General features: G+C 70.0%; 113 protein-coding genes (1 of these 113 running past the window's edge). 65 read left to right on the top strand and 48 right to left on the bottom strand.

Going from position 1 to position 112972, the window contains the following annotated elements; all coding sequences use genetic code 11:
* From BKA14_RS35035 to BKA14_RS35015, 5 genes are all read left to right on the top strand, one after another.
* A protein-coding gene (locus BKA14_RS35035) for a TldD/PmbA family protein (protein ID WP_184955043.1) crosses the window boundary here: on the top strand, nucleotides 1–859 show its 3' portion. 593 nt of this gene lie to the left of the window's left edge; 859 of the gene's 1452 nt are visible here — the last part of the coding sequence; the start codon falls outside the window, past its left edge; the stop codon is at nucleotides 857–859.
* A gap of 683 nt (nucleotides 860–1542) precedes the next feature.
* Nucleotides 1543–2082, top strand: a complete 540-nt coding sequence (locus tag BKA14_RS35030) for a hypothetical protein (protein WP_184955042.1) — start codon at nucleotides 1543–1545, stop codon at nucleotides 2080–2082.
* A gap of 287 nt (nucleotides 2083–2369) precedes the next feature.
* Nucleotides 2370–3194 carry a succinate dehydrogenase subunit SdhC gene (sdhC, locus tag BKA14_RS35025; RefSeq protein WP_184955041.1) on the top strand — a complete coding sequence of 275 codons (825 nt, stop codon included), beginning with the start codon at nucleotides 2370–2372 and terminating at the stop codon, nucleotides 3192–3194.
* An 11-nt stretch (nucleotides 3195–3205) separates the two neighbouring features.
* On the top strand, nucleotides 3206–5176 hold the full coding sequence (locus BKA14_RS35020) for a fumarate reductase/succinate dehydrogenase flavoprotein subunit (protein WP_239092583.1): 1971 nt from the start codon (nucleotides 3206–3208) through the stop codon (nucleotides 5174–5176).
* Entirely contained in the window at nucleotides 5176–6162 is a 987-nt protein-coding gene (locus BKA14_RS35015) for a succinate dehydrogenase/fumarate reductase iron-sulfur subunit (protein WP_184955040.1), read from the top strand. The genes BKA14_RS35020 and BKA14_RS35015 overlap by 1 nt, the downstream gene beginning before the upstream one ends.
* Nucleotides 6163–6165: 3 nt before the next feature.
* Here BKA14_RS35015 and BKA14_RS35010 read toward each other — a convergent pair whose 3' ends face one another.
* Nucleotides 6166–6933 carry a TetR/AcrR family transcriptional regulator gene (locus BKA14_RS35010; protein ID WP_203722089.1) on the bottom strand — a complete coding sequence of 256 codons (768 nt, stop codon included), beginning with the start codon at nucleotides 6931–6933 and terminating at the stop codon, nucleotides 6166–6168.
* Nucleotides 6934–7063: 130 nt separating this feature from the next.
* Here BKA14_RS35010 and BKA14_RS35005 point away from each other — a divergent pair, with 130 nt between their 5' ends.
* The 13 genes from BKA14_RS35005 to BKA14_RS34945 all read left to right on the top strand — a co-directional run bounded on the left by BKA14_RS35005 (nucleotide 7064) and on the right by BKA14_RS34945 (nucleotide 19150).
* Nucleotides 7064–8572, top strand: a complete 1509-nt coding sequence (locus tag BKA14_RS35005) for an MFS transporter (protein WP_184955039.1) — start codon at nucleotides 7064–7066, stop codon at nucleotides 8570–8572.
* A gap of 9 nt (nucleotides 8573–8581) precedes the next feature.
* On the top strand, nucleotides 8582–9226 hold the full coding sequence (locus BKA14_RS35000; RefSeq protein WP_184955038.1) for an alpha-ketoglutarate-dependent dioxygenase AlkB: 645 nt from the start codon (nucleotides 8582–8584) through the stop codon (nucleotides 9224–9226).
* A gap of 492 nt (nucleotides 9227–9718) precedes the next feature.
* Nucleotides 9719–10072 carry a hypothetical protein gene (locus tag BKA14_RS34995; RefSeq protein ID WP_184955037.1) on the top strand — a complete coding sequence of 118 codons (354 nt, stop codon included), beginning with the start codon at nucleotides 9719–9721 and terminating at the stop codon, nucleotides 10070–10072.
* Between the two features lie 78 nt (nucleotides 10073–10150).
* Nucleotides 10151–10837, top strand: coding sequence for an ABC transporter ATP-binding protein (locus BKA14_RS34990; protein WP_184955036.1), 687 nt, complete (start codon nucleotides 10151–10153; stop codon nucleotides 10835–10837).
* The gene (locus tag BKA14_RS34985) at nucleotides 10834–11541 is read left to right on the top strand and encodes an ABC transporter ATP-binding protein (protein ID WP_184955035.1); all 708 of its coding nucleotides are present in this window, start codon (nucleotides 10834–10836) and stop codon (nucleotides 11539–11541) included. The genes BKA14_RS34990 and BKA14_RS34985 overlap by 4 nt, the downstream gene beginning before the upstream one ends.
* A 1-nt stretch (nucleotide 11542) precedes the next feature.
* A complete protein-coding gene (locus tag BKA14_RS34980; RefSeq protein WP_184955034.1) occupies nucleotides 11543–12421 on the top strand; it encodes a branched-chain amino acid ABC transporter permease in 879 nt (292 codons plus the stop codon).
* 102 nt (nucleotides 12422–12523) lie between these two features.
* Nucleotides 12524–13531: a branched-chain amino acid ABC transporter permease gene (locus BKA14_RS34975; RefSeq protein WP_184955033.1), complete on the top strand. Its 1008-nt coding sequence runs from the start codon at nucleotides 12524–12526 to the stop codon at nucleotides 13529–13531.
* Nucleotides 13531–14793 carry an ABC transporter substrate-binding protein gene (locus BKA14_RS34970; RefSeq protein ID WP_184955032.1) on the top strand — a complete coding sequence of 421 codons (1263 nt, stop codon included), beginning with the start codon at nucleotides 13531–13533 and terminating at the stop codon, nucleotides 14791–14793. The genes BKA14_RS34975 and BKA14_RS34970 overlap by 1 nt, the downstream gene beginning before the upstream one ends.
* A 47-nt stretch (nucleotides 14794–14840) precedes the next feature.
* A complete protein-coding gene (locus BKA14_RS34965; RefSeq protein ID WP_184955031.1) occupies nucleotides 14841–15584 on the top strand; it encodes an SDR family oxidoreductase in 744 nt (247 codons plus the stop codon).
* A complete protein-coding gene (locus tag BKA14_RS34960; RefSeq protein ID WP_184955030.1) occupies nucleotides 15581–16357 on the top strand; it encodes an SDR family oxidoreductase in 777 nt (258 codons plus the stop codon). The genes BKA14_RS34965 and BKA14_RS34960 overlap by 4 nt, the downstream gene beginning before the upstream one ends.
* Nucleotides 16354–17346 (top strand): phosphotransferase family protein, encoded by a 993-nt coding sequence (locus BKA14_RS34955; protein ID WP_184955029.1) that lies wholly within the window; start codon nucleotides 16354–16356, stop codon nucleotides 17344–17346. The genes BKA14_RS34960 and BKA14_RS34955 overlap by 4 nt, the downstream gene beginning before the upstream one ends.
* On the top strand, nucleotides 17346–18548 hold the full coding sequence (locus BKA14_RS34950; RefSeq protein WP_184955028.1) for an acyl-CoA dehydrogenase family protein: 1203 nt from the start codon (nucleotides 17346–17348) through the stop codon (nucleotides 18546–18548). The genes BKA14_RS34955 and BKA14_RS34950 overlap by 1 nt, the downstream gene beginning before the upstream one ends.
* The gene (locus BKA14_RS34945) at nucleotides 18545–19150 is read left to right on the top strand and encodes a TetR/AcrR family transcriptional regulator (protein WP_184955027.1); all 606 of its coding nucleotides are present in this window, start codon (nucleotides 18545–18547) and stop codon (nucleotides 19148–19150) included. The genes BKA14_RS34950 and BKA14_RS34945 overlap by 4 nt, the downstream gene beginning before the upstream one ends.
* On the opposite strand, the gene BKA14_RS34940 is transcribed toward BKA14_RS34945, so the two are convergent.
* Both BKA14_RS34940 and BKA14_RS34935 read right to left on the bottom strand, forming a co-directional pair.
* Entirely contained in the window at nucleotides 19101–19652 is a 552-nt protein-coding gene (locus BKA14_RS34940) for a DUF6886 family protein (protein WP_184955026.1), read from the bottom strand. The two genes, BKA14_RS34945 and BKA14_RS34940, sit on opposite strands and share 50 nt — an antisense overlap.
* A 622-nt stretch (nucleotides 19653–20274) precedes the next feature.
* Nucleotides 20275–20727 (bottom strand): GNAT family N-acetyltransferase, encoded by a 453-nt coding sequence (locus tag BKA14_RS34935; protein ID WP_184955025.1) that lies wholly within the window; start codon nucleotides 20725–20727, stop codon nucleotides 20275–20277.
* Between the two features lie 64 nt (nucleotides 20728–20791).
* Between BKA14_RS34935 and BKA14_RS34930 the strand changes: the two genes are divergently transcribed.
* On the top strand, nucleotides 20792–21424 hold the full coding sequence (locus BKA14_RS34930; protein ID WP_184955024.1) for a TetR/AcrR family transcriptional regulator: 633 nt from the start codon (nucleotides 20792–20794) through the stop codon (nucleotides 21422–21424).
* Here BKA14_RS34930 and BKA14_RS34925 read toward each other — a convergent pair.
* The gene (locus BKA14_RS34925) at nucleotides 21371–21850 is read right to left on the bottom strand and encodes a MarR family winged helix-turn-helix transcriptional regulator (protein ID WP_184955023.1); all 480 of its coding nucleotides are present in this window, start codon (nucleotides 21848–21850) and stop codon (nucleotides 21371–21373) included. The two genes, BKA14_RS34930 and BKA14_RS34925, sit on opposite strands and share 54 nt — an antisense overlap.
* A gap of 101 nt (nucleotides 21851–21951) precedes the next feature.
* On the opposite strand from BKA14_RS34925, the gene BKA14_RS34920 reads away from it, so the two are divergent.
* The 5 genes from BKA14_RS34920 to BKA14_RS34900 all read left to right on the top strand — a co-directional run bounded on the left by BKA14_RS34920 (nucleotide 21952) and on the right by BKA14_RS34900 (nucleotide 25873).
* A complete protein-coding gene (locus BKA14_RS34920; RefSeq protein ID WP_184955022.1) occupies nucleotides 21952–22515 on the top strand; it encodes an NADPH-dependent FMN reductase in 564 nt (187 codons plus the stop codon).
* A 136-nt stretch (nucleotides 22516–22651) separates the two neighbouring features.
* Nucleotides 22652–23590, top strand: a complete 939-nt coding sequence (locus BKA14_RS34915; protein WP_184955021.1) for a G5 domain-containing protein — start codon at nucleotides 22652–22654, stop codon at nucleotides 23588–23590.
* Nucleotides 23587–24315 (top strand): class I SAM-dependent methyltransferase, encoded by a 729-nt coding sequence (locus BKA14_RS34910; protein WP_184955020.1) that lies wholly within the window; start codon nucleotides 23587–23589, stop codon nucleotides 24313–24315. The genes BKA14_RS34915 and BKA14_RS34910 overlap by 4 nt, the downstream gene beginning before the upstream one ends.
* Complete coding sequence (locus BKA14_RS34905) at nucleotides 24312–25145, top strand: nucleotidyltransferase domain-containing protein (protein WP_184955019.1); 834 nt, start codon at nucleotides 24312–24314, stop codon at nucleotides 25143–25145. The genes BKA14_RS34910 and BKA14_RS34905 overlap by 4 nt, the downstream gene beginning before the upstream one ends.
* Nucleotides 25142–25873, top strand: a complete 732-nt coding sequence (locus BKA14_RS34900; RefSeq protein ID WP_438861925.1) for a Type 1 glutamine amidotransferase-like domain-containing protein — start codon at nucleotides 25142–25144, stop codon at nucleotides 25871–25873. The genes BKA14_RS34905 and BKA14_RS34900 overlap by 4 nt, the downstream gene beginning before the upstream one ends.
* Here BKA14_RS34900 and BKA14_RS34895 read toward each other — a convergent pair.
* Nucleotides 25870–26232, bottom strand: coding sequence for a PH domain-containing protein (locus tag BKA14_RS34895; protein ID WP_184955017.1), 363 nt, complete (start codon nucleotides 26230–26232; stop codon nucleotides 25870–25872). The two genes, BKA14_RS34900 and BKA14_RS34895, sit on opposite strands and share 4 nt — an antisense overlap.
* A 17-nt stretch (nucleotides 26233–26249) precedes the next feature.
* Nucleotides 26250–26567, bottom strand: coding sequence for a 4a-hydroxytetrahydrobiopterin dehydratase (locus BKA14_RS34890; RefSeq protein WP_184957145.1), 318 nt, complete (start codon nucleotides 26565–26567; stop codon nucleotides 26250–26252).
* 183 nt (nucleotides 26568–26750) lie between these two features.
* Between BKA14_RS34890 and BKA14_RS34885 the strand changes: the two genes are divergently transcribed.
* Nucleotides 26751–27173, top strand: a complete 423-nt coding sequence (locus BKA14_RS34885; protein WP_184955016.1) for a (deoxy)nucleoside triphosphate pyrophosphohydrolase — start codon at nucleotides 26751–26753, stop codon at nucleotides 27171–27173.
* Here the strand turns inward: BKA14_RS34885 and BKA14_RS34880 are convergent.
* Together BKA14_RS34880 and BKA14_RS34875 are read right to left on the bottom strand one after the other, a co-directional pair.
* A complete protein-coding gene (locus tag BKA14_RS34880) occupies nucleotides 27153–28691 on the bottom strand; it encodes a long-chain-fatty-acid--CoA ligase (protein WP_184955015.1) in 1539 nt (512 codons plus the stop codon). The two genes, BKA14_RS34885 and BKA14_RS34880, sit on opposite strands and share 21 nt — an antisense overlap.
* Nucleotides 28692–28889: 198 nt before the next feature.
* Nucleotides 28890–30062 (bottom strand): acyl-CoA dehydrogenase family protein, encoded by a 1173-nt coding sequence (locus BKA14_RS34875; protein WP_184955014.1) that lies wholly within the window; start codon nucleotides 30060–30062, stop codon nucleotides 28890–28892.
* A 65-nt stretch (nucleotides 30063–30127) separates the two neighbouring features.
* Between BKA14_RS34875 and BKA14_RS34870 the strand changes: the two genes are divergently transcribed.
* From BKA14_RS34870 to BKA14_RS44540, 4 genes are all read left to right on the top strand, one after another.
* Nucleotides 30128–30754 carry a TetR/AcrR family transcriptional regulator gene (locus tag BKA14_RS34870; protein ID WP_184955013.1) on the top strand — a complete coding sequence of 209 codons (627 nt, stop codon included), beginning with the start codon at nucleotides 30128–30130 and terminating at the stop codon, nucleotides 30752–30754.
* The gene (locus tag BKA14_RS34865) at nucleotides 30754–32145 is read left to right on the top strand and encodes an aldehyde dehydrogenase family protein (RefSeq protein WP_184955012.1); all 1392 of its coding nucleotides are present in this window, start codon (nucleotides 30754–30756) and stop codon (nucleotides 32143–32145) included. The genes BKA14_RS34870 and BKA14_RS34865 overlap by 1 nt, the downstream gene beginning before the upstream one ends.
* On the top strand, nucleotides 32142–33230 hold the full coding sequence (locus BKA14_RS34860; RefSeq protein ID WP_184955011.1) for an alcohol dehydrogenase catalytic domain-containing protein: 1089 nt from the start codon (nucleotides 32142–32144) through the stop codon (nucleotides 33228–33230). The genes BKA14_RS34865 and BKA14_RS34860 overlap by 4 nt, the downstream gene beginning before the upstream one ends.
* Nucleotides 33231–33499: 269 nt before the next feature.
* Nucleotides 33500–33862 carry a Uma2 family endonuclease gene (locus BKA14_RS44540; RefSeq protein WP_239092571.1) on the top strand — a complete coding sequence of 121 codons (363 nt, stop codon included), beginning with the start codon at nucleotides 33500–33502 and terminating at the stop codon, nucleotides 33860–33862.
* 19 nt (nucleotides 33863–33881) lie between these two features.
* Here the strand turns inward: BKA14_RS44540 and ychF are convergent, their stop codons facing one another.
* Both ychF and BKA14_RS34845 read right to left on the bottom strand, forming a co-directional pair.
* The gene (ychF, locus tag BKA14_RS34850; protein WP_184955010.1) at nucleotides 33882–34967 is read right to left on the bottom strand and encodes a redox-regulated ATPase YchF; all 1086 of its coding nucleotides are present in this window, start codon (nucleotides 34965–34967) and stop codon (nucleotides 33882–33884) included.
* 22 nt (nucleotides 34968–34989) lie between these two features.
* Complete coding sequence (locus BKA14_RS34845; protein WP_184955009.1) at nucleotides 34990–35808, bottom strand: alpha/beta fold hydrolase; 819 nt, start codon at nucleotides 35806–35808, stop codon at nucleotides 34990–34992.
* Nucleotides 35809–35917: 109 nt separating this feature from the next.
* On the opposite strand from BKA14_RS34845, the gene BKA14_RS34840 reads away from it, so the two are divergent.
* From BKA14_RS34840 to BKA14_RS34825, 4 genes are all read left to right on the top strand, one after another.
* Nucleotides 35918–37336 carry a DNA-3-methyladenine glycosylase 2 family protein gene (locus BKA14_RS34840; RefSeq protein ID WP_184955008.1) on the top strand — a complete coding sequence of 473 codons (1419 nt, stop codon included), beginning with the start codon at nucleotides 35918–35920 and terminating at the stop codon, nucleotides 37334–37336.
* Between the two features lie 70 nt (nucleotides 37337–37406).
* Nucleotides 37407–37907, top strand: coding sequence for a methylated-DNA--[protein]-cysteine S-methyltransferase (locus tag BKA14_RS34835; protein WP_184955007.1), 501 nt, complete (start codon nucleotides 37407–37409; stop codon nucleotides 37905–37907).
* Nucleotides 37908–37948: 41 nt separating this feature from the next.
* Complete coding sequence (valS, locus tag BKA14_RS34830; RefSeq protein WP_184955006.1) at nucleotides 37949–40486, top strand: valine--tRNA ligase; 2538 nt, start codon at nucleotides 37949–37951, stop codon at nucleotides 40484–40486.
* 67 nt (nucleotides 40487–40553) lie between these two features.
* Nucleotides 40554–41102 (top strand): hypothetical protein, encoded by a 549-nt coding sequence (locus tag BKA14_RS34825; RefSeq protein WP_184955005.1) that lies wholly within the window; start codon nucleotides 40554–40556, stop codon nucleotides 41100–41102.
* Here the strand turns inward: BKA14_RS34825 and BKA14_RS34820 are convergent.
* The gene (locus tag BKA14_RS34820) at nucleotides 41099–41863 is read right to left on the bottom strand and encodes a hypothetical protein (RefSeq protein WP_184955004.1); all 765 of its coding nucleotides are present in this window, start codon (nucleotides 41861–41863) and stop codon (nucleotides 41099–41101) included. The two genes, BKA14_RS34825 and BKA14_RS34820, sit on opposite strands and share 4 nt — an antisense overlap.
* 54 nt (nucleotides 41864–41917) lie before the next feature.
* Here BKA14_RS34820 and BKA14_RS34815 point away from each other — a divergent pair, with 54 nt between their 5' ends.
* Nucleotides 41918–43051, top strand: a complete 1134-nt coding sequence (locus tag BKA14_RS34815; protein ID WP_184955003.1) for a DNA recombination protein RmuC — start codon at nucleotides 41918–41920, stop codon at nucleotides 43049–43051.
* Here BKA14_RS34815 and BKA14_RS34810 read toward each other — a convergent pair.
* The gene (locus BKA14_RS34810) at nucleotides 43044–44057 is read right to left on the bottom strand and encodes a 4-hydroxy-3-methylbut-2-enyl diphosphate reductase (protein WP_308441167.1); all 1014 of its coding nucleotides are present in this window, start codon (nucleotides 44055–44057) and stop codon (nucleotides 43044–43046) included. The two genes, BKA14_RS34815 and BKA14_RS34810, sit on opposite strands and share 8 nt — an antisense overlap.
* Before the next feature lie 52 nt (nucleotides 44058–44109).
* Between BKA14_RS34810 and BKA14_RS34805 the strand changes: the two genes are divergently transcribed.
* The 4 genes from BKA14_RS34805 to BKA14_RS34790 are packed head-to-tail and all read left to right on the top strand — an operon-like array spanning nucleotide 44110 to nucleotide 46735.
* Nucleotides 44110–44637, top strand: a complete 528-nt coding sequence (locus BKA14_RS34805; protein WP_184955001.1) for a hypothetical protein — start codon at nucleotides 44110–44112, stop codon at nucleotides 44635–44637.
* 50 nt (nucleotides 44638–44687) lie between these two features.
* A complete protein-coding gene (locus BKA14_RS34800; protein ID WP_184955000.1) occupies nucleotides 44688–45281 on the top strand; it encodes a hypothetical protein in 594 nt (197 codons plus the stop codon).
* 9 nt (nucleotides 45282–45290) lie between these two features.
* Nucleotides 45291–46535 (top strand): exodeoxyribonuclease VII large subunit, encoded by a 1245-nt coding sequence (gene xseA, locus BKA14_RS34795; protein ID WP_184954999.1) that lies wholly within the window; start codon nucleotides 45291–45293, stop codon nucleotides 46533–46535.
* Entirely contained in the window at nucleotides 46532–46735 is a 204-nt protein-coding gene (locus tag BKA14_RS34790) for an exodeoxyribonuclease VII small subunit (protein WP_184954998.1), read from the top strand. The genes xseA and BKA14_RS34790 overlap by 4 nt, the downstream gene beginning before the upstream one ends.
* 13 nt (nucleotides 46736–46748) lie before the next feature.
* On the opposite strand, the gene BKA14_RS34785 is transcribed toward BKA14_RS34790, so the two are convergent.
* Nucleotides 46749–47342 carry a DUF4245 domain-containing protein gene (locus BKA14_RS34785; protein WP_239092572.1) on the bottom strand — a complete coding sequence of 198 codons (594 nt, stop codon included), beginning with the start codon at nucleotides 47340–47342 and terminating at the stop codon, nucleotides 46749–46751.
* 100 nt (nucleotides 47343–47442) lie between these two features.
* On the opposite strand from BKA14_RS34785, the gene glpX reads away from it, so the two are divergent.
* Together glpX and BKA14_RS34775 are read left to right on the top strand one after the other, a co-directional pair.
* On the top strand, nucleotides 47443–48486 hold the full coding sequence (gene glpX / locus BKA14_RS34780) for a class II fructose-bisphosphatase (protein ID WP_184954997.1): 1044 nt from the start codon (nucleotides 47443–47445) through the stop codon (nucleotides 48484–48486).
* A gap of 62 nt (nucleotides 48487–48548) precedes the next feature.
* Nucleotides 48549–49202, top strand: coding sequence for a rhomboid family intramembrane serine protease (locus tag BKA14_RS34775; RefSeq protein WP_184954996.1), 654 nt, complete (start codon nucleotides 48549–48551; stop codon nucleotides 49200–49202).
* Here the strand turns inward: BKA14_RS34775 and BKA14_RS34770 are convergent.
* The 3 genes from BKA14_RS34770 to phoH2 form a co-directional block, all read right to left on the bottom strand.
* Complete coding sequence (locus BKA14_RS34770; protein WP_311776117.1) at nucleotides 49192–49953, bottom strand: S1 family peptidase; 762 nt, start codon at nucleotides 49951–49953, stop codon at nucleotides 49192–49194. The genes BKA14_RS34775 and BKA14_RS34770 overlap by 11 nt on opposite strands.
* 89 nt (nucleotides 49954–50042) lie before the next feature.
* Nucleotides 50043–50771: an aggregation-promoting factor C-terminal-like domain-containing protein gene (locus BKA14_RS34765; RefSeq protein WP_184954994.1), complete on the bottom strand. Its 729-nt coding sequence runs from the start codon at nucleotides 50769–50771 to the stop codon at nucleotides 50043–50045.
* A gap of 295 nt (nucleotides 50772–51066) precedes the next feature.
* A complete protein-coding gene (phoH2, locus tag BKA14_RS34760) occupies nucleotides 51067–52479 on the bottom strand; it encodes an RNA 5'-3' helicase PhoH2 (RefSeq protein WP_184954993.1) in 1413 nt (470 codons plus the stop codon).
* Nucleotides 52480–52748: 269 nt separating this feature from the next.
* Between phoH2 and otsB the strand changes: the two genes are divergently transcribed.
* Complete coding sequence (gene otsB, locus BKA14_RS34755; protein ID WP_184954992.1) at nucleotides 52749–53555, top strand: trehalose-phosphatase; 807 nt, start codon at nucleotides 52749–52751, stop codon at nucleotides 53553–53555.
* Here the strand turns inward: otsB and BKA14_RS34750 are convergent, their stop codons facing one another.
* From BKA14_RS34750 to BKA14_RS34730, 5 genes are read right to left on the bottom strand one after another with little or no spacing between them, the layout of a single operon-like run.
* Nucleotides 53556–54338, bottom strand: coding sequence for an isoprenyl transferase (locus tag BKA14_RS34750; RefSeq protein ID WP_184954991.1), 783 nt, complete (start codon nucleotides 54336–54338; stop codon nucleotides 53556–53558).
* Nucleotides 54339–54370: 32 nt separating this feature from the next.
* Nucleotides 54371–55483: an NAD(P)/FAD-dependent oxidoreductase gene (locus BKA14_RS34745; RefSeq protein WP_184954990.1), complete on the bottom strand. Its 1113-nt coding sequence runs from the start codon at nucleotides 55481–55483 to the stop codon at nucleotides 54371–54373.
* Between the two features lie 38 nt (nucleotides 55484–55521).
* On the bottom strand, nucleotides 55522–55953 hold the full coding sequence (locus BKA14_RS34740) for a hypothetical protein (RefSeq protein ID WP_184954989.1): 432 nt from the start codon (nucleotides 55951–55953) through the stop codon (nucleotides 55522–55524).
* Nucleotides 55953–56810 (bottom strand): hypothetical protein, encoded by an 858-nt coding sequence (locus tag BKA14_RS34735; RefSeq protein WP_184954988.1) that lies wholly within the window; start codon nucleotides 56808–56810, stop codon nucleotides 55953–55955. The genes BKA14_RS34740 and BKA14_RS34735 overlap by 1 nt, the downstream gene beginning before the upstream one ends.
* Nucleotides 56811–56832: 22 nt before the next feature.
* Nucleotides 56833–58662 (bottom strand): phosphoenolpyruvate carboxykinase (GTP), encoded by a 1830-nt coding sequence (locus tag BKA14_RS34730; RefSeq protein WP_184954987.1) that lies wholly within the window; start codon nucleotides 58660–58662, stop codon nucleotides 56833–56835.
* 270 nt (nucleotides 58663–58932) lie between these two features.
* On the opposite strand from BKA14_RS34730, the gene BKA14_RS34725 reads away from it, so the two are divergent.
* Genes BKA14_RS34725 through BKA14_RS34715 form a run of 3 tightly spaced genes read left to right on the top strand, consistent with a single transcriptional unit; the run spans nucleotide 58933 to nucleotide 60834 of the window.
* Nucleotides 58933–59691 (top strand): sigma-70 family RNA polymerase sigma factor, encoded by a 759-nt coding sequence (locus BKA14_RS34725; protein ID WP_184954986.1) that lies wholly within the window; start codon nucleotides 58933–58935, stop codon nucleotides 59689–59691.
* Nucleotides 59672–60286 (top strand): GtrA family protein, encoded by a 615-nt coding sequence (locus BKA14_RS34720; protein ID WP_184954985.1) that lies wholly within the window; start codon nucleotides 59672–59674, stop codon nucleotides 60284–60286. The genes BKA14_RS34725 and BKA14_RS34720 overlap by 20 nt, the downstream gene beginning before the upstream one ends.
* Before the next feature lie 26 nt (nucleotides 60287–60312).
* Nucleotides 60313–60834 carry a GtrA family protein gene (locus BKA14_RS34715; RefSeq protein WP_184954984.1) on the top strand — a complete coding sequence of 174 codons (522 nt, stop codon included), beginning with the start codon at nucleotides 60313–60315 and terminating at the stop codon, nucleotides 60832–60834.
* Here BKA14_RS34715 and BKA14_RS34710 read toward each other — a convergent pair.
* Genes BKA14_RS34710 through BKA14_RS34700 form a run of 3 tightly spaced genes read right to left on the bottom strand, consistent with a single transcriptional unit; the run spans nucleotide 60803 to nucleotide 63348 of the window.
* A complete protein-coding gene (locus BKA14_RS34710; RefSeq protein ID WP_184954983.1) occupies nucleotides 60803–61402 on the bottom strand; it encodes a PH domain-containing protein in 600 nt (199 codons plus the stop codon). The genes BKA14_RS34715 and BKA14_RS34710 overlap by 32 nt on opposite strands.
* Before the next feature lie 4 nt (nucleotides 61403–61406).
* Nucleotides 61407–62258: a biotin--[acetyl-CoA-carboxylase] ligase gene (locus BKA14_RS34705; protein ID WP_184954982.1), complete on the bottom strand. Its 852-nt coding sequence runs from the start codon at nucleotides 62256–62258 to the stop codon at nucleotides 61407–61409.
* A 22-nt stretch (nucleotides 62259–62280) separates the two neighbouring features.
* Nucleotides 62281–63348 carry a hypothetical protein gene (locus BKA14_RS34700; protein ID WP_184954981.1) on the bottom strand — a complete coding sequence of 356 codons (1068 nt, stop codon included), beginning with the start codon at nucleotides 63346–63348 and terminating at the stop codon, nucleotides 62281–62283.
* A gap of 144 nt (nucleotides 63349–63492) precedes the next feature.
* Here BKA14_RS34700 and BKA14_RS34695 point away from each other — a divergent pair, with 144 nt between their 5' ends.
* Nucleotides 63493–65055 carry an acyl-CoA carboxylase subunit beta gene (locus BKA14_RS34695; RefSeq protein ID WP_184957143.1) on the top strand — a complete coding sequence of 521 codons (1563 nt, stop codon included), beginning with the start codon at nucleotides 63493–63495 and terminating at the stop codon, nucleotides 65053–65055.
* A 59-nt stretch (nucleotides 65056–65114) separates the two neighbouring features.
* Here the strand turns inward: BKA14_RS34695 and BKA14_RS34690 are convergent, their stop codons facing one another.
* The 4 genes from BKA14_RS34690 to BKA14_RS45745 form a co-directional block, all read right to left on the bottom strand.
* The gene (locus BKA14_RS34690) at nucleotides 65115–65771 is read right to left on the bottom strand and encodes a M50 family metallopeptidase (protein WP_184954980.1); all 657 of its coding nucleotides are present in this window, start codon (nucleotides 65769–65771) and stop codon (nucleotides 65115–65117) included.
* A gap of 107 nt (nucleotides 65772–65878) precedes the next feature.
* Nucleotides 65879–66607 carry a M50 family metallopeptidase gene (locus BKA14_RS34685; protein WP_184954979.1) on the bottom strand — a complete coding sequence of 243 codons (729 nt, stop codon included), beginning with the start codon at nucleotides 66605–66607 and terminating at the stop codon, nucleotides 65879–65881.
* Between the two features lie 24 nt (nucleotides 66608–66631).
* Complete coding sequence (locus BKA14_RS34680) at nucleotides 66632–66844, bottom strand: hypothetical protein (RefSeq protein ID WP_184954978.1); 213 nt, start codon at nucleotides 66842–66844, stop codon at nucleotides 66632–66634.
* A gap of 63 nt (nucleotides 66845–66907) precedes the next feature.
* A complete protein-coding gene (locus tag BKA14_RS45745; RefSeq protein ID WP_438861924.1) occupies nucleotides 66908–71053 on the bottom strand; it encodes a serine/threonine-protein kinase in 4146 nt (1381 codons plus the stop codon).
* A 101-nt stretch (nucleotides 71054–71154) separates the two neighbouring features.
* Here BKA14_RS45745 and BKA14_RS34670 point away from each other — a divergent pair, with 101 nt between their 5' ends.
* The 5 genes from BKA14_RS34670 to BKA14_RS34650 all read left to right on the top strand — a co-directional run bounded on the left by BKA14_RS34670 (nucleotide 71155) and on the right by BKA14_RS34650 (nucleotide 75185).
* Nucleotides 71155–71352 (top strand): acyl-CoA carboxylase subunit epsilon, encoded by a 198-nt coding sequence (locus BKA14_RS34670; RefSeq protein ID WP_184954977.1) that lies wholly within the window; start codon nucleotides 71155–71157, stop codon nucleotides 71350–71352.
* Between the two features lie 132 nt (nucleotides 71353–71484).
* Entirely contained in the window at nucleotides 71485–71934 is a 450-nt protein-coding gene (locus BKA14_RS34665; RefSeq protein ID WP_184954976.1) for a hypothetical protein, read from the top strand.
* Nucleotides 71935–71981: 47 nt separating this feature from the next.
* Complete coding sequence (locus BKA14_RS34660; RefSeq protein ID WP_184954975.1) at nucleotides 71982–73367, top strand: TroA family protein; 1386 nt, start codon at nucleotides 71982–71984, stop codon at nucleotides 73365–73367.
* Between the two features lie 125 nt (nucleotides 73368–73492).
* Nucleotides 73493–74506: a S8 family serine peptidase gene (locus BKA14_RS34655; protein WP_184954974.1), complete on the top strand. Its 1014-nt coding sequence runs from the start codon at nucleotides 73493–73495 to the stop codon at nucleotides 74504–74506.
* A gap of 64 nt (nucleotides 74507–74570) precedes the next feature.
* Nucleotides 74571–75185 (top strand): Maf family protein, encoded by a 615-nt coding sequence (locus BKA14_RS34650; RefSeq protein ID WP_184954973.1) that lies wholly within the window; start codon nucleotides 74571–74573, stop codon nucleotides 75183–75185.
* Here BKA14_RS34650 and BKA14_RS34645 read toward each other — a convergent pair.
* From BKA14_RS34645 to BKA14_RS34635, 3 genes are read right to left on the bottom strand one after another with little or no spacing between them, the layout of a single operon-like run.
* Nucleotides 75182–75937 carry an ABC transporter permease gene (locus tag BKA14_RS34645; protein ID WP_184954972.1) on the bottom strand — a complete coding sequence of 252 codons (756 nt, stop codon included), beginning with the start codon at nucleotides 75935–75937 and terminating at the stop codon, nucleotides 75182–75184. The two genes, BKA14_RS34650 and BKA14_RS34645, sit on opposite strands and share 4 nt — an antisense overlap.
* A gap of 3 nt (nucleotides 75938–75940) precedes the next feature.
* Nucleotides 75941–76885: an ATP-binding cassette domain-containing protein gene (locus tag BKA14_RS34640; RefSeq protein WP_184954971.1), complete on the bottom strand. Its 945-nt coding sequence runs from the start codon at nucleotides 76883–76885 to the stop codon at nucleotides 75941–75943.
* Nucleotides 76886–76914: 29 nt separating this feature from the next.
* Nucleotides 76915–77469, bottom strand: coding sequence for a PadR family transcriptional regulator (locus BKA14_RS34635; RefSeq protein ID WP_308441164.1), 555 nt, complete (start codon nucleotides 77467–77469; stop codon nucleotides 76915–76917).
* A 22-nt stretch (nucleotides 77470–77491) separates the two neighbouring features.
* On the opposite strand from BKA14_RS34635, the gene BKA14_RS34630 reads away from it, so the two are divergent.
* Entirely contained in the window at nucleotides 77492–79249 is a 1758-nt protein-coding gene (locus tag BKA14_RS34630; RefSeq protein WP_184954970.1) for an acetyl/propionyl/methylcrotonyl-CoA carboxylase subunit alpha, read from the top strand.
* A 53-nt stretch (nucleotides 79250–79302) separates the two neighbouring features.
* On the opposite strand, the gene BKA14_RS34625 is transcribed toward BKA14_RS34630, so the two are convergent.
* Complete coding sequence (locus BKA14_RS34625) at nucleotides 79303–79836, bottom strand: GNAT family N-acetyltransferase (RefSeq protein ID WP_184954969.1); 534 nt, start codon at nucleotides 79834–79836, stop codon at nucleotides 79303–79305.
* A 344-nt stretch (nucleotides 79837–80180) separates the two neighbouring features.
* Here BKA14_RS34625 and BKA14_RS34620 point away from each other — a divergent pair, with 344 nt between their 5' ends.
* Entirely contained in the window at nucleotides 80181–80918 is a 738-nt protein-coding gene (locus tag BKA14_RS34620; RefSeq protein WP_184954968.1) for a DedA family protein, read from the top strand.
* Here the strand turns inward: BKA14_RS34620 and BKA14_RS34615 are convergent.
* The gene (locus BKA14_RS34615; protein WP_184954967.1) at nucleotides 80848–82248 is read right to left on the bottom strand and encodes an NAD(P)H-quinone dehydrogenase; all 1401 of its coding nucleotides are present in this window, start codon (nucleotides 82246–82248) and stop codon (nucleotides 80848–80850) included. The two genes, BKA14_RS34620 and BKA14_RS34615, sit on opposite strands and share 71 nt — an antisense overlap.
* Nucleotides 82249–82334: 86 nt before the next feature.
* On the opposite strand from BKA14_RS34615, the gene BKA14_RS34610 reads away from it, so the two are divergent.
* Nucleotides 82335–82796, top strand: a complete 462-nt coding sequence (locus BKA14_RS34610; RefSeq protein WP_184954966.1) for a gamma-glutamylcyclotransferase — start codon at nucleotides 82335–82337, stop codon at nucleotides 82794–82796.
* Here BKA14_RS34610 and BKA14_RS45330 read toward each other — a convergent pair.
* The 4 genes from BKA14_RS45330 to BKA14_RS34590 form a co-directional block, all read right to left on the bottom strand.
* On the bottom strand, nucleotides 82793–83734 hold the full coding sequence (locus BKA14_RS45330; RefSeq protein WP_184954965.1) for a GNAT family N-acetyltransferase: 942 nt from the start codon (nucleotides 83732–83734) through the stop codon (nucleotides 82793–82795). The two genes, BKA14_RS34610 and BKA14_RS45330, sit on opposite strands and share 4 nt — an antisense overlap.
* A gap of 41 nt (nucleotides 83735–83775) precedes the next feature.
* On the bottom strand, nucleotides 83776–84513 hold the full coding sequence (locus BKA14_RS34600; protein WP_184954964.1) for an SCO6745 family protein: 738 nt from the start codon (nucleotides 84511–84513) through the stop codon (nucleotides 83776–83778).
* Between the two features lie 67 nt (nucleotides 84514–84580).
* A complete protein-coding gene (locus BKA14_RS34595; protein ID WP_184954963.1) occupies nucleotides 84581–85486 on the bottom strand; it encodes a hypothetical protein in 906 nt (301 codons plus the stop codon).
* A 1-nt stretch (nucleotide 85487) separates the two neighbouring features.
* Nucleotides 85488–86123, bottom strand: a complete 636-nt coding sequence (locus tag BKA14_RS34590) for an MBL fold metallo-hydrolase (RefSeq protein WP_184954962.1) — start codon at nucleotides 86121–86123, stop codon at nucleotides 85488–85490.
* Nucleotides 86124–86232: 109 nt separating this feature from the next.
* Between BKA14_RS34590 and BKA14_RS34585 the strand changes: the two genes are divergently transcribed.
* Nucleotides 86233–87177, top strand: coding sequence for a DUF4349 domain-containing protein (locus BKA14_RS34585; RefSeq protein ID WP_239092576.1), 945 nt, complete (start codon nucleotides 86233–86235; stop codon nucleotides 87175–87177).
* A gap of 3 nt (nucleotides 87178–87180) precedes the next feature.
* On the opposite strand, the gene BKA14_RS34580 is transcribed toward BKA14_RS34585, so the two are convergent.
* The gene (locus BKA14_RS34580) at nucleotides 87181–88437 is read right to left on the bottom strand and encodes an amidohydrolase (RefSeq protein WP_184954961.1); all 1257 of its coding nucleotides are present in this window, start codon (nucleotides 88435–88437) and stop codon (nucleotides 87181–87183) included.
* Nucleotides 88438–88941: 504 nt separating this feature from the next.
* On the opposite strand from BKA14_RS34580, the gene BKA14_RS34575 reads away from it, so the two are divergent.
* Both BKA14_RS34575 and BKA14_RS34570 read left to right on the top strand, forming a co-directional pair.
* The gene (locus BKA14_RS34575) at nucleotides 88942–90855 is read left to right on the top strand and encodes a serine/threonine-protein kinase (protein WP_184954960.1); all 1914 of its coding nucleotides are present in this window, start codon (nucleotides 88942–88944) and stop codon (nucleotides 90853–90855) included.
* 27 nt (nucleotides 90856–90882) lie between these two features.
* Entirely contained in the window at nucleotides 90883–92517 is a 1635-nt protein-coding gene (locus BKA14_RS34570; RefSeq protein ID WP_184954959.1) for a phospho-sugar mutase, read from the top strand.
* On the opposite strand, the gene BKA14_RS34565 is transcribed toward BKA14_RS34570, so the two are convergent.
* On the bottom strand, nucleotides 92518–93201 hold the full coding sequence (locus tag BKA14_RS34565) for a GOLPH3/VPS74 family protein (protein ID WP_184954958.1): 684 nt from the start codon (nucleotides 93199–93201) through the stop codon (nucleotides 92518–92520).
* A gap of 88 nt (nucleotides 93202–93289) precedes the next feature.
* Here BKA14_RS34565 and BKA14_RS34560 point away from each other — a divergent pair, with 88 nt between their 5' ends.
* A complete protein-coding gene (locus BKA14_RS34560; protein WP_239092577.1) occupies nucleotides 93290–93778 on the top strand; it encodes an NUDIX hydrolase in 489 nt (162 codons plus the stop codon).
* A gap of 131 nt (nucleotides 93779–93909) precedes the next feature.
* Here the strand turns inward: BKA14_RS34560 and upp are convergent, their stop codons facing one another.
* Nucleotides 93910–94542, bottom strand: a complete 633-nt coding sequence (upp, locus tag BKA14_RS34555; RefSeq protein ID WP_184954956.1) for a uracil phosphoribosyltransferase — start codon at nucleotides 94540–94542, stop codon at nucleotides 93910–93912.
* Between the two features lie 59 nt (nucleotides 94543–94601).
* On the opposite strand from upp, the gene deoC reads away from it, so the two are divergent.
* The 6 genes from deoC to BKA14_RS34525 all read left to right on the top strand — a co-directional run bounded on the left by deoC (nucleotide 94602) and on the right by BKA14_RS34525 (nucleotide 102436).
* Nucleotides 94602–95552, top strand: a complete 951-nt coding sequence (deoC, locus tag BKA14_RS34550) for a deoxyribose-phosphate aldolase (RefSeq protein WP_184954955.1) — start codon at nucleotides 94602–94604, stop codon at nucleotides 95550–95552.
* A 5-nt stretch (nucleotides 95553–95557) separates the two neighbouring features.
* Nucleotides 95558–96982, top strand: coding sequence for an aldehyde dehydrogenase family protein (locus BKA14_RS34545; RefSeq protein WP_184954954.1), 1425 nt, complete (start codon nucleotides 95558–95560; stop codon nucleotides 96980–96982).
* Nucleotides 96975–97799 (top strand): aldehyde dehydrogenase family protein, encoded by an 825-nt coding sequence (locus BKA14_RS34540; protein WP_184954953.1) that lies wholly within the window; start codon nucleotides 96975–96977, stop codon nucleotides 97797–97799. The genes BKA14_RS34545 and BKA14_RS34540 overlap by 8 nt, the downstream gene beginning before the upstream one ends.
* 100 nt (nucleotides 97800–97899) lie before the next feature.
* Nucleotides 97900–98787 (top strand): SatS C-terminal domain-containing protein, encoded by an 888-nt coding sequence (locus tag BKA14_RS34535; RefSeq protein ID WP_184954952.1) that lies wholly within the window; start codon nucleotides 97900–97902, stop codon nucleotides 98785–98787.
* Nucleotides 98788–98853: 66 nt separating this feature from the next.
* Entirely contained in the window at nucleotides 98854–101148 is a 2295-nt protein-coding gene (locus tag BKA14_RS34530; protein ID WP_239092578.1) for a transposase, read from the top strand.
* 328 nt (nucleotides 101149–101476) lie between these two features.
* Nucleotides 101477–102436: a glycosyltransferase gene (locus tag BKA14_RS34525; protein ID WP_184954951.1), complete on the top strand. Its 960-nt coding sequence runs from the start codon at nucleotides 101477–101479 to the stop codon at nucleotides 102434–102436.
* 147 nt (nucleotides 102437–102583) lie between these two features.
* On the opposite strand, the gene BKA14_RS34520 is transcribed toward BKA14_RS34525, so the two are convergent.
* Nucleotides 102584–103231, bottom strand: a complete 648-nt coding sequence (locus tag BKA14_RS34520) for a 4a-hydroxytetrahydrobiopterin dehydratase (protein ID WP_184954950.1) — start codon at nucleotides 103229–103231, stop codon at nucleotides 102584–102586.
* Between the two features lie 18 nt (nucleotides 103232–103249).
* A complete protein-coding gene (locus BKA14_RS34515; protein ID WP_239092579.1) occupies nucleotides 103250–103714 on the bottom strand; it encodes an Lrp/AsnC family transcriptional regulator in 465 nt (154 codons plus the stop codon).
* Between the two features lie 102 nt (nucleotides 103715–103816).
* Here BKA14_RS34515 and BKA14_RS34510 point away from each other — a divergent pair, with 102 nt between their 5' ends.
* Nucleotides 103817–104275, top strand: coding sequence for a DUF2000 domain-containing protein (locus BKA14_RS34510; RefSeq protein ID WP_184954949.1), 459 nt, complete (start codon nucleotides 103817–103819; stop codon nucleotides 104273–104275).
* On the opposite strand, the gene BKA14_RS34505 is transcribed toward BKA14_RS34510, so the two are convergent.
* From BKA14_RS34505 to BKA14_RS34480, 6 genes are all read right to left on the bottom strand, one after another.
* A complete protein-coding gene (locus tag BKA14_RS34505) occupies nucleotides 104264–105187 on the bottom strand; it encodes a phosphotransferase family protein (protein WP_184954948.1) in 924 nt (307 codons plus the stop codon). The two genes, BKA14_RS34510 and BKA14_RS34505, sit on opposite strands and share 12 nt — an antisense overlap.
* A 74-nt stretch (nucleotides 105188–105261) precedes the next feature.
* Nucleotides 105262–105849, bottom strand: a complete 588-nt coding sequence (locus BKA14_RS34500) for a GTP-binding protein (RefSeq protein ID WP_133874399.1) — start codon at nucleotides 105847–105849, stop codon at nucleotides 105262–105264.
* 1 nt (nucleotide 105850) lies between these two features.
* Nucleotides 105851–106228: a DUF742 domain-containing protein gene (locus tag BKA14_RS34495; protein WP_169174333.1), complete on the bottom strand. Its 378-nt coding sequence runs from the start codon at nucleotides 106226–106228 to the stop codon at nucleotides 105851–105853.
* A 90-nt stretch (nucleotides 106229–106318) separates the two neighbouring features.
* Entirely contained in the window at nucleotides 106319–106723 is a 405-nt protein-coding gene (locus tag BKA14_RS34490) for a roadblock/LC7 domain-containing protein (RefSeq protein WP_014447580.1), read from the bottom strand.
* On the bottom strand, nucleotides 106720–110325 hold the full coding sequence (locus BKA14_RS34485) for a sensor histidine kinase (protein ID WP_184954947.1): 3606 nt from the start codon (nucleotides 110323–110325) through the stop codon (nucleotides 106720–106722). The genes BKA14_RS34490 and BKA14_RS34485 overlap by 4 nt, the downstream gene beginning before the upstream one ends.
* A 424-nt stretch (nucleotides 110326–110749) precedes the next feature.
* On the bottom strand, nucleotides 110750–111835 hold the full coding sequence (locus BKA14_RS34480; RefSeq protein WP_184954946.1) for an adenosine deaminase: 1086 nt from the start codon (nucleotides 111833–111835) through the stop codon (nucleotides 110750–110752).
* A gap of 26 nt (nucleotides 111836–111861) precedes the next feature.
* On the opposite strand from BKA14_RS34480, the gene BKA14_RS34475 reads away from it, so the two are divergent.
* Nucleotides 111862–112662: a putative RNA methyltransferase gene (locus tag BKA14_RS34475; protein WP_184954945.1), complete on the top strand. Its 801-nt coding sequence runs from the start codon at nucleotides 111862–111864 to the stop codon at nucleotides 112660–112662.
* The last annotated feature ends 310 nt before the right edge of the window (nucleotides 112663–112972 follow it).

Genomic DNA, 112972 nt, shown 5'->3' with positions numbered 1-112972 from the left:
CGGCGCCGACGGGGTGGCCCGGCTGGCCAGTGGACGGCTCGGCGACCTCGACGGTGCGGTGCTGGGCGCGCGGGCGGCGGCCAAGGCGCGGGCCGGGCTCGACCCCGTCGAGCTGCCCCCGGGCCACTACGAGGTGGTGCTCGAACCCGAGGCGGTGGCCGATCTGCTCGACAACTTCTCGATGTTCGGGTTCAACGGCAAGGCGTACGCGCAGAAACAGTCCTTCGCCGAGCTCGAAGCGGAACAGTTCGACCCGTCGGTGACCCTGATCGACGAGCCGCTGGGCAGCCGGGCCGAGCACGCGCCGGGCCTGCCGTTCGACGACGAGGGCACACCGCGCGAATCGCTGGTGCTGGTGCGCGACGGCGTGACCAAGGCAGTGGCCCACGACCGCTCGTCGGCGGCCGAAGCCGGGACCACGTCTACGGGCCATGCGTCGCCGGCCTCACGCACCTGGGGCCCCTACCCCTCCCACGTCCGGATGGAGGCCGCACCCGCCGCGACCGAGCCCGCCGACCCGGCCTCCCCGGTCGCCGAGTCGGCCCAGCCCCTGATCGCCCGCATGCGGCGCGGCCTGCTGATCACCGACTTGTGGTACACGCGGGTCCTCGACCCCAAGACGCTGGTCATCACCGGCCTGACCCGCAACGGCGTCTGGCTCGTGGAAGACGGCGAGGTGACCGGGGCGGTGAGCAACATGCGCTTCACCCAGTCCTATCCGCAGGCTTTGGCGAACGGTCAGGTGCTGGGCATCGGCAGCGAATCGATCCTGCTGCCCGATCGCTGGTCGGGCACCCGCTACGCGGCGCCGGCCCTGCACCTGGCGTCGTGGAACCTGACCGGCAACGCCTCGGGCTGAACCGTCGCGCCGCGCCGGGCTCGATCGGCTCAGTCGGACCCGGCAAATCGGCTCTGATGCATCGAGCCTGGCGCATTGCTCCCGGCGAGTGGGCTCCGGCGCGTCGGACCCGGTGCATCGGTCCCGCCTGTCGGCTCTGGCGTGTTGGGTCCGGCGCATCGCCCCTGGCGTGTCTGCCTCGGCGCGTCGGGCCTGATGCATCGAGTTCGCCGGTTTGAGCCCGGCCGGTGCATTGACCGGCGTGCTTCACTGAGCCCGTGAGCGACACGCCGCGCGACCCCGATCGGGACGACGACGCCACCCGGCGAGTGCTGCGATCTTCCCCGGAAGCCGCGGAATCGTCTACACGGGATAATTCGGACGCCGAAGAGGCCCGGACGGAGTACATCGACCCCGGAAGCCTCGCCTCCGGCGACTCCAACCCGGGCCGTCGTTCGGGTGCGCCTGCGCGCAGCGCGTCAGGCACGAGACCCGACGCGGATGCGGGTGGACGCGGCGAGGCGGGCCCCCGATCGCGAACCGGCTCGGGATCGGGGTGGAGCTGGGCCTCCGGCTCCCGTTCCGGGCAGCGCACCGGCACCGACACCGCGCCCGACGCCGGCTCGGGCGATGGCACGCGCACGGGCGCCGGCAGTGGCACTGGCACTGACGCTCCGAAAGCCGCGGGTGGGCGGCGGCGGGCCATGTTCAGTTTCGGGGAGGCCGGTGGGGAGCCGGATGAGCGGCAACGCCGGCGGCGCCGGTGGTGGGTCGCGGGCATTTCGCTGGGCGCCGCCGTCGTTGTGATCGCGTTGTGTGTGGGTGGCCTGTCACTCATCGACGCGGTCAACGGCGTGCGGGACAGCGCCGACGACGCTCGTGAGACTCGGGCTCTGCGTGATCAGAGCTGTCTTGATCTGGAGAGCCGGCTCAACCGCCTGACTCCGCCCGGCGCCACCGCAGGACCGGCCGGCCGGGCCGTGGCGATCCGTGATGAGAACTCCGCCGTACGCCTCTATCTGGGCGAGGTGCGCGACGACCGGGCCTTGGACGGCTGGCGGCAGCTTCTCGACGCCCGCGCCGTGTATGCCGACGCCCTCGACCGGCAGTCGAAGGCCCGTACGCCGGCCTTCTTCGCCGCCCCCAAGAGCGACGACGGCGCTCCGCTGGTGGAGGCCCTGGAGGAATGGTCACCGGATCCGTGTGCCGGTTCGATCCGCCGCCTGGCCGCCCCGGACCTCTGACCCGCTCGGACCTCGAACCTGCCCGCTGCGGTCCTCGGGCGATCCGAAACAAGGCGCACAGAAGCTGCCCAGGCGTCCGTTTTGGATCAGCTACTTCAAGATCCATTAGCGCTTGTCGGCCTATCGATGTGATCGGGGTCGAACTTTGTGATCCAGACCCCATCCCTGAGCGCGAAACTGTCCGCCCCTCGGCGTAACGTGTGCCACACATCACGGAAGCATTGGCGGCTGCCGGGCTACCCCTCGCTCGCCGGCCGGGTCACTGGACAGGCACGTCAGGAGATCGAATGACGACGACGGCAACGAGGCCGGGCGCGGGGCCCAACGGTCCACAACGATCACGCGCGGCGATCACGGCCAAGACGTTGCGCACCGACCGATGGTGGCTGGCGCCGCTGATCACCGTCATCGGGCTCGGGGCGTGGGTCACCTACGCCACCGTCCGCGTATTCATGCACAACTATTACTTCGTCGAGGAGTATCACTACCTCACGCCGTTCTACTCGCCGTGCGTCACCGACCGCTGCGTCGAGGGTTCGTCGCTGTTCGGCACGCCGCTGCCCAGCTTCTGGCTGCTCCCCGAGGCCGCTTTCACGCTGCCGTTCCTGCTGCTCTTCCGCCTGACGTGCTACTACTACCGCAAGGCGTACTACCGCGCCTTCTGGCTCTCGCCGCCCGCGTGCGCGGTGCCCGACGGCCACAAGAACTACTCGGGTGAGACCCGATTCCCGCTGATCTTCCAGAACGCCCACCGTTACGCGTTCTACGCCGCGATGATCATTTCGCTGATCAACACGTGGGACGCGATCATCGCCTTCCGCAGCGGCGACGGCGGGTTCGGCTTCGGCCTGGGCAACGTGATCCTGGTCGGCAACGTGGTCATGCTCTGGGCGTACACGTTGTCCTGCCACTCGTGCCGGCACATCACGGGCGGCCGCCTCAAGCATTTCTCGAAGCACCCGGTGCGCTATCGCGTCTGGACCTTCGTGTCGAAGCTGAACGTGCGCCACATGCAACTGGCCTGGATCACGCTCGGCACGCTGGCGCTGACCGACTTCTACATCATGGCGCTGGAGCTCGGCTGGTTCTCCGATCTTCGGTTCGTCGGCTGAGGGGCACGCAGATCATGACTACTGCACGAATCGAACGACACCTGTACGACGTTGTCGTGATCGGGGCCGGCGGCGCCGGTCTGCGCGCGGCGATCGAGGCCCGGCTGGCCGGCAAGCGTACGGCGATCATCTCGAAGTCCCTGTTCGGCAAGGCGCACACGGTGATGGCCGAGGGCGGCGCGGCGGCGGCGATGGGCAACGTCAACTCGCGCGACAACTGGATGGTCCATTTCCGCGACACGATGCGCGGCGGCAAGTTCCTCAACAACTTCCGCATGGCCGAGCTGCACGCCAAGGAGGCGCCGGAGCGGATCTGGGAGCTGGAGACGTACGGGGCGCTCTTCGACCGCACGAAGGACGGCAAGATTTCGCAGCGCAACTTCGGCGGGCACGAATATCCGCGGCTTGCGCACGTCGGCGACCGTACGGGTCTGGAACTGATCCGCACCCTGCAGCAGAAGATCGTCTCGCTGCAGCAGGAGGACTTCGCCGAGACCGGCAACTACGAGTCGCGCATCAAGGTCTTCTCCGAGACCACGATCACCGAGCTGCTGCTCGACGGCGTCCGGGTGGCCGGTGCGTTCGGCTACTACCGCGAGTCGGGCGAGTTCCTGCTGCTCGAGGCGCCCGCGGTGATCCTGGCGACCGGCGGCGTGGGCCGCAGCTACAAGGTCACGTCGAACAGTTGGGAATACACCGGCGACGGCCATGCGCTCGCGCTGCGGGCGGGCGCGACGCTGATCAACATGGAGTTCCTCCAGTTCCACCCGACCGGCATGGTCTGGCCCCCCAGCGTCAAGGGCATCCTGGTCACCGAGTCGGTGCGGGGCGACGGCGGCGTGCTGCGCAACAGCGAGGGCAAGCGCTTCATGTTCGACTACGTCCCCGACGTGTTCCGCAAGCAGTACGCGGACACCGAGGAGGAGGCCGACCGCTGGTACAACGACCCCGACAACAACCGCCGCCCACCCGAGCTGCTGCCCCGCGACGAGGTCGCCCGCGCGATCAACTCCGAGGTCAAGGCCGGTCGCGGCACCAAGTCGGGCGGTGTGCTGCTCGACGTGTCGACCCGCATGCCGGCCGAGACGATCACCAAGCGCCTGCCGTCGATGTATCACCAGTTCAAGGAGCTGGCCGACGTCGACATCACGAAGGAGCCGATGGAGGTCGGTCCCACCTGCCACTACGTGATGGGCGGGGTCGAGGTCGAACCCGACTCGACGGCGGCCATGGGCACCGTTCAGGGCCTGTTCGCGGCGGGCGAGGTGTCGGGCGGCATGCACGGGTCCAACCGCCTCGGCGGCAACTCGCTGTCCGACCTGCTGGTGTTCGGCAAGCGGGCCGGTGAGCACGCCGCGGCGTACACGGAAACGCTGGAGAAGAAGCCCAAGGTGAGCACGAAGGACGTCGAGGCTGCGGTCACGACGGCCCTCGCGCCCCTGCAACGGCAGAGCGGCGAGAACCCGTACGGGCTGCAGCAAGATCTTCAAGCCGTGATGGGTGACCTGGTCGGCATCATCCGGCGCGAGGGCGAACTGACCGATGCGCTCAAGCGGATCCAGGAGCTCAAGCTGCGGGTGGCCAACGTCGGCGCGACCGGCGGACGGCGCTACAACCCGGGCTGGCACCTCGCGCTCGACCTGCGCAACATGCTGATCGTCTCGGAGTGCACGGCCAAGGCCGCGCTGGAGCGGGAGGAGTCACGCGGCGGGCACACCCGTGAGGACTTCCCGCAGATGAACGCGGCTTGGCGGCAAGTCAACCTGGTCTGTGCGCTCGGCGACGACGGCGACGTGCACCTCGAACGCAAGCCGCTGCCCCGCATGCGCGACGAGCTGATCCAGCTGTTCGAGCGCACCGAGCTTTCCAAATATCTGACCGAGGACGAGCTGACCCAGTTCGACGCGATCGAGGGCCCGAAGGGCGACGCCCGGATCCCCGGCGCGCGAACCGACGCGCAGAGCAAGACGGAGGCGAAGTAATGGGCACCAAGCGCCACTTCCGCGTCTGGCGGGGCGACGAGTCCGGCGGCGACATCCAGGACTACGACGTCGAGGTCAACGACGGTGAAGTCGTGCTCGACATCATCCACCGCCTGCAGGCGACCCAGACGCCCGATCTGGCCTGCCGCTGGAACTGCAAGGCGGGCAAGTGCGGCTCGTGCTCGGTCGAGATCAACGGCAAGCCCCGGCTCGGCTGCATGACCCGGATGTCCACCTTCGAGGAGAACGAGACCGTCACGATCACGCCGCTGCGCACCTTCCCGGTGATCCGCGACCTGGTCACCGACGTGTCCTTCAACTACGAGAAGGCGCGCGAGACACCGGCCTTCGCGCCGCCGGCCGGCGTGGCCCCGGGGCAGTACCGGATGCAGCAGGTCGACGTCGAGCGGAGCCAGGAGTTCCGCAAGTGCATCGAATGCTTCCTCTGCCAGAACACGTGCCACGTCGTGCGCGACCACGAGGACAACAAGGAGGCCTTCTCCGGCCCCCGCTATTTCATCCGCGCGGCCGAGCTCGACATGCACCCGCTCGACGCCCGCGAGGACCGCAAACAGTACGCGCAGGCCAACCAGGGCCTCGGCTACTGCAACATCACCAAGTGCTGCACCGAGGTCTGCCCCGAGCACATCAAGATCACCGACAACGCGATCATCCCGATGAAGGAGCGCGTGGTCGACCGCCGGTACGACCCGCTGGTCTGGCTCGGCCGCAAGATTTTCCGCCGCGACCAACTGGAATCCGAGAACATGGCCCCCAGCACCTCGGTCGGCGTCACCGACGTGGCCAAGGGCGCGCCGTTCACCACCAACCGGCTGCCCGAGGCGCCGCCGGTCCGCGAGGACGGCAAGATGGACGTCACCGAGGTCACGCTGCCCGTGCAGGGCGGTCCGTCCCCGTTCGGCGACCAGGAGTTCCCGCTGCCGCTCGACCAGATCAGCTATCACAAGCCTGATCCGCGCGACTGACGGTTACGCAGCGCCCGGGCTGCTCAGGCCGTCCGGGCGCTTCGCCACCAACCATGACTCGAGCCCGTCGAGGATGCGTTCGAGGCCGAAGGCGTACGTCTCCGCGAGCAGTTTTTCGGGATCCCGGTGCAGCTGGCCCGTCTCCTTGCGCCACGCGTCGTAGTTCGGGTGGTCGGGCGCGAGCTGCTCGAGGTAGGGCTCGACCTCGTCGGCGATCTCAGCGTGCGTCTTGCCGGTTCGCTTGATGGCCGCCATCACCGCCGCATCCGAGGTCGCCGAGCCGATCGCGTGGGAGTTGAGGACCGCGCCGGCGTGCGACACCTCGACCCCCTCGAAGCCCGCCGCCGTGAACAGCGCGACCAGCCGCTCACCGACGCGCATCGCGTTCGGGCCGATGGTGGGGTGCAGGCCCAGCAGGCCGATCACCCACGGGTGCCGCAACAATGTGGCCCGCAGGCCGTTAGCCATGATCGACGCGGCGACCCGCCAGCTCGTGTCGCCCGGCTCGGGCACGTAGACCTCGCCGAACACCTCGTCGACGACCAGCTCGAGCAGCTCGTCCTTGTGCGCGACATGCCAGTAGAGCGAGGTCGCGCCCGCGCCGAGTTTGGTGCCCAGCCGGCGCATGCTGAGCCCGGCCGTGCCTTCCTGATCAAGGATCTCGATCGCCGCTCGGACGATCTGCTCCCGGCTCAGGGCGGGCTGCCCACTCTGCACGCGCGGCGGCTTCAACCACACCGAACTGACGAACGAGTCCTGCTCCGGCGCCATTCAGATTCCTCTCGACCCTCTCACCAGCGCATTCTATCCACTCTCGGACACTGTTCGATCCGCTCGCACAGTGTTCGACTGCACTGGTACGTTGTTCGAGTCATCGCACACCGTACGAGAGAGGGTCGTCATGACCGAGCGCAATCCCCGGCGCTGGCTGATCCTGGGCGTGCTCTGCCTGAGCCTGCTGGTCGTCGTCGTCGACAACATGGTGCTCAACATCGCGATCCCGTCGCTGATCCGCGACCTCGGCGCGAGCACCGCCCACATTCAGTGGATCATCGACGCGTACATCCTGGTCTTCGCCGGCCTGCTGCTCACCGCGGGCAGCCTCTCCGACCGCCACGGCCGCCGCCGCGGCCTGGTGATCGGCCTGATCGTCTTCGGCAGCGCGTCCGTTCTGGCCACCCTCTGCCAAACCCCGGAACAACTCATCGCCGTACGGGGCCTGATGGGGGTCGGCGCGGCCTTCCTCATGCCGGGCACCCTGTCCATCCTCACCACCGTCTTCGCCGAGGACGAGCGCAAGAAGGCCATCGCCATCTGGAGTTCGGTGCTCATGCTGGGCGCACTCGGCGGTCCCAGCCTCGGCGGGCTGCTGCTCGAACACTTCTGGTGGGGCTCGATCTTCCTGCTCAACGTGCCCATCGCGTTACTCGGTATCGTGGCCGCACTGGCCGTCATCCCCGAGTCGCGCGGCACCGCCGGCCGCCCCGACCTGCTCGGCGCGTTGCTCTCCACGATCGGCATGGCCGCCCTGGTCTGGGGCGTGATCTCGACGGCGCAGAGCGGCTGGGCCTCGGCCTCCACGCTGGGCGGCTTCGCCGTCGCGGCGGTCGCGCTCACCGCCTTCGGCCTGTGGGAACGCCGGGTCGCCGAGCCCATGCTGCCGCTGAAACTGTTCCGCGACCGCAACTTCGCGGGCGCCAGCCTGTCGATCGTCCTGCTCTCCTTCTCCGCCGGCGGCGTGCTGCTCGCCCTCACGCAATACCTGCAGTTCGTCCTCGGCTACGAGCCTCTCAAAGCCGGCACGGCATTCATCCCGATGATCGTCACCGCCATGGTCTTCAACGGTGTCGGCGTCGTCGTCGACAAAAAATTCGGCACCCGTACGGCCCTGGCCGCCGGCTTGCTCCTGATGGCCGCGGGCTTCGTCATCCTCACGACGCTGACCCCCGCCGACGGCTACGCCAAACTGGCGTTCGCCCTGGTCGTCATGGGCATGGGCAGCGGCACCGCGGGCCCCGCCGCCTACGGCACACTGATGGCCGCGCTGCCCCCCGACCGGGTGGGCGTCGGCTCGGCCGTCAACGACACCGTCCAGCAGGTCGGCACCGCGCTGAGCGTCGCGGTGCTGGGCAGCGTGCTCACCGCCACCTACCGCGCGGCCATGCCGACCGACGTGACGTCGCAGGCCCGCGACTCCATCGGCGACGCCCTGACCATCGCCGCCACCACGGGCGACGCCGCGCTGGCCCGGGTCGCCCAGGACTCCTTCGTCTCGGCCATCGCGTCCACCTCCCTGATCGGCGTGATCGGCGGCCTCGCGGCGGCTGTGCTGGCCATCGCGGTGCTGCGACCCAAACGCCCGGTCGAAGAGCCTGTGGACGACGCGACGATCATCGAACATTCGTACTAACATGTCGGCATGACCAGCACCTATCAGCCGTCGATGTTCGACCTGACCGACGCCGGAGGCGGGCCCGCTTCCGGCGTCGGTGAGCTGGCCGGGCGCATCACCCGCCACGAGCTCACCGCAGGCGCCTGGGTCGACGTGCTGCCGGGCTGGCTGCAAGGGTCCGACACCGTCTTCGAGACCCTGCTGGGCATCGACTGGCGGGCCGACCGCCGCCAGATGTATGACAACGTCGTCGACGTCCCGCGACTGCTCCGGTGGTTCGGCAGCGACGAAGAGCTGCCGCATCCGACCCTCACCGAAGCCAAACAGGCGCTCAACACCCACTACGCCGACGAGCTGGGCGAAGAGTTCGTCACCGCGGGCATGTGCCTCTACCGCGACGGCCGTGACAGCGTGGCCTGGCACGGCGACACGATCGGCCGCTCGGCCCGCCACGACACCATGGTCGCCATCGTGTCGCTGGGCTCGCCGCGCAACCTCTCACTGCGGCCCCGGGCCGGCAACCACGAAACCGTCCGCTTCCCCCTCGGCCACGGCGACCTGATCGTCATGGGCGGCTCCTGCCAGCGCACGTGGGAACACGCCATCCTCAAAACCGCCAAGGCCGTCGGCCCGCGCATCAGTGTCCAGTTCCGGCCGATCAACGTCGCCTGACCCCACCACCGACACGGAGCCCCCGCCCGACCTCACCACCACCTACGCGCCCGCCGCCACGCCGGCCATCGGCCGCGACCCACGCCGCCCGTCCCGGCCGACCGCGAACCCAGCCCAACCTTCGCCCGGCGCGGCCCCAACCCAACCTTTACGCGGCGCAGACCCAGCCCAACCTTCGCCCGGCGCGGCCCCAGCCCAACCTTTACGCGGCGCAGACCCAGCCCACCCTTTACGCGGCGCGGAGCCAGCGCAACCTTTACGCGGCGCGGAGCCTGCATGACATTGAAGCGTAACCAGCCCAGCGCGTCCCGATGCGGTCTGATCGTGGCGCGATCGCATGGGCGCGTTGCGTATCAACGCGCGGGCCGGCGCGGCATCGCGCCGTGGGCACGGCAGGGCTCGGCGTAGCGCGGCTCGGCACGGCGTACCGCGGCACGGCATACCGCGGCGCGGCTCAGCGCGGCTCGGCGCGGCGCGGCGCGGCTCGGCTCGGTGCGGCGCGCCTCGGCTCGGCGCGGCGCGGTGGCGCGGCTCGGCTCGGCGCGGCTCGGCTCGGCGCGGCTCGGCTCGGCGCGGCTCGGCTCGGCGCGGCTCGGCTCGGCGCGGCTCGGCTCGGCGCGGCTCGGGGCGGCGCGGCTCGGTGCGGCTCGGCTCGGTGCGGCGCGGTTCGGCTCGGCTCGGTGCGGCGCGGCAAGGCGCGGCGCGGGCGGCGGGTGGGCGATCAAGGCAGCCGGCCCGGGGATGGTGCGCGGCGGCAAAGGGCGCGCCATCCGGGAAATGCGCATGGAAACAAGTTGGAAACAGGCGGTTGACGTGCGCGGAGAGAAAGTTACACTGCCAGTGTAAATAGTTGACCTTCGTGCTCCACAGAGGACGACCACGTCGTTCGTCAGGCCACTCCGTCGCGTCCAAGCCGAGGTGACCATGTCCGAGCAAGGCCTTTCTCTTCACCACATCACCGTGAAATTCGGTGGCCTTATTGCCCTCGATGACGTCTCGTTGCGTGTCGCACCGGGGCGCGTGGTCGGCATCATCGGGCCCAACGGCGCCGGCAAGACGACCCTGTTCAACGTCATCAGCGGGTTCGTCACCCCGGAAACGGGCTCCATGACGCTCGACGGCAAACCGTTCCGGGCCCGCCCCCATCAGCTCACCCGGCACGGCATCGCCCGCACGTTGCAGGGTGTGGGCCAGTTCGACGGCATGACGGTTCTCGACAACGTGCAGGTGGGTCCGCGCAGCGAAGCCGCGGCGTGGGCGGCGCTCGAGCGGTGCGGGGTCGCCGAGCACGCCCGCAGTTTTCCCAAGATGCTCCCGTACGCGAAACGCAAGCGCGTCGAGTTGGCTCGTGCGCTCGCCGCGCAGCCGCGCATCCTGATGCTCGACGAGCCGGCCGGTGGTCTCGACACCGACGAGATCCGCTGGCTGGCCGACCTGATCCGCGACACCGACTGCACGGTCCTGCTGGTCGAGCACCACATGGAGCTGGTCATGTCGGTGTGCGACGAGATTCTGGTGCTCGACTTCGGCAAGCCGATCGCGCTCGGCACCCCGGGCGAGATCCGCAGCAACGAGAAGGTCGCCGAGGCCTACCTGGGAGCAGCCGCGTGAGCCGAGCATTGCTTGAGGTCGACGGACTCACCGCGGGCTACGGCGCCGCGCCGGTGTTGCACGACGTCAGCCTGACTGTCGAGCCCGGCCAGATCGTCGCCGTCCTGGGCGCGAACGGGGCCGGCAAGTCGACCCTTCTGCGCACCCTGTCCGGCCTCCTCCCTGCGCAAAAAGGACAGATAACGCTGGACGGACAAGACCTCCGGAAGATCAAGGTGGAGCACCTCGTACGGCATGGCGTCGCGCACGTCCCGGAGGGCCGCGGCGTCGTCACCGAGCTCACGGTCGAGGAGAACCTGCGGCTGGGCGGGCTCTGGCGTAAGCCGCAGCCGTCGCTGGAGCCGATCTACGAGTTGTTCCCGCGTCTGGCCGAGCGCCGCCGTCACGAGGGTCATCAGCTTTCCGGCGGTGAACGGCAGATGCTCGCGATCGGCCGGGCGCTGGCCGCCCAGCCGAGGTTGCTGCTGCTCGACGAGCCGTCGCTGGGGCTGGCGCCGCGGGTCACCGCGCAGATCATGGCGCTGCTGCGCGACCTGCGCGACCGTACGGGCCTGGCCGTGCTGCTGGTCGAGCAGAACGTGCGCAGCGCGTTGTCGATCGCCGATCAGGGGGTCGTGCTCTCGCTGGGCCGCATCGTCACCCGCCACGACGCCGCGACTCTCGTCGACGACGCCGAACTCCGCCACGCCTACCTGGGGTTCTGACATGGACCGTTTCGTGTTTCTCACGTTCGACGGGCTCAGCCGGGGCGCTGTCTACGCGGCGTTCGCGCTGGCCCTGGTGCTGATCTGGCGGGCGGCCCGGATCGTCAACTTCGCGCAGGGTGCGATGGCGGTGGCCACGGCGTACGTGGGCTATTCGGTGGCCGACGCCACGGGCTCGTACTGGCTGGGTTTCCTCGTCGCGATCACCGCCGGGCTGCTGCTGGGGGCGGGCGTCGAGCGGGTGGTGATGCGTTTCGTCGACCATTCGTCGCCGCTCAACGGCGTGGTCGTCGCGCTCGGGCTGGTGCTGATCATCCAGGGCGTGCTGGGGATGATTTACGGCAACGAGTTCCGGCCGGCCGCGGCCCCGCTGAGCCGCGACGCGTTCGAGGTCGGCGGGATCGCGCTGCTGTCGCGCTACGACCTTTTCGTGTTCGGTGCGGTGGGCGCGGTGGTCGTCCTGCTCACGTTGCTTTTCACCCGTACGCCGACCGGCCTGCGCATGCGGGCGGCCGCGTTCGCGCCCGACGTGTCCCGGCTGCTCGGCGTGCCCGTCGGCGGCATGCTGACGCTGGGCTGGGCGCTGGCCGCGGGGGTCGGTTCGCTGGCCGGGATGCTCGTGATCCCGACCGAGCTGGGGCTGCACCCGACGGCCATGGACATCGTCTTCATCTCCGCCTTCACCGCGGCCGTGCTGGGCGGCCTGGACAGCCCCATCGGCGCGGTGCTCGGCGGCCTGCTGGTGGGTCTGCTGCTCTCGTACATCAGCGGTTATCTCGGCGCCACGGTCGCTCCCATGGCAGTGCTCGCCCTGCTCGTCGTCGTCCTGCTCAGCCGCCCGGACGGCCTGTTCGCCCGTTCCAAGGCCCGAGCCGCATGACCCGCCCGCCCGAAGGCCCGAGCCGCATGACCGCCCGATCGAAGGCCGGAGCGGCATGAAGCGTCTGACGGAAAACCGGACCCGATCGAAAGCGAGGACCGTATGACCGCCCTCCAGGATCGGGCCGCCACCAAGAAAGCCGCCCACCGGCAGCGAACCCGACTGAGCCCGTGGATCGTCGTCGTCGTGGGCGCCGTCATCGTGGTCGCCCTGACGTACACGCTCCCGCCGTTCCGCACGTATCAGCTGGCAACCGTGGGCGCGTACCTCTGCGTCACCGCCGGCCTGACCGTCCTCACCGGACTCAACGGACAGCTTTCCCTGGGCCACGGCGCCCTGATGGCCACGGGGGCGTACACGCTCGCGCTCTGGCAGAACAAGTTCAACCTGCTGCCCGTCGGCATCCTGGTCGCAATCCTGGTCACCACCGCGGTCGGCGCCGTGATCGGCCTGGCCGCCGCCCGCCTGCGCGGTCCCTATCTGGCCGGCCTGACTCTTGCTGTGGCGGTCGTCGTGCCCAGCATCACCAGCACGTTCGACGAGACGTTCAACAGCGACCAGGGCCTGTCGGTCATGCTGAACCCGCCGCCCGAGTCGATGACGAACGAGCAGTGGCAGGCCTGGCTGTGCTGGGGCGGCGCGCTGCTCACGGTGCTGGTGCTGGCGTTGCTGACGCGCGGCCGGTTCGGGCGGGACATGAAGGCCGTACGGGATGACGAGACCGCGGCTCGCCTGGCGGGCATCAGCGTCGCCCGTACGCAGGTCGCGGCTTTTGTGGTTTCCGCAGCGTGCGCCGGTCTGGCCGGGGCCCTGTTCGCCGTCATCGCCCAGAGCGTCTCCCCCGGCGCTTTCCCGCTCACCCTGTCGCTGTTCCTGCTGATGGCGATCGTCATCGGCGGCCTGGGCCGGTTGTCGGGCGCGCTGATCGGCGCGGTGCTGCTGGTGGCCCTGCCCGCGGTGGCGCACGAGATCGGCGAGGCGGCCGGCTCGCAGCGGCTGGAGGGCAATCTCGCGCTCACGTTCTTCGGCGTCGTTCTCGTCGTCGTCATGCTCGCCGCGCCGGGTGGGCTCGCGTCCCTGCGCATCCCCTTCAAAAAGAAAGGCCACTGATGAAACGCACAGCGACCGTCCTTGCCGCCGTGCTGCTGGCCGCGGCAGGCTGCAGCAACTCGGGCGGCGGAGGCAGCAGCGGCAGCGCCGACACGCCCGGGGTGACCGACACCGAGATCGTCGTGGGCACGCACATGCCGCTCACCGGCCCCGCGGCCGCCGGCTATTCCAAGATTGCTCCGGCTACCAAGGCCTACTTCGACTACGTGAACGCGAACGGCGGCGTGCACGGCCGCAAGATCACGTACAAGATCATGGACGACGGCTACAACCCGGCGAACACGCAGCAGGTCGTGCGCCAGCTGGTGCTGCAGGACAAGGTGTTCGCGATCCTCAACGGGCTGGGCACCCCGACCCACAGCGGCGTGCTCGACTTCCTCAAGACCAACCGGGTCCCCGACCTGTTCGTGGCCAGCGGCAGCCGCAGCTGGAACCAGCCCGACAAGTATCCGGGCACCTTCGGCTTCAACCCGGACTACACGGTCGAAGGCAAGATCCTGGCCACGCACGTCAAGGAGACGTACGCGGGCAAGAAGGTCTGCTTCCTGGGGCAGGACGACGACTTCGGGCGGGACAGCCTGGCCGGGATCGAGAAGGTGCTCGGCCCCGTCGCGGCCAAACAGTCGTACGTGACCAGCAACCCGAACGTCGGGCCGCAGATCGGCGCGCTCAAGGCGGCCGCCTGTCAGGTCGTTGTGCTGGCCACGGTGCCCGGCTTCACCGCGCTGTCGATCGGCACCGCCGCCAAGATCGGGTTCAAGCCGCAGTTCGTGGTGAGCAACGTCGGCTCCGACCCGGCCACGCTGGCCAAGACCCTGGGCGCCGCCGCGCCGCTGCTCGAGGGGGTCGTCGCGGCCAACTACCTGCCGCTGGCCAACGACTCGGCCAACCCGTGGATCCAGCTCTACACAAAGGTCAACAAGGAGTACAACAACGGCGCCGAGCTGGACAACAACGTCGTGTACGGCATGTCCGTCGCGTACCTGTTCGTCCAGGCGCTGCAGTCGGCGGGCAAGGACCTGACCCGCGACGGCATCATCGAGGCGGTCAAGAAGGGCGGCTTCACCGGGCCCGGCCTGGTGCCCGTGCGCTATTCGGCCGGCGACCACTCCGGGTACGGCGGTGAGCAGCTGACGACCATCGAGGGCGGCGTGGCCAAGTATTTCGGCAAGCCGTACCGCACCGACGACGGCGACGGCGCGGTGGAGGTCTACGAGGCCGCCGCGGTGGCCCCGCCAGCGAACGGCATCCCCGCTGCATAGGGTGGACCGCGGGACCGAACTGATCAGTAACGAGCGAGGGAGCGCCGATGGCGGACCAAGTGGCGATCGTGACCGGGGCCAGCAGGGGAATCGGGTTCGCCATCGCGCAACGTTTCGTGGCCGACGGCTACAAGGTGTGCATCACCGGCCGTGACGCGGCGGCCCTGGAATCGGCGGCCAAGGACCTGGGCGGGGCCGCGGTCGCGGTCGGCGTGGCCGGCAAGGGTGACGATCCCGATCACCGGGCCGCGGTCGTCGACACCGTGCTCGGGCAGTTCGGCCCGGTCACCGCGCTGGTCAACAACATCGGCATCAACCCGGTGTACGGCCCGCTGGCCGGGCTCGACCTGGGCGCGGCTCGCAAGATCTTCGAGGTCAACGTGGTCGGCACCCTGGGCTGGGTGCAGGAGGCGTTGCGCGGCGGGCTGACCGAGGGCGGCTCGATCGTCAACATCTCGTCGGTCTCGGGCGTGCGCCCCGCGCCCGGCATCGGCTTCTACGGGGTCACCAAGGCCGCGCTGATCCACCTCACCGAGGAACTGGCCGTCGAGCTGGCCCCCAAGGTGCGGGTCAACGCGGTCGCCCCGGCCGTGGTCAAGACCAAGTTCGCGTCGGCCCTGTTCGAGGGGCGCGAGGAGCAGGTCTCGGCGGGCTATCCGCTGGCCCGGCTGGGCGTGCCGGAAGACGTGGCGGGCGCGGTGGCCTTCCTCAGTTCGCCCGACGCGGGCTGGATCACCGGGCAGACCCTCGTGCTCGACGGGGGCGTCACGCTGACCGGGAAGATGCAGTGAAGCGGGTCGTGGTCACCGGCGCCGGCGGCGGGATCGGCGCGGCGCTGGCCCGCCGGTTCGCCGCCCAGGGGGCCGAGGTGATCGTCAACGATCTCGACCCGGCCGCGGCCGAGGCGGTGGCCAGCGAGATCGGCGGGCTGCCGGTGCCGGGCGACGCGGCGAACGAGGACGACACCCGCCGGCTGATCGACACGGCCTGGGCCGAACTGGGCGGCATCGACCTGTTCTGCGCGAACGCGGGCGTGCTGAGCGCCGGCGACGAGAACACCCCCGACGAGGTGTGGACGCGCGACTTCGCGGTCAACATGATGTCGCACGTCTACGTCACCCGCGCCTTGCTGCCCCGCTGGCTCGATCAGGGCGAGCCGAAGCGGCTGGTGATCACGGTGAGCGCGGCCGGGCTGCTGTCGCTGCTGGGCAGCGCGCCCTACGCCGTCACCAAACACGCCGCGCTGGCGTACGCGGAATGGCTGCGGGCCACGTACGGGCATCGGGGTGTGGTCGTGCAAGCGCTCTGCCCGCAAGGCGTGCGCACCGACATGCTGACTCGCGGCAACGCCCGGGGCAGCGCGAGCGCGGCCCTGCTGGCCGAGAGCGCGCTGGAACCCGACGCGGTCGCGGCCAAGGTGGACGAGGCGCTCGCGGGCGACAGCTTCCTGATCCTGCCGCATCCGGAGGTGGCCGAGTTCTACCGGCTGCGCGCCTCCGACACCGACCGCTGGCTCGGCGGCATGAACAAGATGCAGCGCGCGTTCGAGGGCGGCCCCCGGTGAAGGGTCTCGACCTGTCCCGCCTGCAGGCCTATCTCAAGAGCGGCGAGCTGACGGGCCAGATGTTCGCCGGCGGACGATCCAATTTGACGTACGCGGTGACCGACGGCAAGCAGCGCTGGGTGCTGCGCCGTCCGCCGCTCGGTCACGTGCTGCCCACCGCGCACGACATGACCCGCGAGCACAAGGTGCTGGAGGCGCTGGCCAAGGCCGGGTTCCCGGCGCCCCGCCCGGTGCTGCTGTGCACCGACACCGACGTGATCGGAGCGCCCTTCTACCTGATGGAACACGTCGACGGGAAGATCTACCGCGACATCACCGACCTGGAGGCGCTCGGCCCCGAGGCCATGCGCACCCTCACTCTGTCGCTTGTGGATACCCTGGCCGAACTGCACGCACTCGACCCGGCGGCGATCGGCCTGGCCGACTTCGGGCGGCCCGAAGGCTTCAACCAGCGGCAGGTCAACCGGTGGAAGAAGCAGCTCGACGCGTCCCGCAGCCGCGACGTGGCGGGCATCGACGAGCTGCACGCCCGGCTCGCCGTCGACATCCCGACCGGCGGCCCGGGCACTGTCGTGCACGGCGACTTCCGCCTCGACAACGTGCTGATCGGCGACGAACTGCAGGTCAACGCCGTGCTCGACTGGGAGATGTCGACGCTCGGCGATCCGCTCAGCGACGTCGCGCTGATGTTCGTCTACGCGGATCTGCCGCTCAACGTGGCCACCGACGGCAAACCGAAGGCGCCGCTGCGCGTGCCGGGCCACCCGAGCCTGGCCGAGCTGGGCGCCCGATACGCCGAACGCAGCCGCCGCGACGTGAGCGATCTGCAGTGGTACGTGGGATTCGCCGCATTCAAGCTGGCGGTGATTCTCGAAGGGGTGCACTACCGATACGTTCAGGGCCAGACCGTGGGCGCGGGCTTCGAGACGATCGGCCAGATGGTCGGCCCGCTGGTCATGCGCGGCCACGAGGCGCTGGAGGGACACTGATGGACTTCGGCTTCGACCCCACGACCGAGGACTACCGCAAGCGGCTGCTCGCCTTCATGGACGAGCACGTCTACCCGGCGGAAGCGGACTTTCACAGCGACTCCTGGTCTCCCCCGCCCGTACTGGAAGGTCTGAAGGCGGCCGCCAAAGCTGCCGGTCTGTGGAACCTCTTCCTGCCCGGCGAGCACGGGGTCGGCCTGAGCAACCTGCAGTACGCCCCGCTGGCCGAGATCACCGGGCGCAGCCCCGCGATCGCCCCGGCCGCGCTCAACTGCGCCGCCCCCGACACCGGCAACATGGAGGTGCTGGCCGAATTCGGCACCCCCGCGCAGCAGGAACAATGGTTGCGGCCGCTGCTCGACGGCACGATCCGCTCGGCCTTCGCGATGACCGAGCCGCAGGTCGCCTCGTCCGACGCCACCAACATCGGCACCCGCATCGAACGCGACGGCGACGACTACGTCATCACGGGCCGTAAGTTCTACATCACCGGCGCCATGAACCCCAACTGCAAGATTTTCATCGTGATGGGCAAGACCGACCCCGACGCCGCCCGCCACTTGCAGCAAAGCATGGTGCTGGTCCCGCGCGACACCCCCGGGCTCACAGTCAAGCGGGGCATGACGGTCTTCGGCTACACCGACGGCGATCACGGCGGACACGCCGAGGTGCTGTTCGATGCCGTACGGGTCCCGCAGTCGAACGTGATCGGCGAAGTGGGCGGCGGATTCGCGATCTCGCAGGCACGCCTGGGCCCCGGCCGCATCCACCACTGCATGCGGCTGATCGGGATGGCCGAACGAGCCCTCGAACTCATGTGCACCCGTGCGCTCTCCCGCACCCCGTTCGGCAAGCCGCTCGCCGAGCAAGGCGTGGTGCAGGACTGGATCGCCGAGTCGCGGGTGCGCATCGAACAGGCCCGGCTGCTCGTGCTCAAGGCGGCCTGGCTGATGGACACGGTCGGCAACAAGGGCGCGCACACCGAGATCCAAGCCATCAAAATCATCGTGCCGCAGACCGTGGAGTGGATCCTCGACAAGGCCATCCAGACCCACGGCGCCGCCGGCGTCGGCCAGGACACACCACTCGCGGCGCTGTGGGCCGGGGCGCGTACGCTACGGCTCGCCGACGGCCCGGACGAGGTGCACAAGCGCTCGCTGGCCCGGCGTGAGCTGAACCGCTACCGGAGCGCCACATCGTGACTGGACAGCAGCGCGTCGACGGGCGCACGGCCCGATCCGAACGCACCCGCAACGCCATCGTCGACGCCCACCTGCAGCTGATCGGCGAAGGCGACCTGCGACCGACAGCCGACCGCATCGCCAAGACGGCCGGCGTCTCGCTGCGGGCGCTGTGGAGCCACTTCGCCGACATGGAGGCGTTGTTCACGGCCAGCGGCAAACGGGTGCTCGAGGTGCGCGACGCCGCCCACCGGCCGATCTCACCCGGCCTGCCCCTGCCCGACCGCATCGACGCCTACTGCCGGCAACGGGCCCGCCTGCTCGAACAGATCGGCCCCACGGCGAAGGCGGCCGCCATCAAGGAACCGTTCTCCGAGACACTGCGCCGCTACCGCCGCATGCACGTCAAACGCGTCCGCGACGAACTCACGGAACTCTTCGCCGAGCAGGTGAAAGACAACGAAGAACTGCTCGACGCGCTGACCGCGGTCAGCATGTGGCCGACATGGTCGACGTGGCGCGAGAACATGGACCTGTCGGTCACCGCGGCCCGGGCCCGCCTCAACCGCACGATCACCGCGCTGCTGGCCTCGGCTGAGCGTTCCGCAGCCGAATCCCACTGAAGTCGAGCGTGCTCGCGGTGACCTCGTCCCAGAACGACCAGAGGTTGCCGAGCACGCGCAGCTGAATGCCGGCCTCGGCGTGCAGCGCGAACAGGTCGCCCACCGGGCCGGGCGGGCCCAACGGCTCCACCGCCTCGGTGGCGACCATCGCATGCGGCGCCGACCCCGGAGACGCGATCGGCCGGAACGGCTGCGCCGGCAACCGATAGGCAAACAGCTTCACCGTACGCATCGCCTCCAGCCACCCGAACTCGACCGCGTGCACCCGCACCCCGCACCCGGCCCCGACGATCCGTTCCCGATCCACATCGGACGTGCCGTCGACCACCCAGGCCATGGCCCGCGGACACTGCCGGGGAAACCAGTAATCGGGCGCACGATCAAACCCGACAGCCCAGACGTACGCCTCCGCCTCCGCCGACGTCGGTGCCACATGCGGCACGAACCGCGTGATAGTCGGATCCTCACTGAAATGCAGAACCTCACCAGCCGCAGGACGCATACCTAGGTCCTACCCCACGGCGTCGCCTCACATCTGCTCGATCTCCTCGCGGCCGTCGCGCCCGATCAGCCGCTCGCCGACCCAGAAGACAGCACCGAACGCGGCGGTCACGCCCACGACCAGCAACCACCCCACCACGCCCGACATCCTGAATCCCCTGGTGGCGGCGACAGTCGCACACCCTGTCCGCCTCACCCTTCCGGCCGTTGCCGATCGCGGCCGGGGCCGCCAGTGCGGCCGGCGCGTCGCTTCGGAGCGGTCGCGGGCCGCGGTCTTCATCGCTCAGCGGCCGGTGGCGTCGCGTTGGTACGGGGTCGAGCTGAACGCGTTCCGGGGCGCGCACGTCACGATCGTCGCTTACTTGGCCGAGGCGTCGCTGCTAGAGGACGCGCCGCCGATCGTGCAGGGTGACAAGTGGGAGCGGCAGCTTCGATCGTGGCGACCCCGGCCAGGGAGCTGAACGATCAGGCCGCGACGCGACGCTCAAGGCCCGCCAACAACCGGAGCGAGCGCGAGGCGCTGAAGTCGTTCGGGATCGAGTTCACGCCGGCCGCGCACCGATTCACGGCGGTCATCTCCGACATGGGCCGGCGGGAGGTGACCGGGTGCTGGAAAGCGAGCCTTAGAGCGTCCGTTCGTAGCAGACGGAGATGGTTGAGCCGATGTAGTGGCCGTAGAGGGGGATCTGCTTGTAGCCCTCGCGTTCGTAGAAGCGGATCGCATCGGGCTGGCCGGGGCCGGTTTCCAGGCGCATCGTGGTCCAGCCTCGGGTCAGGGCGGCGGCTTCCAGGGCGCGCAGGATGGCGGTGGACACGCCGGTGCCGCGGGCCGGCGGGGTGACGTACATGCGTTTGATCTCGGCGCTGTCCTCCGACAGCCGGCGCAGGGCGCCGCAGCCGAGGGGCTGGCCGTCGGCGGTGACGGCGACCAGGAAGACGTCGATGTCGGCGGCTGACGGGAGCGGGCCGGGTTCGTGGTTGCCGGAGCCGTAGCGCAGGTCCAGTTCGGCCTGCTGGGCCCGGCGCAGGTCGGCCCCTGCCGGGTCGTCCCACGGGCGTTCCTCGATGGTGGTCATGGTTTCCCCCGAGCGAGACGGCGACATAACACTTGTTACGGTAACACCTGTTACGCTGGTGCGCATGACTAGGACGGCGGATCGGCCGGCTCAGGGGGAAGCGCTGTCGCGCGCGGTGTGGGACGTGCTGGCGCAGCAGGGTCTGGAGAAGTTGACCGTGCGGGCGGTGGCCGCGGCCGCCGGGTGCACGACCGGGCTGGTCATGCACCGCTTCCCCAACCGGCGCGCGCTGCTGCTGCACGCGCGTGAGCTGCTGCACGAGAAGAGCCGGGCGCGCGTCGACGCCCTCGAGGCCGACGCCGCCTCGCCGCGGGAGGCGCTGCGGGCGGTCCTCCACCGGGGGCTCGCGACCGACCCCGAGACCGTCACCGACAGCGTCGTCTGGGTGGGTTTTCTGGCCGCCGCGGTGTCGGACGACGAGCTGATCGCGATGCACCGGCGCCACAACCGGTCGTGGCGGGAACGGGTCGAGCGGCTGGTCGCGACGGCCGCCCCGGAGTGGCCGCGCGAGCGGGTCGAGCCGGTGGCGCTGGGCCTGATCGCGATGGCCGAGGGTGTGGCCGCGTTCGCCGCCGCCGACCCGTCGCACTATCCCGCAGCCGAGCAGGAACGCATGCTTGATGCGGCCCTCACCTCGTACGGGCTAGGCATCTCCGGCGATTTTGTTGAGCGTCTTGGCCAGCGCGTCGAGGTCTAGATCGCCCAGGTGGTCGAAGATGTGCCGGCGCACGCTGCTCAGGTGAGCCGGCCAGGCCTCCCGCAGGCGGGCCAGCCCCTTGTCGGTCAGCACGGCGTTCCAGCCGCGGGCGTCCTCGTCGCATTTGACGCGTTTGACGAAGCCGAGCGTCTCCAGTTTGGCGGCCAGCCGGGTCATGCCGCTGAGTGACATGTCGCACGCCTGGGCCAATTCGCTCATCCGCATGCGGCGGTGCGGCGACTCTGAGAGGTGTCGCAGCACGCTGTATTCGCTGAGCGACATGCGCTGTTCGGCTTCGAGGTCGGCGTTCATCGCGCGCGGGAGGACGAGCAGGATGCGTCCGAAGGCCCGCATGACCGCCTCTTCGCTCTCCGAGAGCGCGTTGAGACCCGGCGGCAGTCCCGGATCGGGTGATGTGGCGGACATGACATTGATCGTAGGCCGCGCATGCCGGAATAGTTGTTTGACGAAGCAAGTTAGAGCGCAAGGACACACCCAGCGCGACATCCCCAAAGGCAAGGAAGATCATGACCAAGATCGGAATCATCCTCGGCAGCACCCGCCCGGGCCGTAACGGCGAGGCCGTGGCCAAGTGGGTCTACGACGTCGCCGCCAAGCGCTCCGACGCCGAGTTCGAGCTGGTCGACCTCCTCGACTACAACCTGCCCCACCTCGACGAGGCGATCCCGCCGTCGATGGGTCAGTACAGCCAGCCGCACACCATCGAGTGGGCCAAGAAGATCGCCTCGTTCGACGGCTTCATCTTCGTCACCCCGGAGTACAACCACTCCACCTCGGGCGCCCTGAAGAACGCGATCGACTTCCTCTTCGCGGAGTGGAACAACAAGGCCGTCGGCTTCGTCGGCTACGGCTCGGTCGGTGGCGCCCGTGCCGTCGAGCACCTGCGCCTGATCGCCGGCGAGCTCATGCTGGCCGACGTGCGCGCCCAGGTTCTGCTGTCGCTCGCGACCGACTTCGAGAACTACAGCACCTTCCTGCCGAGCGAGCGTCAGGAGCAGGCCCTCACCGCCGTTCTCGACCAGACGGTGACGTGGAGCAAGGCGCTCGAGACGGTTCGCCAGGCCGCCTGAAGGTAACGCAAGTCCGCCCGAAAAGGGCGTAAAGCACAACGCGGCCCCCGCAGATGCTTGCATCGCGGGGGTCGCGGCGCACAATGCTTGGGTGCAAAACCAGACAACTAGTGACTCTCTTCAGCAATTGCTCGAAATGCCACGAAAGTCTTGGTGGGCCCGGCTGCCGTTCGGCGTACGCATGACGGCCGGCACGAGTGCGCTGCTCCTCGCGATCGGCGGCGGGGTCGCCGGGTTCGCCGTGCTGTCCGAGGACGGCCCCGCCGCGCCCCGGATCGTGACCTCGGTGGGCCAGGCCGCGGGCACCGGCACCGGGACGGCCGCCGCCCAGTCCGACCCGGGCCTCGTCACCGCCGAGCCCGGCAGTGTGCCCATGCCCCCGCCGGCGGCGCTCGCCGTCGACCCCCCGCCCGTCGCGGCCGGGCACGCGGCTGGAGGCGCCGCCGGCGTCCCGCGCGTCTCCGACAAGGCCGACCGTACGGCCACCCGCGCGCCGAAGGCGGAGCCCGGCACTCCGCGGCAGGCCCCGGCCAAGCCGATCGCGCCACCGGCCGTACAGAAGCCGCCCGCTGCCACGAACTCGAACTCGGGCACCGCCGCGGCCCCGTCGCAAGCGCAGATCACGACGCGCACCGAGTTCGAGACGCGCGAGGTCCCGTTCCAGACCCGGTTCGTCCGCGACCCCTCCCTGCCTCGGGGGGTTCGAAAGGTGCAGGCGGCGGGCGTGGCCGGGGAGGAGACGCTGCGCTACCTGGTGACGCTGACCGACGGCCGGGAGACCGACCGCAAGCTCATGGACACCACCGTCACCCGGCAGCCGCAGCACCGCGTGATCGCATTCGGCTCCCGGCGCGACTTCGACCGTCCGTTCGACGACGACCGCTGCGACGAGAGGCGCATTTACCTCTGCGTGCCGCTCGGGCGTAAAGCCTGCCCGGAGAAGAGCACACCGGCCCTGGACGGCTCGGTCAGCGTGCTCGACCAGGACATCACGCTGCTCAGCGGCGACACCGCGGGCGGGCTGCCGCAAATGAATTGCACACCGAAGGAGCCGGTCGCAGACTCACCCGAGTGAACGACTTCGACGCCTTGCTCGCCGAGGCCGCGGCCGTGCCGCTCGACGGCTGGGACTTCGCCTGGTTCGAAGGCCGGGCCACCGAGCAGCGACCCTCCTGGGGGTACGCCGGCCTGGTCGCCGAGCGGCTCACCCACGCCGCCCGGGCCCTGGACGTGCAGACCGGCGGGGGCGAGGTCTACGCGTACGCGATCAACAAGGCGCATGCCACCGGGACGCTGGTCGCCACCGAGGCCTGGATGCCGGTGACCGCGCGCACGCGGGTGCCCCACGTGGTGGCGACGGACGGGCTGCCGTTCCGCGACGGCGCGTTCGACCTGGTCGTCAGCCGCCACCCGGTAAACACCCGGTGGGCCGAGACGGCGCGCATCCTCTCCCCGCGCGGGGTCTTCCTGTCGCAGCAGATCGGCGCGGGCAGCAACCGTGAGCTCTCGGAGGCGATGCTGGGCCCGCTGCCACCGCCCGACCGGCAGCATCCCGAGCAGATCCGGGCCGCCGCCGAGGCCGCCGGGCTCGAGGTCGTGCGCCTGGAGGCCGAACGGCTGCGGCTGGAGTTCTACGACGTCGCCGCGGTCGCACATTTCCTGCGCAAGGTCGTCTGGACGGTGCCCGGTTTCACCATCGGGAAATACCGGGACCGGTTGCGGGCCGTGCACGAGCAGATCACCGTGAAGGGCATGTTCGTCTCGCACGCCACCCGGGTTCTGATCGAGGCCCGCGCATGAGCCTGAGCGATGCCCGCCTGGCCGGGATCGCCGCCGAGGTGGCGCGCGTGCCCGGCATCGTCGGCGTGGTGCTGGGCGGCAGCCGGGCCCGCGGCACGCACACCCCCGAGTCCGACACCGACCTGGGCCTCTACTACCGCCAGCCGCTCGACCTCGACCAGCTGGGCCGGGTCGCGCGGGCCCTGGCCGGGGACTCGGCGCAGGTCACCGGGCCCGGCGGGTGGGGGCCGTGGGTCGACGGGGGCGGGTGGCTGCAGGTCGACGGGGCCGCACTCGACTTCATTTATCGAGACCTCGACCGCGTACGCGGGGTGATCGCCGACGCCGAGCAGGGCCGCTACGCGTTCCACCAGCAGGCCGGCCATCCGCTCGGGTTCGCCGATCACGCGTACGCGGGGGAACTGGCCCTCGGCAAGATCCTGAGCGACCCGGCCGGCGAGCTGACCCGGCTGCGCGCCGACCTGCAGACGTTTCCGCCCGCGCTGTCGCAGGCCCTGGTGGCCGGGTTGTGGGAGGCCGACTTCCTGGTGGCGCTGGCCCGCAAGGGCATCAGCCGGGCCGACACCGCCTACGTCGCCGGATGCCTGTTCCGGATGGTCGGCGTGTGCACGCACGCCCTGCACGGCGCGGCCGGCCGCTGGCTGATCAACGAGAAGGGCGCCGTGGCCGCGACGGCGCAGCTGCCCGGGGCGCCGGAGCGGTTCGCCGAGCGGGTCGACCAGGCCTTCGCAGCGCTCGAAGGCGACCCGCTCAAGGTGCGGCTGGCCGTCGACATCGCGGCCGATCTCGTGCTGGACACCGCCGACGCATGCACCATGATGGTGCGGTGACTGCCGACGAGCCCACGATCCTGGCCACCAGCGCGTTCTTCGAGGTCGGCCGGTTCGGCCACAACGACTGGCGGCCCGGCAAGATCCATCGGCTGGCCGCGGAGCTCGCGAACGCGACGGAGCGGCCCCGCATCTGCGTGCTGACGCAGGCCGGCGGCGACCCCGAGGAGGTCATCGGCGCGCACTACCGCGCGTTCGCGGGCACCGAGTTCGTGGCGTCGCATCTGCAGCTGTTCCCGATGCCCAACGTCGCCGACATCCGTGCCCACCTGCTCGCGCAGGACATCATCTGGGTGCACGGGGGCAGCGTGGCCAACTTGTGCGCGGTGTGGCGGGTGCACGGCGTCGACGAGATCCTGCACGAGGCCTGGCAGTCGGGCGTGGTGCTGAGCGGCGTCTCGGCCGGCTCGATCTGCTGGCATCAGGGCGGCAGCACCGACAGCTTCGGGCCCGACCTGCGCGGCTTCACCGGCGGGCTGGGCTGGCTGCCCTACTCCAACGGCGTGCACTACGACGCCGAGGAGCAGCGGCGGCCCAAAATGCACGAGCTGATCGGCGACGGCACGCTCGGCGACGGCTACGCCACCGACGACGGCGCCGGGCTGGTCTATCGCGGCACCACGCTGGCCGAGGTGGTGGCCGACCGGCCCGGCTCGCGGGGTTACTCGCTCGTGCGTGCGGCCGACGGTTCGGTGACCGAGTCGCCGCTGCCCACGCGGGTGCTCTAACTGGCGTAGTGCAGGATCACGTTGTGCACGTGGTGGGTCTTCTCGGAGCCGCGGAACTCGACCTCGTAGACGTGCGTGCCGACAGTGAGGGCGATCGTGCCGGTGGAGAAGAACTGACCGGCCCAGCTCTTGTTGCTGACGACGCTGACGCTGCTCACCTTGGAGTACGGGATGCTGGTGAGCGCGACGCGCTTGCCGACGAACGACTTGTCCTGGATGATCACGCGCCGGTTGGTCAGCCCGATGAAGCCCGTGCCGACCCCCACCGCGTCGTACACGGCGATGATCTGTTCGCCGTCGAGCAGGCCGCTCTCGATCTGCTGGAGCTGGCCCTTGTTGTCGTAGATGACTTCGCTCATGGACCCGAGGGTAGCGATCAAGAGCTATGCGGAGCCGTCACCGTACGGTAGAAGTCCTCGATCCGAGCCGCGAGGGTAACCTCACCATCAGTGATGGCGTCGCCGTCGCGGTCACCCAGACAGATCTGAGTGTGACCGTTGGTTCGCCGGATCGACGGGCGTATGCGAAGTGTGTCCGCCGCCACCTTGATCCGTTCCGTCAATGCGGCATGCTGACTGTCGTCGCACGCCAGTTCGCGCTTGATCTGGACACCGTCGCGTTCCCAGCCGCTGAGCAGCGTCAGCGCGTCGCTGAGGTAGTCGGAAGTCTTGACCCGCTGTCTTCTGACCCGCATCGCCGCACCCCCCTTGGCGTCGTTGCCGGCTTGTGGCCAAACTGTCGCCGTGTCGTCATGGTCGGTGCCCACAGTCTTGCCTTCCTCGGCAAGCATGTCCACGCCCACATATACGTGTTTGCGTGACGATCGGGACGCCTCGGGCACCCTGACGGGCAAAGTTTTGTGGGAAACTTTGATCTCATGCCGCCGAAACAGCACGTCAAGACGCCGACGTCACGCAGAGTCATCGTGGCTGCGGTGATCATCGTCGATGGTCGGGTTTTGGCTTGCGAACGCTCGGCCCCGCCCGAGGTGGCCGGCCGCTGGGAGTTTCCGGGCGGAAAGGTCGAACCGGGCGAGAGCGATCAAGTGGCGCTGGCCCGCGAATGCGTCGAGGAACTGGGTGTCCGCGTCGAGGTGGGCGACCGGGTCGGCCCCGACGTGCCGCTGGCGCACGGCCGGGCCGTGCTGCGCGTCTTCGCCGTACGGCTGCTGGACGGCGACATGCCGCGGGCGCTGGAACACACGTCCATGCGCTGGCTCGCCAAGGACGAGCTGGACAGCGTGCACTGGCTGCCCGCGGACAAGCCGATCGTCGCCGAACTACCCGCCCTGCTGACCTGACCCGTACGTCTTGCGCAGCTCACGCTTGAGCACCTTGAAACTGGGCCCCAGCGGGAGCGTCTCGGCGAACCGGATCTGCCGCGGATATTTGTGCTTGCCGAGCTTCTCGCGCGACCAGTCGATCAGTTCCTCGGCAGTGACACCGCCCGGGTCGGGCACGACCACCGCGCAGATCTCCTCGCCGTGCACCGGGTCAGGCACGCCGATCACGGCCACCTGCTGCACGGCCGGGTGCCGGGCCAGCGCCTCCTCCACCTCACGCGGATACACGTTGAAACCGCCCCGGATCACCAGGTCCTTCTTGCGGTCCACGATCGAGATGAAGCCGTCCGCGTCCTTGACCCCGAGATCCCCCGTACGGAACCAGCCGTCGACGACCGCCTCCGCCGTGGCCTCAGGGTTGTTGAGGTAGCCGGCGAACACGTTGTGCCCCCGGATCACGATCTCGCCCAGCTCGCCGTCGTCGAGCAGCTCGATCCGCTCGTCGACCTCAGCCCGCGCGATCTCCACCTCGACACCCCAGATCGGATGCCCGATCGTGCCCGGCTTGGCGCCGAACGCGGGCTGGTTGGTGGTCGCCGTGGGTGAGGTCTCGGACAGCCCGTAGCCCTCGTAGATCGTCGCGTGGAAGGTCTCGGTGAACTTCTCCAGCACGGCCACCGGCAGCGACGCGCCGCCCGACACGCAGAGCCGCAGCTGGGGCAGGGTGTCGGCCTTGGCCGCGGCCTCGAGCAGGCCGATGTACATCGTCGGGACGCCGTGGAAGATCGTCACGTTCTCGCGGACCATCAGCTGGATCGCGGCCTCGCCGGTGAAACGGGCCATCAGCACTATCGTGCCGCCCAGCCGGAACGTGCCGTTCATGCCTACGGTCTGGCCGAAGGTGTGGAACAGCGGCAGGCAGCCCATCACGATGTCGTCGTCGTTGAGGTCGTGGATGTCGAAGACGTTGACCATCGTGTTCATCACGAGGTTGAGGTGGGTGAGCAGGGCGCCCTTGGGTTTGCCGGTGGTGCCGCTCGTGTAGAAGACGACCGCCACGTCCTCGGCCTCGCGACTGACGTACCTTTTGAGCGGTTTCTCCCCCGCTTCCTCCAGACGGTCAATTCCCGGTACGGGCGGACCGACCGAGGCGATCTTCACTCCTGCGATCCTGGCGGCCGCCGTTGCGTTCTCCAGCTGGCTGGAGTGTGCGATGAGCAGCTTTGCGCCACTGTCCTGGAGGACGAACGCGTTTTCCTCAGGGGTCAGGAGCAGGTGCATCGGGACGATCGTGGCGCCCGCCGCCAGCACCGCGTAGTAGACACGGGGAAAGTCGGCGAGGTTGGGGATCTGGATCGCGACCACGTCACCGGGTCCGATGCCGAGGCTCTGCAGACCTCCCGCGTACGCCAAGGTCTGTTGCCACAGGTCGCGATAGGTGATCCGCTCGGTGGTCAAGCTGTCTATTACGGCAATTTTGTCGGGATATTTCCGGGCCGACTCCGCCAGGACGGTGGCGAGCGACAGTTGCGTCATGCTGAGCCTCCCCCGGCATGCCTTCCTGGCCCTACGGCCGCTTCGCTGACTCCGGTGCAGTCAGTCATGCTGAGCCTCCCCGGCATGCCTTCCTGGCCCTACGGCCGCTTCGCTGACTCCGGTGCAGTCAGTCATGCTGAGCCTCCCCGGCATGCCTTCCTGGCCCTACGGCCGCTTCGCTGACTCCGGTGCAGTCAGTCATGCCAAGTGCCCTCCGATCTTGGTGTACCCGCGGAGCAGGTCGCGGGAAATGATCAGGCGCTGCATCTCATCTGTACCTTCATAGATACGCATGAGTCGCACCTGGCGGTACCACCGTTCGATCGGAAGCTCGCGGGTGTACCCCATCCCGCCGTGGATCTGCATGACCCGGTCGACCACGTTGTTGACCATCTGGGCGCCGTAAAGCTTGGCCATCGACGACGCGTGCCGCGGGTCTTCGCCCTGGTCAACGGTCCAGGCCGCGCGCAGGATGAGCCAGCGGGCCGCCTCCAGCTCGACCTCGGAGTCGGCGATCATCCACTGGATGGCCTGGTTCTCGCCGATCTTCCGGCCGAAGGTCTCGCGCGTGTTGGCATAGTCGACCGCCATGCCCAGCGACCGCTCGGCGATGCCCAGCGCGTTGGAGGGGATCAGGTAGCGCCCCTTGCCGATCCACTTCATGCCCAGCTCGAAGCCTTGGCCGATCTCGCCCAGGATGTTGCGCGCGGGCACCCGTACGTCGTCGAAGATCAGCGACGCCGGCCCGCCCTCGCCCATGGTCTGGATGAACTCGCTGCGCCAGCCCATGTCGCGGTCGACCAGGAAGGCCGTGGTGCCGCCACCGCGGACGCCCTTCTCCCGGTCGGTGACCGCGACGACGATCACGAAGTCGGCGTCGTTGCCGTTGGTGATGAACGTCTTCTCGCCGTTGAGGATCCAGTCGTCGCCGTCCTGGCGGGCGCTGAGTTTGATGTTGGCCGCGTCGGAGCCGGCCCCGGGTTCGGTGATCGCGAAGCAGGAGATCCGGTCGCCCTCGATCGTCGGGACCAGGAACTCCTGTTTCTGCTGCTCATTGGCGTAGTAGAGGATGTTGTCGGCCTCGCCGCCGAATTTGAACTGCACGAAGGTGCGGCCCACCTCGGTCCAGATCAGCGACTGCAGGACGGCCGGCAGGTTCATCCCGCCGTATTCCTCCGGTGTGGACAGACCCCAGAAGCCGAACTTCTTGGCCTTGAGCTGTAGCTCGCGCAGTTCGCTGCGGTCGAGGCCGGGCTCGTGGCGGCGCTCGCGGAGCAGCGCCTCCTGCTCCAGCGGCATGACCTCGCGGGTGATGAACTGGCGGGCGGTGTCGCGAATCGCGCGTTCCTCGTCGGTGAGCGAGAAGTCCATGCCGTTAAACTAGCGGTGTAAGTTTTAGCGCGTCCAGTGCACATTTCTCAGATGAGGGAGATCGCATGGCCCGGCCACGGCAGGCCCTCCTGACCCGGGAACGGATCGTCGAGGCGGCGTCAGCCCTGGTCGACGCGGAGGGCCTGGACGCGCTCTCGACCCGCCGGCTCGCCACCGAGCTGAGCGTGCAGGGCCCCTCCCTCTACAACCACTTCGCCACCAAGTCCGACATAGTGGACGCGGTGGCCGACGCCGTGATCGAACAGGTCGACGTGTCGGCGTTCGGGACGTTCCCGTGGGACGAGGCTTTGCGGCGCTGGGCCCGCTCCTACCACGCGGTGCTCTCCGCCCACCCCAACATCGTGCCCGTGCTGGCCCAGGGTCCGGGGCGGCGTCCGGGCGGTCTGGCCATGGCCGAGGCCGTGTACGGCGCCCTGGTCGACGCCGGCTGGTCGTACGCGCGGGCCACGCACATCGGCGCGCTCATGCGCTACCTGGTCACCGGTTCGGCGCTGGGATCGTTCGCGCTCGGCTTCGACGTCGACCCCCAGCTGTACGACCGTTATCCACACCTCGGCCACGCCCCCCGCCTGGCGGAGCATCATGAAGCCGTGGACGAGGGCGCCTTCGAACTCGGACTGGACCTGCTGATCACCGGCCTGACGGCCCGATACGAGATGGGGACCCGCTGATGACATCGCTCGACCGCAAGCACCTCTACATCGGCGGGGAGTGGGTCGCGCCCGACTCCGCCGAGACGATCGCGGTGGAGAACCCGGCTACCGAGGAAGTGCTGGCCCACGTGCCCGCGGGCACGGCCGCCGACGTCGATCGCGCGGTCGCGGCGGCCCGGGCGGCCTTCGCGAGCTGGTCCGTCTCACCCGACCGGTTCGTTCACCTGGACCGGCTGCACACCGCGCTCTCGGCCCGCGCGGGCGACATCGCTCGTACGGTGGGACTCGAACTCGGCACGCCCCTCAAGATCGCCAAAGCGGTGCAGGCCGGCCTGCCGCTCACGGTCCTCCGCTCGTACGCGGATCTGTCTCTCCCCGGGCCGGAAACCGTCGGCAACTCGCTGATCGAGCGCGAGCCGATCGGGGTGGTCGGCGCGATCACCCCCTGGAACTATCCGCTGCACCAGGTCGTGGCCAAGGTGGCCGCCGCCCTGGCCGCCGGCTGCACGGTGGTGCTCAAGCCGAGCGAGCTGACCCCGCTCGTGGCGTTCCTGCTGGTCGACGCGGCCGCGGAGGCCGAGTTGCCGCCCGGCGTGCTCAACGTGGTGACGGGCACGGGTCCGGTCGTCGGCGCCGCCATCGCCGGGCACCCCGACGTCGACATGGTCTCGTTCACCGGTTCCACGGCGACAGGGCGGGCCATCACCCACGCCGCCGCCGACCGCATCGCCAAGGTCGCGCTCGAGCTCGGGGGCAAGTCGGCCAACGTCATCCTGGAAGACGCCGACCTCGTACGGGCGGTGAAAGTGGGAGTGGGCAACGCGTACCTCAACTCCGGCCAGACCTGCACGGCGTGGACCAGGATGCTCGTGCACCAGAGCCACTACGACGAGGCCGTCGCGCTGGCCGCCAAGACCGCCGGGGGCTACACCGTCGGTGATCCTTTCGACGAGTCGACCCGGCTGGGGCCGCTGGCCTCGGCCGCTCAACGCGATCGGGTGCTGGGATTCATCTCCCGGGCCTCGGCGCGGCAGGTGGCAGGCGACTCCCCCGTTCCGGAGAAGGGATATTTCGTCGCGCCGACCGTCTTCGCCGACGTCGACCCCGGCAGCGAGCTGGCCCAGGAGGAGATCTTCGGCCCGGTGCTGTCGATCATCCCGTTCGCGTCCGACGACGAGGCCGTGGCGATCGCCAACAACTCCAAGTACGGTCTGGCCGGCGGCGTGTGGGGCTCCGAGGAACGCGCGTTGTCGGTGGCCCGCCGCATGCGTACGGGTCAGGTCGACATCAACGGCGGCGCGTTCAACCCGCGGGCGCCGTTCGGTGGCTACAAGCAGTCAGGTGTCGGACGTGAACTGGGCGAGCACGGCCTCGCCGAGTTCCAGCAGGTGAAGGCGATCCAGAGATGACGGCGTACTTCAACGGCCTGGTGCTCACCGAAGCGGGCGCGCGACCCGGCGTGGCCGAGTTGCGGCTGCCCGAGGTCGGCCCGGGCCAGGTCCGCGTACGGGTGCGGGCGGCCGGGGTGTGCCACTCCGACCTGTCCATGGTCAACGGCACCATCCGCCCGTCGTTCCCGCTGGTGCTCGGGCACGAGGCGGCGGGCGAGGTCGTCGAGGTGGGCGCGCACGTCACGCGGGCCGCGGTCGGCGATCACGTGGTGCTCAACTGGCAGCCCGCCTGCCGCACGTGCTGGTTCTGCGAGCAGGGCGAGCCGTGGCTGTGCTCCACGTCGTCGGGTGTGGCGTCACTGGAGAACGGCGTGACCCTGGACGGCGTGCCGGTGCACGTGGCTCTCGGCCTGGGCGCGTTCGCCGAGCAGGTCGTAGCCCCCGAAAACGCCGTGATCAAGGTCCCGCCGGCCCTCCCGCTGGAACTGGCCGCCCTGCTCAGCTGCGGCGTGCTGACCGGCGCGGGCGCCGTGCGCAACACGGCCCAGGTGCGCCCCGGCGAGTCGGTGGTCGTCATCGGCCTGGGCGGCGTGGGCCTTTCCGTCGTCGCCGCCGCCCGAGCCGCCGGCGCCGGCCAGGTCATCGCGGTCGACGTCACCGAGGCCAAGAAGAGCTTGGCCGAAGCCGCGGGCGCCACCGACTTCGTGGTCTCCTCCGACACCCTGTCCAAAGACATCCGAGGCCGTACGTCGGGCCGCGGCGCCGACCACGCCTTCGAGTGCGTGGGCCGCGCCGCCACGATCCGAGCCGCCTGGCGCGCCACCCGCCGCGGCGGCAAAGTGACAGTGGTCGGCATGGGCTCCAACGACGACCAGGTGTCACTGTCCGCCCTGGACATCTTCTCGTCGGCCCGCACCCTGCGCTCCTCGGTCTACGGCTCCGCCGACTTCGACCTCGAGATCCCCCGCCTGGCCGACGACGTGCTGACGGGCCGCCTCCCCCTGGACCACCTGATCACCGACCGCATCACCCTGCCCGAGATCCCCGAGGCTTTCGACCGCATGTCCCGCGGCGAGGGCGCCCGCTCGGTAGTGACCCTCTGAGGGCGGAGACGATGACGGCGAGATCGTCATCACAGAGTGCTACGGTGACGCCATGACTGCGGTGCCCGAGTGGATGCGGCCGCCCCGGCTCGAGGGTTGGTTCGCCGATGACCTCGACCACCTGCCCGAAGCTCCCCGCCACACCGAACTCATCGATGGAGCTCTTGTCTTCATGATGTCGCCCCAACGCTCCTGGCACGCCAGGATCGTCACAGCGTTGGCTTTTCTCCTGGCGGAACAAGCGCCGGACGGCATCGAGGTGGAGAGAGATGACGATCCGGCTCGACGAGCGGAATCGCCCGGAGCCGGACGTCCTCGTCATCACGGCGCCCTACGATCCGAATCGAACGTTCTACACACCTGACCAGGTGCTTCTGGTCATCGAGGTCGTGTCGCCGGAATCCGCTCACCGCGATCGGACGGTCAAGTTGCGGAAGTACGCAGAAGCTGGCATCAAGCATTACTGGCGCATCGACGAAGAAGACGCGACTCCTGCGGTTCACGCCTACGAACTCGACGAGCCGACCCGGTCATACGCACCGACCGGCATCTACCGCCACGAGCTACGAAGCTCTCTGCCCTTCGCCATTCAACTCGATCTCGACAGGTTGGTCCCCGGCCGCAAGAGCTGAGCCGGGGACGCCGACCGCGTCAGACGTTGAAGCGGAACTCCACCACGTCGCCGTCCTTCATGATGTAGTCCTTGCCTTCCATGCGGACCTTGCCGGCTGCCTTGGCGGCCGACATGGAGCCCGCGGCCATCAGGTCGTCGAAGGAGACGATTTCCGCCTTGATGAAGCCGCGCTGGAAGTCGCTGTGGATGACGCCCGCGGCTTCGGGGGCGGTCGCGCCGACCGGGATCACCCAGGCCCGCGCTTCCTTGGGGCCCGCGGTCAGGTAGGTCTGCAGGCCCAGCGTGTTGAAGCCGACCCGGATGAGCTGGTTGAGGCCGGGCTCGGTCTGGCCCGTCGACTCGAGCAACTCCTGGGCCTCGTCCGGCGGGAGGTCGATCAGCTCGGACTCGATCTTGGCGTCCATGAAGACGGCTTCGGCCGGGGCGACCAGGGCGCGCATCTCGTCGAGGAACGCGGTGTTGTTGAGTTCGTCCTCGTCGACGTTGAAGACGTAGATGAACGGCTTCGTGGTCAGCAGGTGCAGTTCGCCCAGCAGCTCGACTTCGACGCCGGCGGCGGCCGCGCCCTTGTGCAGGGTCACGCCGTCGTTGAGGACCTTGAAGGCGCCTTCGGCGGCGGCCACGACGGGGGCCCGGTCCTTCTTGAGCTTGGCCTCTTTCTGCAGGCGGGGCAGCGCCTTCTCGACCGTCTGGAGGTCGGCCAGGATCAGCTCGGTGTTGATCGTCTCGATGTCGTCGGCCGGTGCGACCTTGCCGTCGACGTGCAGCACGTTGGGGTCGGAGAACGCGCGCACGACCTGGCAGATCGCCGTGGCGTCGCGGATGTTGGCGAGGAACGCGTTGCCGCGGCCCTGGCCTTTGGACGCGCCGCGGACCAGGCCGGCGATGTCGACGAAGCTCACCGGGGCGGGCAGGATCTTTTCGCTGCTGAACAGCTCAGCGAGCCGGCCGAGGCGCTCGTCGGGCAGCCCGACCACTCCGACGTTGGGCTCGATCGTCGCGAACGGGTAGTTCGCGGCGAGCACGTCGTTCTTGGTCAGGGCGTTGAAGAGGGTGCTCTTGCCGACGTTCGGCAGGCCGACGATTCCGATGGTGAGGCTCACGGAACGTCAGTCTACGCAAGCCTCACCGGAAGAACTTCCGCAGTTCCGCCGCGACCAGTTCCGGCCGGCCCCGGTTGTCGGCCGCGAGATGCCCCACGCCGCTCAGCGTCACCCGCCGCACGTGCGGCAGGACGGGTTCCAGGCCGTTCAAGACCCTTTTCAGGTACGCCGGGGAGCGCTCACCGCCGAGCAGGAGCGTTTCGGCCTGCACCGCGGCGTACCGGGTCAGCGGCCCGTCCGACTGTTCGACGACCGTGGCGTCCTGACGCATGGTCGGTACGAGACGCCCGAACGGCGTGTAGTCGACCGGCCGCTGGCCGCGCGCGTCGAGCCGCATGCCGAGCCGCACGAGCGGGGTGATCGCGGCGCGGGGCACGAAGCGCAGACCACCCGTGCCTTTCACGGTTGTGACGAAGGCGGCCGCCGTACGCCCGGCGGCGAGCTCTTTCTCGAAGCGGGGCCGCCACCTGACCGGGTTGGTCGTGTCGTGCCAGAGGGGCGGCTCGTAGACGGCCAGCCGCCGGATCTGCGGCAGTGCGAGCGCGGCCTGCAGCGCGATCACGGCGCCCGAGCTGAGCCCGAAGACGTTGCCCGCCCCCGTCTGGTCGAGCACCGCCCCCAGATCGTCGATCTCGCGGGCCAGCCCGTAGTCGTCGGCGACCGGACCGCTCAGACCGCGGCCGCGGCGGTCCGGCACGTACACGGTGAAGGTTGTGGCCAGCGACAACGCGAGCCGGGTGAAGTTGCGGGACGTCTGCATCCCGCCGTGCAGCAGCACGATCTTTTCCCCGCCGTCCCCGAAGGTCCGGTACCGAATGTCGGTTGCACCAAGGGTCTCCATGCGTCAACCGTAGTTGACACGATGCCGCTCGTCAACCAAAGTTGACAGACGAGGCTGATGTCCGAATCCCGCCAGACGTCTAAGGGGCCGGCCGCGCAGAATCCCAAACATGGAACTGGACTTCGAGCGGTGCTACCGCGCCGTGGACAGCCGGGACCAGCGGTTCGACGGCTGGTTCTGCACCGCGGTGACCAGCACCGGCATCTACTGCCGCCCGTCCTGCCCGGCGTTGACCCCGAAGCGGGAGAACGTCCGCTTCTACCCGAGCGCGGCCGCCGCCCAGCGCGCCGGTTTCCGCGCCTGCAAGCGCTGCCGCCCGGACGCCGCGCCCGGCTCGCCCGAGTGGGACGTGCGGGCCGATCTCGTCGGGCGCGCAATGCGGCTGATCGGCGACGGCGTGGTCGACCGCGAGGGCGTGCCGGGCCTGGCCAGCCGGCTCGGCTACACCGAGCGCCACCTCAACCGCCTGCTCACCGCGGAACTGGGCGCCGGTCCGCTGGCGCTGGCCCGGGCGCAGCGCGCGCAGACGGCGCGCATCCTGATCGAGACGACCGACCTGGGCCTGTCCGAGATCGCGTTCGCGGCCGGTTTCGGCAGCGTGCGGCAGTTCAACGACACGATCCTGGAGGTCTACGCGCAGGCGCCGGGGAAGCTGCGCGAGAAGCGCCCGATCGCGCGGGCCGAGGCGGGCACGATCAACCTGCGCCTGGCGTACCGTTCGCCGCTGCACATCCCGTCGCTGCTCGACTTCCTCGAGATGCGCGCGCTGCCCGGCATCGAGCGGCGCGACGGGAACTCGTACGGGCGGGGTCTGTCCTTGCCGCACGGAAGCGCGACCGTCACGCTCACCCCGGCCGAGCGCTGGGTCTCGGCCACGCTGCGGCTGAGCGACGTGCGCGATCTGGCGCCGGCCGTGGCCCGCTGCCGCCGGCTTTTCGATCTGGACGCCGATCCGGAGGCCGTCGACGCCACTCTGGGTGCCGATCCCGCGTTCGCCGAGATGGTGGCGAAGGAGCCCGGCGTACGGGTGCCCCGCTCGGTCGACGGTTTCGAGACGGCGGTCCGGGCGATCGTCGGGCAGCAGGTCAGTGTGTCCGGCGCGCGCACCACGCTGGGCCGTCTGATCCGCTCGTTCCGGACGCCGGACGGCCTGGTCGGGTTCCCGGGCGCGGCCGAGATCGCAGACCTGCCCGACTCCGCGTTCGGGATGCCGGTGAAGCGGCGCGAGTCGATCCGCGCGCTGGCCGAGGCGGTCGCCGACGGCAAGCTCGACCTGAACCCGGGCTCCGATCGCGACGAGACCGTCGCCCGGCTGATGGAGCTGCCCGGGATCGGCGCGTGGACTGCGGGTTACGTGGCGATGCGCGCGATCGGCGACCCGGACGTCTTTCTCCCCACTGACCTGGCGGTTCGCCGCGGCGCCGAGGCCCTGGGCCTGCCCGGCAACCCCAAGACCCTTTCCTCGTACGCCGAGAGGTGGCGCCCGTGGCGGTCGTACGCGCTCATCCGCCTGTGGAGAGCGAGCTGAGTTATCCACAGGCCTTCCCCACGGTCGTCGCCGAGAAGCCAGACTGTGCCGCAACCCCCTGGAGGACATCATGCTGAAGTACCGCACGCTCGACACCCCGGCCGGCGCGTTCACCGTCGTGGTGAGCGACACCGGAGGCGTTCGCGCGGCCGGTTTCACCGACGACGTGGGCGAGCTCATTCCCCTCATCCACCCCGATCTGCGCGACCCGGCGGAGCCGGCCGACGACGTGGGCCCGGTGGCGGGGCACGTCCGGTCCTATTTCGACGGCGACCGGGCCGCGCTCGACGCCGTGGTGGTCGAGCAGTTCAGCGGGGGCGAGTTCATGCGCCACGCGTGGCTGGTCATGCGTGAGATCAAGCCGGGCGCTCCGGTGACCTATTCGGAGTTCGCGCGGCTCAGCGGCCGGCCCGCGGCGATCCGGGCGGCCGCCGCGGCCTGCGCGCGCAACCCGGTGGCCCTGTTCACGCCGTGCCATCGGGTGCTACGCACCGACGGGTCGCTCGGCGGCTACCGCTGGGGGCTGCCGGTCAAGCGGCTTCTGCTCGACCATGAGCAGGCCGCGGCTTAATCACAAGTCGTTTCGGTGCGGGCGGCCGTAGCATTCCTGCCATGACTGATACGGGAACGACCGGGCGCGCCGGTCTGCCCGAGCGGCCGTCGCTCGACGGCCTCGAGGACAAGTGGGCGCGCACCTGGCAGGAGGAGGGCACGTATGCGTTCGACCGCTCGAAGGAGCGGGCGGATGTATACGCGATCGACACGCCTCCGCCGACCGTATCGGGCGAGCTGCACATGGGGCACGTCTTCTCCTACACGCACACCGACACGGTCGCGCGGTTCCAGCGCATGCGCGGCAAGGCCGTCTTCTATCCGATGGGCTGGGACGACAACGGCCTGCCGACCGAGCGCCGGGTCCAGGTCGTCTACGGCGTCCGGTGCGACCCGGCGCTGCCCTACGACCCTGAGTGGCAGCCGCCGGCCAGCCCGCCCAAGCAGCCGATCGCGATCTCGCGGCGCAACTTCGTCGAGCTGTGCGGCCGGCTCACCGCCGAGGACGAGAAGGCGTTCGAGGCGCTGTGGCGGCGGCTGGGACTGTCAGTCGACTGGGCCATGACGTACACGACGATCGGGCGGCGGTCCCAGACCGTCTCGCAGCGTGCCTTCCTCAACAACCTGGCGCGCGGCGAGGCGTACACGGCCGAGGCCCCGACATTGTGGGATGTCGGGTTCCGCACCGCTGTCGCGCAGGCCGAGCTGGAGGATCGGGAACGTCCCGGCGCCTACCACCGGCTGCGCTTCCACGGCGCGGACGGCCCGGTCGAGATCGAGACGACCCGGCCCGAGCTGCTGCCGGCCTGCGTCGCGCTGGTGTATCACCCCGGTGACGAGCGCTACGAGCGCCTGACCACGGTCCGCACGCCCTATTTTGACGTCGAGGTGCCCGTCCTGGCCCACCCGGCGGCCGCGAAGGACAAGGGCACCGGCATCGCGATGGTCTGCACGTTCGGTGACCTGACCGACGTCATCTGGTGGCGTGACCTGCAGTTGGAGACGCGGGTCGTGCTCGGGCGCGACGGCCGGTTCCTGCCCGACCGCCCGGCCGGCGTCTCCGAGGCGGCCTATCGCGACTTCGCCGGCCTGACCGTCAACGCAGCCCGGCGCGAGATCGTCCGTATCCTCACCGAGACCGGTGACCTGCTGGGCGAGCCGCGGCCGATCACGCACCCGGTCAAGTTCTACGAGAAGGGTGACTCGCCGCTCGAGATCGTCACGAGCCGGCAGTGGTTCTTCCGCAACGGCGGCCGCGACTCCGGGATCCGGGAGAAGATGATCGAGCGCGGCCGTGAGCTGCGCTGGTTCCCCGAGCACATGCGGCACCGCTATGAGCACTGGGTCAACGGCCTGACCGGTGATTGGCTGGTCAGCCGGCAGCGGTTCTTCGGCGTGCCCATCCCGATCTGGTACCGGCTCGACAACGCTGGCGAACCGGACTACGACAAGTTTCTCATACCGGATGAAGCGGCACTGCCGGTGGACCCCTCGTCGGAATGCCCGCCCGGCTTCGACGAGTCCCAGCGCGACGTCCCGGGGGGCTTCACGGCCGACCCCGACGTCATGGACACCTGGGCCACGTCGTCGCTGACGCCGCAGATCGTCGGCGGCTGGCACGACGACGAGGACCTGTTCCGCCGGGTCTTCCCGATGGACCATCGCCCGCAGGCCCACGAGATCATCCGCACCTGGTTGTTCTCCACCGTTCTGCGGGCCGACCTCGAGAACGGCGTCCTGCCCTGGCGCTCGGCCGTCCTGTCGGGCTGGATCCTCGACCCCGACCGCAAGAAGATGGCCAAGTCCAAGGGCAACGTCGTCACGCCGATGGCCCTGCTCGAACAGAACGGCTCCGACGCCGTGCGCTATTGGGCGGCCAACGGTCGGCCCGGCGCCGACCTCGCCTTCGACCCGGCCCAGATCAAGGTCGGGCGGCGGCTGGCGACCAAGCTGCTCAACGCGTCGAAGTTCGCGCTCGGGCTGGGCGCGGCCGAGGCGCTGCGGCAGCCGGTGACCGAGCCGCTCGACCGGGCGATGCTGGCCCGGCTGGCCTCGGTGGTCACCACCGCCACCGAGGCGTTCGACCGCTACGACCACACCGAGGCGCTGCAGACGACCGAGGCGTTCTTCTGGACGTTCTGCGACGACTACATCGAGCTGGTCAAAGAACGGGCGTACGCACAGGGGCCGGCGGCCGACTCGGCCCGGGCGGCGCTCGCGGCGGGGCTGTCCGTGCTGCTGCGGCTGTTCGCCCCCTTCCTGCCGTACGTGTCGGAGGAGGTCTGGTCGTGGTGGCGTTACGGCTCGGTCCACCAGTCGACCTGGCCCACCTCGTACGAGCTCACCCGGGTCGCCGGTGCGGGTGACGCCTCGCTGCTCGACCTGGCCGGGGAGGCGCTGCGGCAGGTCCGGCGGGCCAAGTCGGACCGCAAGCTGTCAATGAAGGCGGAGGTGCCGCTGGCCGAGGCGCTGGGCCCGGCCGACCTGCTGGAGCGGCTGGCGCTGGTCGAGGGCGACCTCAAGGCGGCCGGGCGGATAGCCAAGCTCGACATGCTGCCGGGCCGCACCCCCGAGCTGGTCATCGCCAGCGCGTTCTGATGTCCCACGGGCCCCGGCTCTGGCGATTTCGCCGGACCCGGGGCCCGTGGCAGGGCAGCATGAAAGCATGCCGATCGCGCCCGAGCAGGTCGAGGCGCCCGCCCGCGACGCCGTGCTGTTCAAGTCGTCGCCGGTGCGGACGTTCCTCGCGCTCTTTGTGCTGTTGATGCTGTCGTTCGCCGTGGTGGCGCCGCTGGCCGCGCTGCTCGGTGAGGGCGGGGCCGGGTATCGCTGGTGGCAGACCGCGCTGCAGGCGGCCGTGGTGGCCGGGCTGGCCGCCGGGGCCTACACGTATTCGACCCGCGGCTCGCTGACCACCTGGGTGCGGGTGTCGGCGGGCGGGCTGGAACTGGCCGCCCAGGACAGCGATCCGATCCTGCTGGACTGGGCCGACATCAAACACGTGACCGTACGGCGGGAGGGCCTGAAGAACCTGCTCGAGGTGACGCCGGTCGACCTCGACGTGGTGCATCCGGTGCAGGGCGAGGAGGCCGGGCCGCCCGCGCTGGCCGAGACGGTGGACGGGCAGTCGTTCACCGCGGACCTCAGCGAGATCTGGCCGAGCCCGCGCCGCCTGCGTCGCGAGCTGGCCAAATACCTGCCGGCCGACGGCTAGAAGTCGCCCCCGAAATCTCCGCCGCCGCCGAAATCTCCACCGAAGTCGCCGCCGAAGTCATTGCCGAAGTCATTGCCACCCATGTCGCCGCCATCGCCACCGAAATCCTGCGCGGCGTCGGCGTAACCGTCGGAGAAGCCGTCGCCGTAACCCATGTCGCCGAAACCGGGTGACAGCAGAGCGTCGAAGATCAGCATGCCGCCGAGCACACCCGCACCCGCGCCCAGCGCCGTCTTCCAGACCGGCGTCGAATACCACCCGGCGGGCACCGGACGGCCCTGGACACGGCCGCCGGGGTAGTAATAGGGCGTGTCGGCGCCGGGCTGGGGACCCGCCTTGTACGCGTGGCCCTGCACGTTGACCTCGCGCTCCTTGGTCAGCTGACCGGCGCCCTGGGCGGCCGCGAGCGCGGGCAGGTCGGGGCCGGGGTCGATGCCCATGGCCAGGCGCGCCGCCCGGACGTACTGCAGGCCCTCGAGCGCCGACTCGCGAGCCAGCTCGTACTGCTTCACGGAGTTGGCCTGCTGCAACTGGCCGCCGGCCGCGTTGTAACGCTCGCCCGCGTCGGACAGCGCCTGGCGGGCCGCCGCGTCGTCGCCGTGCAGATTCATCAGCTGGCCGCCGAGCCGCTCGTACCACCGCTGAGCCTCGGCGCGCGCGTCCTCCAGCCGGGTCTGCTGCGACGCCGCGCCGCTGCGCCGGGCCAGGAGGATCACCAGAAGGACGACAATGACGATGCCGAGAATCAGCAACACGCTCATGTTTCCACGGTACCCGCGCATTTCTCGCGACCACGGTCTGGCAGGCTCCGGTATGTGACTGTTTCGACGCTGCTCGTAGTGCTTGTCTGCTTGGCCGTCGGCGGTGCCCTGGGCTGGCTGGCCGCACGGCTGCGGGCGGCCGCCGACATCGCACGGCTCGAGGCCACGGTGCAGGCCCGGGCCGACGGTGAGGAACGGCTGGAGCAGTCGCTGCGGTCACTGTCGTACGAGGCCACCGCGCAGTCCCAGGAGGCGGTGGCGCGGGCCGTGGCGCCGCTGCACGAGACGCTGCGCCGCTACGAGGAGAGGGTTGCTGAGCTGGAGCGGGACCGCGTGGACGCGTACGCCGAGCTGCGCGAGCAGGTGCGCGCGATGAGCACGGTCTCCGGCGAGCTGCGCACCGAGACCAAGCAGCTGGTGTCGGCCCTGCGTACGCCCCAGGTGCGCGGCCGGTGGGGCGAGCACCAGCTGCGGCGCATCGTGGAGGCGGCCGGCCTGCTGGAACACTGTGACTTCGCTGAGCAGGTCACGGCGGCTACGGACAATTCCGGCGTACGCCCCGATCTGATCGTCAAGCTGCACGGCGGCCGGACCGTGGTCGTGGACGCCAAGGCGCCCCTGGAGGCCTACCTGTCGGCGCTGGAGGCCCGTGACGAGCGCACCCGTGACGGCTTTCTCGACCAGCACGCGCGGCACCTGCGCCTGCACGTCGACGCGCTGGCGGCCAAGGAGTACTGGACGGCGTTCGAGTCGGCGCCCGACTTCGTGGTGCTGTTCGTGCCGGCCGACCCGTTCCTGGACGCCGCCCTGCGTCACGACCCGGCGGTGATGGAACACGCGTTCCGGCGCAACGTGGTGCTGGCCACGCCGGCCACGCTGATCGCGCTGCTGCGCACGGTGGCGTTCTCGTGGCGGCAGGAGGAGCTGGCCCGCAACGCCGTCGAGGTGCACAGCCTGGCCCGCGAGCTGCACGCCCGGCTGGCCACGCTGGGCGACCACGTCGGCAAGCTCGGCGCGTCGCTGGGTGGAGCCGTCACGGCGTACAACCGGGCAGTCGGCTCCTTGGAATCACGCGTGCTGGTCAGCGCGCGCAAGCTGGCCGAGATGGGCGTCTCGGACGACGAGATTCCCGCTCCCATCCAGCTCGAAGTGGCCCCGCGCCAGCCCCAGGCGCCGGAACTCAGCTAGACGCAGCTGCTTTCTTCATGTCGCGGCGCAGCTCCTGGGGCAGCGAGAACGTCAGGCGTTCCTCGGCCGTGGTGAACTCGGTGACCTCGCCGAAGCCGCGCTCGGCCAGGAAGGCCAGCACCTCCATGACCAGGTCGTCGGGCACGCTGGCGCCCGACGAGACGCCGACCGTGGTGGCGCCCTCGAGCCACTCCTCCTGGATCTCGGAGGCGTAGTCGACCAGGTGACCGGCGCGGGCGCCGGCGGTGAGTGCGACCTCGACCAGCCGGACGGAATTGGAGGAGTTGGTCGAGCCGACCACGATCACGACGTCGCACTCGGGCGCGATCTCCTTGACCACGTGCTGGCGGTTCGACGTGGCGTAGCAGATGTCGTCGCTGGGCGGCGACTGCAGCAGCGGCAGCCGGGTCTTGAGCCGGGCCACCGTCTCCATCGTCTCGTCGACCGAGAGCGTGGTCTGCGACAGCCAGACGACCTTCGCGGGGTCACGCACCACGACCTGGTCGACCGCGTCGGGACCGTCGACGAGCTGGATGTGCGCGGGGGCCTCGCCGGACGTGCCGATGACCTCCTCGTGGCCCTCGTGACCGATGAGCAGGATGTCGTAGTCGTCCTTGGCGAACCGCTTGGCCTCGTGGTGCACCTTGGTCACCAGCGGGCACGTGGCGTCGATGGCCTTGAGGTTGCGCTCCTTGGCCTGCTCGTGCACCTCGGGCGCGACGCCGTGGGCCGAGAAGACCACCGTCGAACCCTCGGGGACCTCCTCGTTCTCCTCCACGAAGATCGCGCCGGCGGCCTCGAGCGTGCTGACCACGTGTTTGTTGTGCACGATCTGCTTGCGCACATAGACCGGGGCGCCGTAGAGCTTCAGCGCCTCTTCCACGGTCTGCACCGCACGGTCGACACCCGCGCAGTAGCCGCGCGGCTTGGCCAGCAGGACTCGCTTACGAGGTTCGCTCACCCGGCCATGGTACGTGCCGGGGCCGACACCCGGCTCGGCTGCGATCAGCGCCACAGCGCCCCTCGACCCGGACGCTGCCGACCGGGATACTCGTCGGGTGCTTGACGAGGATCGGCGGGACAAAGCGGTCGAACTGGATCCGTGGTGGGTGGTCACCGGGAACGCGCTGCGCTTTCTGCTGGGCGGGGCCTCGCTGGTCCTCGGCCTGCTGTGGATCCTGCTCAACGTGCACTCGGCCAGCGCGGCCGTCGACGCCGCGGTGGGCACCGTGCTCGCGCTCGGCGGGCTCGTGCTGCTCATGCCGCACCGCATCCGGCTGCCCCGCCGGACGACCGCAGCCGTGATGGCCGGGACCGCGGTGGCGGGCACGGCGGCCGGCCTGCTCGTCGTGCGCTCGAAGACGTGCTGCATGTTCGCGTACATCACCGACCGCGGCTGGCCGTTCCAGTGGGCCCAGCGGGGCGCGGTGGCCGACGACCCCGGCACAGCCTTCCGGGTCGCCCGGACCAGTCCCTGGTCGGCCGATCTGGTCTCGCTCGCCACCGACCTGCTGATCTGGTCGTACGTGGGCCTGATCCTGGTCGTGGCGGTGGTGCTGATCCGCCGGGTGGCCCACCGGGGGTAAGTCGGGCGAACCGCCGATGACCGGCGCCTTTTCGGCCGATACTCGGATCCATGCCTCAGGCCGCCGAGGACGAACCCGGCACCCTCGCCTCGACGATCGCGACGCTGCGTCTGATCCTCGGATGGGCCTGTGCAGCGCTCGGCGTGCTCAACCTGGCCATGGGTCTCACCTCGGCCACGTACGTCACCTTCCACGTGATGCTGCTGGTCACCGGCGTGCTGCTGCTCGGCCCGGGCCGGGCCGGACGGCCACTGCCGGGGTTCGCGGCGCTGACCGGTCTCGCGGTCGCCCTGGCCGGGCTGATCGGGACGGCACTACCGGCGCTGGCGGTGGAGTGCTGCTCCGGCGGATATGCGAACCGGCACGGCTTCCCGTTCACGATGCTGGCCCGTGATCCCGGCGGGTGGCGGTTCGACCCCGGGCGTACGGTGGCCGATCTGGTCTTCTGGCTCTGCGCCGGGGTGGTCGTCGCGCTGCTGGTGGCCCGGGTACGCCCGGCCCCGGCCCCGACGACGAGGCCGCGCCGGGCCGAGTCGCCGTGGGGGCGGCCCGCCGGGCACGCCGAGCCCCGCAGCACCGGCAGGCACGCCCGACCGGACCGGTCCCGGGCGGCGGACGACGAGAATGTCGGAGGGCTTCCGTAGTCTGGCCGGGTGAGTGAGCCGACCGCGACGCCGCCGACCGCGCCTCCCAAGAGCACGGCCGACGAGCCGTGGCCGGTGCGCGTCGTGAGTCAGAAGGTCAGCGCCTGGATCGCCAAGCTGGGCTGGGTCTGGGTCGACGGTCAGGTCGCCCAGATCAGCCGCCGCCCCGGCTCCAGCGTCGTCTTCCTGACCCTGCGCGACCCTTCGGCCGACCTCAGCCTCACCGTCACCGCCCACCGCGACGTGCTCGACTCCGGCGCGCCCGAGCTGGCCGAGGGGGCCCGGGTCACGCTGCACGCCAAGCCCGAGTTCTATCCGGCCCGCGGCACCCTCAGCCTGCGCGCCGACGAGATCCGTCAGGTCGGGCTGGGCGAGCTGCTGGCCCGCCTCGAACGGCTGAAAAAGCTGCTGGCCGCCGAGGGCCTGTTCGCCCGTGAACGCAAGCGGCGGTTGCCGTTCCTGCCGCAGCGGATCGGCCTGATCACCGGCCGGGCCAGCGCGGCCGAGCGCGACGTGCTGATGAACACGCGCCGCCGCTGGCCCTCGGTCGACTTCCGGGTGGTCAACGTGCCGGTCCAGGGTCCCACCGCGGTGCCGCAGATCATCGACGCGCTCAAGGTGCTCGACAACGACGACACGATCGACGTCATCGTGATCGCCCGCGGCGGCGGCAGCGTGGAAGACCTGCTGCCGTTCAGCGACGAGGCGCTCTGCCGGGCCGTTTTCGGCGCCCGCACCCCGGTGGTCAGCGCGATCGGCCACGAGACCGACGCGCCGCTGCTCGACTATGTGGCCGACCTGCGCGCCTCCACCCCGACCGACGCGGCCAAGCGGATCGTGCCCGACCTGGGCGAGGAGACGCAGCTCATCGAGCACGCCCGGCGCCGGCTCGACCGGGCCGTGCTGACGCTGATCGACCGCGAGGCCCACCGCATCGAGTCGTGGCGCTCGCGGCCCTCGCTGGCCCGCCCCGAGCAGCTGATCGACCAGCGCGCGGCCGAGGTGACGGCGCTGCGCGACCGGGCCGTGCGCAGCCTCGAGCACCGGGTGCGCCGGGCCGACGACGACCTGCGGCACACGGTGGCCCGGCTGCGCGCGTTGTCCCCGGCGGCCACCCTGCAGCGGGGCTACGCGATCGTGCAGCGCGCCGACGGGCACGTGGTGCGCGCGGCCGACGAGGTCAAGACCGACGATGTGGTCAGGGTGCGGCTCGCCGAGGGTGAGCTGCGAGCAGCCGTACGGGAGAACGAGTGAGTGACGAGAAACTGAGCTACGAGCAGGCCCGCACCGAGCTGGCCACCGTGGTCGAGCGGCTGGAGCAGGGCGGCAGCTCGCTGGAGGAGTCGCTGGCCCTGTGGGAGCGCGGCGAGAAGCTGGCCGACGTCTGTCAGCGCTGGCTCGACGGGGCCCGCGAGCGGATCGAGACCGCCCGCGCGGCTCGCAGCGAGAGCTGAGGCCGATCCGGCCTTATGGCTTCAGCGCGCCGGCCAGCGTCTCCAGGTTGTCGACGTCGGTCTTGCCGATGACCACGACCGTACGGGTCTGGTCGGTCAGCACGAGGGCCTGCTCCCCCGGCCGGGTGTTGTAGAGCTGCCACACCCCGGCGGTGGAGCGGAAGGTGCCGACCCGCTCGGCCCCCTTGGTCAGTTCGGTGGGCAGCAGCGTGGCCGAGGGCACGTTGCTCTGCACCAACTGCACCGGGTCCTTGTCGGGGTCGACGTAGCCGACCCGCAGCGTCGCGCCGTTCTCGGCCCGGCGGAAGGTCGCGGTCGAGGTGTGCCAGTCGTCGCCCAGGGCGGCGGGCGTCAGCACGGGGAACAGGCCGGCCCGCTGTGCCTCCTGGAACGTCGGCGCGGCGTCGACCGAGACCGGCTTGTCGCCGTCGAGCACCAGCCGATAGAAGGTGAGCAGCAGCGCGATCGGGATCAGCAGGACGGCCAGCGACATGATCATGTCTTTGGGCGAGCGTCCCTCACCGCGGCCGAGGCGCGCGGGCGGGTCGGCCGGGGCCGGCGGGTCGGCCGGGGCGGGCGCGGGTGCGGCGGGCGATGCGGGTTCCACTCACCCATTGTTAACCATGTCGCTGACGCGGGACTTTGCGCATCCGGACGTGTGAGGATCGGGTCATCCACCGGCCCCGCATCGTCGCGAGGAGGCGCCCATGCCCGCACGGTTCCCGCAGGATCTCGACCGCAACATCGCCCTCGACCTGGTCCGCGTCACCGAGGCCGCCGCGATGGCGGCGGGCCGCTGGGTCGGCCGCGGCGACAAGAACGGCGGTGACGGCGCGGCTGTCGACGCCATGCGCAAACTGATCAACTCGATTCAGATGCGCGGCGTCGTGGTGATCGGTGAGGGCGAGAAGGACGAGGCGCCCATGCTCTTCAACGGGGAGCAGGTGGGCGACGGTACCGGGCCCGAGGTCGACGTGGCGGTGGACCCGATCGACGGCACGACGCTGATGAGCAAGGGCATGCCGGGCGCGGTGGCGGTGCTGGCCGTGGCCGAGCGGGGCGCGATGTTCGACCCCAGCGCCGTCTTCTACATGGAGAAGATCGCCGTCGGGCCGGACTGCGCCGACGTCATCGACATCAACGCCGGCACCGCCGAGAACCTCAAGCGGATCGCCCAGGCCAAACGGTCCAGCATCTCCGATGTGACCGTCTGCATCCTCGACCGCCCGCGGCACGCGACGCTGGTCGAGGAGGTGCGTCAGGCCGGGGCGAACATCAAGTTCATCTCGGACGGCGACATCGCCGGCGCGATCTCGGCGGCCCGGCTCGAGTCCGACGTGGACGTGCTGATGGGCATCGGCGGCACGCCCGAGGGCATCACGGCGGCCTGCGCGCTCAAGTGCCTGGGCGGCATGATTCAGGCCAAGCTGTGGCCGCGCGACGACGCCGAGCGCGAGAAGGCGCTGGCCGCGGGGCACGACCTGGACCGGGTGCTGACCACCGACGACCTGGTCACCGGGGACAACTGCTTCTTCGTGGCCACCGGCGTGACGTCGGGCGACCTGCTCAAGGGCGTGCGTTACCGCTCGGGCGGCGCGCACACCCAGTCGATCGTCATGCGGTCCAAGAGCGGCACCATCCGGGTCATCGACTCGTACCACCGCCTGGAGAAGCTGGCCCTGTATTCGGCGGTCGACTTCGACGGCCACCTCCCGACGGTGACGCTGGGTGATGGCGAGCCCGTAATCTGAGAATTCGCTGTGGCAGGCCCGCCCGTTTGGCGGGCCTCGCCATCGCCTGGAACTATCGAATGATGAGTTACGGGGCATCCGAGGCGCGCGCCGAGGCAGAGGCCAAGTTCGGCACTGACGCTTTCTACGCGTCGCTGGGCCGGGCCTTCGTGACGATGTGCGCCGTGATCCCGGTGCTCTTCCTGATCGAGGCGATCGACGTCGGCATCGGCGCGGGCCAGCTCGACGTGGCCGGCGGCATCATCCCGCACCGGGTCGACGGGCTCGACGGCGTGCTGTTCAGCCCGTTCCTGCACGCCGGGTGGGACCACCTCTACGGCAATGCTGTCCCGCTCATCCTGGTCGGCACGTTCGCGCTGGCCGGCGGCACCAAGCGGTTCATCTGGTCGACGTTCGTGATCATGCTGGTCAGCGGCCTGGGCGTCTGGTTCGTGGGCGACCCGAACAGCGTGGTCGTCGGGGCCAGCGGCGTGATCTTCGGCTATCTCGGCCTGCTGGTCATGCGGGGCCTGGTCGAGCGCTCGTGGTGGAATTTCGGCGTGGCCGCGTTCATCGGCCTGCTGTACTGGTATCAGCTCTACAACATCCTGCCGACGGATCAGCCCGTGTCGTGGCAGGGTCACCTGCTCGGCCTGCTGGGCGGCGTCATCGCGGCGATCCTGTTCCGCCGCAAGCGGGTCCGGCCGGCGAAGCTCGACACCACGCTCAATTTCTGAGTTTCCGGATGGCCTTCTTGATTTCGGGACGAAACGTCGAGAGCTGCGTGTAGACGCCGGGATAACCGTCCCGAGCACAGCCCAGGCCCCAGCTCACGATGCCCACCTGCACCCATTCGCCGTGCCGGCCGCGCCCGATCATCGGGCCGCCGCTGTCGCCCTGGCAGGTGTCCACCCCGGGCGACCCGGCGCACAGCTGCTCGTCGCGCACCAGCTTGACCCCCGCCTTCTCGTACGCCGCCGCGCACTTGTCGTCGGGCACGGTGGGCACGGTGGCGTAGTGCAGCCGCTGTTCCTGCTGGACGGAGTCCTCGCGGGTCTGACCCCAGCCCATCACGACGTAGCGTCCGACCCCGATCGGGTCCTGGGCCAGCGGCAGGGTGGGCAGGCCGAGCGGACGGTCGAGCCGGATCACCGCCCAGTCGTCACCGTGCACCTCGTCGACGAAGCCCTCGGCCCGGATAACCCGTTCGGATCGGGCGGTCTGCGCGCTCCGGGACCTGAGGTCGGAAACCCCCGCGGTGACCTCGATGCCGTCGTTCTGGCCGGTGCCGTCGACGCAGTGCCCCGCCGTGAGCACCACCCGGGGCTCGGTCAGGGTGCCGCCGCAGCCCATCGAAAGCCGCACCGCCCACGGGAACTTGCCCTGCGGCGCCACCAGGCCACCGACGACGGGCCTGACGGTCACGCCGGCCTCCACGGGCCGGGCGTCGGTCGTCAGCACGGCGGTCACCAGTAAGACCAGAATCACCGAAACGGCATTTCGGACCATATCGGCATTTGATCACAAAGGAACAGGCCGCGCGGTTCGCCGCGCGGCCTGCCCGATTGCCTGTCTACTTAGTACCAGCCCACGTCCTGCGAGTGGCCCCAGGCACTGCAGGGGGTGCCGTAGCGGCCCTCGATGTAGCCGAGGCCCCACTCGATCTGGGTGGCCGGGTTGGTCTTCCAGTCGCTGCCGGCGGAGGCCATCTTCTTGCCCGGCAGAGCCTGGGGGATGCCGTACGCGCCGGAGCTCCTGTTGGTGGCCTTGTGGTTCCAGCCGCTTTCCTTCTTCCACAGCTTCTCGAGGCACGAGAACTGGGAGATCTTGAAGCCGGCATCGAGCATCAACGCGCAGCCGGTGGCCCGGTTGCCGCTGAACTCGTTGCAGGAGGCGGGAATGTCGCCGTCGAACTCCGGGGTGCTGCCCGAATCCGAGCCGGACTCCTTCTCGGCCGCCTCTTCCTCGGCCTTCTTCTTCGCCTCGGCCTCGGCGGCCGCCTTCTTCTGGGCGATCACCTTGCGCTCGGCCGTGTGCGCCTTACCGGCGGCGACCTTCGCGGCGGACGCGGCCTTCTCGGCGGCGTTGGCCTCGGTCTGGCGCTGGAACGCACGAGCGGCGGCGTGCTCGGCCTGACGTTGCTGCAGCAGCTGCGAATCGTCGACGGCGATCTGCGCGACGACACTCGCCTCGGCGCTGCGCTGGACTTCCCGGTCCTGTCCGAGGTAGATACCGCCGGCCGCACCCACTACCAGCAGGCTGACCGCGGTGACTCGTACTCCGACCCGGCTCCAGAGCCGATTCACGAAGAATCCCTTCGTCGGGGGCAATGACGCGGCAGCCCCGCCGATCAGGCGGACCGTGCCGCGAGCACCGCGACCCAACCGGGCCGGGACTGTGGGGTGAAGTCGATCTCCGACCACCGTGACCACGTTTGGCGCTCGTCAGACACCATGGCTCACGGTGAAGTGGATGTGAAATGACCAGGCGGTCTTGTGAACTTGCTCACACCGATTTCCCGCTCAAACCGGGTGAAAAGCCGCCGGAACCGTATCCTTCCGGAGGGGAATCCGCACTAACGGCACGGATTCCCCTCACTACTCAGAGTGGAATTTCCTCGAGCAAGTCGGTCACCACTTCGGCAATGGGCGACCGCTCGGACCGGGTCAGCGTGACGTGCGCAAAGATCGGGTGACCCTTGAGCGCCTCGATCACCGCCGTGACGCCGTCGTGCCGGCCCACCCGCAGGTTGTCGCGCTGGGCCACGTCGTGGGTCAGCACCACCCGCGAGCCCTGGCCGATCCGGGACAGCACGGTCAGCAGCACGTTGCGTTCCAGCGACTGGGCCTCGTCCACGATCACGAACGCGTCGTGCAGGCTGCGGCCACGGATGTGGGTCAGCGGCAGCACCTCGAGCATGCCGCGGGCCATGACCTCCTCGACCACGTTGGCGTGGGCCACCGCGCCCAGGGTGTCGAACACCGCCTGCGCCCAGGGCGACATCTTCTCGTTCTCCGAACCGGGCAGATAGCCGAGTTCCTGACCGCCCACCGCGTACAGGGGACGGAAGACGATCACCTTCTTGTGGCGGTTGCGCTCCATGGTGGCCTCGAGGCCGGCGCTCAGCGCGAGCGCCGACTTGCCGGTGCCGGCCCGGCCGCCCAGCGAGACGATGCCGACCGACTCGTCGAGCAGGATGTCGAGGGCGACCCGCTGCTCCGCCGACCGGCCCCGCAGACCGAACGCCTCCCGGTCACCCCGCACGAGCCGCACGGTTTTGTCCGGCGTGACCCGGGCCAGCGCCGACCCGCGCGACGAATGCACCACCAGCCCCGTGTGACACGGCAGGTGCTCGACCTCCTCCAGCTCCAGCTCGTCCCCGCCGTACAGGGAACTGACCTGGTCCTCGCCCAGCTTGAGGTCGGCCATGCCGGTCCAGGTGGGATCGCTGGCCTGGCCGTGGCGATACTCGTCGGCCGTCAGGCCCACCGACGCCGCCTTGACCCGCAGCGGCATGTCCTTGCTGACCAGCGTCACCTCGCGACCCTCGGCGGCGAGCCCGAGGGCCACCGACAGGATGCGGGTGTCGTTCGAGTCGTTGCGGAAGCCCTGCGGCAGCACACTCTGGTCGGCGTGGTTGAGCTCGACCCGCAGAGTGCCGCCCTCGTCGTTGCAGAGCACCGGCTGATCGAGCCGGCCGTACTTGACCCGCAACTCGTCGAGGAAGCGCAGCGACTGCCGCGCGAACCAACCCAGCTCGGGGTGGTGACGCTTGCCCTCCAACTCGGAGATGACCACCAAGGGAATGATCACCTCGTGGTCGGTGAACCGGCGGAACGCCGCCGGGTCGGACAGCAGGACCGAAGTGTCCAGAACGAAAACACGGCCCTCAGGGGCCGGTTCCGCGTCAGCGTGCCTGTCTCGGGACTGCCGTCCCGTTCGGGCTCGACTTGTGGAGACTTCGACGGCCGCGTCGCGGGAAGAGACGTCGGCGTCAGAACGGCGAGATGTCACAGGCCTGCTCCAGCGGCGGGCGTGCAACCCGGTACGCCCGCGGTCCGCCACCTCCGGCGCCCGTTTCCATGCACGGGGTCGGATTGCGGGGCCCCGTGGCGCACTTGTCGCAGGTCCGGGCCGGCCGGCTGGCTCGGGATGACCCCGTGCCATGACTCAAACGCTAGCGGTCAACTCCGCTACGCGGTAGTACGTAAAAACGGGTGACGCTCAACTCTTGGCTAATTTCTCTGACGTGCATCGGGACGTCCGGCAGGTAATCTGACGACGTGGCACAGACTCCGCGTCCGACCCATCCGCTGAGCATCGACGAGGCCTGGGCGTTCACCGCCGGCAAGGCCGCTTCGACCACCTTCTTCTTCGACTTCGACGGCGTTCTCTCCCCGGTCACCGACGACCCGGACGCCTCGCAGCCCGCACCCGCCGTCCTCGGCGTCCTCGAGCGCCTGGCCGGGGTCGTCCAGCGGGTGGCCATCGTCTCCGCCCGCCCGGTCAGCTTCCTGCGCTCGCGTTTCTCGTCGCTCGAGCACGTGGACCTCTACGGGCTCTACGGCCTCGAGGTGTGGCACGACGGCGAGGTCGTCACCGAGCCCGCCGCGCTGCCCTGGGTGCCCGCGATGGCCGACCTGGCCGAGCGGGCCAAGGCCGAGCTGCCCGCCCCGACGCTGGTGGAATACAAGCGCCTCTCGGTGGCCCTGCACTACCGCACGGCGCCCGCCCTGGCCGCGACGGTCGAGCGCTGGGGCCACGAGCAGGCCGAGAAACTCGGGTTGCGCGTGCAGGGCGGCCGCATGGTCGTCGAGCTCAAGCCCCCGGTCGATCAGGACAAGGGCATGGTCATCACCGAGGGCGTCCGCAACGCCGGGTGCGCGTGGTATTTCGGGGATGACATGTCCGACATCAAGGCGTTCGACGCGCTGCGCGCCCGCGAGGCCGTCGACCCGTCGTTCTTCGGGGTCGCGGTGGCCGTGGCCAACCCCGAGACGGGGGCCGAGGTGTCCAGCGCGGCCGATCTCACGCTGGAGTCGCCCGACGCCGTGGCGGCCTTCCTCACCGAGGGCCTCACGAAGTTCTGATCAGGCTCCGTAACGGCGCTGCCGGTTCCCGTACGACCGCAGCGCCCGCAGGAAATCGATGCGCCGGAAATCGGGCCAGTTGGCGTCGTGGAAGTAGAACTCCGAGTGCGCCGACTGCCAAAGCAGGAAGCCGGAGAGCCGCTGCTCGCCGCTGGTGCGGATGACCAGGTCAGGATCGGGCTGCCCACGGGTGTAAAGGTGCTCGGCGATGTGCTCGACGTCGAGGATCTCGGCCATCTCCTCGATCGTGCGCCCGGCCGCGGCCTGCTCGTGCAGCAGCGAGCGGACCGCGTCGGCGATCTCCCGCCGGCCGCCGTAGCCCACCGCCATGTTGACCTCGACCCCGACCGTACGGTTGCGGGTCCTCTCCTGGGCCGCCTTGAGCGCCACCGCCGTCGGAGCGGGCAGCAGGTCGAGCGCGCCCACCATCCGTAGCCGCCACGGGTTGCCGTCCTCGGCGAGCTCGGTCGCGAGATCCTCGATGATCTTCAGCAGCGGGTCGAGCTCGACAGCCGGGCGACGCAGATTGTCGGTGGCCAGCAGGTAGAGAGTCACGTGCTTGATGCCGGCCTGGTCGCACCAGGTGAGCAACTCCTTGACCCGGGCCGCGCCGACCCGGTGACCGTCGTTGGGGTCGACGAAACCCATCTCGCGGGCCCAGCGGCGATTGCCGTCACACATGACGCCGACGTGCTGGGGCACGGGTTTACCGGCCAGCTTGCCGGCCAGCCGCCGTTCGTACACGCGGTAGAACGGAGTAACAATCAAGGACCGCAGACTCATCGCCTCAAACCCTAGCCCTCACCGGTAGCGACTCAAGGGGTGGCCACATGACGGTGACCCAACCGGGAGACGATGCGCCCGATAGTGCGAAGATCGAAAACCCCGTCACCGAGGCCGAGGTCCACCATCCGGTCGAAAACGGCAGCATCCCGGGCGGCCGCGTCGACCGCGGCGTCGACCACCCGCGACTGACGGGTGAGCAGAGCCGCCAACCCCGAGTGCCGCAGATGCCGGCCGAGTCGCATCCGCAGGGCGCGCCGGTAATCGGTATTCCGCGCGGCTGCCCGCCCGGCCAGGGAACCGGACAGCACCGCATAGAAGATGCCCTCACCGGTGAACGGGTTGATCAGCGACAGCGCATCGCCCGCCAGCAGCACGCGCCCATGCGCCGGCGGCGGACGCCGGGTCGACAGCGGGAGGTGGTGACCCCGGACCGCGGTCGGCGGGTCGAGGCCGGGCAGCAGACGGTCGAGACGTTCCAGCAGGTACGTCCGGGAGAGCGGCTCGCCCCGCAACACCTCGCCGTAGCCGACGTTCGCGGTGCCGTCACCGAGCGGAAACTCCCACGCGTACGCCGGCCAGCGCCGCTCGGTGGTCACGATCACCTGCTCGGTCGTGTTGGCCGTACGGGTGTAGCCGCGGATCGCCATGGCCAGGTGGCCGGGCGGGTTGGCGGGGTGACCGAGCGCCCGCCGCACCACCGACCCGGCGCCGTCGGCCCCGATCAGCATGCGCGCCCGGAACCGGTCGTCGACCGTGACCGCGTCGCCGTCGTCGCGGATGTCGCGCACCGTGTGCTGCCGCAGTTCGGCCCCCGCGGCGACGGCCGCCCGCACGAGCCGCTCGTCGAAAACCCGGCGCGGCACGGTGTGCGCGGCCCGCGGCAGGGGGCGGGCGACCGCGGCGCCACCGGGGGCGACGAGGCGCAGACGATCGACCGGCGGGTAGCCGTCGGTCACGCCGTGCACGCCGAGTTCTTCGAGGACGGTCACGGCCTCGGCCGCGATGCCGTCGCCACAGGTCTTGTCGCGGGGGAAGGCCGCCTTGTCGAGCAGCAGAACGCCGGCCCCTTCACGACGGGCGGCCAGAGCCGCCGCTGCTCCGGCCGGCCCTGCTCCCACTACGGCCACGTCGAACAGTCGCATGTGCTCAGCCCTCCCGCCGATCAGTTCCGGTCGATCTGTCAGGTGCCTTCCCGAAGTTGCTGGTGCAGCTGACCGGCCATGTTCACCGCGACCGAGAACTTGAACACCTGGATCAGGTCCACGTCGAACTTGCCCGTCACGACGGGCGGTGGCACGTAGGCGTAAACGTCGTCATCGCCCAGCGTGAGCCCACGCCGGTGAAACGCGGCCATGGCCAAGGCGCCCAGCAGGTATTCATCCTGGCCGGCCTCGGTGTCCAGTTCGGCGGCCAGCGCGGCGCCGTCCGGCCAGCCCGGATGCAGCTCACCGGTGAGCGTGCTGAGGAACCACCAGGCGCCGTTCTCGTCCTCCAGGAACACATCGCCGAACAGCGAAGTGAACCGAGGACTCTTGCCGTGCAGGTCCAGCCATGACCACGATTCCAGCGCGGCGACGTACTGCTCGCCGCTGAACTGCTTAGTCAGCTCCATCAGGTCATTCGATCATGAGCGGACGCGTCTGCCGGCGCTCTCCCGGCTCGATGCAACGCGTACCAGGTGAGCATCCCGGCCGCCAGAAGCGGCGCGCCGTCGCGGACCAGGCCATCCACCCCCAGCAGGAAGTAGCAGAGCGGCAAGTCCCACACCAGCACAGTCAGGGTCAACCAGCTCAGAGCGCGGCGCGCCGCTGGTTTGCCGCGCAACAGGAAGAAGGTGCACAGCAGCACCGCGTAGCTCACCGCGATGCCCGAGCCCAGCCAGAACAGCACCGCGAGCAGCCACTCCGGACGGTCGCGGAGTTCGCCGAACGAGATCAGGGACGGGACCAGCATCAGCGGGCTGTAGGTGAACGCGGAGATCCGGGCGGTCAGCAGCCAGCCGGTCACTGGCGCGCGCCGGGGGACGGCCTCGCGCACGGAGAGGCCCTCGCGGGTCAGGACCAGGCGGTTGGGATGCCGGACGAGATGCCGGCGAACCACGGGGTGGCGATAAAGCAGCACGACCACGGTGACGCAGAGCAGGAACAGCACCGCGAAACCCAGTACGCCGGGCAAGGGTGGCAGGCCGGAGCGCGGGACGAGCAGGCGGCCCACCGCGAAGACCGTGGTGACGGCCAGGATCAGGCCCAGCGGACGGGCCACGGCCCGGTCCCGGCGGACCTGGCGGATCAGCAGCAGCCAGCCCAGTGTGCGCAGCAGGGCCCAGCCGGTGCGCACCGCGAAGCCGAAGCCGTGCGCGGGGGCGTACCAGTAGTTGAGGATCTCGACCACGACGGTGGCCACGGCCGTGGTGAGCAGCAGGGCGGTCAGCGCGCGCAGCACGCGGGGCCGCCCCGCTTCGATCGTCACATCCGCGGGTTTACCCCACCACTCAGTCCTGCAAGCGTGCCCGCAGCGCGTCCAACTCGGACCACAGGACCGCCGGCAGTTTGTCGCCGATCTTGGTGAACCACTCGGTGACCTGCGGGATCTCGGCCAGCCATTCGTCGCGGTCGACGCGCAGGGCAGCCTCCAGGGCCTCGTCGGACAGGTTCATTCCCGTACGGTCGATGGCCGCGGCCGTGGGCACGTGCCCGATCGCGGTCTCGACCGCCTCGCCCTTGCCGTCGAGCCGCTCCACCACCCATTTGAGGACGCGGCTGTTCTCGCCGAAGCCGGGCCACAGGAAACCGCCGTCGTCGTCGCGCCGGAACCAGTTGACGTAGAAGATCTTGGGAAGTTTGGCGGCGTCGCCCGGGGCGCCCTTGGCCATGTCGATCCAGTGCTGGAAGTAGTCACCGGCGTGGTAGCCGATGAACGGCAACATCGCCATCGGGTCGCGGCGCACCACGCCGACCTGCCCGACCGCGGCCGCGGTGGTCTCGCTGGACAGGGTCGCGCCCAGATAGACGCCGTGCACCCAGTCGCGGGCCTCGGTGACCAGCGGAATCGTCGTCTTGCGGCGACCGCCGAAGAGGATCGCGTCGATCGGCACACCACGCGGGTCGTGGTATTCATCGGCCAGGATCGGGCACTGCTCGATGGGCGTGCAGAAGCGGCTGTTGGGGTGGCTCGACGGGGTGTCCGAGCCGGGGGTCCAGTCCTCGCCGCGCCAGGAGCGCAGGTGCGCCGGCGGCTCACCCATGCCCTCCCACCAGATGTCGCCGTCGTCGGTCAGGGCCACGTTGGTGAAGACGGAGTTGCCGCGGGCCAGCGTGCGCATGGCGTTGGGGTTCGTGTGGAAATCGGTGCCCGGCGCCACGCCGAACAGGCCGAACTCCGGGTTGGTGGCCCACAGCCGGCCGTCTTCGCCGAACCGCATCCAGGCGATGTCGTCGCCGACCGTCTCCACCTTCCAGCCGGGCAGGGTGGGTTCGAGCATGGCCAGGTTGGTCTTGCCGCAGGCCGAGGGGAACGCGCCGGCGATGTAGCGGACCTGGCCCTCGGGTGAGGTCAGCTTCATGATCAGCATGTGTTCGGCCAGCCACCCCTCGTCGCGGGCGGCCACGCTGGCGATCCGCAACGCGTAGCACTTCTTGCCGAGCAGCGAGTTGCCGCCGTAACCCGAGCCGAAGGACCAGATCTCGCGGGTCTCGGGGAAGTGCGAGATGTATTTGATCTCGTTGCAGGGCCAGGCCACGTCGGCCTGACCGGGTTCGAGCGGCGCCCCCACCGAGTGCAGCGCGGGCACGAAGTCGGCGTCGTCACCCATCGCCTCGAGCACGGCGCTGCCCATCCGCGTCATGATGCGCATGCTGGCCACCACATACGGGCTGTCGGTGAGCTCGACGCCGAACATCGGTTGCGGCGCGTCGAGCGGGCCCATGCAGAACGGGATGACGTACATCGTCCGGCCGCGCATGCACCCCCGATACAGCTCAGTCATCGTCGCCTTCATCTCAGCCGGATCGGTCCAGTTGTTGGTGGGCCCGGCGTCGGCCTCGTCGACCGAGCAGATGAACGTGCGCTCCTCGACCCGGGCCACGTCACCGGGGTCGGTGCGGGCCCAGAAGGAGTTCGGCTTCTTCTCGGGGTCGAGACGCACGAGCGCACCCGCCTCGACCAGGGAATCCGTGATCTCGTTCCACTCGTCCGGCGACCCGTCGCACCAGACGATGCGGTCGGGGGTGGTGAGGGCGGCGGTCTCCTCGATCCAGGCGAGGAGGCGACGGTGCTCGGTGGGCTGCGGCAAGGCGGTTCTCCTTCGGTCGGCATTGACCAATGACCACAAAGGCCGGTAGGAGCCGGCCTGGGTCTTGGGTGGAGTGCGCTCAGCCTAGGCGGCACACACGTTCAGTTCATAGGCAGTAGCTGTGGATAACCACACAATCTTCGGCTTCCGTGCGCACGAACGATCGATCCTTCGCAGAACGACGCAGTTCCGCGCAAGAGCACCGCTGGGCGCCCTCGGCTCGACTTTCGCAAAACGGACCTAACGGCTTAAGCTGGTTGGTATCGGGCTTTCCTCTTACTCCCGCCGCAGGAGGCAGGAATGACGATGCCGGACCACGACCCACCGGACACCGACCTGTTGGCCGCCGTCCGGGCCGGCGACACCGCGGCGTACGGGACCCTGTACGAGCGGCACCGCGGGCCGGCCCGCCAATTGGCGTACGGACTGGTCAGCGACCCGGCCGACGTCGACGACCTGGTGGCCGAGACGTTCGTCAAGGTATTCGCCTCCCTGCGAGCCGGCCGCGGCCCCCTGGTCGCCTTCCGTGCCTACCTGCACACGACCATGCGGCACGTCTGTTACCACCGGGCCCGGCGAGACCGGCGGCTCGAATTCACCGACGATCTGTCCCGGTACGACGAGGGCCAGCCCTACACCGACCCGGCGCTCGACCGGCTGGAACGCACGTACGCGGCGGCCGCGTTCCGCCAGTTGCCGGAGCGCTGGCGTGACGTGTTGTGGCAGACGGCCGTTGAAGGGAACAGCCCAGCCGAGGTCGCCGGGATGCTCGGCATGACGCCCAACGCGGTGGCGGTGCTGGCCCACCGCGCGCGGGAAGGGCTGCGCAGCCTTTATCTGCAGCAGCACGTGACGACGGCCGAGCACCCGGAATGCCGGTGGGCCGGCGACCGGCTCGGGGTCCACCTGCGCGGGCGCCTCGCCCCGCGGGACAGCAATCGAATGCGCGTACATCTGAGGTGGTGCAGTGAGTGCCGGAAGAGAGTTGCGGAGATCGCCGAGATCAGCGAGATCCACCCTCCGTACCGGCAACGTCACCATGCGAGGTCCAGCGGTTAAGACTCGCCAACGAAAACAGCGGTCAGTGACTGCCCCCGGTACGCTCGAAAACGTGCCCGAAGAATCAGCGACGCAGCCGACCGGCCTGCGTCCCCGGTTACGGGCACTGTTTCGCGAGCTGGGCAAATTCGGCACCGTGGGCGGCATCGCCTTCGCGATCGACGTCGCGATCTTCAACGTGCTGCTGCAGTCCGGCTTCGAGACCCTGATCGCCAAGACCATCTCGACCGTCATCGCGACCACGTTCGCGTTCGCGGGCAACCGGTTCTGGACGTGGCGTGATCGCGCCCACGCCCACATGGCCCGGCAGTACACGATGTTTTTCGTGCTCAACGCCATCGGCCTCGGCATCGGTCTGGCCTGCCTGGCGATCAGTCACTACGGTCTCGGCCAGCTCTCGCCGATCTTCCAGACCCAGCTCGCGGACAACATCTCCGGTCAGCTGGTCGGCACCGCCGCCGGCTCGCTGTTCCGTTTCTGGTCGTATCGCCGGTTCGTCTTCCCGGCCACGACCCCGCCGGGCGCGCCCTCACGACAGGAGCACCGGGCGGCCGGTGTGACACCGCCGCCATCCCCCGTTCGTGACACGGCGTAACTGCCCCTCTCCCGTAAGGTTGCCCCATGCCTTCAGCACGTGAGCTGACGGACCACCTGCGCCGTCTCGCCCCGGAAGTTCTCGCTTTCGGGGTGATCGGTGCCGGTAACACGCTGCTCTACATGGCGATCACCTGGGTCGCGCTGCCCATCGGCGCGGTCAAGGCGAGCGTCATCGCCACCGTGGTCACCACCACCCTGGCGTACATCGCGAACCGGTACTGGACCTACCGCAACCACAGCCGCACCGCGCTGCGGCGGGAGTACACGCTGTTCTTCGGCTTCAACCTCGTCGGCATGGTCATCCAGTCCGGTTCGATCGCCATCGGCAAATACGGCTTCGGCCTGACCGAGCAGCACGACGAGGTCGCCTTCATGGCCGTCACCCTGATCGGCATCGTGATCGCCACGGTGTTCCGATTCTGGGCGTACCGCACGTTCGTCTTCCTCAAGCCGCCCGTCGACGGTCACGAGGCCGACCTCACCGAGCTCGACGCGGTGGCCGGCCTGGCCGAGATCAGCGCCGAGGATCCGCAGCCTTCCCGTTAGCCGCGGGCTTCCTCCGGAAAAACCCTTTCCGCTGTACGGGTACCTCCGGCTCGGCCTCCTCCTCCTCGTCCTCCGGGTGCCGGACGCGGTCCTGCTCGATCAGCTCGTAGAGCAACGTCTGCACGCTCTGAGCACGGGGCACGGCGGCCAGGATCACGGCCTGCTCGCCGATCGAGTCGACCTTGAGGGTGCCCGAGCCGAACAGGCGATCGAGCACCGACTGGGTCACCACGTGATCGTTGATCCGGTTGAGCGGCAGGTCCCGCCGCTCCCGGGCGATCACACCGTCCTGCAGCAGGATGCGCTCGTCGGTCAGCACATAATGGGTGCACCGCCAGATCACCAGCGGCGCCACCCCGTAGCGCAGGCCCTGGTAGAGCATGATGGCCGCCACCACGAGAAACGCGATCAGCCCACCCTCGGTGCTGGGCAGCATCACCCAGGCCCCGGCGGTCACCACGACCGCGAGCAGCACGAGCAGACCGGGGCGCAGGGCCGCCTTCCAATGGGGATGCAGGTGCAGGACGAGTTCTTCCTCGTCGGCCAGCACTTCGTCCGGGAACGCCACGCGGTCAGCGTACGTGCAGCACGTCACCCGCCGAGACGCGATGCACGGCACCGTCCGCCGTCCGGACGACCAATTGGCCGTCCCGGTCCACCTCGATCGCCTCGCCGGTGAGCGGTTCGCCCGCGGGCAGCAGGACCCGCACCTGACGGCCGATCGTGGCGCAACCCCGCCGGTACGCCGCGAGCAGGCCGGACATCTCCGCGTCGCCGCCCGCCTCGCGCCAGCCCGCATACCAGGCGGCCAAGCCGCGCAGCAGGGCCCGCAGCAGCGGGTCACGGTCCGTGACGGCCGCACCGGCCAGCCGGAGTGACATCGCGGGCAGCCCGGTGGTCTCCGGCAACTCCTCGGCGCGGGTCGTCACGTTGAGCCCGATGCCCACCACCACGGCGTCGCCCGCCACCTCGGCCAGGATGCCGGCGCACTTCCCGTCGTTCACCAGCAGATCGTTGGGCCACTTGAGGGCGGTCTCGACCTCGGCCACCCGCTCCACGGCCTCCCGCAGGGCCACCCCGGCCAGCAGCGGCAGCCAGGCGAACGAACCCGGGGTCAGGGCGGCCCACTCGCGCTCACGGTCGGCCTGACCGGGCCGGAGCAGCACACTCACCGTGAGACCGGCGCGGGCGGGCGACGTCCACTGCCGGTCGCGTCGCCCACGGCCCGCGGTCTGCTGCTCGGCCACGACGACCAGACCCTCCGGTTCACCCCGGGTGGCCGCCGCGGCGGCGTCGGCGTTGGTCGAAGCGGTCTCGGTGCGCAGGTCGAGCCGGGACCACAGACTGCCCGGGGTCACGAGCGCACGCGTGAGGGAACGCTCGGAGAGCGGGGGCCGGTCGAGATCCATGAACGGCGAAGCCATGGGCCGAGACTAGCGCCGGGGCTCAGCGCGGCGGCGGTTCGGCCGCGTGACGGCTCACGTACATCGTGGTGCTGCGGTCGGGCGGCTCCACCGACGGGCGCGGCCGCGGGCGGGGCCGGCGACGGCTGTGCGGGGCCAGATCCTCGGTCACCGCGGCGAACATCTGCGTGGACTCGGCGCGGCGACGGCGTGGCGCCGACTCGTTCTCGGTCCGCCATTCGCGGGCCGCCGGCTCCTGGTATTTGTCGTCGCGGGCCGACCAGTTCCGGGGCAGGCGGACGCGGTTGGCCCGGTCGCGGTCGTTGAGCGGCGCCCGGTCGCGGCGCTTGCGCACAGGCGGCATCGCGGAGACGACCTCGGTCGGCTCGTGCTCCACCGGGGCGAGGTCGAAGCCGGTGGACGGCTCGTAGTCGGGGACCGCGGGCAGGCGCTCGACGGCCATGGGCCAGCCGTAACCCTTGGCCGAGGGCTCCGGGTCGGGCTCCAGGTCCACGGGAATCGGCGTCCAGTACTCACCGGCCGGGGGCTCCTCGGGGACGTGCCGGTATTCGGGGCGGACCCAGCCCTCGACACGGTGGCCGAAGCGTTCCCCGCTGTACGCGGGTGCGGGCACGTCCTCGACGTCGTCCAGCACGAGCCGCAACGCGGGTTCGAGCTCGTGCGGCTCCGGCTGGTACGGCTCGGGCTCGTACGGTTCGGGCTCGTAGGGCTGGGGGTCGTACGGTTCGGCCTCGTACGGGTCCGGCTCGTAGTCGAGGAACGGCTCCTCGACGGGCTCATCCCCGTACGGGAAAAGGTCTTGATCCTCGGCGTGCAGCTCGCGCGGCCGGTCCTCGTAAGGGATCTCCGCGCGCTGCTCGTCCTCCTCAGTCAGGCCGACCTCCTCGGCGGGGAGAAGAGCAGCCGGCTCGGCCGACCGGTTGTGCCGGCGGTTGCCTCGCCCACGACGTGACGAGGGCTGGATGTCGGCCTCGGCGTTGCCCCGGGCCCGCCGCCCGCCTCCGCCGAAGAGCACGGTTCGGAAGCAGATCAGCGTGGCCAGCCCTCCGGCGATGAGGGCGATACCGGCCGCGGTCATCCAGTTCGTCACGACACAGGTAACGAATGGGGCATTGCGTGCGAAACGCGCACGGCCCGCCACGACCTCTGGTAGCGCACTACGATCATTTACTGACGAGTAGACCCTCGGGAAGCGTGAGGAACGAGCGTGACCACCCACCAGGACGACGACGTCGTGGCCGACATCCACACCACCGCCGGCAAGCTCGCTGACCTCGAAAGACGCACGAGTGAGGCGGTGCACGCGGGATCCGCCCGCGCGGTCGAGAAGCAACACGCCCGCGGCAAGAAGACAGCCCGCGAGCGGATCGAGATGCTGCTCGACGAAGGCTCGTTCGTCGAGCTCGACGAGCTGGCCCGGCACCGCTCGACCAACTTCGGCCTGGACAAGAACCGCCCGTACGGGGACGGGGTGGTCACCGGCTACGGCACAGTCGACGGCCGGCAGGTCTGCGTCTTCTCCCAAGACTTCACGATCTTCGGCGGCTCGCTGGGCGAGGTCTTCGGCGAAAAAATCGTCAAGGTGCTCGACCTGGCCATGAAGATCGGCTGCCCGATCATCGGGATCAACGACTCCGGCGGCGCGCGCATCCAAGAAGGCGTGGTCGCACTCGGCCTCTACGCCGACATCTTCTTCCGCAACGTGCGGGCCAGCGGCGTCATCCCGCAGATCTCGCTGATCATGGGCCCGTGCGCGGGCGGCGCGGTCTACTCCCCCGCGATCACCGACTTCACCGTGATGGTCGACCAGACGTCGCACATGTTCATCACCGGCCCCGACGTGATCAAGACGGTCACCGGCGAAGAGGTCGGCATGGAGGAACTGGGCGGCGCCCGCACGCACAACACACGCAGCGGAAACGCGCACTACCTGGCGTCCGACGAGGACGACGCGATCGACTACGTGCGCGCGCTGCTGTCCTACCTGCCGTCCAACAACCTGGACGACCCCACGATCTTCGACGATTCCTCCCCCTCGTCGCTCACGGATGACGACCGGGCCCTCGACACCCTGATCCCGGATTCGGCCAATCAGCCGTACGACATCAAGAAGGTCGTCGAGACGGTGGTGGACGACTTCCTCGAAGTGCAGCCGCTCTACGCGCAGAACATCGTGGTCGGGTTCGGCCGGGTCGAAGGGCGCCCGGTCGGTGTGGTGGCCAACCAGCCCATGCACTTCGCGGGCACACTCGACATCGCAGCCTCCGAGAAGGCAGCCCGCTTCGTCCGTACGTGCGACGCCTTCAACATTCCCGTGGTGACCTTCGTCGACGTGCCGGGATTCCTGCCGGGCACCTCGCAGGAATGGGAGGGCATCATCCGGCGGGGAGCCAAGCTCATCTACGCGTACGCCGAGGCCACGGTGCCCAAGGTCACGGTGATCACGCGCAAGGCGTACGGCGGGGCCTACGACGTGATGGGCTCCAAGCACCTCGGCGCCGACCTCAACTTCGCCTGGCCCACAGCCCAGATCGCGGTGATGGGGGCCCAAGGCGCGGTCAACATCCTCTACCGCGGTGACCTGGCCGCGGCCGACGACCCGGCGGCGCGGCGGGCCGAGCTGATCCAGGAATACGAGGACACGCTGGCCAACCCGTACATCGCGGCCGAACGGGGTTACGTGGACGCGGTCATCCGGCCGTCGGAAACCCGGGCTCAGATCACCCGGGCGTTGCGGACGCTGCGCACCAAACGGGAGACGCTTCCGCCCAAGAAGCACGGCAACATTCCGCTCTGATCCCCGCCCCCCGCTTCGACCGGCCTCAGATCGGGTTGTGCGTTTCGCTTCGACCGGCCTCAGATCGGGTTGCGCAGCAGCAGCACGCCTCCGTAGAGCAGGGCGGCCATCGAGCCGAGCCAGAACAACGCCACGAAGAACGCGCTGGACAGACCGGTGTGCGTGCTGAGCACCCCGGTGTCGGCCTCGGCGCCGGTCGTCCAGGCGCGATACAGCTCGGGGATCTGCCGCACACCACCCATCAGCAGAAACCAGACCCAGATGTACGCGAACACGAGCTGATGCTCCGGCGTGCCACGCATGGCCACGGCCCACAACGCGGCCCCGGTGAGCGGCACGGCGATCAGCCCGAAGAAGTTGCGGACCATGAGCAGCAGGATGGCGACCAGCACGAGCGACATGAGCAGGACCGCGCGCGGCGAGACGTCGTGCACCAGCATCCACGCGCCGGCCAGGCCGAACAGTGACGGGCCCAGATAACCGCCGAGGAACGAGAAGAGGATCGCGAACCAACCGCCACCCTTGCCGAACCCGGTCGAACCGCCGCCTCCGCCCTCGACCGTGACGCGCTTGATCGCCCGGCCGAACAGGACGCCGAACAGAGCGTGACCACCCTCGTGCGCGATGGTGATGGCGTGCGTGGTGGCCTTCCACATCGGCACGGCCGCCACGAATGCCACGATCGCCGTCGTCCACGCCAAGCCCTGACCAGCCATGTTCCGGAAGCTAGTTCGGCCGCCGCATCCGCCCTATCGACCGTTGAGACGACTCGGTCCGGCTCGAACCGTGTCCGGGGCCCAGGTCGGTCGTGTCGGAGGCCGGCTCAGACGGTGTCCGGCAGCCACTGGCCGGCCAGCAGGAAGGCGCCGGCCGCGACGGCGACCAGATTGACGATCAGGAAGAAGCCGACCCAGAACAGGGCCGGCACGTGCGTGATGTGAGCCAGCTGGTCGGCGTCGGACTCCGGCATCCGGCCCCGGCGGCGCAGAGCCTGCAGCTCGAAAACCGGGCGCACACCGCCGAACAGCAGGAACCAGACCCCCGCGTACGCGAAAGCGGCCTGCACCTCGTCGGAAGCCCACCAGGAAACGGCGAAGACGATCGCCCCCGTGATGACCAGCGACAAGACGCCGAACAGGTTCCGAATGTTGATCAGCATGAGCAGCAGCAACGCGACGGCCAGCCAGAGCAGCAGCGTGATCCGGTTGCCGCCGAGCAGCCAGGCGCCGAGCACACCGACCAGCGACGGGGCGATGTAGCCGCCCAGCAAGGTGAGCATCATGCCCGGCCCGGTCGGTCGGCCCGACGACAACGTGAGGCCGGACGTGTCGAACTCCAGCCGGATGCCGCGCAGGCGACGACCGGTCAACAGTGCGAACAGGGCATGACCACCCTCGTGGGCGATCGTGACGGCGTTGCGGGCCACCCGCCAGACCGGCCGGAACGACACTGCCAGAAAACCGGCCAGAGCGGTGAGCAGCACCAGCAGACCGGGCGGATCCGGCTGCGCGCCGAGCAGCTTGTCCCAGAAGTCAGTCACACCGTCGATCACAGCGCGGAACTGTATCCGATCCGGCTATGCCCTCCGGCGCGCCACCGGCTCGACAGCCTCCGCGGGCTTGGCCAGCAGACGGGTGGCGAACACACCCCCGGCGGCCACCGCCAGCACGGCAACGATCGAAATCATCACCAGCGCGCCCGCCGCAACAGTCAGAAAGACCAGGTCAGCCAGGGCCACCAGCAACCAGAGAACCAGTGTCGGCTTACTGCCGTAGCGTCGGCAGTTCATGTCGCACCTCCGTCCGTGACACAAGATGAATTACCCATTCATCTCCGTTGTCACTCCCCGGAGTCACTTCTTGGGCTGAAAACCCTCGTAGATCAGGTTCAAATCGGCCAGTGAGGACTTCCAGTCCTCGGGCGAGACATACCAAGAGATCGAGTACGCCTGCTTGTCGCTGACGATGATGTTGCGCTTCACCGCGTGCTGCCGGTTGCCCGAGGTCGTGGTGTAGAAGAACTCCCAGTCGACGGTCTGCTTGAAGTAATCCTTCACCTCGACCATCTTGACCTTCTCGTAGCTCCGGTAGGACGAGCCGACCCGGGTCCGCTCCTGCTCCTGATAGTCCTTGAGGGCGTCGCCCTTGGGCTTACTGGTCTGGTCGATCAGCAGATAACGGTTGCTCCAGCGGACGCTGATCTCGCTGTCCGACCGCGAGATGCGGGCGCTCTTGGGCAGCGGGATCTTGAAGCCGGTGCTGTCCGAGTGCATCTCCCACGTCGACGGCAGACTCAGTGCGGGCGTCGTCGCGGGCGCTGACGCGGGTGTCGTCGCAGGGGCCTTCGTTGTGGCCGCGGCCGACGGGCTCGCCGTGCTGCCACCACCGGCTGCGGCCGCGCTGGGCGGCGGGGCCGCGCCGGTCTGGCCCCGGTCGCCGCCGTCGTCACCGAAGGACTGGCCGATCAGGACCGCCACCAGCACGATGACCAGCAGAATGACACCGCCGCCGATGGCGGCCTGGCCGTACGTGAGCCGGGTGCCGAAAACCGTGATGCCGGGCGTGGGGCCGTGCGGCATGGGGGCCCAGGCCGGGCGGCTCGGGCGGCTGAAGGCGGGGACCGGCGTCAGGACGTCGTCCTCGGCCTCTCCCGTGGGCGCCGGGTCAGCGATCTTGGTGGTCCGGTCGGCCAGGGCGGCGGCCGCGAGGGTGGTCGTGGCGTCCACATCCGCCGCGGCCTTCTTGGTGGTTTCCGCCTCGGCCCGGCCGGCCGCCTTCGCGTCTTGGGGCGCGGCCTTCTCGTCCTTGTCCTCGCCCTCCGCGAGGATGCCGGGCGTGGCGTCGCTCTTCGCGGGCGTGGCCTCGTCCGTCGCCTCAGCGGGTACGGCTGCGGCGGCACTTTCCGCGCTGCCCGGCCGCTTCGTGGGCTCGGTCTTGGCGGGCGTGGTCTTGGCCGGCTTGGACTTGGCCGACTTGGACTTGGCCGGTTTGTCCCCGGTTGGCGCAGCTTTGGCCGGCGTGGTCGCGGCGGCTTCGGCTGGCGTGGTCGTTGCGGCCGTGACCGGCGTGGTCGCTGCGGCCGTGACCGGCGTGATCGTCGACGCCTGGAGCGGCGTAGTCGTCGCCGGCTTGACCCGCGTGGTCGTCGACTCCTGGGGCGGCGTAGTCGTCGACGGCTTGACCGACGTGGTCGCCGACGGCTTGACCGACGTGGTCGCCGACGGCTTGACCGACGTGGTCGTCGCCGCCTTGGCCGACGTGGTCTCGGCGGGCACAGGCTCAGCCGGCTCGCCCTCGCTCGGCGGGTTGTCGGACGGTGCGTCCTCGGCGTTTGCCGACCCGTCCCCGACCGACGTGGTCTTTGCGGACGCGGACTGGGCCGGCTCACCATCGACCGGCGTGCTGTCGGCCGACGTGTCCCCGTCAAGCGTCGGATCGGCGGACGCAGTCTCACCCGCGACAACTGTGCTTCCGGTCGACGCGTCTCCGGCCACCGCCGACCGGGCGGACGCAGGCTTGGCCGGCTCACCGTCGACCGGCGTGCTGTCGGCCCGCGCGTCACCCTCGGGCGTCGTCGTCGCGGACCGAGCGGACTCGTCCTTGCTCGGCTGGTCGCTGGTCGACGCGTCTGCGGTGGGCGCGGAATCGGCCGGCTCGCTCGCGGCCGACGCGGACTCGTCTTCGACCGAGGTAACGCCGGCCGGCGCACTCTCAGCCTGCGCCGTCTTGGCCGATGCGTCCCCCGTCGACGGCGTTCCGGACGGTTTCGACTTCGCGGAGGCACTCTCAACCGGCTCGGCCTCGGCCGGCGTCGGCTTGGCCGACTCGCCTCCGGCCGCGGTCGTCCCGATCAGCGTCGGCTTGACCGAATCGCCCTGGGCCGCCGTCGACTTGACCGGCGTGGAGTCGACCGGCGCGGACTTGGCCGGCACCGACTTGGCCGGCGTGGACTTGGCCGCCGTGGACTTGGCCGAATCACTTTCGACCGGCTTGTCCCTGGCGGGTGTCAGCTTGGCCGGGCTCACCACCTGCGTCGCGTCCTGCGGCGCGGGCCTCGTCTGAGCCGGGCTCACGACCTGGGTCGCCTCCGGAACGACCGGCTTCGCCTGAGCAGGGGACGGCTTCTGCGGCGGTTCCGTGATCCTGGTGGTCCGGTCGACCGGCTCCGAGATCTTCGTTGTCTTGTCGGCGGTGTCACCGGCCGGGACGGGCGGCGCGGCCTTGGCTGCGGGCGGCTTCGGCGTCGACTCGGACGGCGGCTTGGCCGGCAACGCGATCCGAGTCGTCGGGTCGGCCCCGGGCTTGTCGTGCTTGCTTTCCTTGGGCAGCCCGTCCGCCCCGACCCGCGGCAGCAGGGCCGTCGCGTCGGCCAGGGACCGCTCGTGCTCGGGGGCGGCCTTCCTCCGGCGGTTCGCGGCGACGTCGGCCGCCGTGAATCCGGCCTGCGCGCCCCTCGACGTACGGGAAAGGCCGCCGCCCACCGCGGAACCGGGCGGACCGACAACGGTAGTGCGGTCGTCCTGCACCGGTGGACCGTCGACCCGGGTGGCATCAATCCGCGAGCCGTCGACCCGAGTCGCATCAATCCGCGGGCCGTCGACCCGAGTGGCATCAATTCGCGAGCCGTCGACCCGAGTGGCGTCGATCTGCGGGCCGTCCACGCGCGTGGCGTCCAGGCGCGGGGCGTCGACCTTGGGGCCGTCGACGCGCGTGGGCGTCTCCGCCGCGGGCCGGCGACGGGCCGGGGGCTCGGTGGTGCGGCCATGAACGGGCGGCTCGGGCGCGCGGCCCCGGGCGGGCGGCTCGGGCGTACGGCCGCGAACGGGCGGCTCGGGCGTACGGCCCCGGGCGGAGGGCTCGGGCGTACGGCCCCGGACAGGTGGCTCGGGCGTACGGCCTCGGACAGGTGGCTCGGGCGTACGGCCTCGGACAGGTGGCTCGGGCGTGGAGCGGCCGACCGGGGCCTTGCCCGGCGCGAAGATCGGCGGCGGCCCCTCGCCGGCCCCCGGGCGACCCGGAGTGATCGGAGGCTGACCCGGCGGAATCGACGGCCGGGCGACCGGCGGCCGCGGACCGGGCACAACCGGAGTCGCGGAAGTGCCCCCGGTCAGCGCCGAACGGTCACGACCCACGCCGGGGCGGCGCATCGTCGGGCTCATCGGGAAGCTCAACTTGGACCGGCGGCCGGCCGCGCGGAGCAGCAGACGCTCGGCCTCCTCGGCGTTGATGCGATGCGTCGGGTCCTTGCGGAGCAGACCGTTGAGCACCGGCTTCAGCGGGCCGGCGTTACGCGCGGGCGGCGGGTTCTCGGTGGCCAGCGCGGCCAGGGTGGCGATCGCGGAGGGGCGGGCGAACGGCGACGACCCCTCGACCGCGGCGTACAGCGTGGCGCCGAGCGACCACAGGTCGGCCGCGGGCCCGGCGGAACCGTCGCGAGCCCGCTCGGGCGCGATGTAGGCCGGGGAACCGAGCACCAGACCCGTACGCGTGACGTTGGGGTCGCCCGGCACAGTGGCCAGGCCGAAGTCGGTGAGCACGACGCGCCCGTCCGCGCCGATCAGCACATTGCCCGGCTTGACGTCGCGGTGCACGACACCGGCGCGGTGGGCGGCGCGCAACGCGTTGAGCACGCCGAGGCCGATCTCCGCCGACCGTACGGGACTGAACGGACCGTCCGCGGCCAGCGTGTCCTGCAACGAGCGGGACGGCACGTACTCCATGACGATCCACGGGTCGGCGTCGGTGCGCAGCACGTCGAACACGCGAACCACGTTGATGTTGTTGAGCCGGGCGATCGCGCGCGCCTCCCGCAGCGACCGCTCACGCATCTCCTGCCGCTCACCAGGGGTCAGCCCGGGCGGAGGCACCAGTTCCTTGATGGCGACCTCACGGTGCAGGACGACATCGGTCGCCCGCCAGACACGACCCATCCCGCCCTGACCGAGCGGCGCGACAAGCCGGTAACGGTCAGCGACTACGAGCGGGGGAGAGGAAGACATCACGGAGAAAATACCCGGTCATGTCGAGCGACAGCGAATCGATCAGCCGAGTGTGGGATGCGTGTCACCGGTTACACCCCACTCCGTCGTACGCTCGGTCAATGGATACGGAACCCCTGGTCAGCGTCGTGCGCGGCAAACCGGCCGACGAGGAGCTGGCCGCCCTGGTCACGATCCTGGCCGCCGCATCCAGCAAACTTGATGCGGTCACGCCCGCGCCGCCCCCGTCCACCTGGGCCCGCTCCGCACGCCCGTCGACGGCCCCGCGCTCCTGGCGAACCTCGGCCCTACCTCGCTAGATCATCGCCCATCACTGTCCACAGGGTCCCCCACCGCTGGCAGTGACCGACTACTCTCACAGACGCTTCGCGTACTTGTGTTCGGTTTTCGCGTGATCGGTTCGCGTGTTCGGTTTTCGGGGGAGGACGCAGATGATTCCGGAGGAGGACCGCGGTCCTGCTTGGCTGCGTGACTACGGCACCACAGACTTCGGCTCGATCGAAGCCGACATCCAAGCCATGGAACAGTTCGCCGCCAAACTAGCCGCGAACGTGACGGACAGCTACGCGCCGCACATGGCCAACGTCTCGGAGTCCATGGGCGTCCCACTGCCCGACCCGCCGGCCGGCTTCGTCGAGCTCACGTCCTTCCTGACCGCGCACAACCAGGCACAGGACGTTACCCATCAGAACGTTTACAACTACGCGAACGGCACCCAGGGCTTCGCATCGGCCGCCGCCGACATCAGCAAGCAGTATCGCGGCTCCGACGCCTTCTCCCACGCGCAAGTCGCCGACGTGAACAAGGCGTTCGACAAGGTCGGCATCCCCGAGGCCACGACCGCCACCTACCCCACGACGAGCAGCGAGGGAGACGTCTGATGTTGGCTGCGAGTGGCGGAGGCGGCGCTGGCGGCACGCCCTGGGGCATGATGACGATCCAGGCCATGCAGGGCTACATCCAGAACCCCAGCACCGAGCAGCACTACGAGCTGCTGACGGGTTGGAAGCGTTCGGCCGACCTCATCAACGAACACCGCTGGCAGGTCGCAAACTACCGCGACAACCTCGCCGCCGCGTGGCCCCCGGACAAGAACGCCGCCGCCGAGGCCTACATCACCCGCCTGAACGAGCTGATCGACAACCTCGACGAAACCTACGAGGCCGCGATAGCCAACCACGACGCCTTCGCCTCGGCGACGCTGTCCATCAGCCTCGCCCAGAAGGAAATGAACGAGATCGCCCAGGAGTATCAGGCCAACGAACAGGCCCTGGCCACCTTCACTGCCTCCCAGCAGCCCTCCACCACAAGCGGCCAGCCCACTCCAACCCCCAGCCCAAGCGGCGAACAGCCGCCGGTAGCCCCCGGCCGCCAGGAAGCTTTACACCAGAGAGCAGTAACCCTCCTAAACGGCGTAAGCAGCGACCTGGCCATGGCTCAAGTCAAAATCCAGACGCCCAGGCCCTACAGGCCAAACCTCGGCCGTGAAGAAACCAAAGGCAGTGATGGTGGCGGAGGCTATGCCGCCCCGCCAATTCCCCCAATTACGCCGAGCTTTGGCTCCGATGCCGCTTCGTCCTCCAAGACCATTAGACCGCCCGCGGCCTTTCCGACATCCCCAAACGTTGCACCGCCCTCGGCACCTCTGCCGCCGGCTCAGCAGCCTGGCTTGATCTTGGGCGGAACTGCACCAACCGCTCCAACCGCTCCGGTAGCCGGATTGCCTCCCGGGACACCTCCCGTTTCCGGGACGCCTGGACCGACACCAGGACCGGGCCTACTTCCTCCAAGTCCGAGCAGCTTCGTTCCCACCGGCACAAGCCCGCTCGGGCCGCCCGCAGTTGGTCCGGGCGGTCGCAATGCTGGCCTGCCGCGTGAGGGTGCAATTCGGCCTAGCGGGCCAGCGTCAGGTGGCATGCACGTGATGCCGCCGGGCGGGGTGATCGGCGGGGCCCCTGGAATCGGAGTCGCGCAACCTGGAGGAGCACGACCCGGCGCGCAGCGAGTGAATCCCATTGGCGGGGTCATTGGCGGCGGCACGCCAGGCAGCGGGGTCATTGGCGGCGGCACGCCAGGCGGCCGGGTCGCAGGTGCTGGCGGCAGAGCTAACGGTGCAGGAATTACGGGTCAGCACGTTGGGACGACCGGGCCATACGGGCAGACTGGCGCACGGAACACCAGCCGCCGTGACCAAGACGACCAAATGCACTGGGACCCTGACAACCCTTGGCAGACAGCAACTGGCGTCGACCCCGTTGTTTTGCCACCTCGCGATCAGCGCATCGATCCAGGGCCTGCGATCGGCCTCAATTGAGCTCCAAACGAAGGTTCCTTGCCGCAAGCGCCGCATTGGGGATTCTCGCCGCCATCGCAGCACCCAGCCCTCCGGCTCTCGCAGATTCTGTACGCGATCAACAGTGGTACTTAAAGAGTTTGCGCGTGTCGGAAACGCGATCAATTTCAACCGGGTCCGGCGTGATCGTTGCTGTACTCGACTCCGGGAGCGCCCCCCACCCCGACATTCGGCGAAATCTTTTGGCAGGAAGCAACCAGGCCTCGCCCGGCAAGGATGGCCGAACGGACAACGACGGCCATGGAACACGGATGGCCGCGCTTATTGCCGCCCACGGACACGGCTCAAACTCCGGAATTCAGGGCATAGCACCATCCGCCAAAATCCTTCCAGTGATCGTCTCGAGCGATGGGCTGGGCGATTCAGCCATTATGGCTAAAGGTATGGCCTGGGCCGCCAACCATAACGCGAATATCATCAATGTTTCCGGGGCGGTCGGCCCCGGATTCGCTTTGAAGGATGCTGTCGACGACGCAATCGATAAAGACATCGTTGTGATCGCCGCTGTAGGCAACACAGCACAAGACCTAATCATTAATCATCCTGCTGCATTCAATGGTGTTCTCGCGGTCGGCGCCACTGGCCGGAACGGGAAGTACTCTGACAAGTCTGTAAAAGATGAAAAGGTACAGATCTGCGCTCCCGGCGTGGACATCATTTCGGCGCAGCCGCCGCGAGGTTATGGGATCGCGGCTGGGACTTCCGACTCAACGGCGATTGTTTCTGGGGCTGCTGCGCTGGTCCGGGCCAAGTTTCCTGAACTGTCCGCTAAGGAAGTCGTTCATCGGCTGACTGCTACTGCGGACGATATTGGGCCTCCCGGGCGCGATGATGAGTGTGGGTTTGGGCGGCTCAACATTGTCAAGGCGTTGACCGCTGACGTTCCGCCTCTTGAAGGGGGCGGGGAGAGCGCCGGGCCTGCGGCCAGTAGTGCGGCCCCCAGCGCACCGACGACCGTTCGGCCTCAGTCGGCTGCGCCGGTGGCTGATGCGGAGCCTGCTGGCAACGGCAGTGTTCTGCTGTTCGGGGGGCTCGCCGGTGTTGTTGCGGCGGCCGCGTTGGTGCTGGTGTTGGTGTTGCGGCGGCGGGGGCGTAACTGAAGTTTGGGGCTGAAACGCCGTTAAGGGTGCGTTGATAGTGCGGACGAACTTGTAGCCTCGGGTTGTGCAGAAGGACATCGCGTACCGGTTGATTCTTGCTTCGGCCAGTCCGGCTCGGCGGGGGCTGCTCAGCGCCGCGGGGATTGAGGCTGAGGTGATGGTCAGCGGCGTTGATGAGTCGGGCGTCGAGGCCGATGATGCGGCCACGCTCTGTCTTGCTCTGGCTCGGATGAAGGCGCGCACCATCGCCGCCCAGCTGAATGCTGATCCGGGTGTTGTGGTGCTCGGGTGCGATTCCGTGCTCGCGTTCGAGGGTGAGATCTTCGGTAAGCCGGCCAACGCTGAGGAGGCCACTCAGCGCTGGAAGCGGATGCGGGGCAAGTCGGGCGTGTTGCACACCGGTCACCACGTGACCAGCTTGGTCACCGGCAAGCAGGCGGAGGCCGTGGGTCTCACCACGGTGCATTTCGCCGATGTCAGCGACGCCGAGATCGCGGCCTACGTGGCCAGCGGTGAGCCCTTGCACGTGGCCGGTTCGTTCACGCTCGACGGGCGCGGGGCCGCCTTCGTCGACCGTATTGAAGGCGACCCCGGCAACGTGATCGGGTTGTCTTTGCCGCTGCTGCGTAATTTGCTGGCGGAGATGGACGTGCCCTACATCGCGCTGTGGAAGGGCTAGCGGACGCTCTTGGCGAACCCCCGCCCGGCCCACGCCACGGCCAGCACCGCCAGCACGGCCATGATCAGCAGGCCTTGCCAGACCGCGGGCGCGCCCAGGTCACCGCGGAACAGTGCGCGGGTGCCGTTGACCGCCCATGAGAACGGGTTCCAGTCGGCTACGCCCTGCAGCCATCCGGGGGCGTACGTGAGGGGAAGCAGGATGCCGCTGAGCAGCAGCACCGGCTGGGCGACCGTGTTCATCAGCGGGGCCAGCGCGTCCTCGCTCTTGACGGCCAGCGCCACGCCGTAGCTGACCGCCGACGTCATCAGCGAGATCAGGGCGAGCATCAGGTACGCCAGGAGCAGGTTGCCCAGGAACACGCGCAGGTCGAACGCCAGCGCCAGCAGCGTGATGATCACGGCTTGGGCGATCAGCGAGACGACGTCGCGCAGGGAGCGGCCGAGCAGCAGGGCGAGGCGGCTGACCGGCGTCACCCGGGAGCGTTCGATCACGCCCGCGCGCAGTTCGGCGATCAGGCCGAAGCCTTGGAACAGGCCCCCGAAGATGGCGAGCAGTACGAGAAGACCGGGGACGAAGATCTCGTACGCCTCGGCGTCTGTCCGCACCTGCAGCGCGGGTTTGAGCAGGGGGGCGAAGAGCAGCAGATACATCACCGGCTGGAAGACGCCGACGAGGATCCACACCGGATTGCGCAGCAGCAACTGCATCTGCCGGTTGAAGATCAGTGAGGTGTCGCGTAGCAGTTTCATGGCTCAGCTCTCCCGCAGTGATCGGCCGGTTTTGGTCAGGAACACGTCGTCGAGGCTGGGGCGGTGCAGTTCGATCGTGCCGAGCGGGACGCCGGCCGCGTCGAGGGCGCGGAGGATCTGCGGGATCGCCACCGCGCCGTCCTCCACGTACAGGCGGACGTTGTCCTCGTACGTCTCGAGCTTGTAGGAGTTGAGTGCCTCGGCCGCCGCGGTGACCGATTCGACGGGCAGCCCGACCCGGACGACGTCGCCGGAGATTTCGCGTTTGAGGTCGGCGGGTGTGCCGGAGGCGACGATCTCACCGTTGTCCATGATGGAGATGCGGTCGCAGAGCGCGTCGGCTTCGTCGAGGTAGTGGGTCGTGATGAAGACGGTCATGCCCTCCGCACGCAGCCGTCTGATCTCGTCCCACATGTGGGCCCGGCTCTGCGGGTCGAGGCCGGTGGTCGGTTCGTCGAGGAAGACGACCTTGGGTTCGTGGATGATGCCGAGCGCGATGTCGACCCGCCGGCGCTGCCCGCCCGAGTAGGTTTTGCATTTGCGGTCCGCGTATTCGCTGAGCTGGAAACCCTCGAGCACCTGCTCGGCCCGCCGGTGGGCGGCCGGCTTGGTGGCGCCGTAGAGCCGGGCTTGCAGCACCAGTTCTTCCCGTGCGGTCGAGTCGTCCCATGTGCTGCCGCCCTGGGCCACGTAGCCGATGCGACGGCGCACCTCGCCCGGGTCGGCGCGCAGGTCGGCGCCGGCGATGGTGGCCGTGCCGTCGTCGGGTTCGATCAGCGTGGCCAGCATGCGCAGGGTGGTGGTTTTGCCGGCCCCGTTCGGGCCGAGGAATCCGAAGATTTCGCCTTCGGCGACGTCGAGGTCGACGCCGCGTACGGCTTCGACGGTTTTCTTGTCGCGCCCTTGGCGCGAGGTGAACGACTTGCGCAAGCCGCGAGTCTCAATCATGCCCCGCAGACTACGACCGTCAAGTTTTACTAGTCAAACTTGATTTCGCCAGTTTCCTCGATCCGTTTAGCTGTCCGCTCGCACCACGCGATCTCAGCCTCGGCCATCATGATGCTGCGCTCCCACAACCAGGACACATAGATGGGCTTATTGTCCGCCCAGTCCGCCTTGGTCGCGGCCTCAAGTTGCTGCTGGCCGGCCCGCAGCTGCGTCGCTCGGTTGCGCAGGGCGGCCGCCGACTCCGCAGGCGGCAGCGCGGGCAGGAAGGAGAACGCGGCCATGAACGGGTCGACACCCGGCGACAGGTTCCACCACCCCTGCCGCAGCAGCGACTGGAACTCGGCCTTCCCTTTGTCGGTGATCCCGTACGTCGTCCGCGCGGGACGAGCGCCGACCTGCTCGGTGGTGACCTCGTGCAGCAGCCCTTCCTCGGTCATTTTGCGCAGCGCGTGATAGATCGATCCCGGTTGCACGTTCGCCCACTTGTCGGCGTTCCAACTCAACAGCTCCCGCCGTACGTCGTAGCCGTGCACCGGTTCCATCCACTGGACCAGGCCGAGGATCATCATGCGCGTTGCGGACACTCCTTCAGCGTAAGCTCAGCCCGTGCGCAAGGTCTTGATCGCCAACCGTGGCGAGATCGCCGTCCGGGTCGTCCGGGCCTGTCAGGACGCGGGTCTCGCCAGCGTCGCCGTCTATGCCGACAGCGACCGGGACGCATTGCATGCCCGGCTCGCCGACGAGGCGTACGCGCTGGGAGGCGACAGCGCGACCGAGACCTACCTGCGCATCGACAAGCTGCTCGACGTGGCCGCGCGGGCCGGGGCCGACGCCGTGCACCCCGGCTACGGCTTCCTCTCCGAGAACGCCGACTTCGCGCAGGCAGTGCTCGACGCCGGGCTGACCTGGATCGGGCCCACTCCGCAAGCGATCCGCGACCTGGGCGACAAGGTGACCGCGCGGCACATCGCGCAGCGGGCGGGCGCGCCGCTGGTGCCGGGCACAGCCGAGCCCGTGGCCGACGCGGCCGAGATCATCGCCTTCGCCGAGCAGCACGGCCTGCCCGTGGCGATCAAGGCGGCGTTCGGCGGTGGCGGCCGCGGCCTCAAGGTGGCGCGCACCCTCGACGAGATCCCGTCGCTGTTCGAGAGCGCGACGCGCGAGGCGGTGGCGGCGTTCGGGCGGGGCGAGTGCTTCGTCGAGCGCTACCTGGACCGGCCGCGGCACGTCGAGGCCCAGGTGCTGGCCGACACCCACGGCACCGTGATCGTCGTCGGCACGCGCGACTGCTCGCTGCAGCGCCGGCACCAGAAGCTGGTCGAGGAGGCACCGGCCCCGTTCCTCACCGACGAGCAGCGCGCCTCCATCCACGAGAGCGCCAAGGCGATCTGCCGCGAAGCCGGCTACCACGGCGCCGGCACCGTCGAATATCTCGTGGGCCAGGACGGGACGATCTCGTTCCTCGAGGTCAACACGCGCCTCCAGGTCGAGCACCCGGTCAGCGAGGAGACAGCGGGCCTCGACCTCGTACGCGAGCAGTTCCGTATCGCCGCAGGTGAGCCGCTGGAGCTCACCGAGGACCCGGCGCCGCGCGGCCACTCCATCGAGTTCCGCATCAACGGTGAGGACCCGGGCCGCAACTTCCTGCCCGCCCCCGGCACGGTCGAGACCCTGTCGTGGCCGATGGGGCCCGGCGTGCGCGTCGACGCGGGGGTCGAGGCGGGCAGTGTCGTCGGCGGCAACTTCGACTCCCTGCTCGCCAAGATCATTGTTTCGGGCCGTACGAGGGAAGAGGCGCTGGAGCGCTCCCGTCGCGTGCTCGACGAGACGGTCATCACAGGTATGGCGACCGCGCTGCCCTTCCACCGTGCCGTGGTGCGCGACCCGGCTTTCACCGCGGAGCCGTTCACCGTCCACACGCGATGGATCGAAACTGAATGGGCGGGCGGCGTCGAACCGTTCGCGGCCGGGGTCGCCGCGGGCGCCGAGGCGGACGAGCGCGAGACGGTGGTCGTCGAAGTGGGCGGCAAACGGCTCGAAGTCCGGCTCCCGGCCAAACTTCTGCAGGGAGGGCCGGCCGCGGCCACCACGAGCCGGCCGGCGGGCCGGCGGGCGTCCGGTGCGGGCGGGGCGAGCGCGCAGGCGGGCGGTGCAGCCGCCCTGACCGCCCCGATGCAGGGCACGATCGTGAAGGTCGCGGTCTCGGACGGCGACACCGTCTCGGAAGGCGACGTGATCGTCGTGGTCGAGGCCATGAAGATGGAGCAGCCCCTGCAGGCCCACAAGGCGGGAACGGTGTCGGGCCTGTCCATCAAGGTCGGCGAGAGCGTCACCGCGGGCGCCGTGGTCTGCAGCATCGACTGACTGGTGTTGCTCATGGGGGCCGGCGCGACCGCCACGGACCAACTGGGCCCGGGCTAAACCCAGTAGCGAAGCTTCTCGTCCAGGCGGTCGGTCAAACGCCCCCCGTTGCGCTCGATCGTGCGGCGCGAGGCCTCGTTGTCGAAGTCGCACGTGATCAGCACCCGCGGCAGACCCAGCGCCGCCGCCCGGGGCCGGGCGGCGGCCAGCATCGCGGTGGCGTGCCCCTGCCGGCGGGCCCCCGGCCGCACGTCGTAGCCGATGTGCCCGTTGCGCTCCCCCGCCCGCCCGGGCGCCAGCCGGTGCCGGATGTTGAGGCGGCCCAGATATTCGGCCCCGTCGAGCCACCACAGCACGGTGGTCGGGACGAAGCCGGGCGGCCGCGGCGTCTCCTCCAGGCGTTGCGCCCGCAGGTAGGAGACGTAGCGGGCGAAGCCCTCGGCCGTCGACCACGTGGCGGCGTACGAGCGGATGTCGTTGCCTATGTTGCTGAAGTCGTCGAGCCCGCCTCGCCCCTCGGCCACGTATTCGTCCATGGCTTCGAGAAAGGAGATGTGGACATCGACCGTGGGCGCGACGAGCGAGGGCACCCGCACAGGGTAGGCGAGGCAGAGGTGACGAGTGGACCGCCCGTACGGGACCTACGGACGGCCCACCGGCCGGCACACCGAGAACGGGGGACCCGGCGTTCCGGCAATCTCACGGTACGCCCGCTCCGCTGCGAGCGAAAAACGTGTGGGACGAACCCGGGCATCTCGCCCTTACGAGACGCTCGCGGTCCGATAATGGGCAGCGCCGGGGAGATCGAGACACTACCGTGTTCGGCATCACCGAAGACCGGGCCTGATCAGGGAGCATGCTGAACACAGCCCATTCTCAGGTGTCCTCGCCGAGAATGACGTGGACCCCGTAGCACCGTGAGGTGGCATGACCTATGACCGACTTGTTGACCATGATGGCAACACCGGCATGGGCGTACCTTGCTCTTTTCGGCTTTCTGGCTATCGACGCGATGATTCCCGTCGTCCCGATCCAGGCGATCATGATCACATCCGGGGCGCTGACTGTCTACGGAAATCTTGATCTTGCGCTCGTGATCCTGGTGGGCGCGCTCGGCATGTTCACCGGCGACGCGATCGCGTTCACCCTCGGCCGCTCCTCGAGCGAGCGCGGCACGGGCCGGCTGGCCGCCCTGCGCGCGCGTTACGGGCCCCGGCACGACGAGGAAGCGAAAGAGGTCTCCAAGACCAAGCTGGCCGCCGCGCGCTTCACCCGTGGGCTGCGTCGCCCCGGCCCCCTGGTGCTGTTGCTCTGCCGGTTCGTCCCCGGCGGGCGCATGGCGGCCGGTTTCCACGCCGGCCGCCGCCGTTACCCGATCAAGCTCTTCGTCCTGTACGACGGCCTGGCCGCACTGGCCTGGGGCAGCTACGGCGGCCTGGTCGGCCACGTCGGCGGCACGGCGATCACCCAGTCCGCGTGGCGGCTGTTCGCGATCGCCGCCACCGCGGCCGTCGTGTTCGGCACCGCCGGCTGGATCCTCGCCCTCTTCGGGGGCCGCAAGGACGAGGAGCTGGCCGCGGTCGCCGCCGGTCAGAAGGACGTCATTGCAGCTCGTGCTGCATCAGCTGACGCGCCGCTTCCGCAATCGACCCCGACAACGACGGGTAGATAGTGATCGTGTGGGCCAGCTGGTCCACGGTCAGGTTGTTCTCGATCGCCATCGTGATCGGCAGGATCAGTTCGCTGGCCTTGGGCGCCACCACGACCCCACCCACGATCTGCCCTGTCGCCGGCCGGCAGAAGAGTTTGACGAAGCCGTCATGCAGGTCGGCCATCTTGGCCCGGGCGTTGCCGGTGAGCGGCAGCATCACCTGACGGGCGGGGATCCGGCCGGCGTCGACGTCGTTCTGCGAGACACCCACGGTGGCCAGTTCGGGGTCGGTGAAGACGTTGGCCGAGACGGTGCGCAGCCGCAGCGGGGCCACGGCCTCGCCCATCGCGTGCCAGATCGCGATGCGGCCCTGCATGGCGGCCACGCTGGCCAGCGGCAGCACGCCCGTGCAGTCGCCGGCGGCGTAGATGCCGGGCACGTTGGTGCGCGAGACCCGGTCGACGGTCACGTAGCCGCCGTCGCCGACCTGCACGCCGTACTCTGCGAGGCCGAGATCGGCTGTGTTGGGCACGGCGCCGACCGCGATCAGCGCGTGCGAGCCCTCGATCACTCGATCGTCACCCAGCGTCACCCGTACGCCGGAGCCGGTGTTCTCGACGCTCTTGCCCCGGGCTTGGCTCAGGATCGTCATGCCCCGCTCGCGGAACACCCGCTCGATCGCCATCGCGGCGTCGGCGTCCTCGTGCGGCATCACCCGTTCGCGGCTCGACACCAGGGTGACCTGCACGCCCATGGCCAGGTAGGCGCTGGCGAACTCGGCGCCGGTGACGCCGGAACCGATCACGACCAGGTGCGAGGGCAGCTCGGTGAGGTCGTAGAGCTGACGCCAGTCGAGGATGCGCTCACCGTCGGGCCGGGCCGTGGCCAGCACCCGCGGCGTGGCCCCGGTGGCCAGCAGCACGGTGGTGGCCTCGACCGCGTACGTCTCGCCGCCGTGCGGCGTGACAAGGACCTGGTGGGTGTGGCCGAGCGTGTCCTCACCGAGGCGGGCCCGGCCGTGCACCACGTCGACCCCGGCCTTGACCAGCTTGGCCTGGATGTCGCTGGACTGCGCGAGGGCGAGCTTCTTGACCCGGTCGTTGACCGCGACCGCGTCGACCGTGACGCCGTCGAGCCCCGACGAGCGGATGCCGAACCGGTCGTTGTGCCGGTAACCCGTCATGACTTCGGAGCTGGCGATGAAGGTCTTGGAGGGCACGCAGTCGGTCAGGACGCAGGCGCCACCCGGTCCGTCCGCTTCGACGAGGGTGACGTCCGCGTCGAGCTGGGCGGCGACCAGGGCCGCCTCATACCCGCCCGGTCCCCCACCGATGATCACGATCCGACTCACGACGTTTCCAACCTTCCCATGGCAGTTGTGCCGACACGCACTCCTTGTATTCTCCCCCACCGCCCGCTCGGGCTATCGTCATCGCCGTGCGTCATTACGCCGCGTATGGCTCAAACCTCGACCCGGCCCGCATGCGGGCCTACTGTCCGCACTCGCCCATGGTGGGCGTGGGGTGGATAGAAGGCTGGCGTCTGACCTTTGCCGGTGAGGGGGAAATAGGCTCGGAAGGCGCGGTCACGACGATCGTCGAGTCGCCCGGCGACCGGGTCTTCGTGTCGCTCTACGACGTGCATCCATGGGATGCGTCACAGCTCGACGAGGTCGAGGGCGTCACCGCGGAGGCGTATCAGAAGGTCACCGTGCGTGTCTCCACGCTCGATGGCGAGTTCAGCGCGTGGGTCTACGTCTTCGCCGGCTACGAGGGTGGCCTGCCCACAGCGTGGTATCTGAGCGAGATCGCCAACGCCGCGGAGAAGGCGGGCGCCCCCGACGACTACGTCGAGGAGCTGCGCCGCCGCCCCACCGGCACACCGTCGCCCGAGGCCTAGATCATCTTCTGGTAGATGTTGGCCTCGTAGAGCGGCTTCATGCCCACCGCAAGGTAGAGCCGGGCCGCGCGCGTCGGGTTCGCCATGTCGACTCCCAGGCCGGCTTTGGCGCGCCCCTTGGCGGCATAGGTGGCGAAGGCGCGGCGGAGCAGGGCCTCACCCAGACCCCTTTTCCGGTACGACCCCAGCACCGCGAGCCGCTTGACCCAGCCCTCGTCGTTCCCCTCGTCGCTGTCGTACGAGGATTCGAGCGCGCCCGCCACGACACCGTCGACCTCGGCCACCCACCACTCGTCGAGCGCGCTCACCTGCTTGCGCCACGCGTCGTAGGGCAGCGCCCGGTGGTCGGAGTCGACGAAGGCCTGTTCGATGACGCCGTGCACGGCACGCATCTCGGCCTCGTCATCGGCCCGTACGGCTCGGATAGTGACGCCGGCCGGAGGCTCGGGCGGGGTCGCGGAGACGCCGTCGAGCGGGATCTGCATGCGCGCGTGCTGTTTGAGGAAGCTGAACCCCACCGCGGTCAGCTGTTCGATGTACGCCGTCTCGCTGGGTACGGCGCCGGCCCGGACCTCGTACGGGTTGTGGCCGAACTCGGCGCCCCGCTCGGCCGCGCGGGCCAGGATCAGGTCGAGCAGCGGCCGGATCGCCGGACGGCCGCGCTCGGGCCAGGTGTAGACCTCGATGAAGTCGCGGTTCTCGCCGGTGGCGTTGCTCGGGTAGGCCCAGCCGACGATGCGGCCGTCGGGGTCGAGCGCCACCCAGCTGTCGCGGGACAGGTCGGTGTTGGGCTCGGTGAGGGCCTCGTGCAGGTCTTCCGGGCTGTAGTCGGGGTAGCCCACCGCGGCGATGTCGCTGGCGTGCACGAGCTCGAGGAGCGCGGGCTGGTCGTCGAGGGTGGGCCGGCGCGTGCTCCAGCCGTCGGGAAGCTCAGTCACCGGAGCATGGGATCACGGGCGGGACGCCGCGGGCGAGCGCTTTACGACTGCAGCCGGTGCCGCAGCGATTCCAGCAGGCCGATCAGTTCGACCCGCTCGCTCAGGTCGAGGGCCGTGTAGGCCTGACCGGCCATGGCGTCGGCCACCGACTCGGCCCACATCAGCCGCCTGACGATGGGCCCGGCCGGCGGATAGGGCGGCTGCCACCCGAACGCCACCGCGCCTGTCTCACCCTCGGGCCCGGCGATGATCGCCTGCAGCGGGGTGAGCCCACTGGCCCGCACGGCCACCAGTTGCACCCCGAGCCGGTGTTCGTGCAGCAGGTGCAGCAGCACCGCGACCTGCGCGCCGGGCGCCTGGTCGGGGACCGGCATCGCCCGCCAGGCGGCGAACAGCGGCAGGCCCGCGTAGTCGACCGCGGTCACCACGCGGCGGGCCAGTTCGTGCAGCCGGGCCAGCCGGGGGAAACCGCCGATCTGTTCCACACCCCAGGTGCACAGCTCATGGAGGTGCCAGGCGGCCACCTCCATGGGCGCGGAGGTCTTGGCTGTCGCCTCCCAGCCGTCCATGACGGCCTCGGGCGCGATGAGACCGATCGAGGCGGCGACGGTCTCGGGTCGCACGTCGCCGAGCGCGCCCGCGCGCGCCGACACGTGATAGGCCCAGCCGGACAGACCCAGCAGGCGCGCACGGCGCAGCGTCTGTGGCGACTCGGCAAAGGCGCCCACGATCGTCGCTAGCCCCGTCTTGGCGTTGGCGGCTGCCTGTTCGGGGGTCACCCGCCCGATTCTGCTCCCCCTGAGCGGATCTGGAAAATATTCTTCCGGTCAGCGCCGGCGAATCCGATCATTCCGGCTCGTCCGATTCAAGATCCTCCAACGCGGCCTGTACGTCGCCGACCTGCCGGCGGGCCGCGGCGGCCTCCCGTTCCGCGAGGCGGCGAGCCTGCTTGCGCCGGGCCACGTCGGCCTGCGCCTCGGTGCGTTTGCGTTCCAGTTCGGCCAGCTCGGCGTCCAGGTCGTCGACAAGGTGACCAGCGTCACGTTCGGCCGCCTCGGCCCGTTCGAGTTGGTCGTCGGCCCGCTTCTCGGCCGACTGCGCGTTCGACAACTCCCGGCGCAGCTCGCGGCGGCGCAGCTCGAACTCCCGGCGGCGGCGCTCGGCGGCCGCCGCCCGTTCCCGGGGGAACTCGACCACTTCGGCGTCGCCGTCGTCCCCGGCATCGTCGGCGGAGACGTCGGCCTCGTCGGTGACCAGGCGCAACCGCGGCCGGGGGACCTCACCGAAGCCGGCGTAGGTGGCGGCGCGGATCAACCGGCCCGTACGCACCTGGGCCGCGATGTCGGGTTCGGCCAGCGCGGCGGTCAGGGTGGCCTCGACCTCACCGAGCGGCAGCTTGATCGACGGCTCCTCGGCCCGGGCCAGCTTGCTCGCGGCCGAGACGAGGGCCGCGACCACTTGGCGGCGCTGGTTGGTCAGCTCGCGCAGCGCCGCGCCGTCAAGCCCGCGCTGGGCCTCGCGCAGCGAGCTCGACAGCTCGACGAGTTCCTCGATCAGCGCGGGCTTGCGCAGGGCGAGCAGGTTGACCACCCACGCGGCCACGGTCGGCTTCTTGAGCGCGGCCAGGCGCTTGGCCGTGGCCCGGTCACCGGACTTGCGGGCGTCGTCGATCGCGGCCGTGCGGGCCGCCACGAAGCCGTCCGGCGGGGACTCGTAGAGCTGCTGGATCAGCTCGTCGGTTGCGCTGGGCACGTCACGCGATGGTAGTGCCCGGCGCGACGTGCGCGTACTTCGTGCCCGAGAGTCGCTCGAGGTGTCCGTCCGACACTTTGGCCCCGGTCTCGGTGAGCAGGTAGTCGTGCAGCGCGTAGGCCCGGCCCGGCCGCACCGCCCGGACGAAGTCGATCGACTCGGAAAGCTTCATCCATGGAGCATTCAACGGCGCGAACAGCGTGTCCACCGTCGTGTCCTCCGGCACGGTGAACGAGTCCCCGGGGTGGTACAGATTCGTCGACTCGTCGGCGATCAGGTAGCCCACGTTGGCGATGCGCGGGATGTCCGGGTGGATTACGGCATGCTGCCCGCCGAACACCCGTACGCGATAACCCGCGGCCTCGAACTGCGCTCCCGGCTCGACCGCGGTCGACACCTCGGCGAAGCGCGGGTGCTGGGCCAGCACGTCAGCATGGGCGAAGAGCCGCAGCTCCGGCCGCTGCGCCAGCGTCTCGGCGAGCGCCTCGGGGTCGAGGTGATCGAAGTGCTCATGAGTGATGAGCACCGCGTCGGCCCCGTCGAGCGCCGACCGCTCGCTGAACGCGCCCGGGTCCACCACGAGGACACCCGCGCCCTCGACCCGGAGACAGGAATGCGTGAACTTCGTGATCTGCACGGGACTCCTCCGCCGCTGATTCGTAACCGCTCAACTCGCAGTCTGCCGGAACCGGAAAAGCTCCGCCGCACGTCCCAGGAGCACACCGAAACTCCGGTTGGGAGAAACCATGCGCTCTCGAAAGACATATATCTTCGGCACCGTCGTCATCGCCGGCCTGATGCTGGCCGGCTGCGGCGACGGCGCCGCCGACAACGCGGCGTCCTCGGGGGGTGCGCCCGAGGCCGGCGTGGCCGAGCAGGCGGTGCCCGACCAGGGGGCGGCCGGCCCCGCGATGGGCAAGGACGCGCAGGCCGAGGCGCCCGACCTGCGGGTCGACCAGCGCTCGATCATCTATCGGGGCACCGTCACCGTGCGGGTCGACAACGTCGAGGCCGCCGCCGGGCAGGCCACCGGCATCGCCAAGACCTCCGGCGGCTTCGTCAGCGGCGACAACCGGAGCAGCGGCTCCGGCTCGGACACGGCGTCCATGGAGCTGCGCGTCCCGGCCGACAAGTTCGCCGGCGTGGTCGACCAGCTGGCCAAGCTGGGCACCGAGGAACAGCGCCAGATCAACACGGAGGACGTGACCGAGCAGACCGTCGACCTCGACGCGCGGATCACCGTGCAGCAGGCCCGCGTCGACAGCGGCCGCAAGCTGCTGGCCCAGGCCAAGACGCTCAACGACCTGGTGATGCTCGAGCGTGAGGTGGCCACCCGCGAGTCCGACCTGGCCGCACTGCAGGCCAAGAAGCGCAACCTGGCCGACCTGACCGCCCTTTCGACGATCACCGTCACCCTGCTCGACCCGGAGGCGGAGGCGGTCGCCGACGACGGCCCGCCCGGTTTCCTGAGCGGGCTGGGGGCCGGCTGGGACGCGCTGCTGGCCTCGCTCAAGGTGTTGCTGACCGTGCTGGGCGCGCTGCTGCCGTGGCTGATCGCGTTCGGCCTGCCGATCTGGGCGATCATTTACGCCGTACGCCGGTACAACCGCTCGCGCCGCCGCCCGGCGTACGTGGCCCCGGCAGCGCCGCAGCCCCCGATCTCCGGGCCGCCGGCGCCTCCGCAGCCGTAAGCCCTAGAACGCGCCCGTCGCCAGGGCGGCCAGCGCGGTGTGGACCATGACCCGTACGCCGTAGCCGATGCAGTTCTCGTCCACATCGAAGTCGCCCTGGTGCAGGTCGTGCTTCGCCTCCGAACCGGGCACCCCGGTGCCGAGCCGGATCATCGCGCCCGGCACCTGGTCGAGGTAGAACGAGAAGTCCTCACCGCCCATGCTGATCTCGGCTTCGACCACCCGTTCGGGGCCGAGCGCAGCCCCCGCGGCACCCGCCACGATCGCGGCCGCCATCCGGTCGTTGATCACCGGCGGGACGCCGCGGTGGTAGCCCACCTCGACCTGCGCCCCGGTCGGCGCGACCACGTCCTTGACCAGCTGGGTGACCAGTTCGGGAGCGGTGCGCCAGGCCTCCCGGCTGAGCACCCGCACGGTGCCGCGGGCCCGCCCCTCGCCGGGGATCGCGTTGAACGCCTCGCCCGAGTGCACCGCGCCCCACACCATGGACAGCCCGGCCCGCGGGTCGACCCGGCGGCCCAGCAGCGCGGGCACGTCGGTGATGACCTTGGCCAGCGCGTACACCAGGTCGGCCGTCAGGTGCGGCCGGGCGGTGTGCCCGCCGGGGCCGGTCAGCTTGACGTCGACGGTGTCGGCGGCCGCGGTGAAGGGGCCCGAACGCACCCCGACCAGGCCCGCCGGCAGTTGCGGGTAACAGTGCAGCGCGAAGATCGCGGCGACGTCCTTGAGGGCGCCCGCCGCGATGAGCTTAGGGGCTCCCGAGGGGACGGTCTCCTCGGCGCACTGGAAGATCAGCCGGACCCGGCCGGGCAGCTCGCCCCGTTCGGCCAGCTGCTGCAGGGCCAGGCCGAGGCCGAGCATCACGGTGGTGTGCACGTCGTGACCGCAGGCGTGCGCGACGTTGGGCACCGTGGACTTGTACGGCACGTCCTTGAGGTCCTGCAGCGGTAACGCGTCCAGGTCGGCACGGAAGGCGATCACCCGGTCGCCCTCGCCGATGTCGCAGATCACACCGTTGCCCTCGGGCAGCATGCGCGGCGCCAGGCCGGCCACGGCCAATTCGCGGGCGACCAGGGCCGCGGTCTCGAACTCGTGATAGGACGGCTCGGGGTGCGCGTGAATGTGACGCCGGATCGCTACGAGCTCCGCGCCGTGAGCGGCGAGCCAGCGGTCGAGCTGGCCGGGCAGGGGCTCGGCGCCGGGCAACGGCCCGGGCCACTCCTTCTGGGCCCCTTCGGGCTCCGTCAGAGTCGTAGTCACGTCGGCATCCGCATCTTCATATAGTGTTTGTCGCCTTTTCGAGACGGGCGACAGCTTAGACCGTTTTAGGTAACGCTGGGCAACGCCATTCCCGTACGCGGGGAGTCGCGCTCGGTCACGTAAGCCCTGATAGGAGCTTTCCACGGTGCCACGGCAGGCCGTGGTGGGGCACACCGAGAGTCCGTTCCGGAGATCCGTCCGGCGGCGGAGGCGCAGCGTTCGACCGGTTGGTCAACGCCCCACGCACCCCTCGAGATGCGGCTTGGCATACCCCGACCACTGTGGCACGAACTTGCAACGCCCGTTTCCTGAACCGTCGTTCACGCCGCCCGAGTGAGGGCTTTCGTACTCTGCGTCCGAAACTGCCCACCCAATGCGATATCCCGGTCACCTACTGTCGAGTTCACCGGAACACGGCAACCGTGACTTTCAAATCGGGGCGCGGGCACGGCAAGATAGCGGGGTTCGGTCGACGGCCCCTAGACCCCCTCGGTGGCATTCTCAGTGACTCAGATTCCGACGTGGAGCGGTGGCAACAACGCTCCCACCAGCGGACGCGCAGCCCCTGGCACCCTCATCGGCGGGCGGTACACACTGCGTGCCGCGGTGGGTCACGGCGGCATGGGCACGGTCTGGCGCGCGGCCGACACGCTGCTGCGCCGTGACGTGGCGATCAAAGAAGTCATCCTTCCCCCCGGTCTGGCCCCGAGCGACCGCGACGCGATGTACGAGCGGACCATGCGCGAGGCCCGGGCCGCGGCCGCCCTGCAGCACCCGGCCGTCGTGCAGGTCTACGACGTCGTGCACGAGAACGGCCGGCCGTGGATCGTGATGGAGCTGCTCGACGCGCGCAGCCTGGCCGACATGGTGATCGAGGACGGGCCGGTCGCGCCGCGCGTCGTCGCCAAGATCGGCATCGCGCTGCTGGGCGCGCTCGAGGTCGCCCACGCGCACGGCGTGCTGCACCGCGACGTCAAGCCGGCCAACGTGCTGATCTGCGGTGACGGCCGCTGCGTGCTGACCGACTTCGGCGTCGCCCGGATGCCCACCGACGTGCAGCTGACCACCCCCGGCATGGTGCTGGGCTCGCCTCACTTCATCTCGCCCGAGCGCGCCATGGGCAGCTCGTTCGGCCCGCCGAGCGACCTGTTCTCGCTCGGTGTCACGCTTTTCACCGCGGTCGAGGGCCGGCCCCCGTTCGACAAGGGCGACCCGATCGAGACCATGCACGCCGTGGTGGAGGACCCGCCGGCCCCCGCCGTGCGAGCCGGCTCGCTCACCCCGGTGCTGATGGGTCTGCTCGAGAAGGACCCCGACCGCCGGATGGACGTGCAGACCGCGCGCACCATGCTGCGTCAGCAGCTGGCCGGCCCGCTGGCCAGCAAGGCCCCGCCGCACATGATGACCGACCCCTACTCGGTTGTCCCGGCGCAGCGGCCGCCCGCCGCGGCGCCCGCCGAGACCCAGCCGATCTCACCGGCCACGAACGGTCAGATCGGCGGCCGGGCCATGCTGGCGCCGGGTGACTCGCTCACCGACCACCTCAGCAAGCTGCAACAGGGCAACACCGCCGGCCCCGGCGCGGCCCGCCGGCGGGCCGCCGAGTCCACCCCGACCGGCCTGATGCCGGCCGCCTCCGGCGACACCACCAACGTGCTGCCGCCCCGCGACGCCTGGAACGGCGCCCGCGCCGCCCGCGACCCGATGGCCGGCACGATCAGCGGCAGCCCGGCCGCCAAGCGCAAGGCCATGCTGACCAACGCGGTGGCCACGGCCAAGGAGACCACCGGCCGGGCGGTCGAGACGATCAAGGGCTGGCCGCGCCGGCAGCAGCTGATCGCCGGGGGCGGCGCGCTGGCCGTGGTGATCCTGCTGATCGTGGTTTTTTCGCTGGCCGGCGGGGGTGGCGACGACACCGGGAAGCAGGTCGCGGCCCCGATCGGCGACAACGCCGGGGCCAAGCCCGCGGCGTTCGCCACCCAGGAGTACAACGACCGCGGCGTCAAGGTTCAGGTGCCCCGGTCGTGGAGCAAGAAACCGGGTGGGGTCTACGTCGACTTCGTGGACCCGAACGACGCCAAGCGCAAGGTCCGCATCCTGGTCGAGAACGCGTCGTCCAGGGCCACGCCGAAGACGTTCCTGGGCGTCGCGGAGAACACGCTCAAGACCCGCTCGACGAACTGCCCCAAGCCGTACGCGCAGGTGGGTCTGACCGACACCAAGATCGCGGGCCGGGACGGCGCGGTGCTCGAGTACACCTGCGGCACCGGTGATCAGGCCCGGCACGGGCTCTGGGGCGCGGTGATCTCGGGCGGCAAGGCGTATTCGTTCTTCCTGACCGCCAACGAGACCCAGTTCGCCGGCAGCAAGCCGATCTTCGACCAAATGATCAAGACCTACACCCTGCAGGCCTCCTGAGACGTCCGGGCGTGCTATCAATCCCTGATGGCGCCTGACGAACTCCGATCCCTGGCCGACGCCTGGCTGGCGGACGACCCCGACCCGGCCACGCGGGCCGAGCTGACCCGCCTGATCGAAGGGCTGCCCGGCACCGAGGCGGAGCTGCGCGACCGGTTCGCCGGCCCGCTGACGTTCGGCACGGCCGGGCTGCGGGGCCGGCTGCGCGCCGGGCCGAACGGGATGAACCTCGCGGTCGTCACGCGGGCCGCGGCGGGCCTGATCACGTGGCTGGCCGAACAGGGTGGTCAGGGCCCGCTGGTGATCGGGTACGACGCCCGGCACGGCTCCAAGGAGTTCGCCGAGCAGACCGCCCGCGTCGCGACCGGGGCCGGACGCGCGGCCCTGGTCATGCCGGCGTTGCTGCCGACGCCTGTGCTGGCCTACGCCGTACGGGAGCTCGACGCGGTGGCCGGGGTGATGGTGACCGCCAGCCACAACCCGCCGCAGGACAACGGCTACAAGGTCTATCTGGGACGTGAGCTGGGCGGACCCGGTGGTGACGGCGCCCAGATCGTGCCGCCGGCCGACGCCGGGATCGAGGCCGCCATCCGGGCCGTGGGTCCGATCGCCGGCATCCCGCTGGGCGCACCGGGCACCCTCCTCGACGACAAGATCATTGAGCGGTACGCCGGGAGTGCCGCGGCGGTGCTGGCACCGGGCGGTCCACGTGACCTCACCGTGGCGTACACGCCGATGCACGGGGTCGGCGCCGCGACACTGCTGGCCTCGTTCGCGGCGGCCGGCTTCCCAGCGCCGGCCGTGGTGGCGGCGCAGGCCGAGCCCGACCCGGAGTTCCCTACCGTCGCGTTCCCCAACCCGGAGGAACCGGGCGCGATGGACCTGCTGCTCGCGCTGGCCGCCACGTCCGGAGCCGATCTGGCCATCGCCAACGACCCGGACGCGGACCGGTGCGCGGTGGCCGTCCCGACCACAGACGGGTGGCGGGCGCTGCGCGGCGACGAGCTGGGTGCGCTGCTCGGCGACCACCTGATCCGGCGCGGCGTCCCGGGCACGTACGCCACCACGATCGTCTCGTCGCAGCTGCTGGGCCGTCTGTGCGAGGCCCGCGGCGTGCCCTACGCGGAGACGCTGACCGGGTTCAAGTGGATCGTACGGGCGGCCGAGGAACTGGCCTACGGCTACGAGGAGGCGCTCGGCTACTGCGTGGCGCCGGGCCTCGTACGGGACAAGGACGGCATCACGGCCGCGCTGACCGTGGCCGAGCTGGCGGCCGGGCTCAAGGCCGAGGGACGCACCCTGGCCGACCGGCTCGACGAGCTGGCCACCGAGTTCGGGGTGCACGCCACCGACCAGCTCTCGGTGCGGGTGGACGATCTGGCCGAGATCGGGGCGGCGATGAGCCGGGCCCGGTCGGCGCCCCCGGCCACGCTGCTCGGGCAGACGGTCGCCGTGACCGACGACGCCGCCAACAACGTGCTCACGTTCCGCACCGCTGCGGCGCGCGCGGTCATCCGGCCGTCGGGCACCGAGCCCAAACTCAAGGCGTACCTGGAAGTGGTAGTGCCGGTCGACGCCGGTGGGCTGGCCGCCGCCCGCGCACGGGCGGGCGACGGCCTGGTCGGGCTGCGGCGGGAGATCGCGGCGGCCCTGGGTGTGTGATCAGGCCGTCTTGGGTGCGCCCAGAGCGGCCTGAATGGCCTTGCCCAGCGTGGCCACCACGAGCGCGACGCTGGGCCGCACGATCGAGTCCTCCAAGTTGCCGCCGGCCATGAAGCCCGCGCCCGAGGCGATCTGCTCGAGGCGGTCGTGCGCCTTGGCCACGTCCTCCGGAGGCAGGCGCAGCGCGGGCTCCATGCGGCAGGAGACCAGCAGAGTGGCCAGCGCGGCGGTGCGCTCATCACAGAGAGCGCCGGAGGTCAGCGCGTCGGCCAGCCGGCCCCGGATCTCGGCCTCGAAGGCCGGGTCGGTGGTCGGGTAGCGGTGCACGTGGATCACGCCCATCTGGGTCTCGTCCACGTCCTGCACGACGCCGCGGGCCACCAGGTCTTCCAGCAGACGGGCGCGCAGGCGGTGGCGCAGGCGCTGCAGCCACTGGGCGGGCGTGTGCGGCTCGTCGCCGGCCGCCTTGGCCAGCACGGCGTCGGCGATGGTGTCACCGATCGGGCTGGGGTCGATCACCTTGAGGTAGCCGTCGACATAGGCGATGCGCCCCGCCAGCGCGAGATCGACCAGCACGGCCGCGGACAGGCCGAGGTCGAGCCCGATGCGGGAGCCGGTCGCCTTGCCGGTCTGGTCGTCGTACGCGAGGAGGAGCAGTTCCTCGGCGAGAGGCATGGAGGTCATGGATCGAAACGATAGTGTCCCCAGTCACGCATTCAGATCGCCAGGTCGGTTATATCCCGGTAGCAGTGCCTCTCCTAGAGTGGCTGCCGTGCAGGCGATCATTGCGACTCTCGGCTACGTGCTGTCCCCCTCCCGTGATCAGGTGCTCATGGTCCGGCGGGACACCCGGCCGGACGACCTGCACTACGGGAAGTTCAACGGGCTGGGCGGCAAGCTGGAGCCCGACGAGGACGTGGTGAGCGGCCTGCGCCGCGAGGTCCACGAGGAGGCCGGTCTCGACTGCACGACTGTCGACCTCGCGGGCACCATCTCGTGGCCCGGCTTCGGGCGGGGCGGCGCGAACTGGTTCGGCTTCATCTTTCGCGTGCCGGCCTGGACGGGCACCCCGCTCAGCGGCAACGACGAGGGCAGCCTGCACTGGGTGCCGGTCGAGGACGTGCTGGCCGCAAAGGTGCCGATGTGGGAGTCCGACCGGCACTTCCTGCCCTTGGTCTTCGCCGACAAACCCCGGGTCTTCCACGGCATCATGCCGTTCGCCGACGGCAAGGCCCTCAGCTGGTCCTACAGCGCGGTTTGACCGCAACCCAAGTCGCACTTCGCCCGTCGACGTCGAGGGCGCCGAAAAGCGCTAGGCGAAGCCGAGGCGCTTTTCGGCGCCCTCGACGTCGGCGTCCCGGGGCGAAGTGCCGCCGAGCGGAGGCGAGGCCATCAAAATCTGCGCATGCCGCCGAACTGGCGGTCGCCGGCGTCGCCGAGGCCGGGCACGATGTACATCTTGTCGTTGAGGCCCTCGTCGATCGAGGCGGTGACCAGGCGCAGCGGGAGCCCCGACTCCTCGAGGCGGCGGACGCCCTCAGGGGCGGCCAGCACGCAGCAGATGATCACGTCGGTGCACCCGCGGTCGACCAGCAGCTTGCAGCAGTGCAGCAGCGAGCCGCCGGTGGCCAGCATCGGGTCGAGCACCAGCACGGGCTGACCGGAGAGGTCGCCGGGCAGCGACTCCATGTACGCCCGCGGCTCGTACGTGTGCTCGTCGCGCGCCAGCCCCACGAAGCCCATCGACGACTCGGGCAGCAGCGCCAGCGCGGAGTCGGCCATGCCCAGACCGGCCCGCAGCACGGGCACGATCAGCGGCGGGTTGGCCAGGCGGATGCCCTCGGTCGGGGCGACCGGCGTGCTGATCGGGTAGGTCTCGGTGGCGAACGACCGCGCCGCCTCGTAGACCACCATGGTGGTCAACTCGTGCAGGGACGCCCGGAAGACACCGGAATCGGTCTCCGACTTCCGCATCGCGGTGAGACGGGTCTGAGCCAGCGGGTGATCTACGACGAGTACGTCCACGCCGACAACCTACCGGTCAATCAAGATCAACTGTCGGGGGCCCGCGTAGAATCCTTTTCATGACTGCGACAGCGACGTCGAGGCTGTCCGGCCTGCCCGACTCCCCCGCCGACCTCCGGACCTTCCTGCACGGATTGCCCGGCGTCGACAAGGTGGGCCTCGAGGCCAGGGCGGCGGCGCTGGGCACCCGATCGGTAAAGACGACCAGCAAGGCGCAGGCGATCGACCTGGCCATCCGGATGGTCGACCTCACCACCCTCGAGGGCGCCGACACCCCGGGCAAGGTGCGCGCACTCTCGGCCAAGGCCCTGCGGCCCGACCCGGCCGACCCCACCTGCCCGCCGGTCGCCGCGGTCTGTGTCTATCCCGCCATGGTGCCCGCCGCGGCCGAGGTGCTGGCCGGCTCGGGCGTTCACCTGGCCAGCGTGGCCACCGCCTTCCCCTCCGGGCAGGCCCCGCTCGACGTCAAGCTGGCCGACACCCGCGACGCGGTGGCCGGCGGCGCCGACGAGATCGACATGGTGATCAGCCGGGGCGCGTTCCTGGCCGGCGACTACGCCCGCGTCTTCGACGAGATCGTCGCGATCAAGGAGGCGGCCGGCTCGGCCCACCTCAAGGTCATCCTCGAGACCGGCGAGCTCGCCACCTACGACAACGTGCGGCGCGCGTCCTGGCTGGCCATGCTGGCCGGGGCCGACTTCATCAAGACGTCCACGGGCAAGGTCGGCGTCAACGCCACGCCCCCGGTGACGCTGCTGATGCTCGAGGCCGTGCGCGACTTCCGCGAGCGTTACGGGCGTCAGGTCGGGGTCAAACCGGCCGGTGGCATCCGCACGACGAAGGACGCCGTCAAATACCTCGTGATGATCAACGAGACCTGCGGCGACGACTGGCTGCACCCCGACTGGTTCCGGTTCGGCGCGTCCTCGCTGCTCAACGACCTGCTGATGCAGCGCACCAAGCTGACCACCGGCCACTACGCCGGTCCTGACTACTTCACGCTGGACTGAGGCCGATGCCGCTCTTCGAATACGCCCCCGCGCCCGAGTCGCGCTCGATCGTCGACATCGCCCCGTCGTACGGGCTGTTCATCGACGGCGAGTTCGGCGAGGCCAAAGACACCTTCAAGACCGTCAACCCGGCCACCGAGGAGGTGCTCTCCGAGGTCGCCCTGGCCGGGCCGGAAGACGTCGACCGCGCCGTCGCCGCCGCCCGCCGCGCCTTCGAGAGCTGGTCCGCACTGCCCGGCTCGGAGCGCGCGAAATACCTGTTCCGGATCGCCCGCATCCTGCAGGAGCGCTCCCGCGAGCTGGCCGTGCTGGAGTCGCTCGACAACGGCAAGCCGATCCGGGAGTCCCGCGACGTCGACCTGCCGCTGGTCGCCGCACACTTCTTCTACTACGCGGGCTGGGCCGACAAGCTGAAATACGCCGGCCTCGGCCCAGACCCGCGCCCGCTGGGCGTGGCCGGTCAGGTCATCCCGTGGAACTTCCCGCTGCTCATGCTGGCCTGGAAGATCGCCCCGGCGCTGGCCACGGGCAACACGGTGGTGCTCAAGCCGGCCGAGACGACCCCGCTCTCGGCGCTGTTCTTCGCCGACGTGTGCCGCCAGGCCGACCTGCCGCCGGGCGTGGTCAACATCGTGACCGGCGCCGGCGACACGGGCCGCTATCTGGTCGAGCACCCCGACGTCAACAAGGTCGCCTTCACCGGCTCGACCGAGGTGGGCCGCCAGATCGCCCGCTCGGTGGCCGGCACGGGCAAGAAGCTGACGCTCGAACTGGGCGGCAAGGCGGCCAACATCGTCTTCGACGACGCCCCGATCGACCAGGCCGTCGAGGGCATTGTCAACGGCATCTTCTTCAACCAGGGCCACGTCTGCTGCGCGGGCTCCCGGCTCCTGGTGCAGGAGTCGATCGCCACGGAGCTGCTCGACTCGCTGAAGCGGCGGATGGCAACGCTGCGGGTCGGGGATCCGCTCGACAAGAACACCGACGTCGGCGCGATCAACTCCAAGGCCCAGCTCGACCGGATTACTGAATTGTCGGAAATCGGGGCCGGCGAGGGCGCGGAACGATGGTCACCGCCCTGCGAGCTGCCCGACCGCGGCTTCTGGTTCGCGCCGACGATCTTCACCGGCGTGACCCAGGCCCACCGGATCGCCCGCGAGGAGATCTTCGGGCCGGTGCTGTCGGTGCTGACCTTCCGCACCCCGGCCGAGGCGATCGAAAAGGCCAACAACACCCCGTACGGGCTCTCGGCCGGCATCTGGAGCGAGAAGGGCTCACGGATCCTGGCCGTCGCCGACAAGCTGCGCGCCGGTGTGGTCTGGGCCAACACGTTCAACAAGTTCGACCCGACGTCGCCGTTCGGCGGTTACAAGGAATCCGGTTACGGCCGCGAGGGCGGCCGGCACGGCCTGGAGGCGTACCTTGCCTAAGTCCCCGACCCCGTCCCGCCTCGCGGTGCGGAAGACCTACAAGCTGTACGTGGCCGGGAAGTTCCCGCGCAGCGAGTCAGGACGGACCTATCTGGTGGACGGCGACAACGTGGCCCTCGCCTCCCGCAAGGACGCACGCGACGCGGTGGTGGCGGCCCGGGCGGCCCAGCCCGGGTGGGCCGGCGCCACGGCGTACAACCGGGGCCAGGTGCTCTACCGGATCGCCGAGATGCTCGAGGCCCGCCGGGCCGAGTTCAAGTCGCTGGGCGTCGCCGGGTCCGAGGTGGACGCGGCTGTCGACCGCTGGGTCTGGTACGCGGGCTGGTCCGACAAGATCGCCCAGGTGGCCGGCGGGGCCAACCCCGTGGCCGGGCCGTATTTCAACCTCTCGGCCCCCGAACCGACCGGGGTCGTCGGTGTGATCGCCCCGGGCTCACTGCTCGGCCTGGTCAGCGTGGTCGCCCCGGCCGTGGTCACCGGCAACACGGTCGTCGTCGTTGCCGTCAACCCGCAGGTCGCGATCACCCTGGGCGAGGTGCTGGCCACCTCCGACGTGCCCGGCGGGGTGGTCAACGTGCTGACCGGGCAGGCCGCCGAGATCGCGCCGTGGCTCGCCTCGCACGACGACGTGAACGCGCTCGACCTGTCCGGCGTCGACGACCCCGAGCTGGCGACCGAACTCGAACGGGCGGCCGCGGGCACCCTCAAGCGGGTCATTCGCCCCGCTTCGGGCGTTGACTACTCGGAAGACCCGGGTACAGGTGCGATGACTGCGCTTCTGGAGATCAAGACGGTCTGGCACCCGAAGGGTTTCTGATCGTTCGCACCGGACCGGTCAGTGCACTTCCAGCAACGCCCATTAGGGTGTGTCGGCAGAATCACTCGTCCCATAGGCCAGATTGATCCCGGAGGTCACCGTGACCAGCCAGTCCGACGAGCCCGAGGCGTCCGCGCCCGTGGCCGCGAAGTCCGCCGAGCAGCCGGGCGGCCTCTCCGGGCGTGCCCTCTGGGACGAGACCGGCGTCGAGCCGGTCGAGATCGCGCTGCCCGGCGGCGTCGCCCTCACCCTGCGGGCCTACCGCAAGTCGTCCACGCTGACGCCGACCGAGATCGAGGCCGACGAGGACGACCCGTTCGAGGCCCGCAAGCGCCGCGCCGCCCAGGACGACGACGAAGAGGTCATCGTCGACGAGGAGTTCCAGGCGCTGCTGGCCCAGGGCGAGGCGGACGAGGACGGCAAGGACGTCAAGGCGGCCGACGAGCCCGACCCGGCCGACTTCGAGGACGATGAGGACGAGGCCGAGGCCCAGGTGGAGGACGAGGAGGTGCCCGCCTTCCTGACCCACAAGGGCCGGTTGATCGCCTTCAAGACGCCCGAGTCGCTGGTCTCCTTCATTCGTTCGGGTGCTCCCCACGATCTCGCACAAATCGACTCCTGGGACACCCTGGCCGACCGGGTACAGTCGACCGACATCGACCCGCTGCCGGAGAACCGCTACGAGCTCGACCTCGTGGTGGAAAATCTGCGCGGCGGACACGACACATGGGACCTGCCGTTGCTGATCGCCGCGGGCGAGGTTGCGCGTGACCTCGGTCACGCCCTCCGGATCAAGCCGGTGATCTTGGCATTGGCGCCCGGATCGCCGCTTGACGACCTCGACGAGTCTCTACGCTCCGCCGAAAGCGGCGGGATGGGTGGGTTCTTCGGTCGCCGTCGATTGAAGAAAATCGGGGCACAACAGGCAAGTCTCGGCTGGCGCTCGGTAATCGGCAAGATCTCTGCAGCTGTGGACTGGCGCGACTGACCCCTCACCAGGGACCATCAATCCTTGGCCGAATGACAGCTGCCCCCTGGGGAGGAGGACGACGCCGTGGCGCTCGTGCGCGTGTACTGCGGTCTGGCGTCGGCGGATGAATCGGTGCGTGGGGCCTCGGCCGCACAACTGACCATCGCCGTGGTGGACGATGCAGGACGACTGCTCGGCGTTCACGAGATCAGCGACGACCCCGGCGGGTATGCCGAGTTCGGCTCGTTGCTCGTGGAACGGACGAGTGGATTCACCGACGCCGCGGTCGCCGCCGACAGCGACGACCACCTGGTCACCTCCCTGCTCACAGCGGCCGGGCGGCCGCTCGTGGTGGCCGACGACGACACCACCGACGATTTCGCCGAGCGGTTCGCCGACGACGACTCCGTCGAGGAGATGCAGGCGCCGCCGGCCGCGCGCCGGGCCGTCGGCCTGGCCCGGGCGCTCCAGGCGGGCGCCCTCACGGCCGGCACCCTGGCCGTGCCGCGCGACCTGGTGAGCTACAAGCCGGTCCTGGCCGCCCACGTCGCCCTGCTCAGCGGCCGGCACGCCGCCGCCATCGCCCTGCGCGAGGTGCTCCGCGAGCTTTACCCGGCCGCCCTGCGGGCCTACCCCGACCCGTCGCACCCGCTCGCTCTGGCCGTGCTGGACGCGCTGCCCGAGCCGGGCCGCCTCGGCGCCAACGGCGACTCCCAGAGCGTCGCCGAAGACGTCGCCCGCGAGCTCACCCGGGCCGGCGCCGGCACCGAGGACGAGATCATCGCGGCCGTCACCGCGCTCCACGTCGCGATCAGCGAGTCTCCGCGCCGCGGCGGAGTCAACAAGTCGCTGGCCCCCGCCGCGGGCGAGACGGTGCGTCAGGCCGTCGCCTCGGTGCGCGCCTCCGACGCCGCCTGCGCCTCCCTGATCGGCACGATCGCCGCGCGCAGCAGCACCCCCAACGGCGCTCGCCGCACCCGCCGCGCCGCCGAGCCCGCCCCCCTGCAGTCCGTCACAGGCGACGCCTCCCGGTTCGGCCGGCGCACCCGCCCCGAACCCGCGTCGACCGGCACCGGTCCGGTCACGCCGCACCCGCTGACCACACCCCCGGTCGCGCCCGACCCGGTCATGCCGCCGCCGCTGGCCCCCCGGCCCGTCTCGCAGCCCCCCGCGGCCCCCGCGGCCCGGGCCCGCAGCACCAGCGACAGCCTCGGCTCGCTGTTCCCCAACCGCGCCGCCGCCCCGGGGAACCGGCCGATCTCGACGCCGCCGCCCCCGCCGGGCATGACGCCGATCACGCCGGGCTCGCGGCCCGTGCCGGGTTCCCGCACGCCGGCCCCACCGACCGGCACGACATTCCCGGCGGCCTCGGTCTCCCCCGCCGCGTCGGCGCCGTCCTCCGGCGTCCCCAACGGCTCCAGCCCGGCCGAAAGCGGCCAGCCGTTCCGGGCCACCCTGACCAACGCGGCGATCAACAGCGCCCGCGCCGAGCGCCAGCGCACAGTCATCCCGCCGCGCCCGTCGACCCGGCCCACCTCACCGGCCGGCGAGGCCACCGACTACTCGCTGCCCATGCCCGCCCAGCGCCCCGGCGGGCAGGAAGCGCCCGAGCCCGGCTCCCGCGCCAACTGGCCGCTGATGAACAGCAGCGGCACCGACGACGCGCTGACCACGCCGGCCGCCTCAACGAGCGCGCCGCCGTCCGACGGCCGGGTGCGCCCGCCCTGGCAGGACATGCCGAAAGAGCCGCCGGCCCTGCGCCTGGTCGACTCCCAGTTGCCCAACGGCCTCGACGCCACGGCCACCGACCTGTCCGCGGCCGCCGACCCGCCGTCGCTGCGCCTCGTCGAAGGTCGCAACGGCAGCCGCCGCCCGGCAGGCCCCCCGTCGGCCACGAGCAGCAAACTGACCGCGCTCGACCGCAGCATCAACCCGCCGGTCGGCTCCGACGGCAACGACACCGACCTGCTGATCTTCGCCGCGGCCCGCTCGGCCTGGTTCACCGGCCACAGCGAGCAGTCCGACAAGCTCGACTGGACCAACCCCAACGACTCGGGCTGGCGCGCCGCCGAAAAAGCGTCCACCCCCGCGGTGGCCGCCGAAACCTCGGCCGGCCTGCCCAAGCGCGTGCCCCAGGCCAACCTGGTGCCCGGCTCCCCGCTGCGCGACGAACGCCCGCTGCGCATCGTCCGCGACGCGGCCAGCATCGCCGCCCACACCACCGGCTACTTCCGGGGCTGGCGGCGCGGTCAGGAAATCGGCGGCTTCGCCATGGGCGGACGCCCGGGCCGCGAAGCCGCGGGCGGCTGGGACTTCACCCGCGACCGCGAAGGCGCCGACGAATACCGCAACAACAACGCGGGGTATGGCTCGCGCTGATCTAAGCAGTTCCCGCTCGACCCGGTCCTGTCACTTGGGGGCCGGGTCGAACGCTTTTCCGGCGACGTCGGCCCGCCCGATGTGCAGTTATCGCCTCGGCCGCCCGGTCGCGTCGGCTTATGTAAGTGCTCACTTGGCCCGGCAGCGGGCGCCGCTGAGCTCCGCCATGCCTCTGGGAGCACTCAATCGCCAAGCCGCCCAGCGTGAGAGCGCGGCGTCCAGCAAGCCGCAATCCCAGCGAGCCGCAGGTGCGTCTCCCGAGAGGTTGTGGCAGCGAGCTGGCGTACGGGGTGGTCAGCTTTGGGGACGCAGTGCCGAATCGGAAGTTGTGAAGCCGTTCTTGGTGGGCAGCCTGATCGTGCGGGATGAGGAGTTGGAGATCGGGGGCTGTCTGGACGCCCTGGACGGAGTGGTCGATGCCGTCAGGGTGCACGACACCGGCTCTCGGGACCGTACGGCTCAGATCGCTGCAGAGCGCGGCGCAACAGTCACCCACGGCCAGTGGGCGGATGACTTCAGCAAAGCGCGCAACGACGCTCTCAACGGGTGGAGCGCTCACTGGGTGTTGACCGTGGACGCCGACCAGCGCTACGAGGGGGATCCAGCTCTGCTGCGGCGCCTTCTCGCCGAGTGCACCGCCGACGTCGTCGAGGTGGAGGTCGACAACGCGCATGACGAGTTGCCCTACACGAACACCGCGGCGCACCTGCATCGGAAGGACGCTGTGTGGTGGGAGGGCCGCGTACATGAGCGGCTTCGCGGGGTCACCGTGGCGGCTCCGCGGGCGGCGATCGTGCTCAAGCATCACGGGTATGTCGATGCGGGCCTGCGGACGGCCAAGGCCGAGCGCAACGCCGAGTTGGCCCGGCGGACGCTCGCGCAGCCGGGCAACGATCGCGAGCTGATCGCCCGTACCCTGCTTGACCTGGGCCGCAGCCTGATCGGGGCGGGGCGGCGGCAGGAGGCGGTCGACACGTTGGAGACGCTGCGCGAGTTGTTTCCGGGCACGCCGGAGTGGCTGCGGGGCACGGATTTTCTTGCGCGGCTCGTGCTGGCGGCGGGGCTGGACGACGTCTGCCTGACGTTGGTCGAGCAGATGCGGGCGGCCGGCGGCCCGGCACCGTACTGCGACTGGCTGGCCGCGCAGGCCTTGGCCCAGCTGGGTGACGTCACCACGGCGCGGCGGCTGCTGGCGGGGGTGACCGAGGTGGTCGACACCAGCGGTCGCCGACCGGATCCGCGGGTGCTGGAGGAGCTGCGCGGCCTGCTCCTAGGGTCTGTCTCGTAACTGAGGTGGCAGCGAGGCCGGGTCCAGATTTCGTCTGGTGGTGGCCCGTGGAAGCCCGGCTCCCGGGGTTGGAACCGGGCTTCCACGGGACGCCGCCAGGCGGGATCTGGGCCCTGCCGCAGCCCCGCCTCAGTTGCGAGACAGGCCCTAGTCCGCTGACCGCCTGTCCTGCCAGGTGCACAGGCACATCCGGTTGCCTTCGGGGTCGGCCAGCACCCAGAACGCGGGGGCGTGGGCGTCGCTGACCAGCGTGCCCCCGGCGGCCAGGGCGGCGTCGATGCGGGGCTGCACCTGGGCCGGGTCGAGCCACAGGTCGGGGTGCCAGCGCTGACGGTCCGGCTCGTTGCCGGAGCGCTGGAACCACACCAGGGGCAGCCGGTCGGCCGGGTCGGTCAGGTCGATGTCGTCGGCCCGCATGCCGAAGACCGCGGCCCAGAACGGTGACACCGACGTGTGGGCGGGGCTGTCGAGCGCCCATTCGATGCGGGACACGTGGTCGGCCGACGGGCGCAGGCCCAGCCCGGACGCGACCGAGGTGATCGCACGGGCCAGGCGGACGTCCCGGATCGTCACGCCGCCCTCGTCGTGGCTGCTCAGCCTGATGTCGACGGCGGAGTAGCGCAGGGTCACGTCGGGGTGGTGGTTTTGTTGCTCGGCCACCTCACCGACGGCGTTGACCAGGGCCAGCCCGGCGCTGAAGTCCTTGGTCTCGATGCTGGTCTGCAGGCCGGCCGGCACATAGACCCAGCCGTTGAGCTTCTCGGCCGCGATCTGATTGCCATCGAGCTTCGTCATGGGTTCATCGTCGCGCCTTCACTGTGACGGCGCGATCCCGTTGTTGCGAATGTGCTCGTAGACGATCGAGGTGCGCACGTCGGCCACCTCGGGGCGCTGGGTCAGCCGGTCGATGACGAACTCGTACAGGCTGTCGTTGTCGGGCACGGCCACGTGCACGATGAAGTCGTCGGTGCCGGTCGTCACGTACAGGCCGAGGGTGTCGGGCAGGGTGCTCACCCATTCGCGGAAGGCTTCGATGTTGCGGCGCGACGGGGGCCGGATCCGGATGGCGATCAGCGCCTGCACCGGCCGGCCGATCGCTTTCAGGTCGACGTCAAGGATGGCGCCGCGGATCACGCCACGCTGCCGCAACGCCCGGGTGCGGTCGAGCGCCGTGGTGGGTGAGACGCCGACGGCCGCCGCCACTTCCCGGTTGGTCTTCCGTGCATCCGACTGGAATTCCCGCAGGATCGCCTTATCTAGTTCGTCCAGGTCCGCCAATTCGGGCCTCTTTCCGAGACAAGTACGGATTGTTTGCCGCACAACCTAACAGGTGCTTAGCATTCTGTCCGTACGCCGACCAATGCACGGAGAGAGCGAACAATGATCGGATTCACCGCGGACGAGATCGACCAGAGCGCCCCGACCCGCGTGGCCCGGCTCAAGTGGGTAGTGGTGGTCGACGCCGACCTCCCGCCCGGGCGGGCCGCCAACGCCGCCATCTGCACCGCCGCGGCCACCTCGCGCGCGGTCGACGGGCTGCTGGGGGACGACGCGGTGGACGCCGACGGCCACACCCACCCGGGTCTGCCTTGGGCCGGCTGCACGGTGCTGGCGGCCGACGCCGAGACGCTGCGCACGATCCGGGCCAAGGCGGCCGCGCGCGCCGACTTCTTCGTGGCCGACATGCCCGCGGCGGCCCAGCACACCCGGGTCTACCGCGAATACCTCGACACCGTGGGCGGCACCGAGGCCGGCAAGCTCGACTACTACGCGGTCAGCGTGGTCGGGCCGCGCAACCCGGTGGACAAGCTCGTCGGGAAGCTGCCGCTACTCGGTTAGCGCCTTCCGGATGTTCCACTCGGCCAGGTCGAGCATCCACTGCCGGTCGGGGAAGTCCGTGTCGGCGATCCGCAACGGGCCCTCGATCAGGCCGATGACCTGGGCGAACCGATAGAACTCGAGGCGCGCGGGGTCCAGGTCGACAGGATCCAGTTCCCCGTACGCGTCCCCGAAGCGCAATTGCAGGAAGGCGTGCTCCCATTCGACGTCGAAGTACGTCACACCCTCGATGTCGATAAGCACTGGTTCCCCGCCCGCGGTGACGAGCACGTGGTCGGCTCCCAGTTCGCCGTGCACGAGGGCGTACTCCCGGCGGGGCGCGATCGCCGCCCGCATGGCCCGCAGCCGGTCCTCGAGCCGGGCCCGGGCCGCCGCGATGCGCTTCTCGCGGGCTGCCACTTTGCCCAGCAGGCTAAGCGCCCGGTCCAGAATCATCTCCTCCGGCGGACGGGTCTGGACCGGCTTCGCGGCCGGCATGCCCCACTCGGCGCCGAACGTCGTGTGCATCCGCCGCAGCGCCCGCCCCAGTTCGGCCAGCGGCCCGGCTGCGGCCACCGGGTCGCGCTCCATCAGCGCCTCCAGCGTCTCGCCGCCGGCGTCCTCGACCAGCGCCAGGTCGGGCCGCGCGAGCAGCACCTCCGACACCCGGACGCCCGCGGCCGCCAGCACGGCCCGGTTGGTGACGAACAGCTGGGCGCCGGACGCGTCGGTGAACGGATCGTCGGGCACGGTCTCGGCCACCGGCCAGTAGTTCTCCGACTCGGCCCACAGATAGAGGATCACCGTGCGTCCGTCGTCGAGCCGCAGCCGGTAGACGCCCTTCTTGGTGCCGCCGGTCAGTCGCTGCAGAGCGGTGACCCGCCAGTCAGGCAGAAGCTCGTTCACGGCGTCGATTGTCAGGAAGACACGCATGACGAGCGACCCTAGTCGATTTTGGACAGCACGAAGCCCCGCACCGGCTCACGGTGCGGGGCTTCGACCAAGCGTCAGGCGGGCGCTACGGCGCGGGTGCGACGCATCGTCAGCACATACTCGACCAGCGAGATGAGGACGTTCTTAGTCGACTCACGGTTACGCGCGTCGCAGCTCACCACCGGGACGTCGCTCGAGATCGCCAGAGCGTCCCGCACGTCCTGCGCGTTGTGATACTGCATGCCGTCGAAGCAGTTGATGGCCACCAGGTACGGCAGCCGCCGGTGCTCGAAGAAGTCGATCGCGGCGAAGCAGTCGGCGAGACGCCGAGTGTCCACCATCACGACGGCACCGATCGCGCCTCGCACCAGCTCGTCCCACATGAACCAGAAACGCGTCTGGCCCGGCGTGCCGAACAGATAGAGGATCAGGTCGCGGTCGATGCTGATACGCCCGAAGTCCATGGCGACGGTGGTCGTCATCTTCCCCGGAACCTGCCGGTTGTCGTCGACCCCCACACCGGCCGAGGTCATGATGGCCTCGGTGGTCAGCGGGGTGATCTCCGAGACCGAACCGACCAGCGTCGTCTTACCGACGCCGAATCCGCCGGCGATCACAATCTTCGCCGACGTCACGCGCCCCGCAGCGGGACGGTGCGACATGTCAGAGCCTGCGAAGTCCACTCAGCACCCTTTCCAGCAGTTCCGTGCCTACCGCGTCGGTCTCGTCTTCCAGCGAGGTGGGCTCGTACACCGCGACCAGGCCGTCAGAGGCCATGTCCGCGACGATCACTCGAGCCACACCGAGCGGCAGTTGCATGCGTGCCGCGATCTCGGCCAGCGACTGAACTCGGCCGCCGTCGCACATCGCCGCGATGTACTGATGCTCGCTTCCACCCTGCCCGCCACGGATGCCGGAGCGTCCGCGAACGGTTGTCTCGACCAGCGCTTCCAGCGCTATCTCAAGCTTCGGCCGGGTCCGACCACGGGTTACGGCGTACGGCCTGACCAGCGCGCCGGTCGGCTCGTCACGTTCGGGCATCGTCACCGCTCACCCCTTCCTGGACCCTTAGAAGTGTCTCTAGTTTTCAACTTTTTGAACAGCGGCCGAAGACTCCGGCCGGCTGCCCGTTCAGCCGAGGACCCCGGCCGCCGAACGCGGAGCGGGGGTCAGAGCCTCGCCGACGCGGTCGACCAGGAGGGCCATTTCGTAGCCCACCTGTCCGACGTCGCAGCTGCGCGCCGCGAGCACCGCGAAGGACGAGCCGTCCGAGATGGACATCAGGAAGAGGAACCCGTTGTCCATCTCGACCACCGTCTGCAGCACGGCGCCACCCTCGAAGCACCGCGCGGCACCCTGAGTGAGGCTCACCAGGCCGGAGGCGATGGCTGCCAATTGATCGGCGCGATCCCGGGGGAGATCCCGTGAGGCCGCCAGGAGCAGACCATCAGCGGAGACCGCGATCGCATGTGCGACGCCGGGTACGCGGTCGGCGAAGTTGGCCAGCAGCCAACCGAGATCCTGCGTAGATGTCATGCCTCATGCTCCTTGCCAGCCTGCGAGGACTGCTGCCCTCCCGGAGTCTCCTCCGGGTTGGTCGATTCGATGTTGCGACCGCGCTGCACACCCCGGTGGTAAGCGGAAAGCAGACCGCGAACACCCTCGGGGGTACGGCGCTGAACGGAGTTACCACCCCGGTCGACGCCGCCCGGTACGAGCTGCGCCATCGGGGTGCGCTTGGGCAGACCCGCCGTGGTCGTGGTGTCGACCTGCGCCTCCGCCGCCGCTTGAGCGGCCTGCCAGCCCTCGTCGGCCGCGGTCTGCCACGGGTTGGTGGCGGTGCTGCCGTTCGGGCTGGAGCCGTTCTGCGCGACGCCGTTGGCGGCGCCGACACCAACAGTAGCCGGGTCCCGGTCCCGCGACTCGGGCGAGACAGCCTGCTGCGGCACACCGATCGTGCGCGACGGCTCCCCGGTCGGGATCCGCTGCGAGCTGACCGGCTCGTCGAGACCGCCGTTGGCGGTGGGCTTGGCCTCGGCCGGACGGGCCGTGGTGAACCAGGCCGACTCGAGCTCCCGGAAGATCGGCAGCTCCATCGTCTCGTCGGCGAACTGGCCCTGACCGGCGTCGCGCTGACGGGCGGCCTGGGCCGCCGCGATCTGGGCGGCCGCGGTGGCCTGAGCCTCGGCCGCCTGCACGGTGGCCGCCTCGTGGGCCGCCTTGGCCGCGGCCGCCGCGCGCTGCGCCTCGGACTGCGGGACACCCGACGCGGGCGTCGCCGAGACCGGGGACGCCGGCGGGGCGGAGGCGGGGATCGGCGCGGTCTGCGGGTTGGTCGGACGCTCGACCTGCGGACCCTGGTCGCGCTGCTCCGGCCGGTACCGCGGGAACTCGGCGGTCATGTCGAGCGCCGCGGCCAGGCTCTCGGGCACGTGCGGTGCCTGGGGCTCGCGCTCCGGGGCAACCGGCGGCCAGGCCGGCGGTGCAGCCGAGACCGGGGCCTCGGCCGGCGGCTCGGATCCGGGCGGCGCCGAGGTCGGGCGACCACCGTAGGGCGGGGCGGAGGGCACCGGCGGCGCGGAGATCGGCGGCACCGGCGGGGCCGAGACGGGCGGGACGAACGGGTTGCGCCCCTGGGTCTCCGGGTTGGCCGGAAGCTGACGCGGGATGGTCGCGCCGAAGCCGTTGAGGTCGCCGTCCGGCCGCTGCGGCTCGCCGGTGCGGCGCTGCGGCAACCCGTCGGGGTTGCCGAAGCCCTGCGGCGACGCGGGCGGACCGGAGGAGGGCAGCGGCGGAATCGGCTCGTTGCTGCGCGGGCCGTAGAAGCCGTTGGAGCCGTTGTTGCCGGAGCCGTTGCTGCCGGAGCCGTTGCTGCCGCCGTTGAGCCCGTTGAGCGAGCCGTTGGAGCCGAAGCCGTTGGACGACGCGCCGGTCAGGTCGGACCAGGCCGGCACCGAACGACCGTTAGTGCCCAGCATGCCGCCGGTGTTCATCGGCGGGTTGGGGTCGAACGGGCGGCCGGTCGGGTAGCCACCGCGGCCACCGCCGCTTTCGAGGGCGAGCGGCTCGGGCATGCCCGGGCGGCCCTGCTCGTCGTAGCCGGCGCCGATCGGCATGCGGCCGCCGGCGACGGCGGGCTGACCCTGGCCGCCGGTGAGCACCGAGAGGGGCAGGCCGACCTCGGCCACCGTGCCGCGCTCGTTGTCGGCCGGGCGGAGCTCGACCTTGACGGCGTGCCGGTTGGCCAGCCGGGCCACCACGACCAGGCCCATCATGCGGGAGACGGCCACGTCCACCATCGGCGGGTTGGCCAGGCGCTCGTTGAGGTCGCGAAGCTGCTCGTGGCTGATGCCGATGCCGCGGTCCTCGACGGTGAGCAGCGAGCCGTCGCCCAGCCGCCGGGCCTCGACGATGACCGTCGAGTTGGGCGGGGAGAACGCGGTCGCGTTGTCGAACAGCTCGGCGACCAGGTGGACCATGTCGTTGACGGCGTGCGCCGCCACCTCGATGTCCCGGTCGATCATGCCGAACTCGATGCGCGTGTAGTGCTCGACCTCGGACTGCGCGGCGCGGAGCACGTCGATCAGGGCGGCCGGCTCGCGCTGCACGCGGGTCGAGTCGGCACCCGCGAGAACCAGGAGGTTTTCGTCGTTGCGGCGCATTCGGGTGGCCAGGTGGTCGAGCTGGAACAGCTCGGCCAGGCGGTCCGGGTCTTCCTCGCCGCGCTCCAGCCGGTCGAGGTGACCGATCAGCCGGTCGACCAGGATCTGGGACCGACGGGCCAGGTTGACGAACATCGTGGCGACCGAGGCCCGCAGGGCGGCCTGCTCGGCGGCGGTACGCACGGCCTCGAGGTGAACCGCGTTGAACGCCTCGGTCACCTGACCGAATTCGTCGCGGCTGCGCACCGGCAGCGGCTCGGCGATCTGATCGGCCACCTGGGCCGGTGTCAGTGACGCGGAGAGCTGCGGATCACGCAGCCGGCTCACGGCGTGGGGCAGACCGTACTGCGCGACCGAGAGCGCACCCTGTCGCAGCTCCCGCAGCGAACGGGCCATCGACCGGGCGACGAGCCAGGCGAACAGGATCGCCAGCAGGAGCATGCCGAGCAGCACGCTGGTCTCGATGAAGACCCGCCGGTTCACGTCGTTGCGCAGGGTGGTGGCCTCACCGACGATGTCGGCGTCCATCTTGGTCTCGAGCTTGCGGAACTCCTGGCCGTACGCGACGAACGCGTCGTCCCACTGCTTGGTGTTGAACAGGATGCGACGGTCGTTCGGACCCTGGTTGGTCGTCAGCGGCTCGGAGTAGTTCGTCGCGCCGTACTTGGCGCTCGTCTTGGCGATGTTCGTGAACCCGTCCTGGTCGGCCTTGGAGCCGACCTGGATCAGAGTGTTGCCGGCGAGGTCGAAACCGAGCTGGGCCTTCGTCAGGCTCTGGCGGAGCGCGGGGGTCAGCGCACGCTCGGCGATGATCTCGTGGCCGATGTCGCGCTGCTGGGCGACGAACTCCTTGGCCGACGCCACCGCGGCCACGGCACGCAGGTGGTCGCTCAGCTCGGTGTCACTGGCGAGCTGGGCCGCGGCGTTACGCACGGCCAGCAGGTCGCCGATCAGGTTGGTGTACGTGAGCTGAGCATCGTCCCGGGCGTCGGCCCGCTTGTTCGCGATCTGGCTGCGCTGCGCGGGCAGCTCCTCCAGGTTGCGGTCGAGGCGCAGGAGGAGGGTGCTGACGTTCTCGGGAACGTCGTCGAGCGCGGCCTTCTGCTGCGCGTACGGCACCTTGGCCGCGTCGACCTGGGCGCTCTCGGCGGCGTAGGACTCTTTCGCCTTGGCCAGGTCGGGGCTCTTGGGGTCGTCGATCGTCGTGATCATCATGCCGTAGGCGCGTTCGTTCTGCAGGTGGTCGACGAGACCACCGGCCGCCTCCGACAGCACCGAAAGGGTGCGGGCGCGCTCCGCGTTGTTGGCTTCATCGATGTGGTCGACCAGGCCGCTGACGCCGACGATGATCGTCGCCAGGGTGGGCACCAGCATGATGAGGCCAAGCTTCGACCAGATCGGCAGATCTCGCAGCCGATCGGCCGGCCGACGGAGACGCGACATGACGCCGGTCGCCGTCTTGGGGCGCTTGCTCACGTCACCGTCCTCCTGTTTCGGGCCCCGGCACTCGGCTCACCGGGCGCCACACACGGCCGACTGCCGCGTCGGGCCCCCGAGATTCCATCACGACGAGTGTCAAAGAGAAAGGGCCGCCGGACACGGACCGGTTGTGTGACGCGATGTTGCTTCCACGTCGCCGATCAATATCACGGTCGGTAGATGTGAACTTTTCTCAGTGTCACTCTGTCGGGCCGGGCCGGCGCGGGGGTACGCCGATACGACCGCGCACGATCGTAAAGGATCGCGGCAGGAGGAACGATGTCGCGGTTGCGAACGATCGGCAAGGTGAGATGCCGGATTTCGCAGTGTTTGTAGGGACCATTCTGGCCGAACGGATGATCAGTGTCGCCGAACCGGCAATGTCGCTGGCCGGAGTGCGAGATGTAACAGTCTTGTGCCGCTAGCCCATCAGCTTCGCGTACCCCGGCTTGATCAGGTCATTGATGATGGCCAGCCGTTCGTCGTACGGGATGAAAGCCGACTTCATGGCGTTGATCGTCAGCCACTGCAGGTCGCTCCAGCCCCACCCGAACGCCTCCGACAGCAGCGCCATCTCGCGGGACATCGACGTGCCGCTCATCAGCCGGTTGTCGGTGTTGACGGTGACCCGGAAGCGCAGATCGTGCAGCAGACCGATCGGATGCTCGGCGATCGAGGAAGCCGCGCCCGTCTGCACATTCGACGACGGGCACAGCTCGAGCGGGATGCGCTTGTCCCGCACGTACGCCGCGAGGCGGCCCAGCACCACGTCGCCGCCGGCCGCGGTGCCGGTGATGTCGTCGACCAGCCGCACGCCGTGACCCAGCCGGTCGGCGCCGCACCACTGGATGGCCTGCCAGATCGACGGCAGACCGAAGGCCTCACCTGCGTGGATGGTGAAGTGGAAATTCTCACGCTGGAGGTACTCGAAGGCGTCGAGGTGCCGGGTGGGCGGGAAACCGGCCTCGGCCCCGGCGATGTCGAAACCGACCACACCCGCGTCCCGGAACCGCACGGACAGCTCGGCGATCTCCTGCGAGCGGGCCGCGTGCCGCATCGCGGTCAGCAACACGCCGACCCGGATCGGGGTGCCCTGCGCGGCGGCCTCGGCAGCGCCCTCGGCGAAGCCCGCGTTGACCGCCTCGACCACCTCGTCGAGCGACAGGCCGCGCTCGAGGTGCTGCTCCGGCGCGTACCGGACCTCGGCGTAGACGACGCCGTCGGCGGCCAGGTCGAGCGCGCACTCCTTGGCCACCCGATGCAGGCCCTCCACGGTCTGCATCACCGCGACGGTGTGCGCGAACGTCTCCAGGTAGCGTTCCAGCGAGCCGGAGTCGGCCGCGGCGACGAACCACTCGCCCAGCGCGGCCGGGTCGGTGGCGGGCAACTCGTGGCCCACCCGCTCGGCCAGCTCGATGATCGTGGCGGGGCGCAGGCCACCGTCGAGATGGTCGTGCAGCAGCGCCTTCGGCGCCGGGACGATGTCGGAGAATGCGATGGCGGCCATCAGACGAGCCTAGAGGCAGGGGACCAATGATCGACGGAGCATTGCCGTACCTGCGATGCCCGCTTTGCCGGCAGGGCCTCGAACGCGTGGAACGGTCGCTCCGCTGCCCCGCCGGGCACAGCTTCGACATGGCCAAACAGGGGTACGCCGACCTCACCGCGGGCCGCATGCCGCACGTGGGCGACACCGCGGAGATGGTCGCCGACCGCGCCGAGTTCCTGAGCGCGGGCCACTACGACTTCATCGCCGACGCACTGGCCGCAGCCGTGGCAGGCGTCGCGGGCCTGATCGTCGACGCGGGCGTAGGCACCGGCCGCTACCTGGCCCGGGCGCTCGACTCGGCGCCGGCCGCGACCGGTCTGGGTCTCGACGTCTCCAAGCCGGCACTGCGCCGAGCGGCTCGATCCCACGGCCGCGCCGCGGCGGTGCTGACCGATTTGTGGCGCCCCCTGCCCCTGGCCGACGGGGTGGCCGACGTCATCCTCAATGTCTTCGCCCCTCGCAACGGCGCCGAGTTCCACCGGGTGCTCCGCCCGGACGGCGTCCTGCTGGTCGTGACTCCTGCTCCGGATCATCTGCACGAGTTGATCGCCGCCTATGGTCTGATCCAGGTCGACCCGGATAAAGAGGTGCGGGTGCATGATGCATTGAGCCCGCGCTTCGAGCCGATCGCGTCGCTGGTTCTGAGGCGCGACCTGGAATTGACCGGGGACGAGACCCGCACGTTGATCGGCATGACCCCGAGCGCCCACCACGTGCCCGACGTCCCGGCCACGCCCGGTCAGGTCACCGCCTCCGTCCAGCTGACGACGTATCGCCCGCTGTGAGGCTTTTGTCCGGCTGAGATTCGCCGCCGGTAGAAGAGCCCGGATTCCGGGCAGGTCCGGCTTCCGGGCAGGTCCGGCTTCCGGGCAGGTCCGGCCTCCGGGCGGGCCCGGCTTACAGGCGGGTCCGGGTCCGGCTTCCCGGGGCGGCCGGGCTCTGCTTCCAGGGGCCGGCTGGGCTCGGCCTACGGGCGGCTGGGATCTGCTTCCGGGGCGGCTGGGCTCGGCCTGTGGGCGGCTCGACCCCTGAGCGGCCCGACCTATGAGCGGCTGGGCTCGGCCTATGGCCGCGGGGCTCGGCCCATGAGCGGCT

The organism is Paractinoplanes abujensis (assembly GCF_014204895.1).
Classification (GTDB): domain Bacteria; phylum Actinomycetota; class Actinomycetes; order Mycobacteriales; family Micromonosporaceae; genus Actinoplanes; species Actinoplanes abujensis.
This window is presented reverse-complemented; position numbering and strand designations above follow the sequence as displayed.

Coding starts and splice junctions, on each gene's coding strand:
- BKA14_RS35030 (WP_184955042.1), top strand. CDS start 1,543: ATGTTCAGTTTCGGGGAGGCCGGTGGGGAGCCGGATGAGCGGCAACGC.
- sdhC (WP_184955041.1), top strand. CDS start 2,370: ATGACGACGACGGCAACGAGGCCGGGCGCGGGGCCCAACGGTCCACAA.
- BKA14_RS35015 (WP_184955040.1), top strand. CDS start 5,176: ATGGGCACCAAGCGCCACTTCCGCGTCTGGCGGGGCGACGAGTCCGGC.
- BKA14_RS35010 (WP_203722089.1), bottom strand. CDS start 6,933: ATGGCGCCGGAGCAGGACTCGTTCGTCAGTTCGGTGTGGTTGAAGCCG.
- BKA14_RS35005 (WP_184955039.1), top strand. CDS start 7,064: ATGACCGAGCGCAATCCCCGGCGCTGGCTGATCCTGGGCGTGCTCTGC.
- BKA14_RS35000 (WP_184955038.1), top strand. CDS start 8,582: ATGACCAGCACCTATCAGCCGTCGATGTTCGACCTGACCGACGCCGGA.
- BKA14_RS34990 (WP_184955036.1), top strand. CDS start 10,151: ATGTCCGAGCAAGGCCTTTCTCTTCACCACATCACCGTGAAATTCGGT.
- BKA14_RS34980 (WP_184955034.1), top strand. CDS start 11,543: ATGGACCGTTTCGTGTTTCTCACGTTCGACGGGCTCAGCCGGGGCGCT.
- BKA14_RS34975 (WP_184955033.1), top strand. CDS start 12,524: ATGACCGCCCTCCAGGATCGGGCCGCCACCAAGAAAGCCGCCCACCGG.
- BKA14_RS34970 (WP_184955032.1), top strand. CDS start 13,531: ATGAAACGCACAGCGACCGTCCTTGCCGCCGTGCTGCTGGCCGCGGCA.
- BKA14_RS34965 (WP_184955031.1), top strand. CDS start 14,841: ATGGCGGACCAAGTGGCGATCGTGACCGGGGCCAGCAGGGGAATCGGG.
- BKA14_RS34950 (WP_184955028.1), top strand. CDS start 17,346: ATGGACTTCGGCTTCGACCCCACGACCGAGGACTACCGCAAGCGGCTG.
- BKA14_RS34940 (WP_184955026.1), bottom strand. CDS start 19,652: ATGCGTCCTGCGGCTGGTGAGGTTCTGCATTTCAGTGAGGATCCGACT.
- BKA14_RS34935 (WP_184955025.1), bottom strand. CDS start 20,727: ATGACCACCATCGAGGAACGCCCGTGGGACGACCCGGCAGGGGCCGAC.
- BKA14_RS34930 (WP_184955024.1), top strand. CDS start 20,792: ATGACTAGGACGGCGGATCGGCCGGCTCAGGGGGAAGCGCTGTCGCGC.
- BKA14_RS34925 (WP_184955023.1), bottom strand. CDS start 21,850: ATGTCCGCCACATCACCCGATCCGGGACTGCCGCCGGGTCTCAACGCG.
- BKA14_RS34920 (WP_184955022.1), top strand. CDS start 21,952: ATGACCAAGATCGGAATCATCCTCGGCAGCACCCGCCCGGGCCGTAAC.
- BKA14_RS34915 (WP_184955021.1), top strand. CDS start 22,652: ATGCCACGAAAGTCTTGGTGGGCCCGGCTGCCGTTCGGCGTACGCATG.
- BKA14_RS34905 (WP_184955019.1), top strand. CDS start 24,312: ATGAGCCTGAGCGATGCCCGCCTGGCCGGGATCGCCGCCGAGGTGGCG.
- BKA14_RS34895 (WP_184955017.1), bottom strand. CDS start 26,232: ATGAGCGAAGTCATCTACGACAACAAGGGCCAGCTCCAGCAGATCGAG.
- BKA14_RS34890 (WP_184957145.1), bottom strand. CDS start 26,567: ATGCGGGTCAGAAGACAGCGGGTCAAGACTTCCGACTACCTCAGCGAC.
- BKA14_RS34885 (WP_184955016.1), top strand. CDS start 26,751: ATGCCGCCGAAACAGCACGTCAAGACGCCGACGTCACGCAGAGTCATC.
- BKA14_RS34880 (WP_184955015.1), bottom strand. CDS start 28,691: ATGACGCAACTGTCGCTCGCCACCGTCCTGGCGGAGTCGGCCCGGAAA.
- BKA14_RS34875 (WP_184955014.1), bottom strand. CDS start 30,062: ATGGACTTCTCGCTCACCGACGAGGAACGCGCGATTCGCGACACCGCC.
- BKA14_RS34870 (WP_184955013.1), top strand. CDS start 30,128: ATGGCCCGGCCACGGCAGGCCCTCCTGACCCGGGAACGGATCGTCGAG.
- BKA14_RS34865 (WP_184955012.1), top strand. CDS start 30,754: ATGACATCGCTCGACCGCAAGCACCTCTACATCGGCGGGGAGTGGGTC.
- BKA14_RS34860 (WP_184955011.1), top strand. CDS start 32,142: ATGACGGCGTACTTCAACGGCCTGGTGCTCACCGAAGCGGGCGCGCGA.
- BKA14_RS44540 (WP_239092571.1), top strand. CDS start 33,500: ATGACGATCCGGCTCGACGAGCGGAATCGCCCGGAGCCGGACGTCCTC.
- BKA14_RS34845 (WP_184955009.1), bottom strand. CDS start 35,808: ATGGAGACCCTTGGTGCAACCGACATTCGGTACCGGACCTTCGGGGAC.
- BKA14_RS34840 (WP_184955008.1), top strand. CDS start 35,918: ATGGAACTGGACTTCGAGCGGTGCTACCGCGCCGTGGACAGCCGGGAC.
- BKA14_RS34835 (WP_184955007.1), top strand. CDS start 37,407: ATGCTGAAGTACCGCACGCTCGACACCCCGGCCGGCGCGTTCACCGTC.
- valS (WP_184955006.1), top strand. CDS start 37,949: ATGACTGATACGGGAACGACCGGGCGCGCCGGTCTGCCCGAGCGGCCG.
- BKA14_RS34825 (WP_184955005.1), top strand. CDS start 40,554: ATGCCGATCGCGCCCGAGCAGGTCGAGGCGCCCGCCCGCGACGCCGTG.
- BKA14_RS34820 (WP_184955004.1), bottom strand. CDS start 41,863: ATGAGCGTGTTGCTGATTCTCGGCATCGTCATTGTCGTCCTTCTGGTG.
- BKA14_RS34800 (WP_184955000.1), top strand. CDS start 44,688: ATGCCTCAGGCCGCCGAGGACGAACCCGGCACCCTCGCCTCGACGATC.
- glpX (WP_184954997.1), top strand. CDS start 47,443: ATGCCCGCACGGTTCCCGCAGGATCTCGACCGCAACATCGCCCTCGAC.
- BKA14_RS34775 (WP_184954996.1), top strand. CDS start 48,549: ATGAGTTACGGGGCATCCGAGGCGCGCGCCGAGGCAGAGGCCAAGTTC.
- BKA14_RS34750 (WP_184954991.1), bottom strand. CDS start 54,338: ATGAGTCTGCGGTCCTTGATTGTTACTCCGTTCTACCGCGTGTACGAA.
- BKA14_RS34745 (WP_184954990.1), bottom strand. CDS start 55,483: ATGCGACTGTTCGACGTGGCCGTAGTGGGAGCAGGGCCGGCCGGAGCA.
- BKA14_RS34740 (WP_184954989.1), bottom strand. CDS start 55,953: ATGGAGCTGACTAAGCAGTTCAGCGGCGAGCAGTACGTCGCCGCGCTG.
- BKA14_RS34725 (WP_184954986.1), top strand. CDS start 58,933: ATGACGATGCCGGACCACGACCCACCGGACACCGACCTGTTGGCCGCC.
- BKA14_RS34720 (WP_184954985.1), top strand. CDS start 59,672: ATGCGAGGTCCAGCGGTTAAGACTCGCCAACGAAAACAGCGGTCAGTG.
- BKA14_RS34715 (WP_184954984.1), top strand. CDS start 60,313: ATGCCTTCAGCACGTGAGCTGACGGACCACCTGCGCCGTCTCGCCCCG.
- BKA14_RS34705 (WP_184954982.1), bottom strand. CDS start 62,258: ATGGCTTCGCCGTTCATGGATCTCGACCGGCCCCCGCTCTCCGAGCGT.
- BKA14_RS34690 (WP_184954980.1), bottom strand. CDS start 65,771: ATGGCTGGTCAGGGCTTGGCGTGGACGACGGCGATCGTGGCATTCGTG.
- BKA14_RS34680 (WP_184954978.1), bottom strand. CDS start 66,844: ATGAACTGCCGACGCTACGGCAGTAAGCCGACACTGGTTCTCTGGTTG.
- BKA14_RS45745 (WP_438861924.1), bottom strand. CDS start 71,053: ATGTCTTCCTCTCCCCCGCTCGTAGTCGCTGACCGTTACCGGCTTGTC.
- BKA14_RS34670 (WP_184954977.1), top strand. CDS start 71,155: ATGGATACGGAACCCCTGGTCAGCGTCGTGCGCGGCAAACCGGCCGAC.
- BKA14_RS34665 (WP_184954976.1), top strand. CDS start 71,485: ATGATTCCGGAGGAGGACCGCGGTCCTGCTTGGCTGCGTGACTACGGC.
- BKA14_RS34660 (WP_184954975.1), top strand. CDS start 71,982: ATGATGACGATCCAGGCCATGCAGGGCTACATCCAGAACCCCAGCACC.
- BKA14_RS34645 (WP_184954972.1), bottom strand. CDS start 75,937: ATGAAACTGCTACGCGACACCTCACTGATCTTCAACCGGCAGATGCAG.
- BKA14_RS34640 (WP_184954971.1), bottom strand. CDS start 76,885: ATGATTGAGACTCGCGGCTTGCGCAAGTCGTTCACCTCGCGCCAAGGG.
- BKA14_RS34620 (WP_184954968.1), top strand. CDS start 80,181: ATGACCGACTTGTTGACCATGATGGCAACACCGGCATGGGCGTACCTT.
- BKA14_RS34585 (WP_239092576.1), top strand. CDS start 86,233: ATGCGCTCTCGAAAGACATATATCTTCGGCACCGTCGTCATCGCCGGC.
- BKA14_RS34570 (WP_184954959.1), top strand. CDS start 90,883: ATGGCGCCTGACGAACTCCGATCCCTGGCCGACGCCTGGCTGGCGGAC.
- BKA14_RS34565 (WP_184954958.1), bottom strand. CDS start 93,201: ATGACCTCCATGCCTCTCGCCGAGGAACTGCTCCTCCTCGCGTACGAC.
- deoC (WP_184954955.1), top strand. CDS start 94,602: ATGACTGCGACAGCGACGTCGAGGCTGTCCGGCCTGCCCGACTCCCCC.
- BKA14_RS34545 (WP_184954954.1), top strand. CDS start 95,558: ATGCCGCTCTTCGAATACGCCCCCGCGCCCGAGTCGCGCTCGATCGTC.
- BKA14_RS34520 (WP_184954950.1), bottom strand. CDS start 103,231: ATGACGAAGCTCGATGGCAATCAGATCGCGGCCGAGAAGCTCAACGGC.
- BKA14_RS34510 (WP_184954949.1), top strand. CDS start 103,817: ATGATCGGATTCACCGCGGACGAGATCGACCAGAGCGCCCCGACCCGC.
- BKA14_RS34505 (WP_184954948.1), bottom strand. CDS start 105,187: ATGCGTGTCTTCCTGACAATCGACGCCGTGAACGAGCTTCTGCCTGAC.
- BKA14_RS34500 (WP_133874399.1), bottom strand. CDS start 105,849: ATGTCGCACCGTCCCGCTGCGGGGCGCGTGACGTCGGCGAAGATTGTG.
- BKA14_RS34495 (WP_169174333.1), bottom strand. CDS start 106,228: ATGCCCGAACGTGACGAGCCGACCGGCGCGCTGGTCAGGCCGTACGCC.
- BKA14_RS34490 (WP_014447580.1), bottom strand. CDS start 106,723: ATGACATCTACGCAGGATCTCGGTTGGCTGCTGGCCAACTTCGCCGAC.
- BKA14_RS34480 (WP_184954946.1), bottom strand. CDS start 111,835: ATGGCCGCCATCGCATTCTCCGACATCGTCCCGGCGCCGAAGGCGCTG.
- BKA14_RS34475 (WP_184954945.1), top strand. CDS start 111,862: ATGATCGACGGAGCATTGCCGTACCTGCGATGCCCGCTTTGCCGGCAG.